The following is a 115,343-nucleotide window of genomic DNA, read 5'->3' on the forward strand; positions in this document are numbered from 1 at the left end:
GGATGGAAGTGGAAGTACGGTGACGTATGGAGCGGACCATTACTAATCGGTCGAGGACTTAACCAAGTCAAGAACGTAGCGTTTTCGGAAATAAAGATATTGTCTAGTTTTGAGAGAACAAGGTTCTCACAAAAAAGTGTGGTGGCGATAGCACAAAGGCTACACCTGTTCCCATTCCGAACACAGAAGTTAAGCTTTGTAACGCCGATAGTAGTTAGGGGATCGCCCCTTGCGAGGGTAGGAAGTTGCCACGCGTTATTCCGGCATAGCTCAGTTGGTAGAGCACCTGACTGTTAATCAGGCTGTCGACGGTTCGAGTCCGCCTGCCGGAGTTGATTTTATATCATGGCCCGTTGGTCAAGTGGTTAAGACACCGCCCTTTCACGGCGGTAACATGGGTTCAAATCCCGTACGGGTCATCATTATTTCGCCGGTTTAGCTCAGTTGGTAGAGCATCGGTATCGTAAACCGAGGGTCACAGGTTCGAATCCTGCAACCGGCAGTAGGTTTTACACGGTAAGAGATCTAGGAAAATTCCTAGGTCTTTTTTTGTATTAAACGCACTTAAGTATCTGAATAACATGAGTTTTCTGAGAAAAATTCTTAAATATTTTAACTTGCTCAGACGAATTATTGGGAAGTAAGACATTTGAGAAAAAATGTTTGAAATTAAGTCAAATAGCGACTTTTATCCATTATTTTAACTATTTATGCAAAAAAACATGATATGATAATGTAATTATTCTCAGTTAGGGGGGATATTCAGTAAATTTATTCTAATATTGATTTGACGTATCATTTTTTGAAACTTATAATAGTACTGTTATACATTGCATTTTTCTTATTATTTGTTCAATGTATTGTAATTGTGTAACGAACAATTGATGTCTTTTGGCACTGTTTGGAGGAATTTAAATGACAGATAAAACACAGGAGCCCACGTTTCTAGGGCATCCACGCGGTTTATCAACGCTCTTTTTCACAGAAATGTGGGAAAGATTTAGTTACTATGGTATGCGTGCCATCTTACTTTACTATATGTATTATTCCGTCTCACAAGGCGGTCTTGGTTTTGATAAGACGACAGCAGCTTCAATTATGTCGATCTATGGTTCGCTTGTTTACTTATCCAGTGTGATCGGTGGCTTTGTCAGTGACCGTATCTGGGGCAGTCGGAAAACAGTCTTTGTCGGTGGGGTCTTGATCATGTTAGGGCATATCGTCTTAGCGACCCCATTTGGCAGAATGGCTCTCTTCTTATCGATTGCTTTGATCGTGATCGGGACGGGGCTACTTAAACCAAATGTTTCCGAAATGGTCGGTGGCTTATATGCTCCCGAAGATACAAGACGAGATTCAGGTTTTAGTATCTTTGTCTTTGGGATCAACATGGGGGCGTTCATCGCACCACTAACAGTTGGTTGGTTGGGACAACAAGTCAACTTCCACCTTGGTTTTTCATTGGCAGCGATCGGGATGTTCTTTGGTTTGATCCAATACTCGATCGATGGCCGGAAGTATCTTTCTAAAGAAAGCTTATATCCAACTGATCCACTTGAACCGGATGAATTGAAGAGTTTGGGTAAAAAGACGGCTGTTTGGACTGTCTTAGTTGCCTTGATCATTGCTTTGATGTTGCTCTTCAATATGTTTACGATCATGAACATCATCAACTTATTGACGATCTTTGCGGTATGTATTCCGGTTTACTACTTCGTTAAGATCTTGGCAAGTAACAAGATCGATAAAGTTGAACGTTCACGTGTGTTAGCCTATATTCCATTGTTCATCGCCTCTGTGCTTTTCTGGTCGATCGAAGAACAAGGCTCAGTTGTGTTAGCATTATTTGCCAATGAACAAACACGTCTATCATTATTTGGCTTTAACTTCCCATCAAGTTGGTTCCAAAGTATGAACCCACTTTTCATCATGTTATATGTTCCATTCTTTGCTAAATTATGGACTAAGTTAGGGAAAAAACAACCATCATCACCAATGAAGTTCTCCTTTGGTCTGTTCTTTGCTGGGGCTTCCTTTATCTGGATGATGTTACCAGGTCTTTTATTTGGAACTGATGCTAAGGTCAGTCCATTATGGTTGATCATGAGTTGGGCGTTAGTTATCATCGGGGAAATGTTGATCTCACCGATCGGCCTTTCCGTAACGACTAAATTAGCTCCGAAAGCTTTCCAAGCTCAAATGATGAGTATTTGGTTCTTAGGTGATGCGGTGGCCCAAGCCTTCAACGCACAGATCGTACGTCTCTACAATGAAGGAACTGAAGTAGTTTACTTTGGAACGATCGGGATCGTTACCGTAGTCTTTGGTGGATTACTTTTAGTTTTAACACCACGTATCAAAAAACTAATGGAAAACGTTAATTAACATTTGACTGTATCGCAGATCACTTCAGATCAGCGGTACAGTTTTTTTATTGGGGAATTAGTTTAAAGCTTTAAAAAGGGTCAGAAAAAAATTATTTAAAAAAGTTTTCAAAAAGTGTTGCATTTTGATCCTAAACAGGGTATTATAATTAAGTCGGATGCGTTAAGTCATCTGATATGAGATATGGAATACGGAAGGGTAGCGAAGTCTGGCTAAACGCGGCGGACTGTAAATCCGCTCCTTCGGGTTCGGTGGTTCGAATCCACTCCCTTCCACCATATTGGGCTATAGCCAAGCGGTAAGGCAACGGTTTTTGGTACCGTCATGCGCTGGTTCGAATCCAGCTAGCCCAATGACTGATAGGTCACGACTTACTTAGGTCGTGACCTTTTTTTTAATTTAAAAAAGCAGGTGAGCAAATGAAATTAGGATTTATCGGTGCCGGAAATATGGCACGGGCAATTATCAATGGTTGGTTAAGTCAAGGGCAAAAAGCAGAGATCTACTTGCACAGTGCTCGCAAAGCAAGTTATGAACCATATGCTAAAGAACATGGACTACACGCTTGTGCTAGCAATACCGAAGTCGTTTCAACGGCAGATATTATCTTCTTAGCGGTCAAGCCAATCGTGTTAGCTGAGGTCTTACATGAGATCAAAGCAACGGTACAAGAAAAAAAGCCGGTCATCGTTTCGATGGTGACGGGAGTGTCTATCGCAGAGATCGCTGACTTGCTAGGGCTGACACCTGAAGACTTAGAGATCATCCGTATCATGCCAAATGTCAATGCAGAGATCGCGGCTGGGATGACGGCTTTGAATGCAAGTCCTGCTGTGACGGAGACCAATTTTGCACGGATCAAGGGACTCTTTGAAATGATCGGTCAAACTGAGATCTTGCCCGAAAAAGATTTCAGTACCTTTGTTGCTTTAGCGGGTAGTTCGCCAGCTTATGTTTATTTCTTCATCGACGCAATGTCGCGCGCTGGGGTCAAATATGGCTTGAAAAAAGATCAAGCAACTAAGATCGCAGCCCAAGCAGTTTTGGGGAGTGCGCAAAAAGTTTTAGCCGATCAAAAGACACCAATGCAACTAGTCGATGACGTTTGTTCTCCTGGTGGAACGACGATCGCAGGCTTGCTTGCCATGGAAGAAGCTGGCTTTATGACGGCTGTGATCAAGGGCATGGATGCGACGATCAATAAAGATCAAGGAAAATAAGCGTTTAGGCTTGTAATTTTGGTCTATACCTATTACTATTAAGGTGTAATTAAAATAAGAAAGCGGGTTCAATTATGAGCAAAGTTATCAAGCATGCTGTTGTTTACACAGGAGAAAACAAGATAGATGACGCCTATATTCGATTTGATAAGCAGATCGAAGCGATCGGTCCGATGAGTGAATATCAAGTTTCACCAGCTGATCAAGAGGTGATCGATGTTGAAGGTAAGATCATCGTGCCAGGTTTTATCGATGTGCATAGTCACGGTGGCTATAATTTTGATGCCATGGATGGTAATGCCCAAGAATTGAGTGAAATGGTCGATGATATGGTCTATGAAGGTGTTACGACTTATTTTCCAACGACGATGACGCAATCACCGGAAAATATTGCGCATGCGATGACAGCGATCAAAGAAGCTGCAGCTAAGAATCCAGTTATCCAAGGTATCCATCTGGAAGGGCCTTTTGTCTCACCAGTTTTTAAGGGAGCACAACCAGAAGAATACATTCAAGCGCCAGATACAAAATTATTCGATCATTGGAACGAATTATCCGGTAATATGATCAAATTGGTGACTTATGCACCTGAGCATGAAACTTCGCCTGAATTTGAGCAATACTGTCTTGAACATGGAATCGTTCCTTCTGTCGGACATAGTAATGCGACGCGCGAACAGATGAAGCATTCCCGTGCCAGCCACGTGACGCATTTGTATAATGCCCAACGCGAATTCAAACATCGTGAACCAGGTGTGACGGGCCATGCTTTGTTAGAAGATAACATCTATTGTGAATTGATCGCTGACGGTTTCCATGTGTGCCCTGATATGATCAAGTTAGCCTATGAATTGAAGGGACCAGATAAGATAGAATTAGTCACTGATTCGATGCGTGCTAAGGGCATGCCTGAAGGAGTCTCTGAATTAGGTGGCCAAAAAGTTATCGTCAAAGACAAACAAGCTCGCCTTGAGAGTGGTAATTTGGCCGGAAGTGTTTTACAATATAAAGACGCTTTTGTAAATATTATGAAGTTTACCGGTTGTTCACTAGAAGACGCGATCAAGATGACTTCCTTAAATCAAGCTAAAGAATTTGGCTTGACGCAAAAAGGTGTGTTAGCAGTGGGTAAAGACGCTGATTTTAACGTCTTTGATCATGACCTTGATCTCGTTGAGACCTATAGTTTTGGATGCCGATTCAAAAAATAACCCTAAATATGGAAGGTGGTAGTCATGGGTTCACCAATTTACATTCAGATCCACAATAAAATCAAACAAGAGATCGAAGCCAATCGTTGGGCGGTCGGTGATCGGATCCCATCAGAGCGTGATCTGGCGGTGCAGTTTGGTGTCAGTCGCATGACCTTGCGCCAAGCGATCCAGACTTTAGTCGAAGAAGGGATCTTAGAGCGCCAGATCGGGTCGGGTACTTATGTAGCGCGCAAAAAAGTCCAAGAAAAGATGTCTGGGGTCACGAGTTTTACGGCGTTGACGGAAGCGCAAGGAAAAACTCCTTCCAGTAAGACGGTCTCTTATTTGGTGACTGCCCCTTCGCTCAGTGAAAGTGAGCATTTAAAATTAGGGCCTGACCAAAAAGTATTGCGGATGGAGCGGATCAGATATGCCGATGAAGTTCCGATCTGTTTTGAAGTGGCGACTTTACCGTATGATCTGATCAAAAATTATCAACGCAAGCAGATCACCAATTCACTTTATGGTACGTTGCAAGAAAATGGCTTGACGATCGGCCATGCGCAACAAACGGTCAGCTCGATGTTGGCTTCTGAAAAGATCGCTGAGTATCTCGAGTTAAAACGTGGTTCAGCGATCTTACGCCTACGTCAGATCACTAAATTAGGTGATGGTCGGCCTTTTGAATACGTTCGCACGCAGTATGCTGGTGAACGGTTTGAATTTTATCTAGAAAAATAAAAATAAGCGCCTCAAGCTCATTTGAACTTGGGGCGCTATTTATTAGGCTTTAAAAGAAAAACGCGGTTGTAATTTGCGATAAAGCAACCAGATGAGATAAAGGGTCAACAAGCGGTCGCAGTAGTCAGTACTGATCTGGACCAAAAAGATCGCCAGTGCTTGATGGACGCCTGCTCCACTTAGGATCTGAACGAACATGCTTGAACCAGAGCTAGTGATCCCATTAAATAAAAAATAGGTGATCGCAGTACTAGCTAAAGTTCCTGGTAAGGAGATCAAGAGAGCGGCCAAAAAAAGTTGCCAAATTTTAGTGGGAGTACGATATTTGAAGATAAACCCAACTATCAGACCGATCAGCAATTGGATCGGTGAATAATATATAGAAAAAACATCAGTCGTCATTCCAACTAATAATGCCGTACTGCCCCCAACTAGTAGACCCGCAGTTGGGCCGAGCAAGGCGGCACATAACATAGTCCCTAACGTGTCGAGATAAAGTGGTAGGTGTAAAAACAGCGCTAAGTTACTCCCAATGATATTCAAAGTGATCCCTAAGGCACATAGGGTGAGGTACCGTGGAGTTGATCTTTTAGGCATGTGGCACCTCCAAATCAGCGATCTGAGGTAGTGTTTGTTCCAGCATATCAGGATCTAAGCCACAGGCACGGCTTAAAAATAATTTCATAGCTGCTAAAGCATTTACTTGAGTCAATACGAAACTGTTAGCTGGAGCTTGCCAAAAGTTTTTTTCATCAACGATACTTTGTCCCAGTGCAAGCCCAGTTGTTGCGATCTTAGTGTGAGCCGCAAAGCCTTGGCAAAGTTCGGGACAAAGTGTATAGGCGACAGCCAACGGATCATTGATGACGCAACCGATAACTTTTTCGTATTGCCAATGAAAATCAAAATAAAAGCGGGTTATTTTTTGAATGAAGTCAGCTTCTTTAGGCCGTGTTTGGCGGATCAATTCCAAAATATTAGGGGTAAATAACATTTTACGAGTCACATCGAGTCCGACCATCTCGATCTTTAAAGGTAAGTTATCAAAACAGTAGGCTGCTGCATCAGGATCGCACCAGTAGTTATATTCAGCAACTGGTGAGCAATTGCCAAAACTTTTGAAATTTCCACCCATAGAAACCAAGCGACCACAATTTTTCCAGGCTGCGGGCGCTTTTTGATGAGCTTGTGCGATGTTGGTTAGTGGACCTAAAGCGATGATCGTTAAATCAGGTTCATTGTAGAGCGTTTGATTGATAAAATCACTGGCCCCTAAATGATATGAATGAGAGACTTCAGGGAGCTTACTCTCACCTAAACCATCAGCCCCATGGGTATCTTGGGCACTGACATAGGTACGTTTAAGTGGCTTAGAAGCTCCACAATAGACGGGAATGTCTAAACGATGACAATGATTTAAAATTTTGAGTGCATTTTTAGCACCTAGATCTGAAGGGACATTGCCTGCGACCGTAGTGATCCCGAGAATTTCGAGCTCAGGTGAAGCCAAAGCTAACATTAAAGCTAGGCTATCATCAATACCAGGGTCACAGTCAATGATAACTTTTTGAGTTGTTGTTGCATCCATAATTTCCAACCTCCTTAATGAGATCCTTGGTTTTTTATCCTGGGAAGTTTGCGAACCAGTCCAAGTTATCCTTGATTTTTATAAATGCAGTTTCCATTATAGAAAAAAATAAGCCGTTAAACAACGGCTTGTTGATCAACGACCAAAAATTTTTTTGCGATAGACTAATAAAAGATATTTAGGCAAAGCGAGCATCCGGATGAAACGGCTTGGTTCTTTTAATAAGCGATAAGCCCATTCGAGATGATGATCGATCCACCATTTAGGGGCACGCTTTGTTTGACCCGACAAAACATCAAAGCTTCCACCGACCCCCATCCAAATAGCAGGTGCTAGCTTGCGGTATTTAGCGATAAAGAATTCTTGCTTGGGAAAGCCGAGGGCTACAAAGACAAAATCAGGGCGGGCTTGTTCGATCTGGCGGGCTACTTTAGCTTCATCTTTGAAATAACCATCACAACTCCCTGCGATCTTTAGGTCAGGATAGGAAGTTTTTACTTTAGCTAAAACTTTTTCTAGGACAGCTGGTTTAGCACCGAGGAAAAAGACTCTTTTTTGATGTTTATTGGCAAAGGCTAACAAAGCCACTAATGTATCATAGCCTGTTACACGCTCGGGCAACGGATCACCTAAGATCTTAGCTCCTTTGATGATCCCGATCCCGTCAGCCGTGATGTAGTCAGCACTGCGGATCGTTTTAGCGTAGGTCGGGTCATCTTTGGCCGCTAAGACGATCTCAGGGTTAGCGGTCACGATAAAACGATCAGCTTTAGTTTGGCTATCGCGTTTTAGTTGTTCCAAAAATTCAGTTTGGGTGGCTTTGATAAAATCAAGCCCCAAAACATTTACAGTTTCAAAATTATTTTGCATGATATACCTCATCTAAATCTAAGGATTTGTTATTATTATAGCAGTTAGATTGGTGTTTTGGCTCAAAAGTGATAAAATTAAACTCATGTAGTCAAATCCGCTAAAAATTTTTCGGAAAAACAATTGATTAATGAAGAGGAAAGAAATGGTTAAATTATATCCAGACGACAGTTATACATTGCATACTGATGCTTATCAGATCAATATGATGCAGACATATTGGCGTCAGGGTCTGGCAGAGCGGAAGGCAATTTTTGAAGTTTATTTTCGTAAGCTGCCGTTTCAAAATGGGTATGCAATATTTGCAGGGTTAGAGCGTATCGTTGATTATATTCAAAACTTGCGCTTTACTGAACATGATCTCGCCTACTTAAAAGAGATCGGTGACTATCCGGATGATTTTATCGAATATCTCCGCAATTTTAAATTTAAAGCGACGATCCGTTCAGTCGTTGAAGGTGAAGTCGTCTTCAACAACGAACCTTTGATCCAAGTAGAAGGCCCATTGGTAGATTGCCAATTAGTTGAAACAGCGATCTTGAATATCGTTAATTATCAAACTTTGATCGCCACTAAAGCAGCTCGTGTCCGTTCGGCTTGTGGGGATGATGCCTTGCTTGAATTCGGTACACGGCGCGCACAAGAATTTGACGCTGCTTTGTGGGGAACACGGGCAGCCTATATCGGGGGCTTTGACGCGACCAGCAATGTGCGGGCAGCTAAGATCTTTGGGATCCCAGCTAGTGGGACACATGCTCATGCTTTAGTTCAAGCTTACCGCAATGATTATGATGCTTTTATGGCATATGCTAAAACGCATAAAGATTGTGTCTTTTTAGTTGATACTTACGACACCTTGCGCTCAGGGGTGCCTAATGCGATCAAAGTGGCTAAAGAACTAGGCGATCAGATCAATTTCTTAGGGGTCCGGATCGATTCTGGCGATATGGCCTATATTTCAAAACGTGTCCGTGAACAACTTGATGAAGCCGGTTTTCCGAATGCTAAGATCTATGCTTCAAACGACCTAGATGAAAAGACGATCACCAACTTGAAGATGCAAGGAGCCAAGATCGATGTTTGGGGCGTGGGAACTAAGCTTATCACGGCCTATGATCAACCAGCTCTAGGTGCGGTCTACAAGATGGTAGCGATCGAGGACGAAAATGGTGTACTTGAAGATACGATCAAGATCTCAAGCAATGCCGAAAAAGTATCGACTCCAGGACGCAAGCAAGTCTGGCGGATCACTAAAAAGACCGATGGTAAATCCGAAGGGGATTATATTACGATCGGGGATGAAGATCCACGCAAGGAAAAATCACTTTATATGTTCCATCCACAATATACGTATATCAATAAAGATGTGACTGACTTTAACGCGCGTCCTTTGTTGCGTGATATTTTCAAAGAAGGTGAGTTGGTCTATGAGCTACCAACTTTAGAGGAGATCAAAGAATATTCCAAATTGCATTTAGATAGCTTGTGGGAAGAATACAAGCGTGATCTAAACCCGCAAGACTATCCGGTCGATCTTTCACAAAAATGTTACGACAACAAGATGAAGATCATCAAAGAGGTTCGCGAAAGTATCAATCAAAAACTTGAAAAGTAAGAAGGTCAAAGTTAATGAGAACATTACAACAAGAGATCATTGCTGAATTAAAAGTCCAACCAACGATCGATCCTGAAGCTGAGATCAGACGCTCGATCGATTTCATGAAAGCTTATTTACGCAAGCATTCATTTTTAAAGACACTTGTGTTAGGTATCTCTGGGGGCCAAGACTCAACGCTATGTGGCAAGTTATGTCAAATGGCGATCACTGAATTGCGCGCCGAGACAGGTGATGCTAGTTATAAATTCATCGCTGTGCGCTTACCTTATGGCACTCAAGCCGATGAAAGTGATGCTTTGGATGCGATCGAATTTATGCAAGCTGATGAAATGATGCGGGTCAACATCAAAGAAGCAGCCGATGCGATGGTCGTAGCCGTTCAAGCTAATGATGTGACTGTAAGTGACTTTAACAAGGGCAATATCAAGGCGCGCCAACGCATGATCGCTCAATATGCGATCGCCGGTGCTAATAGTGGGGCTGTTGTAGGTACTGATCACGCTGCTGAAGCGATCACTGGTTTTTACACCAAATTTGGGGATGGCGGTGCTGATATCATGCCGTTATGGCGGCTAAACAAGCGCCAAGGTCGAGCAATGCTAGAAGTCCTAGGTGCGCCTGAACATCTCTACCAAAAGACACCGACAGCTGATCTAGAAGAAGATCGCCCAGCTTTACCAGATGAAGTCGCTTTAGGTGTGACATATGATGATATTGATGACTATTTAGAAGGTAAAGAAGTGCGCCCCGATGCAGCTGAAAAGATCGAAAATTGGTTTACTAAGACAAGACACAAACGTCATTTGCCGATCACGGTCTACGATACATTTTGGAAATAGGCTTAGTAAGTCCACTCAGATAAAAAAGCTGTGACATATATTTGAATGAAGATCACTCGAATTTTGGGATAAATTTGGGTGGTCTTTTTGCATACTGTTAAACGCATCTGAGTTATATAGTGGAAACGTGCTCGCCAGCCTAACTCCTAGCAGATAACAAGAAATCCACTAAGATGCGTTTTTTGCATCTTAGTGGATTTCTTGTTATCTGTACGGAGCTACCCGGGCTGGCTCACACTCTGATATTCTTTAATAGCATCTAAAAAGATCGTTCCGTATTTTTCAAGTTTGCTATGACCGACACCTTTGACTTCTAAGAATTCCATCTCGTTTGTCGGTAAGAGCACACACATGTCTTGTAAAGCTTGATCGGAAAAGATGACAAATGGTGGGACGTGTTGCGCTTCAGCCAGCTGCCGGCGCAATTTGCGGAGATGTTCAAATAAGCCACTTTCCACCGGTTGTTCACTGTTGCGCTCGGCTTTTTCGATGCGGGCATAAACTTTTGCTTGGCCCCGTAAGACTTCCAGCCCCGTTTGCGTCACATGGAGCGTGGGAAATTGGCCACTGCTCGTTTTGAGATAACCACTGGCAGTCAAAAAGTCGATCAAAGTTTCGATCTCTTTGGTTTTTTGGTGCATGATCCCATAAGTTGAAAGCTGATCGAAATTCAATTCAAGGATCCGTTTCGCCTTAGAGCCCGCTAAAACTTGAGCGACGATCTTTTTACCAAAACGCGATTGCATCCGCACGATACACGACATGATCATCTGAGCTTCTTTTGTGATGTCTTGTTTTTCACGGGTATCAGTACAGTTTGTACATTTTTGACAATCAGGACAATCTTGGCCGAAATATTGGACTAAAAAGCGTTGCAAACATTCTTCGGTATTAGCATAGCGGGTCAAAGCCTGGAGTTTTTGGTAGTCAAATTCACGGTGTTGTTCATCGGCTTGGGAATTATCGATAAAGAAACGTTGGACTTGCAGGTCCGCATCTTTGTAAAATAAGATCGCTTCGCTTGGTAGTCCGTCACGCCCAGCGCGGCCTGCTTCTTGATAATAGGCCTCCAGACTACCGGGAACTTGAGCATGGATCACGAAGCGGACGTTGCTTTTGTCGATCCCCATCCCAAAGGCATTGGTAGCGACCATGACGGGGGTACGATCGTAGAGAAAATCTTCTTGGCTTTCACGCCGCTGTAATTCACTTAAGCCCGCATGGTAGATCCCCGCTTTGATCCCCATTTTATTTAACATGATGCCTAGTTGTTCGACTCTTTTGCGGGTCGAAGCGTAGATGATACCAGAATCATTGGGATTTTGCTTGAGGTAGCTGAGAAGATAATGTTCAAAATCAGTACCTTTGATGAGCTTAAAGGTCAAATTATCGCGGGCAAAACTCGTTTTGACTTCATTTTCAGCGGGGATCAAAAGTAATTCTTTGATATCTTTTGCAACTTGTGGAGTAGCTGTAGCGGTCAAGGCGACTAGCGTAGGACGGACGGGCAGTTGAGCCAATAAAGCGGGTAATTTTAAATAACTAGGGCGAAAATCATGGCCCCATTGAGAGATACAGTGGGCTTCATCGACTGCGACTAAAGAAACAGGTAAAGTCTGTAGTAACTCTAAGAAAAATTGATTTTCAAGGCGTTCAGGTGCGATATAGAGCAATTTTAATTCGTGCCGGCGCGCTTTGGCTAAGACCGCTTTAGCCGTTTCGAACTCCTGGGAACTGTTGATAAAGGCAGCAGGGATCCCATTTTGCTGTAAACTATCGACTTGGTCTTTCATCAAGGAGATCAAAGGTGAGATGACCAAGGTCAAACCATCTTCTAAAAGTGCCGGGATCTGATAGCACAGGGATTTCCCGCCTCCAGTTGGTAAGAGTGCGAGAGTATTTTTATGTTCTAAGAGCAAGTCGATCACCTTTTTTTGGCCGGCTTTAAATTCGGTATAACCAAAGTAATGTTTAAGTGCTTCTGTTGGTGTCAAAAAATGCTGCCCCCTTTAAAATAGTGTCACGTATGATTTTAGCTTTTTATCAGCCAAAGCGCAAACTTGTTCATTTACCAAAAAATCACTATAATCTAGTTAAATCATAGAATGTGAGGGAAAAATGTGGAAGCAGATTACTTACAATTAGTTGAGCAACAGTTAGCCTATCGTCCTGATCAGATCAAGCAAGTCCTAAAATTAGTCGAAGAAGGCAATACGATCCCTTTTATCGCACGCTATCGTAAAGAAGCGACAGGGAGCTTAGATGAAGTTCAATTGCGTGAGATCACCGCGACTTATCAGCAAGTTGAAAAACTTGAAAAAAGACGAGCTGATATTAAAGCTAAAATAGCCGAGCAAAAGAAATTAACGCCTAAACTAGAGCAGATGTTAGCCCAAGCCAAAACCTTACAACAGCTCGAAGACATTTATCTACCGTTCAAGCAAAAACGGCAGACAAAAGCTCAGATCGCACGCCAACGTGGCTTAGAAGGCTTAGCTAAATTTTTGCTGACAGATAGCCCAGCCGATGTTATCAGCGAAGCGCAAAGATATGTCGATCCCAAAAAAGAGATCAATACGCCACAAGAAGCTTTGGCGGGCGCCCATGAGATCTTAGCTGAGGCCTTTGGTGAGGATGCGAGTCTACGGGCGTGGGTCAGAAAGCATGCCCAAACTAAGGGAAAATTAGTCGCAAAAGTCAAAGATGAAAGTCTAGATGAAAAAGGCATCTATCAAGACTACTATACGTTTGAAGAAGCGATCAAAACTATCTTAGACCACCGGATCTTAGCCCTTGATCGGGGAGAAAAGGAAAAGATCTTACAAGTCAAAGTAAAACTCGACGATGAGTATGTACTTCGTTATTTTCATGCACGGATCATCGGGCAAAAGTCAGGACCAAGTATGCAATATGTGGAACAGGCATATACCGACGCCTATAAACGCTTTATCCGGCCGGCGATCGAACGCGAATTACGCAAAGAGTTGACTGCACGGGCAGCTGCTAGTGCGATCGCAGTCTTTGGTGATAATCTCTACCATCTATTGATGCAAGCGCCTTTAAAAGGCAAGACAGTCTTAGGCCTTGATCCGGCGTTTAGAACTGGTTGTAAATTAGCTATCGTTGATCCAACTGGAAAATTTTTAGCTAAAGCAGTGATCTATCCCCATGAAAAAGCTAAGGGCAAGCGCCCAGATCCTAAAAAACGAGCTCAAGCAAAGCAAATTTTGCTAGAATTACTTGAAAAATATCAAGTTGAAATGATCGCGATCGGCAATGGGACTGCGAGTCGGGAGTCGGAGAGTTTCGTGGCAGAAGTTTTAAGCGAGTTAAAGCATAAGGTCTATTATGTGATCGTCAACGAAGCTGGAGCCTCAGTTTATTCTGCCAGTGCCCAAGCACGCGAAGAATTCCCGGACTTTAATGTGGAAGAGCGCTCAGCGGTAAGTATTGCGCGACGTTTACAAGATCCACTAGCGGAATTGATCAAGATCGACCCGAAAGCGATCGGGGTCGGTCAGTATCAACACGATCTGCCAGAAAAGCAATTAGATGATGAACTCCAAACGGTGATCGAGACTGGGGTCAATCAAGCAGGGGTCAATTTGAACACAGCTAGTGCCACTTTATTGCAACATATTTCAGGGCTAAATAAAACGACGGCCAAAAATATCGTCGCTTATCGGGATGAAAATGGGCGCTTTACCACGCGGACCCAGCTCAAAAAAGTTGCCCGTTTAGGCCAAAAAGCGTACGAGCAAGCAGCTGGTTTCTTGCGGATCATTGGGGGCAAAAATGTTTTTGATAACACTGATATTCACCCTGAAAGTTATCCTTTAGCGAAGGCGATCTTGGCCCAAGCACAGATCGAGCAAGCCGAGATCGGGACTGCTCTAGCAGAAGAAAAGTTAGCTCGTTTTGATGCGAAAGCTTTTGCTAAAGCTAATCAAGCGGGACTAGCTACGGTCAAAGATATCGTAGCGAGCTTAAAGAAACCGGGCCGCACATTACGCGATTCTATGCCGGCACCATTGCTAAAAGCCGATGTCTTACATTTAGAAGATCTCAAAGTAGGAATGAAATTACAGGGGACCGTGCGTAACGTTGTCGACTTTGGTGCCTTTGTGGATATTGGGGTCAAGCAAGATGGACTAGTTCACGTCTCTAAGATGAGTCAAAAATTTATCAAACATCCAAGTCAAGTCGTCGCAGTCGGTGATATCGTTGATGTTTATGTGACGGATGTCGATCTTAAGCGTGGGCGCATCCAGTTGAGCATGTTAGCGCCAGCCGATGACTGATCAACAGCTTCAGGCACTAGTCGAAGAGCTCTCCTTGAGGTATTTCAAACGTGCTTTTATCCACCGCGCTTACTTCAATCGGCGTTTGAAAACCACTGGAGGGCGTTATTTATTGACGAGCCATGATATTGAGATCAATGAAAAGATGTTGACAGAACACGGCCAAGCGACCCTTATCGGAACGATCAAACATGAACTTTGCCACTACCATCTGCATTTGACTGGACAAGGATATCGGCACCGTGATCAAGCTTTCAAGCAATTATTGCGTCAGGTCGGTGGCTTACGGTATGCTCCAGCCAGTAGTAAGAATTACCGTTATACATACGGCTGTCAAAATTGCGGGCAAAAATATCAGCGCCAACGTCGGATCGATGTCAAACGCTTTGTTTGCAGTCGCTGTCACGGGAAGTTGCGCCTTTTGAAAAAAATCTAAAAAAATAGTTGCAGGGGTCTAGTTTGTCTGCTATAATTAATTCTGTTGTCGCGGGTATGGCGGAATTGGCAGACGCGTCAGACTAAGGATCTGGTGAGCAATTGAGCTCGTGATGGTTCGAATCCATTTACCCGCATCACTAACAGGGCTGTGAATATTCACGGCCCTGTTTTTTCATTTGTGGATAAAAGCAAAGAGGTAGTTTGTCCACAAAACGATATGCTATGATAAAGCTAATGATAAATATTTTGGAAAGAGGGCCTACTATGACAGCCGTAAAAATTACCGCAAGTGCGGGGTATCTTCCTGAAAAGGTAGTGACTAATGATGAATTGAGTCAGTTGATGGATACATCCGATGAATGGATCGTGTCTCACACTGGGATCAAGCAACGGCACTATGCGATCGCTGAAAATACGTCAGATCTAGCTACAAAGGTCGCTCAAAAGTTATTGAAGCAGGCTAAGTTAGATGCGACTGCGATCGATCTGATCATCGTCTCGACGATCACACCGGATGCTTTGACCCCAGCAACAGCAGCGATCGTCCAAAAAAATATTCAAGCTAGCAATGCCTTCGCGTATGACTTGTCCGCCGCGTGTGCGGGCTTTATCTTTGCGCTGGCAACGGCTGAAAAATTTATCCACAGTGGGATGTATCAGCGGGCAATGGTCATCAGTGCGGAAACTAATTCTAAGATGATGGACTTTACCGATCGGACCTCAGCCGTCTTTTTTGGGGATGGCGCAGCGGGTGTGATCTTAGAAAAGAGTACCGGTAATACTGCATATTTAGCCGAAAAGATCGCTACCCGAGGTAACACTGAAGTTATCCACAGTGGCCGCGTTGCCCCGCTCCAAAAAGTTGCTGCCGACAATTATCCACAGCTGGATGCATTTTACCAAGATGGACGAGCAGTTTACAATTTTGTAACAAATGACGTTACTGCTCATATCGATGAATTTTTGGCAGATAATGGTGTTAAACCAGCTGACCTTGATCTAGTGGTCACGCACCAGGCTAATCTACGGTTGATCGAAAATATTGCGCAACATTTAGCTTTGGATCTAGACAAGTTTGCGATCAATGTCACTGAAGCGGGAAATACCTCATCTGTAGGGATCCCGTTAGCCTTGGCGCAAGCTTTAGCACAGGGGAAACGCCCTAAAAAAGTCTTGTTAACTGGTTTTGGGGCTGGGTTAGCCTATGGCAGTATTTTGTTAGATCTAAGTGAATTTGGAAATTAAAGTGTATTTGACCCGTGTTTGTAATGTTACAAACACGGGTTTTTTCGTGTTTCTAAGTAACATAAGCTAGATAAATAAGTACAAATATGTAATTTAAGAGTAACATTTCTGTAATCTTACTAGTGTATACTATGAAAAGTAAATAAATCGACGAGGTATCCAAAATTATGTTTTTAAAGAAAGTAATCACAAGTACAGTCGCACTTAGTATGTTGGCTGTGTCTGTTTTAAACACAACAACAGCAGTGAGTGCAGATACTGTATCTGATACTCAAAATGCGATCAATACTAACAAGAGTGAAACAGATAAATTATTAAAAGATATTGCATCAGCAAACGCTGACAACATTAAGTTACAAGAACAAATTTCAGATAACACTGAAAAGATCGAAAAATTAAAGACTGATATCGACCAATCAAACGAAAAGATCAACAAGTTGAACGGTCAGATCGAAGGTGCTAAGGTCGAAGTTGAAAAACGTACAGAAGCACTTAAAGGTCAATTAGTTGCTTTACAAAAGAAATCTGGCGATACAGTTAGTGGTAACATCTACCTTGATTTCGTGATCAACTCAGAAGACTTCTCTGACTTAGTTTCACGTACTTTTGCAGTTAACAAATTGAACCAAGCTAACAAAGAAGCTTTGAACGACGTTAAGGAAGCAAAAGATCAATACACAGCATTATTGAATGAACAAGAAAAGACAAAAGCTAACTTGCAATCAGATAAATCTGAACTTGAAACAAAGCAAAACGATTTGAAATCAATGAAAGAAAAATCTGATCAACAACAAGCTGACTTGAACAAGAAGATCGAAGATAACAAAGCTACTTTAGTTGCTTTACAATCTCAATATGAAGAAGCTGCAAATGCGGTTAAACTTGCTCAAGATAAAGCAAACGCAACTGCCCAAGTTGCTGACGCTAAGAAAGATGACAACAAGTCAAACAACAACAATAACGATAACAAAGCTACTGAAAACAAAGCAACACCAGAAGCTACAAGTTCTAACGCTGGTAGCATCAGCCAAGGTGATGGTAGCGCACATGGTATCGTAGCCGGTAACACATATCCATGGGGTCAATGTACATGGTATGTAAAACAAGTTGCTCCTTGGGCTGGCAATAACTGGGGCAATGGTGGCCAATGGGGTTCATCTGCAGCAGCTGCTGGCTTTAGAGTAGACCATTCACCAGCTGCTGGTTCGATCATCGTCTTTTTACCAGGCCAATCTGTTGGTGGTCAATGGACAGCTGATGGTGCTTACGGACACGTTGCTTACGTTGAATCTGTTAACGGTAACTCTGTAACGATCAGCCAAGGCGGTATGGGCTTCAGCAATCCAGCTGGTCCTAACACACAAACTATCTCTGGTGCAGGTAGCTACATCTACATCCACCGTTAAGATAAGTTTTCAAAAGCTCATTGAAAATGACAAGTGCATTTTCAATGAGCTTTTTTGTGTGCTGAAAATATAGCGGTGATAAGTAAAGTTGCTCAAATACGTCTCACAGCTATAATAAACGAAAGGCTAAATAACTCCCTAGGAGAGCCATAAACGCTTGTAAGTGCAGCTATCTAGCGTTTAAGAGCATACAAAAGACACGCCCCAAATTATTGGAGCGTGTCTTTGAAATATTAATTAATAAGCATAATTTCCAGTATAATCGGAAGTGCTGCTATAGTCATTGGTGTAAGTCGTTGGATCATCAGTTGTCTGATAGGTAGAACCACCAGTCGAATTAGTGAGCGATGAATCATCGTCAAAACTCTTAGTCGAAGCGTCTAAGCCGAGTTGCTTACGGATCGCATCCGAGACTTTTTTCTTTTCAGAAGCAGATGCGACTTGGTATGAAAGCCCATCTAGCATAGTATCTTGTCCTTGTAGCACGTTAGATTCGATCGTTTGGCCAGCGTCTTTGTAGCTAGTTGCGATCGTGATCATATCGCCATAAGTTAGATCGGTCTGCATATTGCTGCCGATCGATTTGAGTAATTTTTGATAATTAGAAACTGCAGAAACAGAAAGTGATTTATTAACGATGGCTTCGATAACTTGCTTTTGCCGTTTTTGCCGACCGTAATCGCCTTCCGGATCATCGTAACGCATTCGTGAATAGGCCAAAGCTTGTTTGCCATTCATCGTTACCGTTTTGCCCTTAGTTACATCAGCATCTTCGTACTTGAAAGTAAGTAGTGGTTTGATCGTGATCCCACCTACAGCATCAACGATCTGGGTCAACCCACGCATATTGACTAACACGTAGTAATCGATCGGAATATCAAGTGTATCTTGGATCGTTTCGATCGCAGTTGAGACCCCGCCGATCGTGTAGGCTGAGTTGACTTTATCATATGAATTGATCGAGTCTGGAACTTTGACTTTAGTATCGCGTGGGATACTTGTTAAAGTAGTCGTCTTAGTTTCGGGATTTAAAGTGGCGACAATGATCGTATCGGTTCGCCCAGTGTCATCGCGCCCGAGATCACCTGTATCGGTCCCAAGCAGTAAGATCGAGATCGGACGCTTGTCTTTTAGGACAGAGGAAACGTCGCGACTCTTAGTTATATTTGAACCGTTGTAGGTCTTGTCTAACGTATCTTTAGCTGAATTTAGAATGTGATATATGTAAGTTCCAGCTCCCAAAAAAACGATCAAGGTCAGTGCCAGCAAAGTCCAACAGATCCGTTTGCGTAATTTGGGATCACGCTTCTTGACATGCGAGGACGAACTCTTTCTCGATCGCGGTTCAATTTCATTATTCATATATGGTGCTCCTTATTTTTTATGCTCTCTCATTGAATTATACACGTTTGGACATAAAATATAAGGTTTAGGAAGGAATTTTAATTTAAATTAAGATTTAAGTCAAACATTTCTTTTCGTAAAAAGCCCGAAAATAAAGGGATTTTGTGCTATAATCGGTAATGTTACATATTGTTTACAAAACCGTGAAAATAAAACGGTAATTTACATTGATAGTTTGGAGGATAAAATGGAACAGCAGAAAAATTTTAGTAAGAAGGCTACTAAAAGAAAACGTGCGCCATTATCCAAGCATCACCATATGACTATCCGATGGGACGAATTCATCGGAGATGCCGGCGATGAATTGGCAATTGATGCAAGTTTAAAGGAGAGAGCAGCGATCGTTGGACGGATCGGGATCTTGATGCTTGCCTGTGGAACTGGGGCCTGGCGCGTTAGAAATTCAATGAATAGTATTGCCCGCGTTTTAGGATTGACCTGTACAGCTGATGTGGGGTTAGTCTCGATCGAATACACCTGTGTCGAACTCGATGAAAGTTACACTCAAACTTTGGCACTAGCGACTTCAGGGGTCAATACAAGTAAGTTGACTGATCTTGAGTGGTTCGTGCGAGAATTCGAACGCCACGGTCGGCAGATGACGATCTCAGATATCCATTATTTGATCGATCAGATCCGGGCTAAATCAGGCTTATATAAGCCACCTGTTTTAGGGTTGGCGGCTGCTCTTGCCTGCAGTGCCTTTGTCTTTTTACTCGGTGGTGGTCTGATCGAAATGATCTGTGCCTTTATCGGGGCGGGCTTTGGTAATTATGTGCGTGCTAAGATGAATCAGCACAAGATCACTTTATTTGCGGGGATATTTGTCAGTGTGGCAGTGGCCTGTTTGATGTACATGGTCTCTTTTCGGGGGATCGAGGCACTATTTTCGGTTTCTAGCCGCCACGAAGCGGGTTATATCGGGGCGATGTTATTTGTGATCCCAGGATTTCCGTTTATCACGAGTGGGCTAGATATCGCTAAACTTGATATGCGTTCAGGTTTGGAACGCATGGCACATGCTTTGACGATCATCATCGTTGCCACGATGGTCGGCTGGCTGACCGCGATGAGCATCAACTTTAAGCCTGAAGATTTTATACCTTTACAGCTCACTTCTTGGCAGTTGCTAGCTTTAAGGCTTCCGGCTAGTTTTTGTGGTGTCTTTGGCTTTTCCTTGATGTTCAATAGTTCACCTAAACTAGCTTCGACTGCGGGGATCATCGGGGCCTTGGCGAATACGTTACGTTTGGAATTGGTCGATTTTACCAATGTTCCTCCTGCAGCTGCTGCCTTTGCTGGAGCATTGTTGGCGGGCTTGTTGGCTTCGGTCTTAGGCAAAAAAGCGGGTTACCCCCGTATTTCTTTGACGGTACCGGCGATCGTGATCATGGTCCCTGGGCTCTATATGTATCGGGCGGTGTACAACATCGGTTTAAATTCGATCAGTGTGGGGGCATATTGGTTGACCCAAGCAACCTTGATCGTTTTGGCTTTACCTTTGGGCTTGATCGCAGCTCGGATCTTGACGGATCCAAAATGGCGGTACAGTGATTGATATTTTAATAAAAAAGAAGCGACAGACCTTTTTTGACGCTTCTTTTTTCGTTATAGTAGTAGAAGTAAGATCAATTGGAAAGGAAACGACGGATGACAAAGTTAGTATTGATCCGGCATGGTCAAAGTTTAGCTAATCAAGAAAACGAATATACGGGCTGGTCGGATTCACCTTTAACAGCTCAAGGTATCAGAGAAGCTAAAATAGCTGGTGAAAAATTACGCCAAACAGGGATCGTGTTTGAACACGTACATACATCAGTTTTGCAACGTGCGATCAAAACAGCCGATATCGTGTTAGCTGAGTTAGGGCAAAGTTATTTACCGCTCACCAAAACTTGGCGCTTAAATGAACGACATTATGGCGCATTGCGGGGCCTGAATAAAGACTATACCCGTAAACTTTATGGTAAAAAGCAAGTTGCTTTGTGGCGCCGATCATTTGATGCTGTCCCGCCTTTGTTGGAAAAACCACAAAGCGATCGCCGTTATCAAAGGTATCCCAAAACGATCGTCCCCCGAGCCGAGAGCTTAAAACAAGCTTCAGCCCGGATCATCCCTTACTGGGTCGACCATATTGCTCCGCGAGTACTGCAAGGAAAAGATCAATTGATCGTGGCCCATGGTAGTACTTTACGGGCGTTGATCAAATACCTAGAAGCGATCTCTGATACAGGGATCGATGGGGTCGAAGTTGCTAATGCAGCGCCGATCATCTATGAATTAGACGAGAAATTACAGATCATCTCTAAAACGACATTATAAAAAAAGATCTCACTGAAGTTATACTCAAAACTTCAGTGAGATCTTTTTTATCATTAAGCTAATGAACCCATAGGATCCCAAGGTGCTAAGACTTTAGGTTCTTCTTTTAGAACTTCTTTTAATTCATCAGGCAAGAAGTTCTTGTTGATAACGATCTGGTAGCAATATTCATCCATCCAGTCATCCGTCATTACAAAGAAGCCGTTTGTCCCGACTTTATCGCCCCAAGAGTTTTCAACTTTCCATTTCTTAGGCTGACCATCGACCAGATCGACCCCGGTCAAGACCATGGCATGTGTCATCAAGCTTTCGCCGTAATCTAAGCGTTCTGCTTTTGACATTGCAAGATCCACATCAAAGAGTTGATCGCGGTGGTAGAGTTCAGTATCCATGATCCCTTGTTTGCGGTCAGAAGATTTGCCGACATCACAACCGAACCAAACACTTTCGCCTGATTCTAATTGCTTGATAGCTAATTTTTTGAAGGTATCCATGTCAACGTTTAAGTGTCGTACTTCACGCCCACCAACGACATTGCCTAACATATCAACGGTGTACATGTGGTTGAATGGCTTATCATCTGTTGGTCCGTTGATCACTGAGATGTAATCTTTGGTTTCCCAACCGAGATATTTATCGAAGAATTCTTTTGGCGTTAAGTTGCGGTCGAGGTGATAGTTGTTATCTTTATCACGATATTCAAAATCAAATGTTGCCGGTGGTTCACCAAAGCTGTAAGCTGCCATACGGTAAACTTCAGCTAACATTTTTTCTTTTTCTGTTTCGATCTGAGCTTCAGTTGCTTTGTTTTGAACCAATTTACGCAATAAGACGGCATCTTTACGCAATTTAAGGTTCAAAAGTGAGTTGAATTCACGTGAAGCTGAGGAGTTGTGGGTCTCTGGCATCGCAGACTTTGGCACAACGCCGTATTTTTCGATCAAGCCCATGATCATGTCCCATTGACCACCGTCTTGTTGTGGCATTGATAACAACCACGCAACTTTGCGGTCAGAGGTTGGGAAACCGGCTGTTTTTAAGATGTTTTCATAGAAATAATTCGCTTTTTCAAGTTTATCCCAGAAGAATGTAAAGTTTTGCGATAATTCAAAATCATCTGGTAGATTCAAGCGATTGCGTAGGTCATGACGCAAAGTATTCAAGGCAGCAAACATCCAGCAACGACCGGATTGTTTCTGATTAGCGACCTTACCTGTATCAAGATCGATCGAGAAAACAGGTGTGGTGTTCACTTCTGCCCGGTAGTCACGGCTGGAAGCTAAGATCCCGTTTTGTGTTACAGTCCGTTCAAGAACACGGTGATCATTACGTTTTTCAAGTAAATTCTTAAAATTTTTAAGTTGCGCAGTGCTGATTGATTTAGTCACTGGAAATCATCCCCCTTTAATGAACTACTAATAGTGTAGTCCTCTTTTAGCTATAAGTAAACAAGTAATTAGTTTTAAATTATTAAATCTAAAGTTTTTAATATTAGTCTATGGTGATAAAAGTTACAAGTTTTAACTGAATCACAAAAAGAAGCACCAAAAATGTGCTTCTTTTTGTAAAATGTACTAGTCACGAGCATGTAAGACCACAGGACCAACTTGTTTGCCGACGATCACGTCATTTACCATGTCTAAGAAAAGACCGTGTTCAACGACCCCGACTTGGTGGATGAGATATTCGGCTAAAGCGTGTGGATCATCGATCTGTTCGAGATGTAAGTCGATGATGTAATTATCGGAGTCGGTCAATAAGAGGCTGCCGTTTTCTTGTTTGCGGAAAGTCGGGTTCAAGCCTTTAGCCGCAAAACGGTCGAATAATTTTTGGCTGCCATATGGGATGACCTCAACTGGTAATGGGAAAGCCCCTAATTTATCGACCATCTTGCTTTCATCCACGATCCAAAGGACTTTAGTGGAGTTGACCGCCACGATCTTTTCAAACAAAAGGGCAGCGCCACCGCCTTTGATACCTTGGAAATCGCTTGAGATCTCATCGGCACCATCGATCACGATATCGATATGGTCAGCTTCATCGACTGAGATCAAAGGGATGCCTAAGGATTCTGCTTGCTTAGCCGTAACACTTGAGGTCGTCACGCCAGTTATTTGAAGATCTTCTTCTGCGATCCGGCGTCCCAAAGCATCGACCATGTAGCGGACGGTCGAGCCGGTACCTAAGCCGACGATCATGCCATTTTTGACCCATTCAACTGATTTTTCGCCTACCAGACGTTTTAGTTCATTTTGATTCATGTAAAAGACCCTTTCAGATTTAACTTATTTATTTTGCTTGAATAATAAGTGTTCAAGTTCAGGATTAGCTGCAAAATATTTTTGCGTGTAAGAGCATAAAGGTAGGATCGTCTTGTTTTGCACCTTTGCGTGCTCTAAAAAGAAGACGGTCATCTTTTCTGCAAGTCCTTGGCCGCGTGCTTGTTCAGCGACAAAAGTACGTTCGATAACATAAGTTTGGTCATTGTTGATCATTTTAAAGCCAATGTTACCGAGCATTTCTTGCTGCTCGTTTTGACAAATTAGTTGGTCGTCTTGCCAGATGAAATCCATATCTATCACCCCAAATTAAATAATTATCAGCGGTAAAAAACATAACATTAAATAATGTGAAATGCTGTTTGCCTTCAAAATTAATGGTATCATAAATATAGTGCTGACAACTACTAAAATGAATGGGGTTTGAGAAATGAAAAGAGGATTTGAAATCGTTTCAAAATATGAAGGTGAAGATCTGACGTTGCCAGTTAGAGCAACTCAAAATGCAGCGGGCTATGATTTTTGTGCAGCTAAAGATTTTGTCTTACCAAGTATTTGGAAACGCAACTTTTTGAAGGTCTTACATGCGTTACGCAAACAAAAAGAGTACACAAAAAAAGATCTAGTAGCCGCTAATAAGGTCTTAAAGCCATACCTTGTGCCGACTGGGATCAAGGCTTATATGCAACCAGATGAGTTCTTGATGTTGGCCAACCGCTCCAGCAATCCATTAAAACACGGTTTGATCTTGCCAAATGGAGTCGGGATCGTTGATGCTGATTATTATGGAAATGATAACAATGAAGGCGAGATCTTTTTCCAATTGGTCAATTTTGGGCTGACGGACAAAGTGATCAAAAAGGGCGAAAGATTAGGCCAAGGCATCTTTTTACCGTATCTTTTGGCTGATGATGAAGCAGCGCCTTTAGCTAAGAGAACTGGCGGTTTTGGTTCATCAGGACGTTAGGAATTTAAAGATATCTTATAATTTTTTTAATGATTTTCGGGTATACTAATATTTTATAAGTAGAGGGGGGGCAATTATGGCAAAAGTCAAAACTAGATATGTATGTCAAAACTGTGGCTATGTATCACCACGCTATTTGGGGCGGTGTCCTAACTGTAGCGAATGGAACACTTTAGTTGAAGAAGTCGAACAAAAAAGTGCGACCGTTAAAGCAGCACCACGCGTTACTTTGACAGGAACAACGAATACCCCACAAAAGATCGACACGATCGAGATCTCACAGACACCTAGAGTTGATACGAAAAACGGTGAATTGAATCGTGTTTTAGGTGGCGGTGTCGTTCCTGGTTCAATGGTCTTGATCGGGGGCGACCCTGGGATCGGTAAATCAACGTTACTTTTACAAGTTTCGGGAAGTTTAGCCGATCAAGGGGGGAAATTGCTCTACGTTTCGGGTGAAGAAAGTGCCAACCAGATCAAGATGCGTGCCCAACGCTTGGGAGTCTCAGGTAGTGAATTTTACCTTTACCCCGAGACCGATATGGGAAGTATCTTACAAAATATCGAAGACTTAAAACCAGACTATGTCATCATCGACTCGGTGCAAACGATGCAGATGCCAGAAGTTACTTCAGCAGTCGGAAGTGTGGCGCAGATCCGCGAGGTGACCGCTGCTTTGATGCAAATTGCTAAGACAAATGGGATCACGATCTTTATCGTTGGTCACGTGACTAAGGGTGGCGCGATCGCCGGACCGAAGATCTTAGAGCATATGGTCGATACGGTGTTGTACTTTGAAGGCGATATGCATCGCACTTACCGGATCTTACGGGCAGTCAAAAATCGTTTCGGTTCGACTAATGAGATCGGCGTGTTTGAGATGCGCGATGGTGGTCTAGTTGAAGTACCTAATCCATCCGAGATCTTTTTAGAAGAGCGCTTGAGTGGCGCAACTGGTTCGGCGGTCGTGGTCTCAATGGAAGGAACACGGCCGATCTTAGCGGAGATCCAAGCGTTAGTCACCCCAACTGCATTTGGCAATGCTAAGCGAACAACGACGGGCTTAGATCATAATCGGGTCTCGTTGATCATGGCAGTGCTCGAAAAGCGGGCGGGGCTACTTTTACAAAATCAAGATGCTTATTTGAAAGCAGCTGGGGGCGTTAAATTAGACGAACCAGCGATCGATCTAGCTATCGCGATGAGTTTGGTGTCGAGTTATCGTGACCAACAAACTGCACCAGATGATTGTTTTATCGGTGAATTAGGTTTGACCGGTGAGATCAGACGGGTGACCCGGATCGACCAAAGAATATCTGAAGCAGCTAAATTAGGCTTTAAACGGGTCTTTATTCCCCAAAATAATTTAAATGGTCTGGAATTGCCAACTAATATCGATGTGGTTGGCGTTAAGACGATCAGTGAAGCTTTACGGCATGTTTTTTAAGAAAGGGGTAATTAATACATGCGCAAACGAATAATCCAATTGATCTTTGCGTTCCTCGGTATCGGGGCAGGGTATTCCTTTTTGCCCGGTCTGTGGAACCTATTAAACATTCAAATACAAGTTTTATATAATCCGATCGTAAATATGTTTATCGGGTTGGTTTTAATGATGCTATGCTCATTTATCTTAGCTGAACCACTTGAAGGGGCGCTAAAAAAAGTCGAAGAGACACTGGCTAAACAAAAGACCGAAGCGATCATTTCTGAGAGTATTGCAATTATTGTGTCACTTGTGATCGCGGTCCTGATCTCAACGCTTTTCTGGCAATCACCACTGTTCTTCATCAATACGATCTTGCCAGTGATCGTGATGATCTTGTTTGCCTATCTCGGCTGGTTCGTAGGGCGCACACGACTAGGCGATTTGCCGAAGTTGTTCTCGGCACGATCTAAGAAAAAAGAAGCCGAAGAAAATAACGTTTTAGAACGTAAAGTAGGCGACAATTTCTATAAATACAAATTGTTAGACACTAACATTTTGATCGATGGTCGGATCTATGATCTCGCCAAGACTGGCTTTTTAGAAGGGACTTTAGTCGTACCTAACTTTGTCTTGTATGAATTGCAATATATCGCTGATTCAGGTGATAGCATCAAACGTGTTCGCGGGCGCCGTGGGCTAGACATTTTGAACAAGTTACAAAATGAAAAGATCGTGCCAGTTGAGATGTATGAAGGCGATTTTGATGATATTCAAGAAGTCGATTCAAAACTGATCAAGCTCGCTAAGATGTTAGATGCGGTGATCGTAACTAATGACTATAATTTGAATAAAGTCAGTGAATTTCAAAATGTGAAGGTCTTAAACGTCAATGCTTTGGCTAAGTCACTCAAACCGCGAGTGATCCCAGGTGAACGGTTGAACGTCATGGTGATCAAAAATGGGACTGAGCGTCAACAAGGGGTCGCTTATCTCGATGATGGTACGATGATCGTGGTCGAAGATGGGCGTTATTACATGAACAAGACGATCGAAGTTGAAGTTACTTCGGCGATCCAGACCGATGCTGGGCGGATGATCTTTGCGAAACCTTACCATTCTAAGAAGAAGTTACGTGAAAAAAACTAAGGAATTAGCCTAGAGTAGTTTATTTTTTACCTTATTCATTGTAAAATTGTAGGGTATGTAAAGTAATAACAAGAAAGAGGCGCTTAAATTGGCAAAAAATAAGATTCGCGTTCGTTATGCACCAAGTCCAACGGGGCATTTGCATATCGGTAATGCACGAACCGCGTTATTTAACTACTTATTTGCACGTCACAATAAAGGGACATTCGTTTTACGAATTGAAGATACGGATACTAAACGTAATATTGCAGACGGCGAAAAAAGCCAGCTCGATAACCTTAAATGGTTAGGGATCGACTGGGATGAAGGCCCAGATAAACCAGGTAAATATGGTCCTTACCGTCAATCCGAACGTAAAGATATCTACCAACCATTGATCCAAGAATTATTGGACAAGGGTCTAGCGTATGAATCTTACATGACAGAAGAAGAATTACAAGCGCAACGTGAAGAACAAAAGGCTAACGGTGAAGCCCCACGTTATATCTACGAATACGAAGGTATGACGGATGATCAGATCAAGGCTTCACAAGAAGAAGCTAAGGCAAAGGGCTTAAAACCAGTTATCCGGATCCGTTTACCACATGATAAGGTCTACGAATGGGATGATATCGTTAAGGGTAAAGTTAGCTTCAACTCCGATACTATTGGGGGCGACTTTGTGATCCAAAAACGCGACGGAATGCCAACTTACAACTTTGCGGTAGTTGTTGACGATCATTTGATGAATATCACACACGTTTTACGTGGGGATGATCACGTGGCTAACACACCAAAACAATTGGCTGTTTACGATGCTTTTGGCTGGGAAGCTCCAGTCTTTGGGCATATGTCACTTATCATCAACTCCGAAACAGGTAAGAAGCTTTCCAAGCGCGATGAATCTGTCTTGCAATTTATCGAACAATACCGTTCATTAGGTTACTTGCCAGAAGCAATGTTTAACTTCATCACCTTGCTTGGCTGGTCGCCAGTGGGTGAATCTGAGATCTTCTCACAAAAAGATTTTGTCAAGATGTTTGATCCAAAACGTTTGAGTAAATCACCAGCAGCCTTTGATGGTAAGAAACTTGAATGGATCAACAACCAATATGTCAAATCAGCTGATAGTGATGAGATCACAGATTCATCCTTGAAGCAATTGATCAAGGCGGGCAAGATCGAAGCAGATCCAGATACGATGAAGATCCAATGGGTCCGTCAATTAGTTAACTTGTATAAGCGTCAAATGTCTTATACGGGTCAATTAGCTGAAATGGCTGAGATCTTCTTCACTGAACCACCAATGTTAGATGAAGAAGCTAAGGCTGAATTAGCAGATGAGTCAGCAACGATCGTGTTGGAAGAATTTGCTAAGCAAGCAAAAGAATTACCGATCTTTGATGCTGTATCTATCCAAAACATGATCCGTCAGATCCAAAAAGATACTGGTGTACGTGGGCGCAAGCTTTACATGCCTATCCGGATCGCAACGACGCGTGAAATGCACGGGCCAGAATTAGCTCCTTCGATCGAGCTTTTAGGTCGCCAAAAAGTTTTGGAACATTTGGATAAGACTTTAGCTGAAATGAAAGCTTAGAATATAATAACAAGCTGCGATAAAAAAGACATTAGTCTGCGCAAAGGCAGCTTAATCAGGGCTGTGACAAAAGTTGCAGCCCTTTTATTTTACATCCGTACGGAGCAATACGCCTTGCTCCACACTCAAAATAACGTGCTGCGCAAGTTTAAGGCTAGTGAATAACAATGCTCTAAGCCAGATGCGAAAAGCGCATCAGTCTCAGAGCACAGTTATTCATACGCCTTAGCCCAACTTGCTCCACACTCAATAACGTGCTACGCAAAGCTGCTCCTAGCGTATAGCTACACAGATCAAATGCTGCCAAAAGCGCACCATCTGATCTGCTAGGCTATCCGCACGGAGCACCCCGCTTTGCTCCACACTCAAAAAATAAAAGGGGGTTTACAATATGATCCAGATCTATAATACTTTGACTAAAGAAAAAGAAGACTTTAAACCGCTTGTCGATGGTAAGGTCAGCATGTATGTCTGCGGGCCAACTGTCTACAATTATATTCATATCGGTAATGCCCGCTCAGCGATCGCTTTTGATACTGTTCGACGCTATCTTGAATATCGTGGCTATGAAGTAAATTATGTTTCTAACTTTACCGACGTTGATGATAAGATCATCAAAGCTAGTCAAGAAACGGGGCTGTCGGTTCAAGAAGTGACAACTAAATTCATTGCAGCCTTTTATGAAGATATCGCTGCTTTGAACATCAAAAAGGCAAGCAAAAATCCGCGGGTCATGGAAAATATGCCCGAGATAATTGATTTTATCGCTGCTTTAGTAGATAAGGGCTATGCCTATGAGGCGCAAGGAGACGTGTATTATCGTGCACGTAAATTTAAAGATTACGGGAAACTTTCGGGGCAATCGATCGATGCCTTAGAACAAGGGGCGAGTGAACGTGTCCAAGCAAGTGACCAAGGCAAAAAAGAAGATCCGTTAGATTTTGCACTTTGGAAGAGTGCTAAACCGGAAGAGATCGCGTGGGATTCTCCTTGGGGTAAAGGTCGTCCCGGGTGGCATATCGAATGTTCGGTGATGGCTGGTAAATATCTTGGAAAAACGATCGATATTCATGCTGGCGGTCAAGACTTGGAATTCCCACACCATGAAAATGAGATCGCTCAAAGTGAAGCTAAAAATGGACAAAAATTTGCCAACTACTGGATGCACAATGGTTTTGTGACGATCGGTCAAGACGATGAAAAGATGAGTAAGTCACTGGGCAACTTCGTGACAGTTCATGAATTAGTTAAAGAGATCGATCCGCAGATTGTTCGCTTCTTGATGGCAACGACACAATATCGCCATCCGATCCGCTATAGTCAAGCTAACTTAGATGATGCTAAGGCTAACTTGAACAAATTAAAGACAGCTGTTCAAAATGTGCGTTACCGTTTAGAAGATGCCGGTGATGGTGCGCTCGAAGCTGAGGTCCAAGAAAAAGTTGAAGAATTAGTGGTGAGATTCAAAGTAGCGATGGATGATGACTTTAATACGCAAAATGGGATCACAGTGGTCTACGAATTAGCGCGTGAATTAAACATTTATGCAGCTAGAGAAGCAGTCAACCGTGCAACTTTAGAATATCTGTTACAAAATTTTGCAACTTTAGCGGAAATTTTTGGGATCGAGTTTGAAAATGAAGAGCTCGGTGATGAAAAGATCGAAGCATTGATCAAAAAACGGGATGAAGCGCGTGCAAACCGTGATTTTGCTACAAGTGATGAGATCAGAGATACTTTGAAGGCTCAAGGTATCATTTTAGAAGATACCCCACAAGGGACACGCTGGAAGAGAGGGTAAAATGGCAGATTACAAACAAGTAAATGGGATCGCGCTTGCTTATATGGGGGATGCGATCTATGAAGTTTATATCAGAAAGCATTTATTAGATGAAGGGATGACTAAACCAACACGTTTGCATCATCGCGCGACGCACTATGTGTCGGCTAAAGCCCAAGCAATGCTGATCAAGAAAATGGAAGAACAAGAACTGTTGACACCGGAAGAACAAGAGTATTTCCGCCGCGGTAGAAATGCGAAGAGTTATACTTCGGCGAAGAACACATCAGTTGTGACTTATCGGATCTCGACTGGTTTTGAAGCTTTGTTCGGTTATCTTTACCTAAGTGGACAGACTGAGCGCCTAGATGAATTGGCAGCTTGGTGCATCAAAACGGTTGAAGCGGAGGGAAAATAATGGCAACAAATGAAGATTTTGTGATCGGACGTCACCCAGCTGTGGCTGCTTTGAAGAGCAAGCAAGCGGTCAATAAAGTGTTTTTACAATCGGGTCTAAAAGCTGATGCCTTAAAAGAAGTGGCTAGTTTGGCCAAGAAAAAAGGTGTGATCGTCAACCAAGTTCCAAAAGCTAAGTTAGATCTATTAGCTGATGGTCAAAACCATCAAGGGGTCGTCTTGGCTGTAGCGGCTTATGAATATGCGAGTTTAGATGATCTATTTGCTAAAGCTCAGGCTAAAGATGAAGATCCATTCTTTATCATCTTAGATGGTATCGAAGACCCGCACAATTTAGGCTCGATCATGCGAACGGCTGATGCTGCGGGAGTCCATGGAATCATTATTCCTAAGCGCCGCGCCGTACAATTGACGTCAACAGTAGCGAAGACTTCAACTGGGGCGATCGAATATGTGCCGGTATGTCGGGTAACGAATCTCGTTCAAACAGTTGAGGAGCTTAAAAAACGTGGCGTTTGGGTCTTTGGAACTGATATGCATGGGACTGATTTTAGAAAATGGAGTGCCAAGGGACCGACTGCTTTGGTGATCGGTAATGAAGGCAAAGGGATCGCCCCATTACTTAAGAAAAATTGTGATGAGATGTTGACGATCCCGATGGTTGGCCATGTTCAAAGTTTAAATGCTAGTGTTGCTGCTAGTCTTTTGATCTATCAAGGCTTTACTTCACGGGGCAATTAACGATGAAGAAGCGAATTTTGATCGTTGATGCCTACAATATGATCGGGCATTGGCCAGAATTAGAGAAGTTGAAAAAGGCTGATCGCCTAGAAGAAGCTCGCGATAAACTATTATATATTCTCTCAGATTACTATAAGCAAAGTAACGCGGAGATCATCGTTGTCTTTGATGCCATGTATGTGCCAGGTTTGTCAAAGAGCTATGAGCAATATGGGATCCAAGTCGTCTGGACCGATGAAGGCCAAACTGCAGATAGCTATATCGAAGCCTTGGCTAAAAAATTGCAGACACGTTTGACCCAAGTTGAAGTGGCGACAAGTGATGGGGCAGAACAATGGACTGTTTTTTCTAAAGGTGCCCTGCGTAAACCAGCTTGGGAATTGTACCAAGATATAAAACGGGCAAAACGCGAAGTCCATGCAGCAGCTAGACAATATCAAGACCAAGCCTTGGTCAGACGCTCACCGTTTAGCGATAAACAATTAAATGCATTAGCTAAATTACGGGATGAGCTCTCTAAATAAATATATGTATTAGAAAAAATCGTATGAAACCAAAAGAATGATGATGTGGTTTTATACGATTTTTATTTTATGGGTGTCCGTCAACCGATATGGATAGACCCGTACGGCACTTCCTACAGAAATGTGGGAAGTGTTTTTTTACGCAAAAAACTGGTATGGAATTTTTATCCATACCAGAAAGTGTACACCCGACAACGGTACAAGAAAATCTGGTTGAAAAGATCACCTATACTCCATTAGGTAAGATCACACCACAAGATCCAAATGGTAACCCAATTCCAGGTGCACCAACACCAGGTTACAACAATGATCCAAAAGACCCAACTAAGGGTGGTATCACACCAGTTCCTGAAATTCCGGGTTACACTCCACGCGTACCAAGCGTTAAGCCAGAAGATCCAGGCAAGGATACACCAGTCGTTTACGAAAAGAATGAAGATCCTAAGAAACCAGATATTTCAAATGAACGTGATCAAAATGCTAAGATCATCTTCCGTGATGTGACAACAGATACGGACTTATCAACAGAGAAATTCACTGGTAAGTCAGGTTCTAAGATCACATACAGCACAGCTGATAAGATCAAGGAATTGCTTGCTAAAGGTTATGTTCTAGTGAATGACGGTTTCCCAAGTGACGCAGCCTTTAATAGTGACAATGATGTGGATCAAACTTACTATGTAACATTCAAACACGGTGAAGCACCAGTTGGACCAAATGATCCACACGAACCAGGTACACCGATCAACCCTAACGATCCAAATGGACCAAAATGGCCAGCTAAAGACGAATACACCAAGGAATTTACTTCTACAGTGCACTTCGTTGATAAAGACGGCAACAAGTTACGTGATGATGACGTTCAAACATCAACATGGACACGGACATTGATCGTTGACACAGTTACAGGTAAGGTCAAGAACCCAGATGCTGTATGGACAAGTGATAAGGGCAACTACAACGATGTTAAAGTTCCTGTGATCGAAGGTTACTATGCTGATAAAGCAAATGTACCAGGTCCTAAGGCTACTCAAGAAAACATCGAAACAAATGTGGTTTACAACGAAATCGGTAAGATCGTTCCAGTTGATCCAGAAGGTAACCCAATTCCGGGTGTACCAACACTTCAATACAAGAACGATCCTAACGATCCAACGAAGGTCGTCGTAACTGATACCCCAGATGTTCCAGGTTACACAACTGATACTGTAAGTGTGACACCAAACATACCAGGTGAAGACACACCAGTTGTCTACAACAAGGTAGAAACACCAAAAGATCCTGAAAAGACACCAGGTCGACCAAGCACACCAGCTCCAGCCCCAACGACCCCAGAGGCTAAACCACAACCAGCTGCTAAGGAACAACCTAAGGCAGACAAGCCTGCTGCTGAACTTCCTCAAATGGGTGACGCAGACAACAATTCTATCGCAGCGCTTGGTGCGGTAATGATCACAAGCTTACGTAGCTTGTTCGGATTTGCCAGCAAAAAGAAAAAAGATGAAGAAAACATCTAATTTCTAGAGCCTGAAAAAGAGGAGAATTTTCTTCTCTTTTTCAGTACATAGAGTGTGGGGACTGACGGAGGATCCACTTTTAAAGTTGTATAAATAACGAGGTCCCCCTTGCGATGTAAATATATCGCAAGGGGGACCTCGTTTTGATATTGATTTTGATCAGTCGACTAAAGTAGCTGATTGCTGATAATGCTTAGGCGTTTTACCGACGATCTTTTTAAAGACCCTAGAGAAGTGAGATGCATCTGCAAAACCAAGGGTATAAGCTGCTTCATTGGTTGTAACATTTGACTTGAGCATGAGTTTTGCTTCTTCGATTTTACGATCGATGATGTAATCTTGGGCCGTTGAACCTAATTCAGTCTTAAAGAGTGTTCGCAGTTTAGATTCACTGATGTTAAAATAACTCGCTAACTCTTTGACTTTCAAAGGTCGATACATATTAGTGTTGATATATTGAATGATCGAAGTTGTAAGTGGCGATAGGTGTAAGGTGATGACCTTATTTACTTCGCTGGTGTAATACACGATCGCCGAATCACGGACTTGCAAGATCTCATCTAAAGTATTGCTTAGTTCAGTCTTTTTGATGAAAAGATCACGACTACCATAAGCAGTGATGATATCCATCCCTAATTCGATCCCAGCCTGAGAGAGTTTTTCAAAGACCACGATCGAATAATTTTTTTCTGAACGTAAGGTATCGCCTGTAACTGCAGGGATGACCCCATTGCTTAGCTTGAAGACCATATCGCGTAATTTGTTGACATCACCACTGCGCACATAGTCTAAGATCTTATGTTCATAGAGATAGAGATACATATTTGAATCGAAGTTTTGAGAAACTAAATATTCGATCCGTTCATCGGTGATCTCAGCTGAATATTTCTTTGTTTCAAGGTGGATCTTATCAGACATTAGATCTTTTATCTCACCGGAAAAGAAGTAGTGGACCATGATCAAAATATCACGCAGCTCACTAGTTGAAAATAACGGTAGGTCATTTAAATAACTATAGAGGATCTCTTGATCTTTAGCGCTGATCTTTAAATCTTTCATTCCCTTATAGAAGAAGGTTTTATCAACGATATTGCATTTGAAGGGACCAAATAGGATATGAAAATTCTCAAAATTATAGAGTAAAAACATGTCGTTTAGTTTCCCACTGATGAAGCTGAACAACTCGTGTGAGTTCAAAGCTTCTTTTAGAATATTTTCATAGTCGTTAAAGAGCACCGTTGTCTGATTGGAACGATACTCTTCGATGATCTCTAAATTTTCGTCAAAGACAATAATTGGAAGTCTGAGACAAATATGCAGAGATTTGATCATTTTTAGCCTTTTCATATAAATCGTGACCTCTTTACATATATAAATTAAAATTGATATATAGAGCTTTTAATAATTGACTAATCCAATTAACATTATAACTTTTTTTCGTTTAATCTAGTTAACAAATTCAACGATTTTGCAATTTTTATTGAAAAATACAATTATTTAGATAAAAAATATGACGTTTTTTACAATTCTTGTTGAATTATTCATTCTCGAAAAATTCAACAAAGACTATACATCATTAATGTTCAAAAATTTAATGTTTATTTAAAGGAGAGAAATAAGGACAAATGGTCTCAAAAAATAATCGAGATCTGTATTTGAGAAGATCCGCCAACAAGGTCTCCAAATATACGATCAAAAAGCTTAGTGTAGGTGTAACTTCTGTTTTAGTAGGTACGACTTTTTTCATCGGTTCTACTAGTCAAGCAAATGATTCAGAATAAGAAACAACGCAACAGTCTGACACAGCAGTTAAAGCTTCCGATACAAGTAGTACTAATGATTCTTCCCGACTCAAAGTTCAAGAAGCTAGCCAAGATCAAGCATCAACTTCCACCACAGATGCCGATCAAGCGCAAGCAGCTGGAAATGCTACAAGTACTCAAGCATCGACTTCCACAACTTCCACCAACGATGCCCAAGATTCCTCCGCAGATGAAATCAACCAGACAAATACGCAGGTAGAAAACAATAAACAAGAAGCGACAACCGCTGATCAAGCTGAATCAAATAATGATTCGGTATTATCCAATAATAATGTAGCAAATTCGGCTGAAAGTCAAGCAAAAGCCAATGAAGAAACCGCTGCAACACCTCAAGATACAGCAGGTTTCCGACGTGCTAATGTCGATACTTCAGCCTGTGCTTTAGCTGCTAATATAGACAATACGATCGCTGATGTTTCTAGTTGGCAAGAATTGATCAGCGCTATGGTATTCTAATTACCAAACGATCAATGTTAATGGCGCGATCACGGCTTCCAGCAATGGAAATATCGGAAGCAATGGTCATAACGTTACGGTACAGGTCAATCACGTAATGCTGGCCCAAGTAAAGTTGAATTGGGTGAAAACTCGACCTTTAACTTTACTGGTCGTGACGGGATCATCTTAGGCAATAACTCAAGCTTTGTCTCAGGTGAATATTCTAAGGTCCACTTCCAAAACAAAGGTCGTGGGGGCGCTTTAGACTTGGCAAACGATTCTAACATTACGATCTCTAAACATTCAGATACTTTATTTGAATCAAACGGTAAAACTGGTACATCTGGTTCTTACGATGGTTACAATTACATCGGGGTCAATGAAGGCGGGAATATCTTAATTGATGAATTTGCCACTTCCCGTGTTATCTTGACTAACCGTGGCGATAACCCTTGGGATGACGTGATCTCACTTGATTCACGTGGTAGCAATACTTCAGCTAGCTTTGTTTCTAAAAAAGGTGCGATCATCGATATTCGCGATGATAACACAAACTTCTATGCTGAATTGATCTCTTTCCCATTGGGGCTGCTGACTCTAAGATCGATATTCAAGATCCATTGTATATCAACTTACAATGTTATTCAGCTGGTGGTGCGATCACTGGTCGGCAGATCGCTGAGGGTGTCAATACTAAGACAGCTTACGATGCGGTAAATACACCAAAGATCGATGGTTATGAAGCACAGATCAAATCAACAAATGCCAATGGTGTAACAGTTGGTAGTGCGGCTGATACAGTCAAGGCTAACTTAGACATTCCTGATGAGATCGTTAAAGATGTCAAAGTTCCTGTGACCACAGGTTACTATGCTGATAAGGCAAATGTTCCAGGTTACACAACAAGTATCGTGAGTGTGACCCCAGGTGTTCCAGGTGAAGATACACCAGTTGAAGTTCCAACAACGCCAGCACTAGCTAAAGAAGCCCCACAAGCTGCTGCTGAATTACCACAAATGGGTGATGCAAATGAAACAACGATGGCTGCGGTCGGTGCCGCAATTGTTGCAGCTACTTTAGGCTTAGTTGGCTTTGGTGTTAAAAAGAAGGATGAAAAAAACTTCTAAATTTTTAAGTGAATAGAATACAAGAAAGAAGGAATTATTCTCCTTCTTTTTTGTTTTGAACAAGATATTTCTGGGCTGATGTAGTAGTCAGCGTATGCTGATTTTAGTATAATTAAGTATATGAGAATAGAATAAAAATTTTGTTATTAAACTGGGGGCAAAATAAATGAAGCTAGTACCATTATGGCTCGAACGATAAAAAAGAAAGGATAAGAAAAATGTCGGCAGAAAAAATCGTTATTGTGGGAGCTAACCATGCTGGGTTGGCGGTTGCTCGGAATTTAATGGATAGTGGAAAAGAATTTGAGATCACTATGATCGATAAGAGTGATAATTTAGGCTATCTTAGTTGTGGTACACCATTACTTTTATCAAACGAGATCAATTCTTATCGAAATTTCTTCTATTTCGATAATGAAACTTTACGCAAGCAGCTTGCAGCCCTTTACACAGAAGCACTTGTCGAATCGATCGATTTTAGGAACAAAAAAGTGATCTTTAGGGATAAACAAGGATTACAAGGAGTCAAGTATGATAAGCTAGTTTTAGCAACGGGGGCGTCACAAGTTAGTCTAGGGATCAATGGTAATGATCTACGTGGGATCTATCGTATCAAGAATTTAAATGAGGGACTCGAAGTAAATCAGCGTTTGGGTCTGAATAATGTCAAAAATGTTGCGATCATCGGTGGTGGCTATATCGGGATCGAAGTGGCTGAAGCGATCCAAAAACGTGGAAAGCATGTAACGATCTATGATGCCAACCCGCATTTAATGATGTCGCACTATGATGAACCATTTGGCCGCCTAGTCGAAGAACGCTTGCGTGAAAAAGGGATCGATCTATGTTTAGAAGAAGAGGTCCAAAGCTATGTCGGTAAATCTGGTCGGATCGATCAGATCATTACTGACCGTGGGAAATACTCGACTGATATGGCCATTTTGACGATGGGATTCTTACCAAATACTTCCCTAGGACGTTTCCATTTATAGCTATACACTAATGGTGCCTATATTGTAAATGAGTATCAACAGACTTCTGATCCAGATATCTACGCGGTAGGCGATTGTTCGACCTCGTATTCAAATATCCTAAAAGAATTAGTCGTTAACTTTTCAGTCTCGGATGCCTTGCGGGGGGCCTATGTTGCAGCCAAAAATATTGCGGGGGAAAATATTTCCTCAAGTGGGACCCAAGCTTCAAATGCGGTGCGGGTCTACGGGTTGAATCTATTTTCAACGGGTGTGACAGTCAATGAAGCCATCCGTTATAGTATCCCCCATGAATACGTTGACTATGAGACTTGGCAAAGACCAAAATTCATGCTTGAAAATAGCAAGATCAAATTGCGTTTGGTCTACCATAAAGAAGATCATCGCCTTTTAGGAGCCCAGATCGCAAGCCGGTCAGATCAAGCGGGTACACTGCATATGCTTTCACTTGCGATCCAAAAAGAGGTCACAGTAGATGAATTAAAGGTCTCTGACTTCTTCTTTTATCCATACTTTAACCAACCTGAGAATTTTGTGACAGAAGCAACACGACATGTAAGTAAGAAACGAGGCAAAGCAGATGACAAATGAGATGAATGAACAAAAAGTAGCCGAATTTCTAGATGCATTAGATGAGTTTGTGGCAGATGTTACTGATCAAGCTAAAGCGTTGCGCTTTTATACTTGTTTGGGCAATGTGAAGCTCTATGTTATCTTGGAATACGGCTATCCTAAGACAAAAGAAAATGATGGTAAAAAAGAGCTTTTAGTCTATACGACAGAACCGACTAAGCTCCTTGAAAACTCAGGGTTAAGCACGGTCGCTTTAGGACTCGAACGGCTAGCTCAAGAATTAAAAACGCTTGGAGCAGCGGGAATGTTAGTTGATGAAGGTGAACGTGATGTCATCATTCCAGCTGAGAATGTTTTTCAGGTCCAAGCTTTAAAGAAGAAGACAGCTGACTTTAAATTAAAGACAATGCCCGGACAGCTTTCTTTGACGTTGGAAAATGAGATCAGACGGGTAGTCAAGACAAAACCTGATGTTCTCAGTGCTTGGCTATTGGGGATCTTATTACCAGGAAAGAGTGACTATGAATATATGGTGACCCTAGAATATGCTTCTACTGTAGCTAGTGCTGAAAAAGAGCGTTTAGCGCAACAGATCGCAGCTCAAGTGACTCCATTACTACCAGATGGGACCGAGCTTTTGATCGGAACGACCGCTGAATTGGCGGGTGAGCGAGCTAAGCGTGACTTTGCACCGTTTTATATCAAGTTGAATTTTTAGTGAGGTGGCTAAATACTAATGAAAAAATTTTTAAAGTATTGTTTGATCGTAGTCTTGCTTGTTGTAGGATTGGCGCTTATCTTTAACCAACAGATCAAAAATGCCTTAGTCAACCATATGACTAATTCAGCTGTCAGCACGACAGTTGTTAAAGCTGATCAAAACTCCAAAAAGGCAAATTTTAACTTTAAAAAGATCAAAGCTGTCGATAATCAAATGGTCGTTAGTGCGGCCACGAGTGCTAAAAATGATGCCATCGGGAAGATCGCTATGCCAAGTGTAGGGTTAAAATTACCGATCTTTGAAGGCTTGAACAATGAAGATCTGGTACGTGGTGCGGGAACGATGAAGCAAGGCGAACAAATGGGGGCAGAAGGCAACTATGCCTTAGCTGGGCACCATATGAAAGATGCCAAATTACTTTTTGGTCCGCTAGCTGATGCCAAGCTGGGAGACAAGATCTATGTGACCGATGAAAAGAAAGTATATGTTTACACGACTACTGTTAAAACAGTTGTTAACAAGAGTGAAGTTCAATATATTTATGATGAACCGGGCAAAAAGATGATAACTTTGGTGACCTGTGCTTCGGGTGATGATGGCGAAGTCGATCGTACGATCATTCAAGGTGAATTAGCTGAAGTTTTGGATGCAACAAAGGAAAATCTTAAGTATTTCAACTAATTGACAGCAACTTACTTTACTGATAGAGTTATACTGATAAAGATCTAAGGAGTAAAAGAATGTCGAAGAAAAAAGTGGCACTTGCTTGCTCAGAATGTGGTTCACGAAACTATTCGATCACCGAAAATGTTAACCGCGCAGAACGCTTAGAAGTTAAAAAGTTTTGCAAGTACTGTGGCAAACATACGATCCATCGTGAAACCAAGTAGTTCATGGAGGCGTAATATAGATGAAATTCATTAAAAGTGTTATCAAAACAATGAAGGATACGACTTGGTTAACAGCTAAGGAGACCAGACGTGATACGACCACAGTAGTAGTCATGTCATTAGCATTTGCAGTCTTCTTTGGTTTAGTTGATTATGCGGCTCAAGCTGTGATCAATTTGTTAGTCTAGTTTTTAAAGGGCTGGTATTACCGGCCTTTTTTTGTTACAATTAAGTAAGGACAGGGCCTTCGAACGCATTCGGGGGTTTTTATTTTGCAGTTAAATGATAAGCATAATTAAGGAGAAAAACATGGCAGAATCATTTGAAAAGAAATGGTATGTATTACATACATACGCAGGTTATGAAAATAAAGTCAAAACTAACTTGGAATCACGGGCACAATCAATGGGGATGGAAGACTATATTTTCCGCGTAGTCGTTCCAGAAGAAGAAAAAGTTGAAACAACTAAGACCGGTAAGGAAAAAGTTGAAACTTTGAAAACTTTCCCAGGTTATGTGCTAGTTGAAATGGTGATGACTGACCAATCATGGTACGTTGTACGTAACACACCAGGCGTAACAGGCTTTGTTGGGTCACACGGTGCTGGTAGTAAGCCAGCTCCATTGCTTGATGAAGAGATCGATCACATCTTGAACCAACTTCAAGGTAGTGAACATCAAGCTGATTTTGATGCTGAAGTAGGTGATGCAGTGACGATCATCGAAGGTGCGTTTGCAAGCATGGTCGGTAAGATCACTGAGATCGATGCTGAAAAGTCAAAAGTCAAAGTTATGATCGATATGTTTGGCCGTGAAACAATGGCCGAATTGGACTTTGACCAAGTTGAGCGTTTAGTTTAGGATCTAGGACTACAGTTATAATTACTGTAGTCTTTTTTCAAAATGGGGTGAATGCGAGATGCTTAAAGATGCTAATAAATTGGTCCAGACAACAGTTATAGCGGCGGGCGGTCTAGCTTTGGGAGCGGCGCTTGAGTGGTATAAATTAGCTGAACCGAGTAAAAATCGAGAAGTGACGCTTCAAAATCAGATCCCGACATTATTTATTCACGGCTATGCTGGGACCCGCTTGTCCTCAGGCTTGATGATCAAACGGTTCGAACACTATGGGTGGGGGCAAAAAAGTACAGTGATCGTGGTAAAAGCCGATGGCCGTTTAAAGATCGAGGGCGACCCTAGTATCCCTGGTGGTTTTATCCAAGTATTATTTGATAAAAATCGGATGTCGATCATTCATCAGACTGACTGGTTATGGCGTTTGATGAGTTATTTGAAAAATAACTATGGCATCGAAAAGATAAATATCATTGCTCATTCGATGGGAGGCGTGACCGTTTTGAACTTTTTGAGCAAGTTTGGGATCTCGGATCGTGTTCCACATGTGGAAAAAGTCGTGACTTTAGGTGTGCCTTTCAACGATACTGAAGTCGGCAAGGATGGTAAGGAGATCGAATATCGCCCGTTGACTCAGTACGGGCCGCTTACGATGGCACCGCTATTTAGTAAGATCAAAAAGCATCGTTATATCATTTCACCCGATACGAAATTTTTGAATATCGCGGGTGATCTGGAAAATGGGACGGCTTCAGATGGTTCGGTCTCTTTAGATTCAGTCTTGAGTTTGCGCTATTTGTTACCACGCCAAGTCTACCATGAAGTGATCGTGAAGGATAAAAAGGCATCGCATTCACGTCTCCATGAAAATCGTCAAGTCGATAAGATGATCGGCCAATTTTTATTTGGTAAGCAAGCTTTACAGGCATTTGCGGATAAGTAGATCTCAGTTCAGAAAAAATTTCGGGCAAAATATTGTTTTTTGAAAAAAAGCGTGTTATATTTTATAGGTATGCTTTTAGCATATTGAAGTGGGAGGTCAAATATGCTGACCATCCGTACCACACACGGAATAAGGAGGAATGACCCGTGGCAAAAAACGTAATCAACGTTGTTAAATTACAAATTCCTGCTGGTAAAGCAACTCCAGCTCCACCAGTAGGTCCTGCTTTAGGTCAAGCAGGTATCAACATCATGGGATTCACAAAAGAATTTAACGCTCGTACAGCTGACCAAGCTGGTATGATCATCCCAGTTGTTATCAGTGTTTATGAAGATCGTTCATTTGACTTCATTACAAAGACACCGCCTGCTGCAGTTTTACTTAAGAAAGCTGCTGGTGTAGAAAAAGGCTCCGGCGAACCTAACACAAACAAAGTTGCTACAGTTACAAAAGCACAAGTTAAGGAAATCGCTGAATCAAAAATGCAAGATCTAAACGCTGCAGACGTAGAAGCTGCTATGCGCATGATTGAAGGTACTGCACGAAGCATGGGCTTTGTTGTAGAAGACTAATTTTCTACGGCCATGCTTCTCAGACGGACACTTCTGTGAAAGCAGATCTGTCAAGTGGGAGGTATATCCGATAGACCACATTTTGCAAGGAGGAACTCACTAATGGCTAAAAAGAAAAGCAAGAAATATTTAGAAGCTGCTAAAAAAGTCGAAGCAGACAAAGCTTACACAGCTAACGAAGCAGTTGCTTTGGTTAAAGAAATCGACTTTGCAAACTTCGACGCAACAGTTGAAGTTGCATTTAACTTAAACTTAGATACAAAACAAGCAGACCAACAATTACGTGGTGCTTTAGTTTTACCAAACGGTACAGGTAAAGAACAAACAGTTGTTGTCTTTGCTAAAGGTCCTAAAGCTCAAGAAGCTAAGGATGCAGGTGCAGACGTTGTCGGTGACGATGACTTAGTTGCACGTATCCAAGATGGCTGGTTGGACTTTGACGTTGCGATTGCAACACCAGACATGATGGCACAAGTTGGTCGTTTAGGTCGTGTACTTGGACCTAAAGGCTTAATGCCAAACCCTAAGACTGGTACAGTTACAATGGACGTTGCTAAAGCTGTTTCTGACGCTAAGAGCGGTCAAGTAACATACCGTACAGACCGTGACGGTAACGTACACGTGCCAGTTGGTAAAGTATCATTTGACGAAGCTGCTTTAGTTGGCAACTTCCAAGCAATCTACGATACAATTGCTAAATTACGTCCAGCTGCTGTTAAAGGAACATACATCAAGCATGTTTCCTTGGCATCAACATTTGGACCAAGTGTTACACTTGACACAAACTCATTATAAGAATAAGTTTGTCGCTTAAAAGCCGTGGTCGATTGACTGTGGCTTTTTTTGTTGCAAGCTAGGTGTCAAAAGGTATATAGTTTAGCATAAGATGAGCTTGATATGTGATCAAGGTCAATGAGGAGTGGTTAACTGTTACCAAAAACATAGAATAGTGTAGAAAAATTTGTTATAACAAACCATGGAAAGAAGTAAAAATGTGGGTGGTTATTATGACAATGTTAAAACCGAAAGAAATGGCTGAACGTTTAGGTGTTACAGTCAGAACTTTGCAAATTTAGGATAGTAAAGGTGTGTTAAAAGCATATCGGACTCCCACCAATCGAAGATATTATACTGAAGAACAATATTTAAACTATATTGGTAAATCAGAGTCCAACAAGCGCAAAGTAGTTGCCTATGCTAGAGTATCAACAAATAGTCAAAGAGATGATTTAAAAAATCAAATTGACTTTATTAGGCAATACGTTAACGCTAGAGGCGTTGTTTTAGATGAAACAATTACTGATGTTGGCAGTGGGCTTAACTACAATCGAAAAGAGTGGAATAAATTGCTAGAAGAAGTAATGAATAATCAGATTGATACGATTTACATTACTTATAAAGATAGATTTATTCGTTTTGGTTATGAGTGGTTTGAACGATTATGTAAAATACATAATACTAAGATTGTGGTATTGAATAATGTTGAAACTAGTCCAACGCAAGAAATGATTGATGATATGGTGAGTATTGTACACGTATTTTCCTGTCGTTTATATGGTTTACGTAAATATAAGCATAAACTAGAAAACGACAGATCTTTGAAGGGTGGTGAAAATAATGGTGTTAAGAACCCAAAAAGTTAGACTTTATCCAAATAAAACCATGCAGAAAGGCTTAGATGACTTGTGTGATTATCGCAGATATTGCTGGAATGCTGGTTTGGCTTTATGGAATGATATGTATGAAGAAGCACTGATCTTAGATGATAAGCGCCTCAGACCAAATGAATACAAGGTTCGCAACGAGTTAGTGTCTAATAAAGCTGATTGGCAATATCGTTTTTCAGCCCGTTGCTTACAACTAGCAATTAGCGACTTAAATAAAGCGTGGAAGAACTTTTTTGATAAGGCACAAGTTGATTGGGGTAAACCACGTTTTAAATCAAAGAAAGCCACTAGACAGGGTTTTAAAACTGACCGTGCCAAGATTATTAAGGGTAAGTTGCGCTTGGATAAACCACATAGAATTAAGAATTGGTATGACATTCGCATGAGTGGCGCTAAGTTGTTAACTGGTGAATTAAAAGTTGTTTCAATTTACCGTGAAAATGGTAAATATTGGGCAAGTTTACCTTTTGAAGTCAATATTGAAACAAAGCCTAAAACTGACCATGTAACAGCTATTGATGTCAATGTCGGGCATATCAACTATACGGAAGGCAAAATTAATACATTGCCAGATAATCCAAAACGATTGTATAAGCGTATCAAACATTATCAACGTATGTTGGCTAGAAAGAGTGTTGTGAATGGGAAACGAGCTACTAAAAGTAATAATTATGTTAAGACGAGAGCCAAGTTGCAACGTGATTATCGCAAAGTAGCTAATATCCAACATGATATTATGCAGAAGTTTACAACTCAATTAGTTGAAGAATACGACAAGATCGTAATTGAAGACTTGGCGGTTAAAGAAATGCAGATGACTCATGTTGCTTCCAAAGGGCTACAACGTTCAATGTTTGGTTATTTCAGACAGATATTGAGCTATAAGTGCGATTGGTATGGTAAAGATTTGCTTATCGCTGATAAATACTATCCAAGCACACAACGCTGTTCTAACTGCGGTTATGTTAAAACTGGTGAAGAAAAAGTTGGGCTTAATGGCAACTTAAAATATGGAACTAAGCACAACGAATATATCTGTTATGAATGCGGAAATATTATGGATAGAGATGAAAACGCAGTGTTGAATTTATTAGCACTGATATAAAAAATACAGGGGTGGGCTACACCCTTAAACTGTAAGAGTTAGTCACTGTCATTACCCTCTCGTTAGGATATGGGAATACTAATGTTGACGGCAGTAAATAAAATTAGGAAAGGAAAAACTATATAATTCTTTCTAACAATGTAGAAGAATGTACTTAAACTTCTATATTGTTCTACATTTTATATAGCAGATGAATATTGCGCATCCTTTTCGTGAAGGAAATGGGCGGAGTATGCGTTTGTGGCTCGATAATCTGCTAAGAGCTAAATTAGGTAAGATCGTAGCCTGGAATAATATCGATAAAAACGAATACCTGAATGCAATGAAGCGCAGTCCTGTTTCGACCGGTGAACTCAAATATCTTTTGCAAAATAATTTGACGGATGATCTGAGTAAGGAAAGTTTTTTCAAGGGGATCGATGTTTCATATTACTATGAAGGTTTTAATACCTATAAAACTGAAGATTTGAAGTAAAACTCATGCTGTAGGATATTTGTACTCAGATTTTAAAATTTATTTTGCAAATATACTTGACGCACGATCTATTGCATGGTAATATACTAAAGGTCAATATATGATTCTACCTAAGACTCAGGTGGCGCAAGCCTTAATATCCTGCCGAGGAGTAATGTTACGGTTATTCTCTCTGTGTCTTGGTGGACATGGAGCTTTTTTATTTTAAAAGAGTTTCGACACAATGACTAGGAGGTGAATCAATTGAGTAAAGAAATTATCGCTAAAAAAGCTGCGATCGTTGAAGAAGTTGTTGAAAAATTTGAAAAGGCAAGTTCTGTTGTCGTAGTTGACTACCGTGGTTTAACGGTTGAAGAAGTTACTAACTTGCGTAAAGAATTACGTGAAGCAGGCGTTGAAATGCGTGTTATCAAGAACACATACTTGAAGCGTGCTGCTGATAAGGCAGGTTACGAAGGTCTTGATGATACATTCTCAGGCCCTACTGCCGTTGCTTTTGCTGATGAAGATGTTACAGCTCCTGCTCGTATCTTATCTAAATTCGCAGAAGATCATGAAGCTTTGGAAATCAAGGGTGGTATGATCGAAGGCAAGGTCGTTTCCTTGGAAGAGATCCACGCTCTTGCAAAATTACCAAACCGCGAAGGTATGCTTTCTATGTTGCTTTCTGTATTGCAAGCACCAGTTCGCAACTTCGCATACGCTGTCAAGGCAGTTGCCGACAGCAAAGAAGAAGATGCAGCTTAATGCGCGCATCCTGATCGCTTAATTAAAATATATAATTATTATCTACAAAATGGAGGATTTTAAAATGGCCTTAGATACAGAAAAGATCATTGCTGACTTAAAAGAAGCTAGCATTCTTGAATTAAACGACTTAGTAAAAGCTATCGAAGAAGAATTCGGTGTTTCCGCTGCTGCTCCAGTTGCAGCTGCAGGTGCTGCTGCAGGCGCTGCAGAAGAAAAGAGCGAATTTGATGTTGAATTAACAGATCCAGGTGCTGGTAAAGTTAAAGTTATCAAAGCAGTTAAGGATATCACAGGTCTTGGCTTGAAAGATGCTAAGGGCTTAGTTGATGGCGCTCCTTCCGTTATCAAAGAAGGCGTTGCTAAAGAAGAAGCTGAAGAAATCCAAGCTAAACTTGAAGAAGTTGGCGCTAAAGTTACTCTTAAATAAGAGTTTCTCAACTGATTTACTTTCAGTTTGCTAAAAGACGTATCTCTCATTTGGGGGATGCGTCTTTTTTAGATTTAAATATCTGTTGTGCGCGATTTTGATTGACAGTTCTTGATGTGTGGTCTAAAATATACAAAAAATATTTTAGGATATGCAAAGTACAGATTTTAGAGACTAGGCAAATAAGTTAAGTATTTGCTAGGAAAAAGCTACAATAAAATTATAAGTGAAGAAAAGAGGTCAAAATATGGGTACTTTAGTTAACGGTAAATGGACGCAAAAAAGTTTAGCTCAACTGCGAGCTGAGGGCAAAGATATCCAAGTCGATCCCGGTTTTCGTAATTGGATCACCCCAGATGGTGCAGCGGGGCCAACAGGTAAAGGTGGTTTTAAGGCTGAGAAAGGTCGGTACCATCTGTACGTTTCTTACGGTTGTCCGTGGGCAAGTCGTGCTTTATTGATGCGTGATCTCAAGGGCTTACAGGACTATATCGGCCTCTCAGTCGTTGATCCGGTATTGGGAGCTGATGGGTGGCAATTTAGCGATTTTCCAGGCACGATCGCTGATCCGATCTTTGGGGCCAAATCATTGCCAGAAGTTTACACCAAAGCAAAAGCTGATTACACTGGGATCGCTAGCGTACCGGTCTTGTTTGATAAACAGACGGGACAGATCGTTAATAATGAATCAGCGGACATCATGCGCATGTTAGAGTCGGCATTTGATGAATTGACGGGAGATTACACCGATTACTACCCTGAGGCTTTACGCACCCAGATCGATGAACTAAATGTTTATTGCGATTCGTTTTATGCTAAAGTCAATGCGACGAAAGATGCTAAAACACAGTCTGAATATGAGCAAGCAGTCGCGCAAGTGTTTACGATGTTAGATGATTTAGAACAGCGTTTAGAAGGTCAAGCATATTTGCTTGGCGATGCTCCAGTTGAGAGCGACTGGAAGATATTTGTTTTCTTAGTGCGCTTTGATGTCGTCTTTTATGGCTTATACAAATGTAACCTCAAACTTTTGAGCGACTATCCTAATCTTTGGCGTTATGTTCGTCAATTGTACAATACGCTAGGAGTAGCAGATGCAGTCAACTTTGAGCATATCAAAGTCCATCATTATCGCGGACAATTAGACTTAAATCCATCGGGGATCGTGCCGGTAGGACCAAAAGAAGATTGGAGTTTATAACTTCCCTAGGTCACCTGTTGTGGGTGGCCTTTTTTTAGTGGGGCATATGGTATAATTAAGAAAGTATAAATTACGAGGGGGTTTTACAAAAATGAAGCAAGCGTTTCAGCAGATGAAAAGCTTCGTTGAAAAAAGAGCAACTATTCTGAAATTAATTTTTGTCCTTTCAGTATTGATTTTTGTAACTTTTGAAATCGGAAAGATCTTTCGCGAGGTCGATTGGTATCAAGTTGAACAGGGACTCGCTGATCAATCATTATTTAGTATTATTTTAATGATTGGTGTCGGTGTTATTGCGGTCAGTCCCATGCTATTGTATGATTTTTCGATCGTTAAATTTTTACCAGATAAATACAGCCTGTGGTACATCTTACGCAGTGGGTGGATCACTAATACGGCGACTAATATTGCCGGTTTTGGTGGCTTTTTAGGAGCAGCTTTGCGGGCTGATTTTTATCATAAAAATGCTAGTAAAAAGCAGGTCGTCTATGCGTTATCTAAGATCGCACTGTTTTTATTAGCAGGTCTATCGCTCTATTGTTGGGTCTCACTAGGATTGATCTTTGGCTTTGATCTTGGTCCACATTTAAAGGGCTATTGGCCGTGGCTGATCGGTGGCGGACTGTATTTTCCGATCCTGTTTCTAACGACTAAATTCAAGCAGGGAGATTTTTTTAAGGATCTGACTTTAAAGCGAGAACTGGTCTTGATCTTAGCTTCATTGTTAGAATGGGGTTTTGCAGCGTTATTTTTCATCTTCATCGGTGAACAACTCGGGATACATACGAATTACGCTGCCGTTTTAGCGTTGTATTTTACAGGTTCGGTATTAGGGATCGTCTCCATGGTGCCAGGGGGCTTGGGCTCATTTGATGTCTTCATGATGTTTGGGTTATTGCCGTTTGGTGTCACCACAGAGCAAGCCGTGATCTGGTTATTGTTTTTCCGTTTGTTCTATTACATCATTCCTTTTGGGATCGGGTTGAGCTTTTTTATCCACTATGCGGGCAGTCAAGTCAATCAGAAGTTAAACGGGATCCCAAAGTTGATCTTGCAAAAGACGGCCCATATATTATTGACCGCTTTTCTATATGTCTCCGGGATCTTATTGTTATTAGAAGCAGCTATTCCTAATTGGGCGTATTCAAACTCATTTTTAGCAAAACTATATCCGTACACCTTTTTATTTATCAACCAGTTGACCGATATTGTCTTTGCATTTGCCTTGATCGGGATGGCACGTGGAATCGAAGCTAAGGTCAAAAAAGCCTATTGGCCGACATTGATCGTTTTAGGGATCGGGATCGTCAATACTTTATGGCGCGTCTACACGCCAACTTTAGCGATCTTTTTAGGTGTGATCTTAGTGATGGTCGTCTTGTCACGTAAAGAGCTCTATCGCAAGCAACTACGCTATTCGATCATTAAAAAGATCGTAGATGGCTCGATTTTTGCGGGGATCTTCTTCTTGTATGCGATCGTTGGGTTTATCAACTCACCAAGCTATGTGCATCATCATCGCGTGCCAACGATCTTTTTATTCCCGGCACAAAGTATCTGGCTTTCCGGGTTTATCGGCTTATTGATCGCGGCTTGTGTCTTATTATTGATCAGTAACTATTTGTGCAGTGGTAAAGACATTTTTGCAAATACTGGTTTTGATAAAGAACGTGTGCGGGCGGTGATCGAAAAATTTGGTGGTAATGAAGTGAGCCATCTAGCCTTTTTACAGGATAAAGAGTTGTATTTTTACACCGAAGATGGCGAAGATAAACTCTTTTTCATGTACCGGATCAAGACTGATAAATTGATCATCATGGGTGAACCGGTGGGCGATCATGCTTATCTCCAAGAAGCTGTCCAAGCGTTCATGCAAGAAGCGGATAATTATGACTATCAATTGGTCTTTTATGAGATCAACGAGAGCTTCACGATGTTACTGCATGAGTATGGGTTTGATTTTATCAAGACAGGTGAAGAAGGCTTGGTCAAGCTAAGTGAGTTTACGCTTCAAGGTAAAAAGCGGCGGGCGCAACGTGCTTTGATGAATAAATTTGAACGTGAAGGCTATGAATTTACTTTTGCCAAACCACCATTTGATGATAACTTGATGGCTGAACTTCAAGCGGTCTCGGATAGCTGGTTAGGTAAACAAGTTGAAAAGGGCTTTTCACTAGGTTTCTTTGATGAAGCCTACTTAAATGAAGCACCGGTCTGTTTGATCCGTGATGCTTCGGGCAAACTAGTCGCATTTGCTTCGATGATGCCGATGGACGAAAAGACATTATCGATCGATCTGATGCGTCACAGTCAAGATGCACCATCCGGGATCATGGACAAGATCTTTATCAGTTTATTCGAGTATGGTAAAGAGCAGGGCTATGAGTACTTTGATATGGGGATGGCGCCGTTATCAAATGTCGGTGAATCACGCTTTAGCTTTATCGGTGAACGAGTTGCGCGCTTTATCTTTGAATATGGTGATCGCTTCTATGCTTTCCAAGGGTTACGTTCCTATAAGAACAAATATGTCACCAAGTGGAGCGCTAAATATACGGCTTATCGAAAGCGGACTTCATTAGTCGATGCGATGATCTTAGTGACATTGACTGTCAACCAAAAGCATATCAAAAAGGGCACCAGACGCAATTTGCTCTTACCAAGATTTTTACAATAAACATTAAGCATCCAGGCATGTGTCTGGGTGTTTTCTGCTTTCTTTGGCAGTAGTTGTTCAGATATACTTAAAGTGGGAATAAACATAGAAGGGATCGGGGAAAATGAAGGATCTACTGTATTTTATTTGGGTAAATGCAATATTTTTTTGGTTACCGCTAATTATCTTAGGTGCAAGTGTAGTTGGCATAATTGCTTTGATCAGCCGCCAATTGCCAAGATCGTACTCGTAATACTTGCGCTCCTTATTCTATGGTACGTGGAATTTTACTTGTAGAATAGAAAGGGTTGAGAAAGATGGACGGTTTTTTACAGCTTATGTTGCTCAAAGTGATATTTTTCTTACCACTCTTAACTATTTTAGTAGCAAGTTTAGTGATTATGCTCATTGTGATCAAAACTAAAAAAATGTCGTCCTTGGCTAAGGTCGGGCTTGTTGTGATCTTTGGCCTTATCAGTTTGCTTATGGTGTATGGAATGATATTTGTGGTTATATTTGGATATAATTCTTAAAATTTGGCTCCAGTTGTTAGCTGGAGTCTATTTTTATTGAATGGATTTGGGGAATTTAAGTTCTGTGCTATAATCTGTAACAAATCAAAGGGGAGGAGTGCTTTGTTACAACTACATAAAAATATCAAAATATTTTATTTAGCAACTATTCTGACCACATTAGCGGCATCTTTACCACATGCAGTTTTGACCGTGCTCTTGTTTGCTAAAGGCTTATCATTGACGCAGATCATGCTGGTCCAAGCGACTTATAGTCTGGTCATTTTAGTCAGTGAATATCCCAGTGGCTTATTAGCTGATCTGTATTCTAAAAAAATTCTCTTTTTATGGGCAAAAGTCTTTTTGATCGGGATGTTTTTGCTAGTTTGGTTAGGTGAAAGCTTTCAGACGATGCTACTTGCTTGGGCGTGCTATGGCTTGGCAATGGCACTTGAAAGTGGGACGCTGGATGCACAACTGATAAATGAACTCAAGCACCAAGATCAAAGCCACCTAGTCGCTAAATTTATCAGTAATACTAATCGTTTGGATCTTATCGGGTTACTGCTGGGCGGGACAATTGGTTCATGGTTGTATTACTCGTTGGGGATAAAGTTTTATTTGGTGAGTGTGAGCTTGACGTTAGTAGCGTTTTTGGCGGTCAGGTATGGTTATCTTGAGGCAAATACTGATATTTCACAGCAAAATTTGAAACAGAGCTTGGTCGCACAAATGGTAACGGGATTTAGCGAACTCAAGCATTCACGGCAGTTACGGCTGATGATCGCCTTGACGATTGCAGGACAATTTTTCTTTCAGGCTCACCACCAACTCTGGCAAGCGTTATTTTTGAAGCAGGGATTTGATAAGGAGCAATTTTATATTTACTATGTTATCTTCCAACTGATAAGTCTTGGTGCCTATAGCTTGCCGGTAAAACTGGACACATCTACGATCAAACGTTGGTATTTGGCATCCATGTTAGGATTAGTGGGTGCGAGTGTGTTTTTAGCATTTACAGTCAAAATGAGTTTTTTACTCAGTTATTTAGTTTTAGTCTTTATCTTCACCCTTTTTGAATATTTCAGCAACGTGCTATTTTCCAAAACAGTTTCACCGACGCATATTTCATCTTTGACTTCATTGCGTTCGAGCTGTGGGCGTCTGGCTTCATTAGCCTCATTGTTGCTGTCGAGTTTACTTTTGACATATCTTTCAGTCAAAAGTGTAGTTTTATTGAATTTTGGTTTGGCGATAATTGCCAGTTTAGGCGTGATCTTTTTAGCGCTCAAGAACAATACAGTTCACAGTAAATAACAAGGGTCCCATTATGATGCGTATCTTTACATCATAATGGGACCCTTGTTATTATATGTTTTTAAAATTCATAATCACTGTCTTGCATAGCTTCCACGTTACCAAGTAAGTAACCATTACCAACTTGGGAGAAGAAGTCATGATTGGAAGTCGAAGTGGAGATCCCGTTCATAACGACAGGGTTAACATCTTCGGCTGTATCTGGGAAGAGCGGATCCATCCCTAGATTCATCAAAGCTTTGTTGGCATTATAGCGCAAGAAAGTCAAAACATCATCGACCCAGCCAACTTGATCATAGAGGAGATGGGTGTATTTTTCTTCATTTTCGTAGAGATCATACAAAAGTTCATACATCCAACCTTTGAATTCTTCTTGTTCAGTTTCACTCAACTCGTTAAAGCCCAATTGGAACTTGTAACCAATATAAGTTCCGTGAACAGATTCGTCACGTAAGATCAACTTGATGATCTCCGCCACGTTAGCGAGTTTATTATGCCCCAACCAATAGAGTGGCGTGTAAAAACCAGAGTAAAAGAGGAATGTTTCCAAGAATACGGAAGCGACTTTCTTTTGCAAAGGTGTTCCATTTTGGTAGATATCATTGATCTTTTGCGCCTTGTATTGCAAGATCTCATTTGAATCGGTCCAAGCAAAGATCTCTTCGATCTCTTTAGGTGTATTCAAAGTTGAAAAGATCGAGGAGTAACTCTTAGCGTGTACTGATTCCATAAACTCGATATTGTTGAAGACGGCTTCTTCTTGTTGTGTCCGGATATCTTTTTTAAGCACTGCGACCCCATCTTGAGATTGCAAAGTATCCAATAATGTTAAGCCCCCAAAGACTTTAGCAACGACATCTTTATCAGCCTCGGAAAATTCCCGCCAGTCCGCTAAGTCGTTTGAAAGGGGGATCCGAGTATCCAACCAAAATTGTTCGGTCAATTTTTCCCAAGTTGCTTTATCGATCTGGTCTTCTAAATTGTTCCAGTTGATTGCTTTATAGTTTTCCATTTTCCAAATACCTCGCTAAATTACACAGCTTTCGCATTCGTTGACCCCGACTTCATCTTGTGTATCGGTAAACGTGCGGACATAGTAGATCGATTTGATCTGTTTATGATGAGCATAGTTACGTAGGATCGAGAGGTCACGGGTCGTCATCTTATCAGTCCGACCATTCTTCCATTCATAAAGCCCGGCTGGGATCGAGGAACGCATAAAGAGCGTCAAACTCATCCCTTGATCAACATGTTGTTGTGCGGCTGCATAAGTATCGATCACTTTACGCATGTCTAGATCGTAAGCCGAAGTGTAGTATGGTAAAGTTTCGTTTGAAAGATATGGTGCGGGATAATAAATTTTACCGATCTTTCTTTCTTGGCGTTCTTCGATCTTGTTGATGATCGGTTGCAGTGAGGCAGTCGTATCATTGATATATGAGATCGAGCCATTTGGTGCGACGGCTAAGCGATTTTGATGGTAAAGGCCATCTTGTTTGACTGCTTGACTCAATTTTTCCCAATCGGCTTTAGTTGGAATGAAGATATCTTTGAATAGCGCTTTGACTTTTTCAGAATGTGGTGTAAAGTCTTCAGTCAAATACTTGGTGAAGTATTTACCATTGGCATAATCACTCTCTTCAAAACCAACAAAGCTAGTTTGGCGTTCTTTAGCGATCTTGTTGGAAGCAACTAAGGTCCAGTAGTTGAGCAACATGAAGTATAAGCTGGTAAATTCCAAAGCTTCTGGTGAACCATAGTGCATTTGGTTTTTAGCTAAAAAGGCATGTAAGCCCATAGCACCAAGTCCGATCGTGTGCGCTTGGCGGTTGCCGTGTTGCACGGATGGCACGACATCGATATCTGAATGATCGGTCACAAAGGTCAAGGCCCGTGTCATGGCTTCGACAGACCGACCAAAATCAGGGGAGTCCATCAAGTTAGCAATATTGGTCGAGCCTAAGTTACAGCTGATATCAGTTCCTAAAACATCATAGCCTTGTTGATTGTTGACTAAAGATGGTGTTTGAACTTGCAAGATCTCCGAGCAGAGGTTGCTGGTGATGATCTTACCTTTGATCGGGTTGGCCTTATTAGCTGTATCGACATTGACAACATAAGGATAGCCAGATTCTTGTTGTAATTTTGAGATCTCTTCTTCGAGCAAGCGAGCAGAGATCTTCTTTTTAGCGATATCAGGATCGTTGACCAGATTATCGTATTCGGCTGTAATATCGACGTAAGAGAACGGTGTACCGTATTTTCTTTCGACATCATATGGGTCAAAGAGATACATATCGGCGTTTTGCTTGGCTAATTCGTAGAACTTATCCGGCACGAGCACACCTAAAGAGAGTGTCTTGACCCGGATCTTTTCATCGGCATTTTCTTTTTTGGAAGCTAAAAAGTCGATGATGTCGGGATGGAAAACATTCAGATAAACGACCCCAGCCCCTTGACGTTGGCCTAACTGATTGGAGTAAGAAAAACTATCTTCGAGTAATTTCATGACAGGTACGACCCCAGAAGCTGCACCCTTGATCCCTTTGATCGGTGCGCCGGCTGAACGCAGGTTACTCAAGGTGATCCCAACGCCACCACCGATCCGTGAGAGTTGAAGGGCGGAGTTGATCACGCGGCCGATCGAATTCATATCATCAGTAACTTGTAAAACAAAACAAGAAACTAATTCACCGCGGCGAGCCCGCCCAGCATTCAAAAAGCTTGGTGTTGCTGGTTGATAGCGTTGGTGAACGATCTCATCAGCTAGTTGCAGCGCTAATTGTTCATCGCCATCAGCAAAGTACAAAGCATTGATCGCTGCACGATCGATGAAACTTTCCAAGTAATAACTACCATCATCGGTTTTTAGCGCATATTGGGTATAAAACTTGTAAGCTGCCATAAAGGTCTTGAAACGAAAATCAGCTGCTTCTAATTGCGCATAGAGCTTTTCGATGAAGGCAAAATCGTATTTTTGGATAAATTGTGTTTCAAGATAATTATTGTCTAGTAAATAGTCAAAGCGTTCTTTAAGTGAAGCAAAGGTCATCGTATTAGGAATGACGTTTTCCTTGAAAAAGGCGCTCAAAGCTGCTTTGTCTTGGTCGAGTTGGATCTGACCGTTTAAAGGAATATTGACTCGGTTGTTTAGGTCGTAGTACGTAACATTGTTGATATCGATATCTTTAAGACTCAAGTTCATTCACCGCTTCCTTGAAATTTTGGACGTCTGTGGGTGTTCCATTGAATTCAAACGAATAGATCACTGGAACATTAAACTTTTTAGACAAGTTTTTAGCTGTAAAAATAAATAACTCTGCAAAATTACGGTTGCCGGTCCCGACGATCCCTTTTAATGATGCAGCGTTATTTGCGTATTCTAAAAATTCAGTCACAGGGTAAGTGATCTCGTCTTCATAGGTCGGTACGATCAAGACGAAAGGTTCATTTACCATAAAAAGTGGGTCCACTGGATCGATCTCAGTGGCATCGACGGTAGGCCCAAGTTTTTTGATGAAGCGTCGGGTCTGCCCGGTGACGCTAAAATAGATTATTTTCATTGAGCTGCCAGCTTCTTTAAGAGATCAGGCCGAAAACCATTGATGATCGGTGCGTGATCTTGTTCTAAAACTGGAACTGTGCGTAAACCTTTTTCTTTTAGGTAGTTGATATATTCTGGATGATCGGAGATATTATGTTCTCCAAATTCAATATTATTCTCCATTAAAAACTTCTTGGTCATCTTGCATTGGATGCAATTATCTTTGGTATATAGATCTAAAGCCATCAGAATAAAACCCCTTCTAATTTGATTGTGATATCAGTATACCACAATTTACACAACATGTAGTATAAATTTTGCTCTGCTAATCGCTAGATATTGTGTCATTGGCTCAACCACGCAAAAAACGGACTCAAAATTTTTTTGAGTCCGTAAAGTTATATTTAACTGATATTAGTACCAGCCGTTAGCAAGCCAAAATGACTTAGCTGCTTGCCAAGAACCGTAACGATTTGCAACATAGTTATCAGCTACACGTTCTTGGTTTTCTGGGGAGTAATCTCCACCAAGGTAAGAGTTAGTCAATTGATATTTACCATAGTAACGGCCGTTTTGAGCGGTATAAGAACCACCTGATTCAACATTAGCGATCCAAGCTTTAGCACTTGCTTCAGCATCGTTTGATGGAGTTTGTGGAGCAGTTGTTTGCACTTGTTGTGTTTGCTGTTGTGCAGGTTGTGCTTCTTGGACTTGAGTTTGAGCTTGTGGAGCTGCTTGTGCTGGTTGAGCTTGTTGTTGAGCAGCTTGTGAAGCAGCTAAAACGTTGCTACCAAATTCTAAGCGTTGACCAACGAAGATCAAGTTTACATCTTGTAATTTGTTAGCTTGTTGGATCGCATCAATCGTTGTGTTGTATTTAAGGGCTAATTCAGATACTGTATCGCCAGCTTTAACGATAATTTCATCGGCATTTGCTGTTTGGCCCAATGCAACTAAACCAGATAACGCGGCAGCTCCCGTAATAACTTTCTTCATTTCCATAAGTAAACTCTCCTTAAAAAAATATTTAATATTTACTTGCTTTTCATTTATCTACACTAGCAGTATACATTTTTTATATAACATACATATTCCGATAAAATTACAATTTGTCACGTTTATGTAACAAACAGATTAATTATTGTCAAATTCCACAAAAATAGAATCTATATGGGAAAATAAAGCATCTTTTTGAATTTTACTTTTTAAGTTATACTTAAAAGTATCGGAGGTGTGCAGAAATGCCTAAAATTTTGTTAATGAATGCCGGAAGTTCATCAGTTAAATGGAAACTATTTGAATTGACCGATGAATCAGTCGTCGCTAAGGGCTTGGTAGAGCGGATGTTAGCTCCAGGTTCAAAGTTTGAGATCAAATATGGAGATCAGACATATCAAGAAATACAAGATAACCTATCTTATGAAAAAGCGGCTGAAATGATCATTGAAAAGATCCAAGAGTTAGAGATCACATCTTTAGCTGACATTAAATGTGTTGGTCACCGTGTCGTAGCTGGAGGAACTAAATTCACGCAAGCTACTAAGATGGATCAAGCAGCGATCAAAGAAGTCTTAGCTTTGAGTGACCATGCTCCATTACATAATCCAATGGAAGCAAAATACATCGAATTGATGCAACAAGTCATGCCCGATACGCCCCAATATGCGGTCTTTGACAGCCAGTTCTTTACACAAATGCCAGAAGAAAATGCGATCTTTAGTTTGCCATATGAATTGACGCAAAAATATGGGATCAGACGTTATGGTGAACACGGGATCAGTCATGAATATTTGGCGCAAAAGACAGCTGATCTTTTAGAAAAACCGTTGGCTGATCTTAAATTGATAACTTTGCACTTGGGGAGTGGCTCATCTGTTTCAGCTGTTAAAGATGGAAAAGCCTTTGCTAGTTCGATGGGATTCACGCCTTTGACCGGACTAACGATGGGGACCCGAGCTGGGGATGTTGATCCTTCAATCGTGCCATTTTTAATGAAGAAACTCGATAAAACAGCCGATGAAGTTCTTGAGCTCTTTAACCAAAAGTCAGGGCTATTAGGATTGTCAGGCTATTCGGATGACATGCGTGATATCAAAGCTAATCAAGTTGATCAACGTTGCAAGTTAGCTTTAGATGTTTACCTAAATAAGATCGTGTCATATGTCGGAAGTTATTTTGCCCAATTAGGTGGGGCCGATGTGTTGGTCTTTGCCGGTGGGATCGGGGAAAACAACCCATGGTTACGCGCTGATGTTTGCCAACGCTTAGCTTGTTTAGGCGTTCAATTAGACCAAGAGCTAAATGAAGCTAACCATGAAGGTGTGATCTCCACGGAAACTTCAAAAGTCAAAGTGATGCTAGTTCCAACTAACGAAGAGCTCGCAATGGTCCAACAGATCAAGGCCCAACTGGACTAATAATATGTTATAATCAACATATACTGTGTCTCTAATAATTAAGCTGAACGGCAATTAGACAAAATCTGGAGGAATTTATGGAAAAAATGCAAGAAAATGCAAATATCAAGTTATTTGCATTGAATTCCAATCAAGCATTAGCACAAAAGATCGCAGATGAACTGGGGATCAAGTTATGTGATGCTTCAGTCAAGCATTTCAGTGATGGTGAGATCCAAATCAACATCAATGAAAGTGTGCGTGGAGACGATGTGTTCATCGTGCAATCAGTCGCTGATCCGGTTAATGAAAACTTTATGGAATTGATGGTCATGATGGATGCGTTACGACGCTCCAGTGCTGGTTCGATCAATGCAGTTATTCCTTATTATGGTTATGCACGTGCTGACCGTAAAGCACGTTCGCGTGAACCGATCACAGCTAAGATGATCGCTAATTTCATCACTTTAGCTGGGGCTGATCGAGTTGTGACCATGGACCTACATGCAGGCCAGTTACAAGGCTTCTTCAACATTCCAGTGGATCATTTGTTAGCGATCTACGAACAAGCCGCTTACTTTAAGCAAAAAGGCATTTGTGAAGACGTCGTTGTCGTAGCGCCTGACCATAATAGTGTTAAGGGTGCAAGAAATCTAGCAGATCTCTTGAAAGCACCGATCGCGATCGTTGATAAACGCGATGATACTCGTTTAGATATCGAGAATTCTTCGATCATTGGTGATGTCAGTGGCCATAACTGCATCGTCTTTGATGATATGATCGATACTGGTGGTAAGATGGCCGATGCAGCGGCAGCTTTGGATAAGGCGGGCGCACGTGAGATCTATGCTTGTGCAACGCATCCGGTCTTTTCAGGAAGTGCCGTCGAAGAGTTAGAAGAATCACCATATAAAGAAGTTGTGGTAACAGATACGATCGCGATCCCAGAAAACAAGCAATTCTCCAAGCTAAAAGTTTTATCGATCGCACCGATCTTTGCGAAAGCAATTTCTTTGATCTATCACAATCGTTCGGTAGATAGTTTGTTCAATAACAACGATAATATTTAATGAAAAGGGGTTCTGTTTTAAACAGAGCCTTTTTTGTTTTGCTTTGATATAATTGGTGTAAATTACATTTAGAAAGGGAAAAAAGTTATGAGTTTGAATTTTGTGCTAGGCACAGCGGCTAAAGACCACCAGACGTTACTGTTAGAGCAGATAAAAAACATCAGTCAAACTGATCCTAAAGCCAAAATATATTACATCGTTCCCAATCATATAAAGTTTGCGGCTGAAGTTTCAATTTTAGATCAGTTACGGCAAAGTAGAGATCAAGATCTATTAGCCGCTACGGATATCCAGATCCTTTCTTTTTCACGGTTGGCTTGGTATTTTATGAAAAACGATCCTAGCTACCAGTTGCCCCGACTATCGGCTGCTGGAGCTAATATGTTGGTCCATAAGATCTTGCGGACTAAAAACGATGAATTGACGATCTTTAAGAGTGAGCAGACCCAGACTGGCTTTGTGTCACAATTAGCTGGTCAATTGATCGAATTGAGTTTAGCTTTGATCACAAGTGAGGATCTGTGGCATAGTTATGAGATGTTAGAACAGAGTAAAGATACCGATCTAGTAGCTAAGTTGCACGATCTAAGTATCGTTTATCGGGAATTTGAGCAACATATCCAGGGAAAATACCTTGGAACAGCTAATATGCTAGAAGCCTTAGCTAAAAAGTTGGCGCAAAGTGAGCTTAGTCACAGTTATTTTATCTTGGATGGCTTTTCCCAGTTCAACGCCGGCGAATATCAGATCATTACTAGTTTATTGCAAAATGCAGAACAAGTGACCGTTTCTTTAGTCTTGGATCGTCCATATGTCCATCATGCTCCAGAAGCAAGTGAGCTTTTTTACCGCTCAGGTCAAGTGTATTATCGCTTGTATCAGTTAGCACGCCAAGAACATGTTAAAGTCATGGTCGATAGTTTTGCTAAACAAGACCGTGTCAGTGCTGATCTAGTTACGCTGGAAGACTATTGGATTGCTTCAAATGATCTAAAACCATTTACCTTGACCGCTAAGTTGCAAGGTGATCTCCAACTCATCGAGGCTGATGATCGTTTAGAAGAAGTTAAATGTTTAGCCACAAAGATCCGCCAGATGGTCTTACTTGAGGGCTATCGTTACCAAGATTTCTTATTATTGACGCGCCATCTAGATCCGTATAAAAATATTTTGCAACCGACATTTGAGCAATTTGAGATCCCATTTTTTACCGATCTGCAAAAAAAGATGTCCGATCATCCCTTGGTCGAATTGATCCAAGCCCTCTTTTTGGTCGAACAGCGCAACTACCGCTATGAAGATATGATGCGCTTGTTGAAGACAGAGTTGTTGTTACCAAAATGTGAAGGTAAATTCATGCCATTAGCCGAGTATCGCCAAGCTCTTGATCTAGCCGAAAATCAAGTCCTTAAATTTGGCTACCGTAAAAAGGGATGGTTAGGTGAAGATTGGGTCTACTATCGGTTTGGAACTAGTGATTTTGGCGCACGAACGAAAAATGAAGATGAGATCACCGCTAAGATCAATCTGATCAAAAATTATGTAAAAGAACTCTTGCCACCGTTTTATGCGAAGTTGGCTAAAGCTAGTACCGGAAAAGCTGCTGCCAGTTTGTTATATGAATTTTTAGTCGATGCCGGCGTAGTTGAACAGTTAGATCTTTGGCGTAAGCAGGCTTTAAAGGCTGGGAAGGTCGATGCTTCAACGCGTGAAGAACAGGTCTGGGGGACTTTTTGTGATCTTTTAGATGAGTATGTGGAGATCTTAGGTGAGCAGCCATTTGAGCCCCAAGATTTCTTAGATCTGCTCCAAGCAGGTTTTGAAGGAGCAACCTATAGTCAAGTCCCAACGACTTTGGATCAAGTTGTCATCTCTGAAAGCGGGATGGTCCAACCAAATGACAAAAAAGTCGTCATGCTTTTAGGGGCGACAGATTTAGTGATGCCCGACGTTGCTGTCAGTGAAGGGTTATTTTCCGATCATGATAAGGAAATGTTACAGCCGACTCTAAGTGAAACGAGTTACCTACCCGATGATACTGAACATGTTTTAGCCAATGAGCCTTTTTTGAATTATCTTGCCTTCTTGACGCCGACCCAAAAACTCTTTTTGAGTTATCCGCGAAGTGATAATGATCAGCTCGATCTCAAATGTTCACCCTATGTCGAGCGGATCAAACAAGCTTTAGAGCTTCCATTGAGCCACGCCCATAAAAATGATGGAACGAGTGATGCTTTAAATTATATCGGTACTAAACGGACCACAATGAGTGAACTCATCAAAGTCGAACGTCAAGCGATCACCGAACAGCGGGAATTACCCGAAGTTTGGGATCATCTATTCCAAAGCTTTCAACAAGATCCTGCGACTAAACCGTTGTTTGAGCAGTTAAATCGGAGTTTGGACTATAAAAATATTCCTGAGCAACTGACCCCTGAAAGTGTCAAAGGCTTGTATGGTAAAGAATTAAAGACCTCGATCTCGCGGCTAGAAGACTTTTATGCTAATCCGTATGAATATTTCCTAAAATACGGTTTGGGCTTAAAAGAACGTGAGATATTTGAGATGAACGCAGCCAATACAGGTGAATACTTCCATACGTTGCTCGATACATTTTTCAAATTGCTCTTAAAAAATGGGCAAGATCTCAAGTTATTAAAGGGTCCCGAATTTGATGCTTACTTTAGAGAAAGTGTCGAATTGACTAAACGTTTACCACAGTTTAAGATCTTGGATAGTTCTAACCGAATGCGTTTTTTGGCGCGACAATTAAATGCAGCGGCTAAACAAGTTGGGGGAGCGATCCACAAACAGCGGCAATTCAGCAAGTTAAAGACGATCCAGACCGAAGCTTTATTTGGACATGTAGGTGAATTATCCGGTCTAGCTGGGCTGCAATTCACCACACCAAATGATCGTTTAGTGACCGTGCGTGGTAAGATCGATCGGATCGACGAATTGGTTTTAGGGGATAAGCATTATCTAAGTTTGGTCGATTACAAGTCGAGCGCAAAGAAATTTGACCATGCGAAAGCTTATTTTGGCTTAGCGCTACAATTATTGACGTATTTGGATGCTTTACTCAAGAATAAGACGACTTTAGTTAAAGATGCTACAAAAGAGCAGATCGCGACAGCTGGTGCGATGTATATGCACCTTTACAATCCGACCTTCAAGCAAAAAGAGATCTATCAAGCTGTTTATGAAGATGAAGTGCTCAAAAAGAACAAATATAATGGGCTATTGCTAGATCAGACCGATGTGTTAGAGGGGCTAGATGAAAGCTTGCTCGAGAGTTCAGGTAATTCATTGATCTATCCTTTTAGACGAAATAAGAATGGGAGTTATAAAGCAACCGGCGCACAATTAGTGACTGCCGATCAGTTGGAGGCGTGGTTGTTACACAATGAAGAATTGATCAAACAAGCAACGGATATGATCTTTAGTGGGCGGCTCGATCTGATGCCCGCCTTGTTCAAAGATGGTTCGGCGTTACAATACACACCATATGAAGCGATCATGCAGTTTGATCCGATGCTACCTGAAAATAATTATTATCGGCTCCCAACGGAAAAGCCCGCCGATATTTTAAAACTTTTACAAGCTGAGGAGGAAAAATAATGGCTGAGATCAAATTTACACCTGGTCAGCTCCAGGCGATCAACGATGAAGGCAAAAATATTTTAGTTGCTGCTTCAGCCGGCTCAGGGAAGACCCGGGTGTTGGTCGAACGTGTTATCAGGAAGATCAAAGAGAAAACCGCGGTGGATGAGATGTTGATCTTGACCTTTACTGAAGCAGCCGCGCGGGAAATGAAAGAACGGATCCAAGGCGCTTTGCGACAAGCGATCAATGCTGAAGCCGACCCTGAGACTAAGCGGTTTTACCTACAACAACTGACAAAACTCAATGTAGCTGATATCAGTACGATCGATGCATTTTGCTTGCGTATGGTCCAAAAATATTACTATTTAGCCCAGGTCGATCCTGATTTTCGCTTGTTGACTGATGAAACAGAGCGGGCTTTACTGCGCGAAAGTGTTTGGGAAGATCTGCGGGAAGAACTTTACGGTAAGTTAGATCCCTTGTTCGAACAGCTGACCTTGAATTTTTCTAATGATCGCAGTGATGATGGCTTGACTGAACTTGTGATGGAGTTATTTGATTTTGCCAATGTCAATCCTGATCCCAAAGCTTGGCTTGAAGATTTGGCTAAAAATTATCATTTGGAAGCGGGTAATTTAGAGCAAAGTGGTTTTTATCGCAATGAATTCATGCCGTACGTCGCTGAGCAACTGCAAAAATTTGCCAACTATATGGGGCAAGCAGCGCAGATCTTAGAGGAGATCGATGATCCAGAAGATAAGTTAGCAAAATTAAAGGCTCTTTATCATACAGAAGAGCAAGCGCTGTGTAAATTAGCTGAGCTTGATCTGTCAACTATCTCGTATAACGAGCTAAAAGTGACTTTAGAGGCGGTCGAATTCAAACGGGCCCCTGCAGCCCGCTTGGATGATGAACAAAAAGTGCTAAAAAATCAAGCTCAAGCGCTGCGTGATGAGACGAAAAAGCAGTTGAGCGAACTTTTGAGTAATTATTTTAATGCCCAAGAAAGTGAGGCCATTGAGCTATTTACACAAGCTGAGATCTTGGCTAAAAAGGCAGCTGAAGTGGTCTTACGCTTCATGCGCCGCTATCAAGCAGAGAAAAAACGGCGCCATGTCTTGGAATTTAGTGATCTAGAACACCTGACGTTAAAGATCTTACGCCAACAAGAAGATACAAGTGTCAAAGAACTCTTGCAAGCACGCTACAAAGAGATCATGGTCGATGAGTATCAAGATACTAATCAACTGCAAGAAGCGATCTTGACGACTTTGGCGCAGGATAACATGTTCATGGTAGGGGATGTCAAGCAGTCGATCTATGCGTTTCGTTTGGCTGATCCAACACTATTTTTAGGTAAATATCAGAGATTTGGTCGCTCAGATGATCCAAACGAGCGGATCATTTTGGCTGAGAATTTCCGCTCAGCTGAAAATATCACGGCAACGACGAACTTTATCTTTTCACAGATCATGGATCAAAAGATCGGGGAAATGGATTATGACAAAAATGCACAGTTAGTTTATGGAGCTAAGGATTACCCGGAAATGTCGCTACCGACTGAGATCTTGTTATATACCTCGGAAGAAGATCCTTTGAATGATCCAGCTAAAAAGCCATTAAAAATGCGCTGGGATCAAGAACCAGAAGCGATGGGGCCTGACTTTGAGATCAATTCCAATCAAGAAGGTCAGATCGCTTTAGTGGCTAAGAAGATCAAAGAATTGCATGATGAAAAGTTTGAGATCTATGACCGAGGATCAGGCCAGATGCGTCCGATCACATACGGCGATATTGCGATCTTATCAGAGACACGGACCAATCATCTATTGTTATCTGAAGAGTTGAAGCGACTAGAGATCCCATTTTATGTGCAGAAGTCCCAAAATTATTTTCAAACGACGGAATTGCGGATCATGTTGGCGCTTTTAGCTTTGATCGATAATCCTTACCAAGATATCGAGCTTGCTGCGGTCTTACGTTCACCGATCGTGGGGCTAAAGGAAAATGAGTTAGCCTATCTGCGGATCAATGATAAGAGCGGGGATTATTTCCACGCCCTAGAAAAATTCTATCAAGATCCAAGCAATCAAGGAAAAGAACCGTTTGTCCAAGCGCTTTATGCTAAGATCACACGTTTTATGGAGCAATTGCAAGGCTTTAGAGATCTGGCGCATCAAAATGAACTGGCTACCTTGATCCTAGCGATCTATGAGCAGACAGGCTTTTTGGATTATGTCGGTGGCATGCCAGGAGGGCCCCAGCGCCAAGCTAATCTGCATGCACTTTATGAAAGAGCCGCGATGTATGAACAGAGCAGTTTTAAGGGACTATTTCAGTTCATTGGTTTTATCAAAAAGATGCAAGAAAAACAAGATGATCTCTCCGAGGCGGTCTTAAAGACAAGCGATGACACGGTCAATATCATGACGATCCACGGCAGTAAGGGGCTGGAATTTCCGATCGTATTTTTGATCGATGCGGCTAAAAAATTCAATATGCGTTCACTGGATAAAAAGTATATTTTAAGTGAAAAAGCTGGTCTAGCGATGAATTACTTAGATCAAGAGCGCCGGATCGAACATGAGACTTTGGTCAAAAATCTTGCTAAACAAACCGCTAGAAATAAGAGTGCCGCTGAAAAGATGCGCTTGTTATATGTTGCCTTGACCCGGGCCAAAGAAAAACTCTTTATCGTGGCAGGCTATGATTCACGAGAACAAGTGGAAAAACTGGTCGAAAAGGCTCAAACTTCTGAATTGTTATTGCCAGATGATGTTCGCGCCAATGCCAAAAATTTCATGGATTGGATCTTGCCCGCAGTTGCACGGCGGGAAAATATTGCTCAAGCATTTGATCTCTTAGTGCGACCACACCCAGCTTTAGATGAGATACCAGCCGAATTTGCATTGGATTTTGCTAATTACAACGATATTGCGGATGAACAACGGCTAGCGCAAGTAGATCTAACTAAGTGGTTTGATGAGCAAACCACAGCCCAAACCAAACTTACCCCTGAGATGATAACTAAGATCGATCAGATCCTAGCAGGTAAGTATCAACATGAAGCGGCAACTAGGACTGCTGCCTATCAAGCTGTTTCGGATATCAAGCGTTTGTTTGATGATCCTGACCTTGAGAAAATGGCAAAGATCACGCCCGAGACAACGGCTAATCGTGAAGTCGGTGATTTTAGAAAACCGCGCTTTATGACAGAAGAAGTTCAAGTGACGCCAGCTGCCATCGGGACGGCTGTTCACTTGCTCTTCCAAGAATCGGATCTGACTCAGATCCCAACGATCACAACGGTCAATGCTTTATTGCAACGTTTGACCGCTGATGGCTTGATCACGCCTGAAGTCGCTAAACGGATCGATGTTGCTAAGCTCGTAGCTTTTTATACGACACCGTTAGGCCAAGAGCTCTTAAAAAATCATACGCGGGCTAAGCGCGAAGTAGCTTTTTCGATGGTCTTGCCAGCGGGTAAAGTTTTTGAGGAGTTAGATGAGACCTTGACCGATCCGATCTTAGTCCACGGGATCATGGATGGTTATTTTATCACTGAAAATGATGAGGTCGTTTTATTTGATTACAAGACCGATCATGTTTATGGTGAAGATGGAGTCGAAAAGATCAAACAACGCTATCAAGGTCAGTTGAATTTATATCAAACGGCTTTGGAGCAGATCTTAAATAAACCTGTGCCCCATAAATATCTTTATTTAGTTGAACTTGATCAAGCTGTTGAATTACCGTGATGTCTAACAAATAAAATAATACGACAAGGGACCTACTATGACGCAAAATATGCATCGTAGTAGGTCCCTTACCGTATTATTTATTCATTTTTCTTCGCACTGATCATTGTCGTGCTCCGAAAAACAGAGCCTAAGTAAATAACAAGACCCCAAGCCAGATGCAAAAAGTGCATCTAACTTGAGGTCCCGTTATTTATTTGGCTCTATTCATTTTTCTTCGCACTGATTAGTCTTTGTAGATGAATTTTCTTTGGAAGAATTTCACAACTTCGACGATGATGATCATTAAAGCACCAGCGCCTAAAACGATGCCCCATTGTTCTAACGCAAGCGTTGTAACGTGGAATGTGCTATTAAAGGCTGGAACGAAGATCGTCATTGCTAATAACACAGCTGAGGCCAAGACAGCAATGTTGAAGTACTTGTTGTTGAATGTTTCCTTAGAAAAGATCGTTCCATGGATCGATTTGGAGTTAAAGGCATGGAACAATTGGATCACACCTAGAGTTGCATAAGACATTGTCAACGCATCAGCATGGATCTGAGCTGATGTCTCATGGAATGGATAGTTGATCGCGATCCAATAGACCCCAAGCGTTAGGACACCTTCCAAGATCCCTTGGTAGATGATACTTGAACCGACACCATTGGATAGGAAGTTCGACTTGCTACCACGTGGTTTCTTTTTCATGATGTCTTTTTCGCCTTTTTCAACACCTAAAGCGATCGCTGGGAACGTATCTGTGACTAAGTTGATCCATAAGATCTGGACTGGAGCAAAGATCGACCAGTTGAGCATGGTCATCATAAAGAGTGTCAATACTTCACCCAAGTTAGCCGACAAGAGGTACTGGATCGCTTTTTGGATATTGGCAAAGACCTTTCTACCTTCGCGAACAGCTAAAATGATCGTGGCAAAGTTATCATCGGCTAGGACGATATCGGAAGCATTCTTAGATACTTCAGTACCGGTGATCCCCATGCCGACCCCGATATCAGCAGTCTTTAGAGCTGGAGCATCGTTGACCCCGTCACCAGTCATCGCTACGATCTTGCCATGTGCTTGCCATGCCTTAACGATCCGTACTTTATGTTCTGGAGCAACGCGAGCATAGACCGAGTATTTAGCCACATTTTGCTTCAATTCTTCATCAGACATTGCATCTAGATCGCGTCCGGTGATCACACCACTTTCATCATCTGGTTGAATGATACCTAAGCGGATCGCGATCGCTCTAGCGGTATCTTTGTGGTCACCTGTGATCATAAGTGGGCGGATACCAGCTGATTTAGCTTCAGCAACGGCATCTTTGACTTCAGGTCTTTGAGGGTCGATCATCCCGATCATTCCGGCAAAGATCAAGTCATTTTCAAAATTATCCGATGTTGCTTCAACGTTGCTTTCTGCTTCAGTCAAAGGCTTATATGCAAAGCCTAAAACACGTAAAGCTTCGAGCGCTAATTCTTGATTGGTGTTCAAGATCTTATCTTTATCGGCTTGCGTGATCGGTCTGACTTCACCATTATCTTCGATCTTAGTTGTTCGTTGTAAGATCTCATCAACGGCACCTTTGGTCATCAAATAACGTTGGCCAGCATGCGAAACGATCGCTGACATCATTTTACGTTCAGAATCAAAGGGGATCGAATTGATCCGTGGAAAATCATTTTGGACTTGTTTAACGTCCATTTGACGATCCAAATAGTATTGGATCAAGGCGGTTTCAGTCGGATCACCGACTAGGCCATCGGGCGTTTCTTGACTATCATTAGCTAAGATCATGATCTGGGCTAAACGTTTTTCAGGTGAGACTTTGAAGCTATCAGCTGCTACTAAGTTATGGTCAGTGTAGAGTTGTTCGACAGTCATCTTATTTTGGGTCAAAGTCCCAGTCTTATCAGAAGCGATGATCTCAGTTGTCCCTAAGGTTTCGACTGCTGGTAATTTGCGGACCAGCGCCTTGCGTTTAGCCATCGTCTGGGTACCTAAGGCGAGGGTGATCGTTACGATCGCAGGTAGACCTTCAGGGATCGCAGCTACAGCCAGTGAGATCGCTGTTAATAACATGTCTAAGACGGATTCACGTCCTGTCATGACCCCAAAGACAAAGATCACAACAGCGATGATCAAGATCAAAACAGTCAAGACCTTACTCAAATGGGTAATGTTTTTTTGTAGAGGAGTTACGGAGTTGTCAACTTCATCTAACATGGTAGCAATATGCCCAACTTGGGTCTGCATTCCCGTTGCAAAGACGACCGCTTCAGCTGTACCATATGTGACGCTGGTGTTCATAAAGCACAAGTTGCTTTGTTCGCCTAAAGGAGGTTCTTTTTCAGTCAAGACACTACTTTCTTTATCGACGGGCACCGATTCGCCCGTTAAAGCAGCTTCTTCGATCTTGAGAGAAGAAGATTCGAGGATCCGCATGTCGGCGGGAACGATATCGCCAGCTTCGAGCAAGACGATATCCCCTGGGACGATCTCATCACTTTTGACTTGCATGACCACACCATTGCGTTTGACACGTGAATAAGGGGTCGTCATTTCCTGTAAAGCATCGATCGCATTTTCAGCCTTGGCTTCTTGAAAGACCCCAAAGACAGCATTTAGGATCACCACTAAAAAGATGATCAAAGCATCGGATACTTCACCTGCAAGCATGGCAACTAGGGCAGCAACCATCAAGATCACGATCATCAAGTCTTTGAATTGAGCGATGAACTTTTGGAGTAAAGTTGTATGCTTCTTGGATTCTAAGACGTTAGGACCGTATTTTTCTTGACGTGCTTTGACCTCAGCTTCAGTCAAACCATTAGCTGAACTCTTTAATTCAGCAAGTGCCTGTTCTCCAGTAAGTTGATAATATTTCGTTTTCAATCACGAAATTCCTCCTTTAATGTGATTTATTAGGTTACAGGGTTATCGTATCACACTTACTTATTAAAAAGAAATTATTCGATGGTAAATTCATTGTAAATTTTATGTAAAATATTGGAAATTAAGGCAAAATAAATCCACATGTGCACACCTGACAGGGGCCCATGTGGAGCTATTTGTATTCAATTAATTGAACTTTTCCCGGGTTATCAGCAAAATCTCGCGAGTGATCCTGCAGTTAAGATATCCCGGTCAGAGCTCCACTAGTATGTCATGTGGTGCTCAATTATTTAGCAGCTTTTTCAGCTTCTTCGCGTTCCTTTAAGAAACTCAATACAGCTTGATGTTCTGCACGACGCTTCTTAACGTTTTTGTTGTTAACTGGGCGGCGGTCGTTACCAACGCCTACGTGTGTATTTTGTGACATGGTAGTCCCTCCCTTCATTACTCATGCAACTTTATATTTTAGCGAAAAACTTCCTAAATATCAAGGGTAAATTATAGTAGTTCTTTAAAAATAGCGGTTCTATGGTATAATTAGCGAAAGATTTGAGTAGAAAGAATGAATTGAAATGAGTATTTTAGAAGTAACAGATCTCTCGATGAGTTATGCGGATAAGCAACTTTATGATCAAACTTCATTTGTCTTGAACAAAGAAGACCATATGGGAGTTATCGGTCAAAATGGTGCGGGAAAATCGACTTTGATCCGCTTGATCACGGGCCAGACTTTACCGGATGAAGGGCAGATCAAGTGGCAACGTGGCAAAAAGATCGGTTATCTCGATCAATATGCAGAATCAGCGCATGATCTGACTATTGGTGACTTTTTGCAGAGTGCGTTTAAGGAATTATACGAGATCGAAGCTAAACAAGCTAAGTGCTATGCTGATTACGCAACAACTTTTGACGATGCTTTATTGGCCAAAGCGGGTAAATACCAAGAACAGTTAGAAGCAGCTGATTTTTATGGTTTGGATGTCAAGATCGATCAAGTCATGACCGGGCTAGGGATCGATGCCCTAGGTAAAGAACGTCAAGTCAGCAGTTGTTCTGGCGGGCAACGTTCTAAAATCATTTTAGCTAAATTATTATTGGAAGAACCCGATGTTTTACTCTTAGATGAACCGACAAACTATTTGGATACTGAACATATCGAGTGGTTGATCGGTTATCTAAATGAATTTTCGGGTTGCTTTATGGTCATCTCACACGATTATGACTTTTTAGAAGCAATCACTAATACGATCATTGATGTGGCATTTGGTAAGATCACGAAATATACCGGTAGTTTCCAAGCTGCGATCAAACAAAAAGAAGTCAAAAAAGAAGTTCAACTCAAGGCTTATGAAAAGCAACGACGCCAGATCGAAAAAGACGAGGCTTATATTCGCAAAAATAAAGCGGGGACACGCGCTGCAATGGCTAAATCACGGCAAAAACGACTGGATAAATTAGAGCGCTTGACGCCACCAAGTGATAATCTCCAAGCTCATTTCAACTTCCCATATCTAGAACTGCTTTCGAGTGCGACTTTGCGGGTCAAAAAGTTATCGGTGGGATATAACAAACCGTTGCTCGAACCAGTGACGTTTTCGATGAGTCACGGGGAAAAAGTCGTACTTAAGGGATTTAACGGAGTCGGAAAATCAACGTTGATCAAATCGATCTTAGGCAAGATCAAAACTTTTGGCGGGACGGCCCAATTTGTTGATGCGGCGGTGATCAATTACTTTACCCAAGAGTTAACGTGGCAAGATCCCGAACAAACGCCGCTCCAAGTCTTACAAGATGCCTATCCTAAACTTGAGCCCAAGACGATCCGGCAACGCTTAGCTCGAGCGGGGATCAATGCGGCTAATACACTCAAACCGATGAAGTTATTGAGTGGGGGCGAACAGACTAAGGTCAAATTGTGTTTGCTGGAATTGAAACCAAGTAATTTCTTGATCTTAGATGAACCGACAAATCATCTTGATGATGAGACTAAGCAGGCCTTAAAACAAGCCTTGATGAATTTCCCAGGAAATGTTTTGCTGGTCACTCACGAAGCTTCATTTTATGCTGGTTGGATCGATAAGATATTTGATGTGGAAAATATCCAGCTAAAACGCTGATAAAGTTGACATTTTCCAGGCTTATCCTTATATTGAATTAAGGTTAATTAGTTAAGAAAGGATCACTTTAATTATGAAAAAAGCAAGTTGGATCCATTGGGCAGTTGCAATTATTTTAGTTGGACTTGCAGGATATAGTGCGGTATATATTCACCGTGCCGAAGAAAAAAATGCGCTAAAAGTTGAGCGTCAAGCAAAACTTGATAAGCAAGAAGAGAAACGAAAAAAAGAGCTTTTGCGGGAACAAAAAAAGCATATGCGAACACCGATCGCTTGGGACCAGCCGTCAGAGACCTTGCCATATCCTGATGTAAGTCAGGCTGTCAAGTCTAAAAAGCTCGAGCAAAAGATCTGGTTATTGGTCTCACCAAATAAACAACGCGTTTACGTGCGCCAAGGACCATATACGTTATACACGATGTATGCTTCGATCGGGAAAAATTTTGAAAATGTCAAGAATTATCAAGAAACACCAACTGGAGATTTTAAGCTTCAGAAGGAACGTGGTGAAGAATTCTACGACGCGACGAAGGGCTATGGAGCTAAATACTGGACATCGTTTAGAGGATATGGTGCATATCGCTTTGAGTCAGTGCCATTTGATCAGGCGGGAAAAGTTATCGAAAGTCAAGCTAAAATGTTAGGGCAAAAGGTGACCAAAAAACACAATGTCAAAGCATATGGTAGCATTCGTTTGAGTGTAGCTGATGCTAAGTGGATCATGGATAACCTTCCAGCTAAAACAAAAGTCGTGGTCGAAGATAATGATCCTAAGCATGATGCATGGGAGTATATGAAAGATTGATAAAAAAGGCTCACATCGAGATTTTTCGATGTGAGCCTTTTTTATTAGCCGTTGATCACGACTTTTGTACCGGTTTTTAAGTTTTCTGACATCCATTTTGAATCAGGAATGCTTAGACGGATGCAACCGTGAGAAGCGGATTTTTTACCTAGCTTTTTAGCTTCTTTGACGTTGTAATTGCCAGAAGCATCCGTTGGGACCGAATGGAAGAGGTAGATCCCATGGTCTTTGAATGAGACCCAATTATTAGCCCCTTCATTTAGGGATGTGTTGTAAAATGAATCACCGCGTTCGGGTTCGATGTAGAAAGTACCAGTTGGGGTGTAACTTTCGTATTTACCAGTTTCTTCATCGTGATGATAACTCCCGCCAGACGAATACATCGTATAGATCACTTTATCGCCTGACATTAGGTAAGTCCGATTCTTTTTAAGATCGACCTTGACCCAAAAATCACTGACTTGGTCTAGATCAGGATAAGGTTTGGTTTCAGAAGACTTTTGCCAATCGATCGGGGTTCGCATGGTCTTACTCTCAGAAGCAGTTGTTTTTTTAGCAACTGTAGCTTTAGTCGCTTGAGTTTTTTCAGTTATCTGTGCTTGAGTCGTTGTTGAAGTTGGTGATTGTTTAGTTACACGGTAGATCAAAAAGGCACCGCAGATGATCACAGCAATCGCGAGACTCAAATAAAAGCGAGAACTTTGTGGTTTCATATTTTAGTCTATCCTATTCTTTAGTAAGTATTGTCACTATCTATTATACAGATTTCTAAAACTAATTGTAGTAGCATTAGGAAAAATTAAGGTGTAAACTTTTAAAGTGTCAGGAAGGATATGATAAATTATGAATGAACAAGCATGTACGACGATCTTAGTAGGAAAGAAAGCCACGATCGATGGATCAACGATGATCGCGCGCAATGACGACACGTTTTTACCACTGACACCACAACGCTTTATCATGCAACCGGCAGTGCATGGTCGCCAAGAGATATGGCGCTCAACACAAAATGGGTTTGAAGCCCCACTGCCAGCTGATGGCTATCGAACGACGATGACACCCAATGTCGATGTTGAAGGGTTAGGCTACTTTGGTGAAAGTTCGATCAATGAGAAAAATGTTGCAATGTCAGCGACCGAATCTGTTTATGGTAATCCGTTAGCTCTAGCCCACGATCCCTTTGTCGAGGATGGTTTAGCTGAGGATTCCTTACAATCAATGGTCGCACCATTTATCGATTCAGCCCGGGAAGGCGTCTTATACTTAGGTAAATTGATCAAAAAATATGGTTCGCCTGAAGGTAATGGTGTTTTGTTCGCGGATAAAGATGAAGTTTGGTATATGGAGATCGTAACGGGACACCATTGGGCTGCAACGAAGATCCCCGATGATGCGTATGCGATCGCTGCCAATCAAGTTGCACAAGATTACATAGATTTTAATGACCCCCAAAACTATTTGTGGTCAGAAGGTTTACAAGAATTTGTAGAAAAATACCACTTGAATCCCGATAAGTCGATGTTTAATTTTAGAAAGATCTTTGGGACTGACAATGAAAAAGATCGGCATTACAATACGCCCCGGGTATGGTATGGTCAACGTTGCTTTAACCCAGAGATCGAACAAGATCCACAATCAAGTGATCTACCATTTATCTGCCGTTCTAAGCGGTTGTTGAAAGTTGAAGATCTGACATATGTTTTAGCTTCTCACTACAACGAAACTAAATACGATCCTTTGGGACATGGTAGTCAAGCTGATAAGCTCAAATTTCGCCCGATCTCATTGAACCGGACCCAAAATTCGCATGTTTTACAGATCAGAAATGATGTCCCAGCTAAAAATGCAGCCTTGATGTGGATCTGCTTTGGGGTCCCAACATTTACCCCATATGTGCCATTCTATACGAATGCGACTGATACTGATCCAAGCTGGAGCCAAACGCCATTGGGTTATGATATCACCAGTGCTTATTGGATGTATCGGACGTTATCGATGCTGACTGAATCGCATTACACGCAATTTGTACAAAAAAATCGCGATTATCTGATCCAAACACGTGAAGTTTTACACCGTTTGCTCAGTGAAGTCGACAATGGAGTAGCTGATTTGAACGGTGAAGAAGCAACGACCTATTTGACGAAGCAAAATTATCAGATCGTGGCTAAAATGCGAGAGTTGACGATGAAAGCGATTGCTGATTGCATCACTGGCGGACTAGAATTATCCAAATTGACCTTCGATATGGATAAGAATCTTTAAAGTTGTGATATAAAATTTTGTAATTTGGAGACTTTTTGTGTAGAATGTTCACTGAGATTTAATTGGGGTGTGAAATAATGGAAATCAAAGTCAGTGATTTTATCACAACAGTCACAGAAGAAAAATTTAATCGAGATACGATCTTAGCTACACTTGCACAAGTTGAAGATCTAGGAATTGCGGATAGCTTAGCTCCGATCATGGAAAAGATGATGGACGCAATCAAGCAAGGTCAACTGGGACAAGCTGAGCTTTCGATCGAAGGTAGTGACGAACCGATCTATATCCGACTTGAGACGGGGATCATTAATTTACCCTTTGAGAATATCAATCGGGTCGCTAATTTCTTTGATGAGCCCGAGGCAGTAGTTCCAGTGAATGTCTATCTGGTAGTTGTTTCACCTGATTTGAATGTATCGGGGCTACATATTATGCAGATCTGTCCGGCAAGTGACTTCGCCAAAGGACAAGGCCAAGATGCTGTAATGGTCGCTGTCGCTGAAAGTCTAAAACAGATCCAAGAAAATAAAGCCCAAAAAGAAAAAGTACCAGCTGAATAAACTAAAGTTCCAAACTTCGAGCGGAGTTTGGAACTTTTTGATATAAAAGCAATTTAATAATAAAGTATCAGTTAGGTTAGTTTTTTATAATTTTATTTTGAGAGTAAAACCCAGTGATATCAAGTGATTTTTGCTGATGACAAATGTTTTTCAAAAAAATATTAAAAAATTTATTGACAAATTAAAGAAATAAAGATAATATCAAAGCAACAAAGATAACTAAATATTTAAAGACGTTGATGAGAAGAGTAGTCTGTTGGAGTAGATAGACAGAGACCCTCGGTTGCTGAAAAGGGGGATCGAAAGAAGAGATGAAGATGAGCTCGGAGTCTGATCGTTGGTGCAAGCTTGCGGTCCGTTTTAATGCGATATAATTTGAGACTACTGATTTAGAGTTAGTAGTTGATGAGTCTACTTTTGTGAAGAAGTAGAAAAATAAGGTGGTACCGCGAGTTTTCGTCCTTTTAGGGATGGAAGCTTTTTTTTTGCCCTAATTTTAAAATTAACGATGAGAAAGTAGTGATCAAATGATTGAATTTAAGCAAGTTTCAAAGACTTTTGCGACTGCCAGTGGTCAAGTTGATGCGGTCAAAAATGTTGACTTGACCATCAACGCGGGCGAAGTTTACGGGATCGTCGGTTTCTCTGGCGCCGGTAAGAGTACATTAGTCCGCATGTTGAATGGCTTGGAAACACCGACCAGTGGTGAAGTGATTATCAATGGTAAGCGGATCGACAATTTAAAAGGCAAAGAGTTACGTGATCAAAGAAAGAAGATCGGTATTATTTTTCAACATTTTAACCTCTTGTGGTCACGAACTGTTTTAGAAAATATTGAATTTCCGCTTGAATTAATAGGTGTCGCTAAAGAAGAACGCCACAAGAAAGCTAAGCATTTAGCAGATCTAGTTGGTTTAGGTGAACGGATCAACGCATATCCTTCCCAACTTTCTGGGGGCCAAAAGCAACGGGTCGGGATCGCACGTGCGTTAGCGACCGATCCAGACATTTTGATCTCGGATGAAGCGACCAGTGCGCTTGATCCTCAAACGACCGATGAAGTTTTAGATCTACTCGATGAGATCAATGAAAAACTTAATTTGACGATCGTGATCATCACCCATGAAATGCATGTTATCCGTCGTTTAGCCGATAAAGTTGCCGTGATGGAAAATGGCCAAGTGATCGAGGAAGGCCCCGTATCAGAAGTCTTCACACATCCAAAAGAAGAGTTGACCAAACGCTTTGTCAGTGCTGAAGTTGATACCAAACAAACAACTGATGTCAAACAAGTTGTCGCTAACTTGCTTGAGAAAAATCCACAAGGTAAGCTAGTTGAGCTCAAGTTCCACGGTCAACAAGTTGAACGCCCTGTGATCAATGAATTGAGTAAGAATTTCCCTGAACTAGAGATCAGTATCTTAGAGGGTTCGATCCATCAGTTAGCGGATAAAGGGACGATCGGTTCATTATTCGTTCAATTAGTGGGACCAGTTGAACAGATCAAAGAAGCGTTGACTTTATTAGAAAAGCTTGAAGTGGAAGCGAAGGTGATCGAACATGGATAGTCAAGGTTTAGCATCATATTTTGAATTTAAAAATGTGAATTGGCCCGATCTTTGGGCCGCCACTTGGGAAACAGTCTGGATGACCGTTGTTTCGGTGGCAATTGTAGCAATTTTAGGATTGTTATTAGGTCTGTTGCTTTATGAAACATCAGATAGTAAGAGTTTTGCAGTTAGAGCTTTAAATTGGATCGTGGCATTGTTCGTCAATGTTTTCCGCTCGATCCCCTTTATCATCTTGATCGTCTTGTTACTCCCAGTTACTCAGGTAATTGTAGGGGCGATCACGGGTGCTAAAGCAGCGATCCCATCGTTAGTCATCTCAGCCGCTCCGTTTTATGCTCGCCTAGTTGAGTTAGCCTTCCATGAAGTTGATGGGGGCGTGATCGAAGCCGCTGATGCGATGGGAGCAACCAAATGGCAGATCGTTTACAAAGTTTTGATCCCTGAAAGTCTACCAGCTTTAGTTTCTGGGATCACAGTCACAGCGATCTCATTGATCGGATACACTGCTATGGCCGGTGCGATCGGAGCTGGTGGTTTAGGACAGTTAGCCTACACTGACGGGTTCCAATCTTACAACAATGCGATCACTTTAGCTGCTACAGCGGTGATCGTGGTCATCGTCTTTGTCTTCCAATATCTAGGCGACTTTTCAGTTCGCAAGATCGACAAGCGTTAGTTAGTAATTATAAAAAATAAACATTTATGGAGGAGATCACTATGAAAAAAGGTATCAAGCATTTATTAGGTATTACAGTTGCAGCCACAGCCCTACTTTTAGGGGCAGCCAACACAGCTAAAGCAGACACAACTTTGACCGTCGGGGCTTCAGCGGAACCACATGCTAAGATCTTAGAACATGTGAAACCTGAATTGAAAAAACAAGGCGTTGATCTAAAAGTTAAAGTTTTTAATGACTATATCTTGCCAAACAAGGCTTTAGCTAATAAAGAATTGGATGCTAACTACTTCCAACACGTACCATTTTTGGATAACTGGAACAAGAAAAATAAAGGGACTTTGATCAATGTTGGTGGTGTTCACCTTGAGCCGATCGGGGTCTACTCCAAGAAATATAAGAGTCTAAAAGACTTACCAAAGAACGCAACAGTTTATGTTTCAAGTAATGTGGCTGACTATGGTCGTGTCTTACAGATCTTTAAAGATGCTGGATTGATCACCTTGAAGAAAGGGACAAACTTGACGAGTGCAACCTTTGAAGATATCAAAACTAACAAGAAAAATATCAAGTTCAAGCACACATTTGAAGCTAAATTGATGCCTAAACTTTATGAATCAAACGAAGCTGATGCAACAGTCATCAATGCTAACTATGCAGTTCAAGCTGGGATCGATCCTACTAAGAAGGCGATCGCATTAGAAAAGAAGAATTCACCTTATGTAAATATCATTGCTGTTCGTAAGAGTGAAAAGAACAACAAAGCGGTCAAGAAATTAGTCAAAGTACTTCAATCCAAATCAACTCAAAAATGGATCGAAAAAGAATTTGACGGCGCTGTGATCCCAGCAACTAAATAATTGCCCTAAAGCACCTAGGTTTATTCGTCTAGGTGCTTTTTGTTTAAAAAAATGATATGATTATCTATAAGTAGAAACGAGACTGGACTTTGACTGTTACTGTGATAGAGCTGTGGGAGCCAGAATCAAACAAGATAACTATTTTTTGAATGGAGATGGAGTTAATATGTCTAGTGGTCAGGCGATAACGAATCTGATCATCATCTTGATTGTTTTTTATTTTGCTGCTTTCTTTGTGGCGGCTGAGTTTGCGATCGTATCAGTACGTAAAAGTGCGATCGAAAGTGCGTTAGAGAATGGAGAAGGAAACCAACGGAAGCTTAAATTAGCCTTAAAGATGGTCACCAACATGAATGAGTATCTTTCAACGACCCAGGTCGGGATCTCGACAACAGGGATCATTTTAGGTTGGATCGGGGCTGATACCTTGACTAAGATCTTGACGGATGTTTTAGGTTTCATGCCGATCAACCATGCGACAACTGTGGCGATCAGTGCGATCTTAGGGGTCGTGATCTTAACGTATCTTGAAGTGGTCGTGACCGAGATCGTGCCTAAAAATATCAGTATCGATATGCCATTAAAAGTGATGATGTTCATTGTAACGCCACTGCATTACTTCCACGTGGCATTTTACCCATTTGTGTGGTTGCTGAACGCCTCAGCTTCCGGGATCGTGCGCTTAGTCGGATTAAAACCAGCTGGTGAAGGTCAGGATGTCTTATCGCAAAGTGAGATCTTGAGTATTTCACGTAATGCGGTGACTGGTGGTGCGATCGATAAAGATGATTTTGTATATATGCAACGTGCTTTTGAATTCAACGATAAGGTCGCTAAAGATATCATGGTCGACCGGACGAGTTTAGAGGTCGTTGATATCACAGATACAGTACATGATGTGATCGAAAAGTATCTGCATAAAAAGTATACGCGTTATCCAGTGGTCGCTAATAACGATAAGGATAAGATCTTGGGGTATGTCTATATCTATGATATGGTCCGTCAAGCTCAAGTCGATGATACAGTTCGGGTAAGTAAATTGATGCGGACGATCATTACCGTCCCAGAGGTCACTCCGATCCAAAAATTACTGCAAAGTATGGTCCAAAAGCAAACACCGATCGTAGTTGTGTTAGACGAATACGGTGGAACTAGTGGGATCGTAACTGACCGTGATATCTATGAAGAACTATTTGGCACGGTGCGTGATGAAGCTGATGATGTGATCCAAGAAGATATCGTGGATAACCATGATGGGACCTATCGTGTTTCAGGGAAGACGACTCTTTATGATTTCCAACGCTTCTTTGATTTCTATACCAATGATTTCCAAGAAGCTGAAAGTGTAACGATCGCAGGTTATCTTTTGGAAAATTATAAAGTTGAATTGGGGACCGTCATTACGTTGGGCGACTTTGACATCAAAGTTACCGATTTTAGCCGAAACTATATCGAATGGATGGAAGTCAGCCCCCACCAAGAAACTGAAGAAAAAACCGAGAGTTAAACAATGAGAAGAGATCAAGGAAAAACTTGATTTCTTCTTTTTTAAAATCTAAAAAGTTGCTCAAAATATAGTTTGATGAGGTGATCTAATGATAAAAGTAGCAGCTGCTGTGATCGTTTCAGAGGGCAAGATCTTAGCTGCCAAGCGGAAAAATGAACGTCTTGGCGGAGGCTTTTGGGAATTCCCTGGTGGTAAACTCGAACCCGGAGAAACACCAAAGCAAGCTTGTCAAAGAGAAGTTGCCGAAGAACTAGGTGATCAGTGTGAAGTGTTGGAGCGGATCGATGTTTCCCGGCATTTTGAGACGCCGTATGGTGAGTTAGAGATCGATTTCTTTTGGACAAAACTAAAGACATATAATTTAAAATTGGTGGCTGCTAGTGAGTACCGGTGGTTGACACCAGAGCAACTGGAAAGTGTTACTTGGCTCAAGCCCTCTGAACCAGTTCTAGAGGTCATCAAACAAACAGATCTGAGGAAATTTGAATGAGTGAAGAATTTAAAAATGCGATCTTAGCTGGTTTATATGACAGCAAATATGCACCTAAGTTAGATGGGCCAGTGCCTAAATTATTGACTAATCAACCGACCGAGACATTGTGGAGTCACTTACAACAAGAATTATTGACGTGTGATCATTTTGTCCTAGCGCCAGCCTTTTTGACCGTTGATATGTTAGTGCCACTAAAAGCTGTTTTGGCCCGTATAGCCAAAAAAGGTGTGACCGGAACGATCTTAACGGCTGATTATTTGGGATTCAATGCGCCCGCTGTGTTTACGGAGCTGTTGAAGTTACCCAATGTTACGACTAAGATCGTGACTAAGGAAGCTTTCCATATGAAAGGTTATTTCTTTTGGCATGGTCCACAGCAAACAGCTTACGTAGGAAGTGCTAATTTTACGCGAAATGCTTTATTGAAAAACTGTGAATTGACTTTACGGGTGACTAGTGCAGAACAAGCTGATTTTACGCAACAATTAGCGCAGATCTTGAAGCGACTAGCTGAAGATGCAATTGATCTGACTACTGACTGGATCGTAGCTTATCAAGCACGCTACCGTCCACCAGTGAGACCAGCTGCTACCAAAAAAGAAAAACTGCTACCTAATCGAATGCAAAAAGAAGCATTACTGCAATTGGCTAATTTACGAGCTCAGGGCAGTACTAAGGGATTAGTCGTTTCAGCTACGGGAACGGGGAAGACTTACTTAGGTGCTTTTGATGTTAAAGCTTATGCCCCTAAGCGCTTTTTGTATGTCGTTCATCGTGAACAGATCTTAGAAAAGACCAAAGCTAGTTTTCAAAAAGTCATCGGCGGTCCAGCCAGTGATTTTGGCACATATTCTGGTAAAAAGCATGAAACTGAGGCTAAATATTTATTTGCTACAGTCCAATCACTGGCTAAAGACGAAGCCTTAGCTCAATTTTTGCCGACTGAGTTTGATTACATCTTGTTTGATGAAGCCCATCATTTAGGGGCACCTATTTTTCAAAAAGTGATGGATCATTTTACGCCGGCCTTTTGCTTAGGGATGACCGCAACGCCAGAACGCATGGATGATTTCAATGTGTATCGTAGCTTTGATTACAATCTAGCCTATGAGATCTCATTGGATGAAGCTTTGACGGCTGAATTATTATGTCCATTTGACTATGTAGGTGTGACTGACTATGAATATGAAGGCGAAATGATCACCGAAAAGACACCGCTCAAGCAGTTAGCTGCACCTGAGCGTGTTGCCCATATTCTAAAGCAATTAGAATATTATGGTAGTACTAAAAGTCGGGGGGGCTTAGTTTTTTGCAGCCGCCAACAAGAAGCAAGAGCGCTGGCCGAAGCCTTTACAGCTGCTGGGTATCCGAGTCAAGCCTTGACCAATGAAGATAGTGTTGCTAAAAGAGAACAAGCCGTTGCCTGCTTAGAAAGGGGTGCCGTAAAATATTTGATCTCAGTTGATATCTTCAATGAAGGGATCGATATTCCCTGTGTCGATCAGATAATTTTGTTACGCGATACGCGTTCAAAGATCGTCTTTACCCAACAATTGGGCCGGGGATTGAGATTATTTCCCGGGAAAACGAGCGCATTGATCTTAGATTTTATCGGTAACTACCAAAACAACTATCTGATCCCCCAAGCTTTGACAAATGATCGTTCTTTGAATAAAGATCGTTTGGTCGCTGACTTAAAAGAGCAGGTCGTCTATGGCCTATCCACGATCAATTTTGATGAGATCGCCTATCAAAAGATCTTAGCTGTGATCGCTAGAACTAAACTTGATTCACTTAAGCACCTAAAAGAAGCTTATTTTGAATTATCCCAAAAATTAGGGCGCATACCGATGCGACGCGATTTTTATCAGAGCAGTCAACTAGATCCGCAGATTTTTACGCAAGGTAACACCTTAGTCAGCTATGCCGATTTTTTGGATAAGCTAGGTGTAAAGCAAGAACTATCGCATTACGCTAAACAAGTTATCGCTTTTCTAGAAAAAGAATTGATGAATGGAATGCGTAAACATGAACTATTGCTGTTACAACAATTATTGATAGCCGAAGTGACGCAAGCTGACTATTGCGAACGCTTGACTAAAGCGGGATGCTATGTGGATGATGCGGTCTTGGACTCGGTAAATGCGATCTTGTCACTGCGCTTTTTTGAAGTCAAAGCAGGCAAGAAATTACGCTCTGAAACCTATGGTGCTAAACCTTTGATCGTACTTGAACAAGGTAAATATCGTCTAAGTAGCGCATTTAGTGAAGCATTGTTGCAGCCAGCATTTAAACAACACGTTGTAGATATTATTGAAACGGGGCTTTTGCTGAGTCAAGCTTATCAGGCGCAAAAGCGTTTTACACTGTATCAAAAATATACGCGTAAAGATGTATGTCGCTTGTTAGATTGGCCTAAGGATATCAGTGCCCCGCTCTATGGTTATCGTGTGGTCGATGATGTGTGCCCGATATTTATCACCTACCAAAAAGAAAAGCAGGGTTATCAAAATGTCTTGACAGATGACCGTGCGATCCGCTGGTATACGCGAAGCCCTAGATCATTAGCGTCAAAAGAGGTAGAAGAACTTTTAGCAGGTGTTAAAACTGGGGACCCATATGTTAAGTTGCCACTCTTTATCAAGCCAAGTGATGCTTTTGGTGCTGAATTTTACTATGTAGGGGAAGCTAAGATCATCGCTAAAAGTGTACGCGAAGTTGAACTAGGTACTAAAAATAAACCTAAAAAAGCAGTGGCGATGGATCTGCTCTTTGAACAGCCACTGCCGCTTGAAATGCTGGAAAAACTCCAGGCGTTTCCAGTAGATCCCGAAGATTAGAAAAAAATTTCGGTAAAATTAAAGATTTTTCCAAAAAATAAGGTGAGAAAAACTTGCAATTGTAAAGATTTTTTTGTAAATTATAATACAATATAATAATTTAAAACAAAGGAGAGTTTACGATGTCCAATTGGGATACTAAGTTTACAAAAAAAGGTTTAACGTTTGATGACGTGTTATTGATACCGGCAGAAAGTAATGTTTTGCCAAATGAGGTCGATTTGAGTGTTCAGCTCGCAAAAAATTTGAAATTAAATATCCCAATCATCAGTGCTGGTATGGATACAGTTACTGAATCTTCAATGGCGATCGCAATGGCTCGCCAAGGTGGTTTAGGTGTTATCCATAAAAATATGACGATCGAACAACAAGCAGATGAAGTCAACAAGGTAAAACGCTCTGAAAGTGGCGTTATCATTGATCCATTCTTCTTGACACCAAAGCACACGGTAGCTGAAGCTGAAGGCTTGATGGCTAAGTATCGTATCAGCGGGGTGCCGATCGTTGAATCCATGGATAGTCGTAAATTCTGTGGGATCATCACAAACCGTGACATTCGTTTTGTGTCTGATCACAATGTTGAGATCGGTGCAGTTATGACCAAGGGCAACTTGATCACTGCACCAGAGGGAACCTCTTTAGAAAAAGCTGAAGCGATCTTACAACAACATAAGATCGAAAAATTACCGATCGTCAATGAAGCTGGCGAATTAACTGGTTTGATCACGATCAAGGATATCGAAAAAGTGGTCGAATTCCCAGATGCCGCTAAAGATGAACATGGGCGTTTGTTAGTTGCTGCCGCTGTGGGGGTAACAAGTGATACATTTGAACGTGCAACTGCATTATTGAATGCTGGGGCTGATGCTTTAGTCATTGATACAGCTCATGGCCATTCAGCTGGTGTTATCCGCAAGATCAAAGAGATCAGAGAACATTTCCCAGATGCAACTTTGATCGCCGGAAACGTAGCTACTGCTGAAGCCACACGTGCATTGTTTGATGTCGGTGTTGATGTCGTTAAAGTTGGTATCGGACCAGGCTCTATCTGTACAACACGTATCGTTGCCGGGGTCGGTGTTCCACAATTAACAGCGATCTATGATGCTGCTAGTGTAGCGCGTGAATATGGTAAAACGATCATTGCTGACGGTGGTATCAAGTATTCAGGTGAGATCGTCAAAGCGATCGCCGCTGGTGGGAATGCTGTTATGTTAGGTTCAATGTTAGCCGGAACTGATGAAGCACCCGGTGAAACGATCATCTACGAAGGTCGTCGTTTCAAGACATATCGTGGTATGGGTAGCTTAGGCGCAATGGATTCAACACACGGTTCATCTGATCGTTACTTCCAAAGTGGGGTCAATGAAGCTAACAAGTTAGTTCCAGAAGGGATCGAAGGCCGTGTTGCTTATAAAGGTAGCGTAGCCGATATTATCTACCAAATGGATGGTGGTCTACGTGCTGGTATGGGTTACGTAGGCGCAGCTGACTTGAAAGATCTAAACGACAATGCTCAATTTGTTCAGATCACAGGTGCTGGATTACGTGAATCACATCCACACGATGTTCAGATCACAAAAGAAGCGCCAAACTATTCAACTCGTTAATTTAAAAGCCTAAAAAAAAACGCCGTTACTGGCGTTTTTTTTAGGCTTATTTTTTTTGAACTAATTGTCCGTCCGTCAGTTCATAGATCTTGTCGGCTTGTTCGATCAAGCGAAGATCATGCGTTACAGTAATGACGGCTTTATTTTGTTGCTTAGCTAAGGCTTGTAAGATCGTACCAACTTTTTTGACGCGCTGACTATCGAGCGCAGCCGTTGGTTCATCGGCTAAAACGATCTCCGGGTCAGTGTAGAGCGCCCGGGCGATCGCAGCGCGTTGACTTTGACCACCGGAAAGTTCATTGGGATATTTATCTTTGAGTTCAGCGATCTCAAGGTGAGCTAACAGCCGTTCAAGTTCGGCTGGACTTAGATTGCCCGTCTTTTTGACGCGATCGACCAGTTCAAACTGTTCTTTGAGCGTTAAATAAGGAACGAGATTATGAGCTTGTAAAACAAAACCGATCTGATTCAAGCGGAGTTGTTCTCTTTCTTTGTTGCTATAGGTAGCGATCTCTTTTCCATTGATCAAAACAGAGCCACTACTAGGACTTAAAATGTTACCGGCAATTGTTAAAAAAGTACTTTTCCCTGAACCAGAAGGCCCTAAGATCAAGACAAATTCACCTTTATCAGCTGAAAAATCGATATCTTTAAGGGCATGAACTTTAGCTGAACCACTGCCAAAATATTTGTTAACATTTTTAAATTCAATTACTGACATAAAATCAACCTCCGATCGCTTGGGCTGGATCGATCCGCAAGATCGCTCTGACTGGGATCAAGGAACCCAAAACTGATGTTAAAACGAGTCCGACAGAAACTAGACTTAAGAATTTTAGATCAAAAGTCATCGGAACATTTGCTGGGATCACCAGGGCGGTAGCTAAGGTCAGCAAAGCTCCAATGATCAAGCCTGTAACGACTAAGATAAAAGATTGCCCGATCGTATTTTGGATTAAGACTTTGTTATCGATCCCTTGGACCCGCAAGACTGCGTAGTTGGGGAGTTTTTGGATCGTGATGATATATAAGAAAACGGCGATCACGATCAAAGAGATGATCATCAAAAAAGCGATCATAAAGGTAAAAGTGCTATTTTGAGCACTGTAGCCAGGTAATTTATCGATCAAAGCTTGTTGTGTGGCCACTTGCAGTTGCGGATCAGTGACTTTAAAATCAGGATCTTTGGATAAGACCCCGCTGGCAGCAAAGTTAGGACCAACGTTTTTTAGTTCAGACCAAGCAGTTAGTGAACCATAGACAACGGGTAAAACATTTAACTTGGCATTTTTTATAAAGCCAGTGATCGTATAGGGTGTTGTTTGGGAGTTGAAATATACTTTATCTCCAAGTTTATAGCCGTCATTTTTGAAACTATCATCGACGACGACTTCTTGCTTAGTTTTGGGAAGATGCCCCGAGCTTGCTTTTAATTGTTGATAGACGAACTGAGATCTCTCTAGCCCAACAAATGTAGCCGAGAGTTTTTGGCGTCCCTTTTCTTTGACAATGATGGGGGCTTGTCCGATCACGGCTTCATTTTTAGTCAATTTAAGTTCGTTTATCTGCTCTTTTGTGAGCAGTGATTGACGCAAATTGACATCGGCATCACGGTTCAAGGCGATCTTTTCAAAATCCCAACTTTTGATCGCATAAGTATTTTCGTGCGCCAATCCGAGCGCAAGACCGGTCAGGATAAAGACGAGATAGCTGATCAAAACGACCATCGCGATGATCAATGAATAACGGATCTTTTCATGTTTGATCTCTTTTAGTGCTAGATACATAGTGAAACTTCCTTTCTTAGTTATCTAGGGGAGAAAGCAAGGCAATGCTTTTCTCCAAGCGCTCAAGATAGAGTTCTTTATTTTGCGGGTCATTTAAGGCTTCTCTTAAGGCTTGATGGCTCAAAGTCGCTAACGCCCAGCGAGTAGCAGAAAGGCTAGGGTCGGCAAAAGCTAAAGGTAATTCATTTACAGTCAAATGTAACTTGAGCAGATCGTAATAGGGGCTTTTTAGTGAAGCCGTGATAAAAGCGCGCGTTGCGTTGAGGAGCGCTTGCGGTGAACTTGACTTAAGATCGGCATGGATATCAACTAGCGCTAAGTGGTAAAGATAGTCATAAGCTTCGTTTAAGTCAGTGAAATATTTGTAAAAAGCCCCGCGCGCGATCTGAGCATCTTTGACGATCCGGGCGACTTGGGCGTCTTTTAGTGGATAAGTGGAAAATTCCGTCAAGAGAGCAGCATTGATGCGCTCTTTTTTTTCAGGGGCAAGATTTTTGAATGTCGGTGAAACCATAGTGTACCTCCTTAAAAGTATAAAAGTAATTTACGCTCTAAGCATAACAATAAAGTGACACGTTGTCAACGTTGGGTAAAATAAAAAAGCTATGTCGCAACATAACTTTTGAAAAACTAGATCCCAAATGTCCCACCGTGAACTTTAACAACGTTTGAAGCGATGATAAAAGCATCGGGATCAATATCATGGATCGCAGCTAGTAATGGACCGTAGCTTTGATTGTCGATGACCGCCATCAATAATTCTTTTTCGTTAGCTGAATAACCACCACGAACATTGAAGATCGTCATGGCATGGTCTTCAGATTCGAGCATTTTTTTGATCTCAGGGAGTTTAGTTTGACTCATCACTTGGATCTGATATTTGTGGTCAAGACCAGCTTCGGTATAACGCATGACGATCGAGGTGATGACCAGTGAAAATGAAGCCATGAAAAAGGCATTCAAACCGGAAACAAAGATATTAAAAAAGGTGACTAGCATATCGATCGCTAAAAGTGAAAACGCAGGATTGATATGGAAATACTTTTTAAAGATCATCGGTGGAACAGTTGTCCCGCCACTGGAAGCGTTGATCCGATAAAGGGCAGCTACCCCGAGCGCAAAGACGGCTCCGCCAACGATCACGGCTAATAGATCATCTTCAATTATCTTTTGACTGGGAGTGATATACATTAACAGTGGTAAAAGGAAACTACCATAGATGATATTTTTAACAGTCTTTTTGTCGAGCAATAACCAAGCAGCTAAGATCATCAGTAAATTGATGAGTAAAACTGTCAACGAGCGATTGATCCCAAAAGTAGCGTCTAACAAGATTGCAAGTCCCGTTGCTCCACCGGCCGCAATATTGATCGGGGCATAGAAGAAGTTGACTGAAATGGCAATCAATTCTAGCGCAATGACTAAAACGAGCCAATAAAACCAAGGTGTTTGGACTAATCTTTTTTTCACGAATATTCCCCCGTATTTATTTGATAATACAAGTTTAACGTATTCAAGAAAAAATAGCTATATTTTTTAAAATATAAATTTTTGTTGCTTTATTTCTAAGCGTAAGTCGCCTGGTGGAAAGGTAAATGTTTCTCCATTAACTTGAATGATCTGGGGGGCAGTAGTGGTCAGTTCAAGCTGTTTAGTTATATAGAAGCTAAGTGAGCGGGCCTGAAGATGATAAGTTCCGGGTAAAAGCATCAATAAAAAGATGCTTAAGAAATTTAATAAATTCTTTTTTTCGATCACGACCAAGGTAAGGTTTCCATCATCTAATCGTGCTTTGGGGAAAAGCTCAACACCACCGCCAAAATACGGTTGATCAGTGATCGTACACAAAAAGGCATGTGAAAAATTTTTAGCTGGAAAATCCGGCGATACCACCGTCACTTCGAATGCTTTTTGGCGTCTGAGCGCTTTGAAAAAACAAGCAGCATAGGCGAATTTACCTAAGTGTAATTTATTTAGCTGCTTTTTTAAACGTGAATTATTCGTCATTTCGACGATCCGGGCATCAAAGCCAAGCCCTAAATTATTTGAGAAAACACCAGTATGATTTGAAGTCTTAAAGTATCCTAGATCAAGCGTATGGGGCGTTTTTTGAGCTAAGAGCTGAGCTAAAGATTTGTTGGGGTCGTTAGAGATCTGAGCGGCTTTGGCAAAATCGTTGCCAGAGCCACAGGGGATGTATCCTAAAGTAACATCTAATTTGGTGGGAAAGGCTACGGCATTTAAGGAGTGATAAAGCGTACCATCACCACCTAAGATCACAAAGATAGTAGTTGGCTTTAGCTGTGCTTGCCGGCGTAGGTGCTGTTTTAGATCTGTACTTGATGTGGTCAAATAGTAGCTATACTTTACATTTAGTTGGTGTAATTGCTTTTGTATTTTAGGCCAACTTTTCCGAGCGCATCCATTGCCAGCACAGGGGTTGATAATAAAATGATGCATAAAAAGCCTCCAAATTAAGGTTCTTGATAAGTATACCTTAATTTGGAGGATCAATGTTTATTTTTTATCTTTCAATAAATCACGAATTTCAGATAAAAGTTCGATCTCTGGTTCTGGACCAGTCTCTTCAACTTCTTCTTCGACTTTCTTAGGCATAACTTTATTGACTGCTTTAACGATCAAGAAGACAACAAAAGCAATGATCAAGAAGTTGATCACGGCGTTCAAGAAGACCCCAAATTTGAAGGTCGTACCGCCGATCGCAAGTTGAAGATCAGAAAGGTCGATTTTACCGAGGAATAACCCGATAAACGGATTGATCAAGTTAGTAACAAGTGAGTTAACGATTGCAGTAAATGCGCTACCGATGATAACCCCGACAGCTAAGTCTAAAACATTACCTCGGCCAATAAATTCTTTAAATTCCTTTAACATTAATTTCACCTCCAGTACAAATTGGTTGCAATCAAGATATTTTTAAGTTTAGCTAATATATCTAAATAAAACAAGCTAAAAGCCTTGAAAAAATTCAACTTTTGTCTGGAGTGAATTATGTATAGATGCAAAAATATAACAAATTAGTTTTTAAACTTTAATATGAGTTTAATTTGGGGAATAGGACTTGAATTTTAAATATACATTAGGGTAGAATTAGAAATAGAATTTGAGCAGCAGAAAGTCAAACGTAGATGCCACCAAATACTACGATCTTCAAGAAAGGAAAAACTATTAAAGTCTTTCAAAATACAGTAATGTATTTTTCTACGTTTATTTAATAGTAGAGATAAGAGATGGGATATGTCGATGAAGTTTTAGCACGTGTAGCAAAGCAAAATCCAGAACAAGCTGAGTTCAAGCAGGCGGTCGAAGAGGTTTTAGAATCGCTTCGACCAGTGATCGAGCGCGACGAGGAAAAGTATCGTAAGCAAGCGATCTTGGAACGTTTGACCACCCCTGATCGGCAATTGCTTTTCCGGGTCGCTTGGGTCGATGATGCAGGTCAAACACAAGTCAATAATGCATATCGAGTTCAATTCAACAATGCGATCGGACCATATAAGGGTGGTTTACGGTTGCACCCTTCAGTTGACCTAAGTATCATCAAGTTTTTGGGCTTTGAACAGATCTTTAAAAATGCTTTGACTGGCTTACCAATTGGTGGCGGTAAAGGTGGGTGTGACTTTGATCCTAAGGGAAAATCAGACCGCGAGATCATGGCATTTTGTCAAAGCTTTATGACTGAACTAGCTAAATATATCGGGGCTGATATGGACGTACCAGCTGGTGATATCGGAACTGGGGCACGTGAGATCGGCTATCTTTTCGGCCAATACAAGCGCTTAAAGGGTGTCTATGAAGGTGTCTTGACGGGCAAAGGACTCGAATACGGTGGTTCTTTAGCCCGAACAGAAGCGACAGGTTACGGTTTATTGTATTTGGTCGATGAATTACTAAAAGATCACGATCAAAGTCTACGTGGTAAAACAGTAACTGTTTCAGGTGCCGGTAATGTGGCGATCTATGCGATCAAGAAAGCGCAAGAACTTGGCGCTAAGGTTGTAACTTGTTCAGATTCGACCGGTTGGGTCCATGATCCAGCGGGGATCGATGTCGCTTTATTACAAGAAGTAAAAGAAGTTAAACGGGCGCGTTTGACAGAATATGTGGCCAAGCGTGCTTCGGCTAAATATCATGAGGGACATGGTGTTTGGAGCGTTAAAGCTGATGTAGCGCTACCGTGTGCGACCCAAAATGAATTACATTTGGCTGACGCAAAACAGTTAGTCGAAAATGGGGTCCTAGCTGTGGCAGAAGGGGCTAACATGCCAACGACCTTAGAAGCAACAAAATACTTACAAGAGCATGGTGTTTTATTTGTTCCTGGTAAAGCGGCTAATGCTGGTGGAGTCGCTGTTTCAGCGCTGGAAATGAGCCAAAACTCAGAACGTTTGAGTTGGACCTTTGAACAGACGGATGAAAAATTAAAAGAGATCATGCAAAAGATCTATCAAAATATCAAACAGGCTGCTAAAGAATACGGCTATGAAGATGATTTTGTTTTGGGAGCTAATATTGCGGGCTTCAAGAAAGTCGCTACAGCAATGGAAGCACAAGGTATCTATTAATGAAACGATAGCTTATAAATACAGCAAACGAGGGGCCCATCACTGTATCGTGGTGGGCCCCTCGTTATTTAGGATTTATTCTTGTGTAGTTGCTTTGGCTGCTTCAATATCAGCTTGGGTGACCGAGATCGTAGCGAGATTGCTGCCATCAGGATTATCGTATTTTACCAAGACCTTAACATCGGGTGCAATGGCCTTAGCCCTATTTAATAAAGGCTCAACTTCTGGGATCAAAACTTGTTTTAAAGCTTCATTATCAAGATTGATATTTTGTGGTTGAGAAAAAGTATAGGTGTAAATGATCGTACTATCTTCACCTTCATCGATCGCGATATCTTTAAAAGTATCATTTTCGCCGTTGAGCTGAGCTTTAAGGGCTGGGATCTGACTTTGGGCAGTTTTGATCATTAAAGCAAAGTCTGCGGAGTTGCCTTTGGTTGATCTAGCACGTGAAAGTGAGTTTTTACTGGTCGAACTGGCTTTACTGCTCAAACTTTTAGCACTACTGGAACTGGTAGAACTGCTAGAAGAACTACTTGCAGTATCCTTTGCTTTATCATTAGAACAGGCTGTTAAACCAAAAAGGAAAAATACACTTAAAAATGCAATAAAAAACTTGTTTTTCATTAAAAAAACCTGCTTTCTTTTAAGATATATTTTCATTATATAAAGGGGGATATCGAGTACAAATCTAAAAAAATTAATATTGTACCTTTGAATGGGGACAGTTACAAATATAACTATATTATTTTAGATGTTATTGAAGCGATAATATCAATGGGATAAGAAAGGTGTTTTTTTCGAGTTTCTACCTATAATATGTAGATTATACTAAGTGGACATTTTGAGTAACTGGAACTTTCTTAAATTAATTGTTAAACTTAAACTAAAGAAAGATAAGGTAGGGGAAGCGAGATGACCGAGTTACACATTAGACATCGCAAATTATTATATTGTTTAAGTGGTTTAGGGATCGTTTTGGCAGCAGTACTGATCTATATTATTTTCAAAAATAACGAAGCGCAGTATTTACAATTTTTAGATCCTAAACATGATAAGAGTGTTTTGATGCATACATTTCGTGATCGTGGTCCTAAAGATGCACTATTGTTGATTTTATTGACGGCGGTCACTTCGGCTGTGCCAGCACTCTCAAGTTCAGTTATCTGTATTTTTAATGGTGTTTGTTTTGGGCCTGTTATCGGATTATTGATGAATATTACAGGCAATTCACTAGGAAATGCACTAGTAGCTGGCTTTTTTACTAAGTTTGATGAAAATCATGATTTTAATAAGGAAACTAAGCACCCTAATCGGATCTTAGAGCGCTTGGCTCATTTTAAGAACAAAATGGTCGCATTGATCCTAGGCTATATGATCCCGATCATCCCATCGTTTTTAGTCAATTATATGGGAGTTCGTTTGAAGATGGATTTTAGAAAGCAATTCTTATGTATCGTGATCGGTGTTTTACCGACATCATTTTTATATGCTTTTGGTGGGGATGCCATTTTTAAGGGAAATGATCTCCGGTTGATCGTCAGTGCATTGTGCATTATCTTACTGGTAGTGGGTGGTGTTACTTTCTATCGTAAAAAGCATGATGCTAAAAAAACTAATTAATGTATAGTAGTAAAGATCAGGTAGTGGGTCAGACCACTGCCTGATTTTTTTATATTTTGCGCTAAATGACGCATTTTTGTCATAAATATTTGGCAACAAGTGGAAGTTAAGATAAAATCTCGACCAAAAATACGAACTTATGTTCGTTATGGGTGTTACACTATTTCATGAATGTAACAAGAATGGCTAAAAAAGCGGAATTTTCGAAAAAATAACCGTTTTTTGGCCGTTGAAAAAATTTTTTTCGAATTTTTTCAAAAAAATTTGGTCAGAATTGGTAAAAAATCGGCTTTTTTTGTCATAAAACTTGTAAAAGGTAAGAACGGCGCTATTACGGGCTTGAGTTTAAACATAGATAATTTTAGTACAAAAGTTTTGTTACTAAATATTACGAAATGTAACAAATATTACATAACCTCCATTTTAGGTAAAGTTTTTGGTACTTTAATGTCACAAACAATCCGTATACTATTCATTGTTAGCTCGCAGGGAGCTAAAAAGCTTTGAGCTTTGGATGTTATTAGAAAAATAAATAATTGAATTTAAAAACATATAAGTAGAAGAATTTTACAGGAGTGAATATATTTTATGAATTTAAATAAGGTTTTATTGTCAGCCGCAACAGTCGTAGGTTTTACCGCTGCTACAGCAGCTGCCGCAAATGCAGATACAGTAACAGTTAATGCAGGTGATACACTTTCACACATCGCATTGCGTAATAACACAACAGTTGAAGCTCTTCAACAATTAAACAACTTAGAAAACATCAACTTGATCTTCCCAGGTCAAAAGATCGAAGTTGGCGGTCAAGCACAAACAGTTGAACAAGCACCAGTTGTAGCTGCTCAACCAACACAAACAACTCAAGCTGACCAAGCTCAACAAGTGGCTCAAGCCCAAGCTCAAGCAGCAGTTGAAGCACAACAAGCAGCGCAAGCACAAGCCCAAGCAGCCGCTCAAGCTCAAGCTGCAGCACAACAAGCAGCCCAAGCAGCAGCAGTTCAACAAGCAGCACAAGGTCAAAGCTACACAGCTACTCAACAACAAACAACAAATACGACCGGTAACGGTGATGAAGCAGCTGCTCGCGAATGGATCGCAGGTAAGGAATCCGGTGGTTCTTACACAGTAACAAACGGTCAATACATCGGTAAATACCAATTATCAGCTTCATACTTGAACGGTGACTACTCAGCTGAAAACCAAGAACGTGTTGCTAACAACTACGTATCTTCACGTTACGGTTCTTGGACAAACGCTAAACAACACTGGTTACAAAACGGCTGGTACTAAGATAAAATAATAATAAGTTTTAAAAGACTAGGCTCGTTCTAGTCTTTTTGTGTTATTTTTAAACTTTCACTAAATGAGCTTAATTTTCATGAAAACTTCCAAGGAAAGTATTATAATTTTAAATGATGAAATATTTAGTAACTTGAGGTGAGGATATGCGACTTTCAACAACGCTAATTATTCTGTTGGTATGTTTGTTTGGGTTGTTGATGATCATTAGTGCGGTCAATATGCACGAAAAAGAGTCGATCATAATGAAAGTTATCTTATTTGTCATCGGTGTGTTGGCACTGATGGTCGGAGGGTATCTTTTGATTCGCGTAGTCTTATTAGGGTAAGATAAAACAAATTATTTGGTCTATAAAGCGCAATGTGGTAATGTTAGAATGAAAGAGCTAATTATTAATTGGAGGGATCTGTATGGAAAAAGAATTTGATTTGACCCAGTTAGCGCAATATGACGGGCAAGATGGACGTCCAGCTTATGTTGCAATCGATGGTGTTGTCTATGATGTTACTGCAGTACCTGCTTGGAAGGGTGGCAAGCACCACGGGAACACAGCTGGTAACGATCTCAGTGCTGCGATCGCCCATGCTCCCCACGAAAAAGCAGTCCTAACTAAATTACCTAAAGTTGGTACACTAAAATAATACAAAAAAAAGGAAGGTTTTTTAGCCTTCCTTTTTTGTGCTCATTTTTAGAGATCAAGGGTGTTTTTTGTGCTGAAATTAAGCCCAGTCACCGTTTCTAAAGATCGGGGCTTTTGTACCATCAGCACGGATGCCGTCAATATTCATGTCAGCTGAACCCATCATGAAATCGACGTGGATCTGGCTGAGATTTAGTCCAGCCGCTGCCAATGCTTCATCATCCATCGTAGTTCCATCCTGGATACTGAAAGGATAGGCACTTCCTAACGCTAAGTGGTTGCTGGCATTTTCATCAAATAAAGTGTTGAAAAAGACGATCCCTGAACGTGAGATCGGTGAAGGGTCGGGAACAAGTGCTACTTCACCAAGGGAGCTAGCCCCAGCATCAGTTTCGACTAAATGTTCTAAGATATCTTGTCCGGAGCTAGCTTCGATCTTAGTTACATGACCAGCTTTGAATGTAAACTTGATATCTTCTAGAATATTGCCTGCATAGCTAAGTGGTTTAGTCGAAGTGACATAGCCGTCGATCCGATCTTTATCAGCCGCAGTGAAGACCTCTTCAGTTGGCATATTAGCCATAAATTCGATCCCCTCGACACTAAAGCTACCAGCACCTTCCCAAATATGGTTTTTAGGTAATCCAATAGTCAAGTCGGTCTTAGGGGAAGTGTAGTGGAGAGCCACGAATTGTTCGTCATTGAGCCATTTAGCTTTATTACTCAAGGTTTGATCGTGTTCTTGCCACGCTTTGATCGGGTCTTTTTGATCGATCCGACAAGTCTTAAAGATCTCCTCCCAAAGACGGTCGACAGATTCAGTATCACTTAGATCAGGGAAAACTTTTTTGGCCCAAGCTACATCTGAAGCAGCAACGACAGTCCAGGTAAGGTCATTGTTTTGGGTCGCTTTACGTACATTTAAAAGAGCTTTTCCCATCGCAGCCTGGTTTTTAGCGATCCGTTTGGGGTCGATCCCACTAAATGCATCGGGGTCTTCAGAGATCACTGATATCCGTGCGGCATGCTTATCCACGATATAATCTGCTTCAGCGCTTACGTAGGCTGGAATGTTTTCTAGGCGTTCTTCTGAAGCATGGGCTAAAAATTGCCGGCTAGTGAAGGTATCATTCCATTTAACGATAACTTCATTTGCTCCAGCAGCATAGGCTTCTTTGACGATCAAATGAGCTAATTGTTGTTGCGTCACTGAGATATATAGGACAACAGTTTGTCCAGGTTGAATGTTGACCCCCGTTTTTATGATCAAGTGAGCATATTGGGCGAGTTTATGTTCGAAATTTGCAATGGCCATAAAAATTCCTCCTTATTTTTTATCTATAATACCATAAGTAGCTTGAATTAAGGTACAATTAAATTTTTGTTTGAGCTTAACTATTGTTATAATAAGATGAAATACAAAACTTTTAGGAAGTGATGTACGTGAAAAAGCTTAAAGTGATGCCAATTTTTGGAACTCGTCCAGAAGCGATCAAGATGGCACCATTGATTTTAGAATTAAAAAAACGTGCGGCTGAATTTGAGACTGTTGTCACTGTGACAGCTCAGCACCGTGAAATGTTAGATCAAGTACTCGAAATTTTTGAGATCACCCCTGACTATGACCTTGATGTGATGCAACCAGATCAGACGATCACAACGATCACGACTAATGTGATGAATCGTTTAGAACAAGTGATCCAAGCCGAAAAACCGGATATCATCTTAGTTCATGGTGATACAACAACGACTTTTGCTGCTAGTTTAGCGGCCTTTTACAATAAAACTGCGATCGGTCACGTTGAAGCAGGGTTACGGACTTGGAATAAGTATTCGCCTTATCCCGAGGAGATGAACCGGCAGTTGACCGATGTTTTGAGCGATCTGTATTTTGCGCCGACTCTGCAAAGTAAAGAAAATTTATTACAAGAAAATCATCCTGTAGAGCAAGTTTATGTGACGGGAAATACGGCGATCGATGCCTTAAAGCAAACGGTTGCTCAAGATTATCAACATGATATCTTGGAAAAAGTTGATTTTTCTAAAAAAGTTATTTTAGTAACGATGCATCGCCGGGAAAATCAAGGTAAACCGATGGAACAAGTCTTTAAGGCGATGAAAGATGTTGTGGCCAAGCATCCTGATACCGAGATCATTTATCCCGTCCATCTCAGTCCCACGGTGCAAAAATTAGCCCATGCTGCCTTTGATGGGGTCGAGCGCGTCCATTTGATCGACCCACTAGATGTTGTTGATTTTCACAATTTGGCAGCCCGAAGCCATTTTATCATGAGTGATTCTGGTGGGGTCCAAGAAGAAGCTCCATCCTTGGGCAAACCTGTATTGGTCTTGCGCGATACGACCGAACGTCCGGAAGGAATCGCAGCTGGAACGCTTAAGTTAGTCGGGACTGAATACGAAAACGTCAAACGTGAAATGACGGCGTTGCTAGAAGATGAGAACCAGTATCAACAAATGGCACAAGCTAAAAATCCATATGGTGATGGGCAAGCTAGTCGGCGGATCTTAGATGCAATCGCCTACCACTTTGGTCAGTTGGCTGACCGACCACAGGATTTTAGTTGATAAAAAGCATTAAATAACTAACTGACAAAGGACCCATCACGATGCAAATGCATCATGATGGGTCCTTTACTATTTATACGGTTTTAGTGGCTTTTTTATTTTTCAGAAATGCGAAAAGGCCTAAGCTAGCATATAATAGCAGCCCTAGTGCTGATAATAAAGCCCCGATCTTTAAGCCAGGTAAGTGGTAAGTAAAAATTACGTGGTGTTTTCCCTTAGTTAAGGTCGTCCCGATAAAAGCATGATTAGTCTTGATGACGGTGCGTTTTTTACCATCGACCGTAACTTCCCAGCCCTTTGAGTACGGGATCGAAGACGTCAAGATCCCTTTTTTGGTGGCGGTAATATTACCGCTAACACCATTTTTGGTCAATTTGACATCTTGTAAAGCCTGTTTTTGGAGTTGTTGGACTTGCTTATCATAGCTAGTGCCCAGCTTTTCAACGTAGATCTTTAATTTAAAACTATATGTTCCAAGTTTAGATGGCGTCAAAGTCAAACTTGCAGGTAATTCTTTGAAATAGCCACTATTTAAAGTACCCTGAGTAACAGTCTTATAAAATGATAAAGCGTTTTGCTTAGGCTGGAAGAGTTTTTCTTGCCCAAGGTCTGAAGTTACACTAAGTGAAAAACTGTTGTCCGGCAATCCTTGTAGGATGTGGTAACGGAAATATTTGTAGGAACTTAGAAGTTCATTTTTCGCTAAGATCCCTTGGGTCAGATCGTTAATTTGCTTGCGTTTTTCCAAAGCTAACTGCTCACTAAATGTGAAAGGCGTGTATTTGATCTGAGAAAAATCAAAATGTAATTCGCCTGCACCGTACTTTTCGGGTTCTTCTAATATGATCTGGTAGGTCTCATCACTATCTTGTTTTACAAGGTCTTGGTGTGAGATCACCGTTCCCCGGCTTGAGATCAAACGATAAGGGACTTCAACGACTTCAGAAGTGATGGTCGTTGTAGGATAATTTTTAGCTAGCTTATCATCGACCACGACCCCTAAAGCTAAAGCCCGTTCACGTTGGGTGGGATTTAATTTATCAGCAGTCGAAGTAGCGATCGCTTTAGACTGGAGATACAACAGTGGAAAAGCATTTTTTGTTTGATAGAGCAAAGTTTGTTGATCTTTTTTACTATTTCCATTTGGATCAGTGAGCTTTTGGGTCGTCTTAGCCAGCTCATAACCATAAGGGATTTTATTAGCGTTAGGCTGGTTGGGCAAGGCAAACAGATAGCGGACGCCTAAGAAATTATTCAATACTGTTCGGTCAGAAACTTGGCCCAAGGGAATATTAGCTTCATACTGTGAGTTTTGCATCACATTTGAAAAATCGCCTAAGGACTTAGTTTGAAGTGAGTAGTATGAATTGATCGAATAGAGTTTAGAACCTAAAACATTGTAGAGATGGTAATCTGAACCCAATTCATAATTCTTGCTCAAAGTCGAGATCCGGTAAAAATCAGTTTGCGGATCGGGCAACGCTTTGTCTAAACCAAAGAAACGCTCATTTTTTAAAGTCTTATAGGCACCAGCGGGTAACATTTCGGTCGCATAGCCACCGTTATAGGGTGCTTCAAAGTAGATAGCATTAAAGCAGACATTAGCGATCAAGGCCCATAATAATAGGTGGGCTGGTAATTTTGAGCGGATCTTGGGCATGTTTGAAGCGATCAAAATACTCCAAAAGATAAATAAAAAGACGACCGGGATGAAGAGTTTTTCATCATTTTGGAATAGATAAGTCACGCCAATATAGGCTACATAGATCAGTAGGCTATACGTAAAGCTTTTTAAGCTCTTTTGTGTGAGCTTGTGGCTATTTTTTATCAAGCAACAAACTGCTAAGGCCATCGGTAAACATGTTAGCAAAGTCCACCGATTTGACGGTGCAAGCATCCCGTTAAAAACTGCGCCGAAAAATGGAAAGAGCAACATGATAAAACTCAGCAAAAAGCTCCCAAATAATAGCGGATATTTTTTGCGTTCACATACGATATAAACGAGCGCAAAAAACGCCAAGCTAGCAAATCCTAGCGCGCTCCAAAAGTAAAAATCACGGTTAGCTCCATTGATCAGCTGACTTGGCAGTGCTAAGTAGTAATAGGGGGGATAAAACGTCAAGCCATTAGCAAATGCGCCCCCTGAACGAGTCGAGTTTTTAACAGCCAAGATCTCAGGGATGAGCATGATACTGGCACACAACAAACTGGTCAGTGTCACCAGGCCTAAATTGAAGATGACCCGGAAAATATCTTTTGGCTGATAGAGCCGACGATAGTGTGTCCAAAAGCGTAATACCAAGTAGAGCATGGCTCCGATCCCTAAGACATAGGCAAAGTAAAAGCTACTGATCAGCATCCAAGTAAAAACGAGGATCAAAGGTAAGTAAGAATGTTTTTGCAAAACTGCTTCTAACGCCACGATTATCAGTGGAAAGAGGATAAACGGGGTCGTAAAGAAGGGTTGCGCGACATTTGAATAGAGCAAAAAGGCATTAAAAAGATAGACCAATGCTCCGGCAACGATCGTCCAACGTCCAAAGTCAAAATGCTTAGCTAGATAACAAAAGGCCAATCCCGCACAGTATAACCGCAAGATGATCGTCAATTGAAAAGCTAAAGCCAGCTGACTTTTAGGAAATAGTAGAGCGATATAGGTGAAAATATCTCCAATATTATAGTAGGAATAGACTTGAAAAGCATCACTTCCCAAGCCAAAGTTCCACGCCCATTGAGTTATCCCCTGACTAGGATCTTTGAAAAAGTTTAAGACCAGCTCGCGGTATTGTTCCAGTAAAGGCAGATGTTGATTAGCACCATCTAAATGCCAGATCAAGGCGTATCCAGTGATCAAATAAGTTCCATAGACAAAAAATGAAACCAGTAAGAAGGCCAAAGTATAGGTCAAATACAGATGTTTTAACTGTTTTTTCTCAAAGGAAAAATTCAAAGCAGTCACCTCAGATCAGTTTTTGTCATGGATCTAACTTTAAGCATTGACAGCTTGAGCTAAAGCTGCGGCAAAATCATCCAAACGTTTGATATCTTCGTCACTATCGGGTGCTAAATTGATCTTGACGTTTTGAGCTCCTTGTTTAGCCCCAGCATTTTCTAAAGCTTGTCCAAATTTATCGACTGCCAAGCCAAAATATTCACCGTAGAAAGTATCGCCAGAGCCAGCCACACCGTAAACTTTGCCAGTTAGATCGACATCGGCTAGTTCTTCGTAAAAATCGATCCCTTCATCAGGAAGTGAACCTTCATCGTAAGTATAGGGGCAGACCACACAGAGATCGACCTCTTCGAAATCAGCTGGATCGGCTTGTGAGATCTCTTCGACTTCGACGTCCATTCCTTTTTCTTCGAGTGCTTGTGCGATAATATCTGCAATATCTTCATTGTTGCCAGTGATCGTGGCAAAGACAACTTTAGCTGTAGCCATAAAATTATCCTTCTTTCATATTTAATGTTTAGTTACAAGGACTATTATACCAAAATTGATAACAAATATTTTCCCAGAAAGGATAAGATATTTAAAAACTCAAATGATAAAGGTATAATGAAAGGGTCAAAGAATTTTATGAAGGGAATTTAGATATATATGATCACATTAAAATCACCACGCGAGATCGAAGCAATGACAAAGTCTGGTGCGATCCTAGCGGGGATGCATGTAGGCTTGCGCGACATCATCAAACCAGGGATCTCGAGTTGGGATATTGAAGAATTTGCTAGAAAGTATTTTAAAGAACACGATGCAGTTGCTGCTCAGATCGGGTTTGAAGGGTATGAATATGCAACTTGTGTCAGTGTCAATGATGAGATCTGTCATGGCTTCCCACGTAAGAACTTGATCTTAAAAGAAGGCGATCTGGTAAAAGTCGATACAGTAGTGGACTATCATGGAGCGTTTAGTGATTCTTGCTGGAGTTATGTAGTGGGCAAAGCAACACCAGAAGTTGAACGCTTGATGGAAGTGACAAAAAAAGCGATGTATCTTGGGATCGACCAAGCAAAAGTCGGTAACCGGATCGGCGATATCGGGGCTGCGATCCAAAAATACGTTGAGGAAGAAAATGGTTATGGCGACGTTCGTGAATTCATCGGTCACGGGATCGGGCCAACAATGCATGAAAGTCCAAATGTACCGCATTATGGTGAAGCAGGTAAGGGCGTTAGATTGCGTGAAGGGATGACGATCACGATCGAACCGATGGTCAATATCGGTGACTGGCGGGCTGATATGAGCGATCCAGATGGTTGGGTCGCTCGGACTGCTGATGGTAGTTTGTCTTGCCAATATGAGCATACGATCGTGATCACTAAGGATGGTCCTAAGATCTTGACCTCACAAGATCCAGATATTGATGCAAAATATCTCTACCGTCCATAGTGGGCTGTTAAAAGAGATAGTAGAGTGAGACGTAATTTTTCGAATTGTGTTATAGCTTGTAAATCTGGGTAACACTGGTATAATTAAATTTGGAATGCTCAAGCGTTACCATTGTGACTATAGTGGGACGTAAAAAATTTTAAAGAGGTATTATTAAATGAAAGTAAGAAAAGCAGTTATTCCTGCCGCTGGTTTAGGGACACGATTTTTGCCTGCAACTAAGGCTTTGGCTAAAGAAATGCTGCCAATCATCGATAAACCAACGATCCAATATATCGTTGAAGAAGCTAAAAAATCTGGGATCGAAGATATCTTGGTCGTGACCGGTAAAGGTAAACGTCCGATCGAAGACCACTTCGATTCAGTTCCTGAATTGGAACAAAACTTAAAGGAAAAGGGTAAGACTGAGTTGTTACGTCTAGTCGAACAAACGACTGATATCAACTTGTACTTTATCCGCCAATCACATCCACGTGGCTTGGGTGATGCAGTTTTAATGGCCAAAGACTTTGTGGGCAATGAGCCATTTGTGGTCATGCTCGGTGATGATATCATGGAAGACAAAGTGCCATTGACAAAACAATTGATGAATCGCTACGATGAAACACATGCTTCAACTTTAGCTGTCATGAAAGTGCCACACGAAGAAGTCAACAAGTATGGTGTCATCGATCCAACTTCGGAAACCAAACCTGGCTTATACGATGTTAAACAATTCGTTGAAAAACCAGATGTTGATAAGGCGCCATCTGATTTGGCGATCATTGGGCGTTACTTATTGACCCCAGAGATCTTTACGATGCTTGAAACTCAAGAACCAGGCGCTGGTAACGAGATCCAATTGACAGATGCGATCGATCGCTTGAACAAGATCCAACGCGTATTTGCACACGAGTTCAAGGGTCAACGTTACGATGTTGGTTACAAGTTTGGCTATCTTAAGACTTCGATCCAATTTGGTTTGCGCCACCCAGAAGTACAAGCTGAATTGAAAGAATATATCAAAGAATTAGGCAAGACACTTAAATAGTCGAAAAAAGCTGGGGCTGATCCCAGCTTTTTTAATTTCAGCTAGGGGGAGGAATTTTAGATGACACGTAAACATCATCACGACAAACGCAGTCGACGTGGTTTAGCGTTAGTATTGAAAATAGGGGCGGCTGTGCTAGTTGTATTATTAGTATGTGTTATTGCATGGAAAAATGAGACGGTCCATAGTAGATTAGTTAGTGCTTTTGGTGATAATGAAAAGTTGCAAAAAGCAGAATATGACAAGCAACGAGCACTGGCGGCTAAAAAATATGGTTCTTCGACAAAAGAAGAAGCAAAAGTAGTGGATAAAGAGTCTGTTAAAGCAGATCCAAGCCAAAGCTCAACTGTGAAAAAAGCTAGTGAAAGTGAGCGTTCAAGTTCTAATTCTAATTATGGTACGTATACTGTCCAGTCAGGGGACTATCTCTCAACGATCGCAGCTAAGTACAATACAACGGTCCAAGAACTAATAGAGTTGAACGATCTTGAAAGTTCACGGGTAGCTGCGGGCGTGACGCTTAAAGTTCCAATGCAAGAACAACAGACGTCAACGCGTAGTGCTGCAACAGAGTAAATGAGGATGTAATGGAATTTAAGACAGTCAAACAAGAGTTGGATGCTTTCTACAAAATTGCGAGTAAAAATTTTAAACGCGCTAATATCAGTAATACTGCGATCGTGATCGCGTATTATACCTTAGTTGCGATCTTTCCGATGGTCATTTTTATCGGAAATATTTTGCCATTATTGCATATCAAAGCAAGTGAGATCTTACCCTATTTAGAAATGGCAGTTCCGAAGGCGGTCTATACTACGCTGGAACCCTTATTAGAAACTTTTTTGAGCAATGGTTCTTCAGGTGGGGTCGCTTCAGTCAGTGGGGTCATCTCCGTTTGGGCGGCTAGTCGAGGGATAAATGCCTTAAAGAAAGCTTTCAATGAAGCATTTGGAGTCGGAAATGATCAGGGGATCTTTACCCAGCGGATCTTATCATTTTTGATCACGATCTTTATCGGAGCGCTGTTGGTGATCGCCTTTATCGTATACAGTTTTGGGCAATTAGTTTTAGAATATCTCATCCCGATCTTTGGGTTGCCCTTGGATTGGTTGACGACTTTTACCCAATTGAAATGGCCAACGACACTTTTAGGGATCTTTTTGATCATGTGTTTATTGTACCTGTTAGTCCCAAATGCGAAAGTCCATTTACGCTATCTTTGGGTCGGAGCTTTATTTTCGACGCTAGGATGGATGCTCTTGACCCAAGGCTTTAGTATCTATGTACGTTATTTTGCGCGGTCGGTCTTGAGTTATGGAACGATCGGGACCTTTATCGTATTGCTGTTTTGGATGAATTACAGTGCTTTAGTGATCATGGTCGGAGCAGTTATCAATGCTACTTTGGAAGAGCGCAAATACGGTACGATCCGGTCTAAACGGACCTTAGATCACTTCAATGATAGTTCAGTCAAGCGTTTCTTTAATTGGAAACGTGGCTCTAAATAAATTAAATGCCAGCCGTTTTAGCAGCTGGCATTTAATTTATTCTGCGGTCAGTTCAGCTAGATAGCCTTCGATCTCACTCAAGGAAAAGCCTTTACGATAAAGGGCTTGTTTTAATTTAAATGAACGTTCTGGTTCGGGATAACGTTGATAACGCCGTAAAAGTTTAGCGCCTTGTTCACGTAGAGCCTCAAGTTGAAGCGTATCATCTTTTTCAAGGGCTAATTCTTCGAGCACCAAACTAATGGTCTCACTGCTAAACCCTTTAGTTGCAAGGTGTTGATAGAGTTTATTTTTTAAAGTTTGAAAGGCCAGTTTTTTATTTTTAGCGACAAATTTTTCAGCTAGCTTAAATGCAGTCTGGACTTGCTGCTCGAGACTAAATTCGGTGAGAGCCTCATTGATAAATTCTTCAGCTACCCCTTTTTGTTTAAGCTTTTGTGCGATCACAAACGGTCCTTTATCCGTTGTCTTAGCCGCTGTGCGGACGTAACTTTTAGCATAGGTCAAGTCATCTAAGAGATTTAGTTCGACTAACTTGGAAATGATCTGATCTTGGTCATTTTCAGGGATCTCAAGTTTAGTTAAATAGGTCTGGATCTCTTTTTTGGTGCGCAATTGATAGCTGAGATGATCTAAAGCTTTATTGTAGGCCTTAGAGAGCAAGTCGGCTTGTTGTAAGCACTCGATCATTTCTTCATCAAGTTCGAGGCCCTTAGCGAGACGATATTTGATCAAAACATCTTCGCTGACGGGAAAAGCGTATTTACCGTCTAAATAGATGTTGAAACGTCCGGCTTTCTTTTGTGTTACAATCGCAGTGATTTTTTTAGCCATCAATTTTCCTCTTTTCTAATGATGTTACTACTATCTTAGCTTAATGTGTTATAATTTCAAAGATAAAAAATGGAAGGAATTTTAGTGTGAAACGAGTAAAGCCCAAAATGGCCTCTGGGGTCAGATTGAAAAAAGACCAAAAAATTGTTGTGACGATCAAGCGTTTAGGCATAAATGGTGAGGGGATCGGATATTATAAGCGAAAGATCGTCTTTATTCCTAAAGCTTTACCAGGAGAAGTCGTCTTAGCGAGTGTGACAGAAGCTAAAGAAAAATATGCCAAGGCGCGCTTGTTAAAGATCAAACAAAAAAGTCCAGATCGCGTCCAACCAGTGGATAAATATGATGTTGGGGGGATCGAACTTGAACATTTAGCTTATCCAGCTCAATTGGAATTTAAACGAGATGTGATCGCTCAGGCTTTAGCTAAGTATCGGCCAGCTGGTTATAAAGAATATGAGCTTCGGCCGACTTTAGGAATGGCTGATCCTTATCACTACCGCAATAAGGCTCAATTTCAGGTGCGTAAAAATAAAGCAAGGCAAGTCATTGCTGGCTTATATAAAGAAAATAGCCATATTTTAGTTGACCTACCGACTTTTGCGACGCAACGTGAATTGACGATGAAAGTGATAAATACTGTTCGAAAGTTACTAGAGAAATGGCAAGTCCCGATCTACGATGAACGCAAGGATCAAGGGACAGTTAAAACTTTAGTCGTCCGGGAATCCTTTGCGACGGGAGAAGCGCAACTGGTTTTCATAACCCGAACAGCGCAATTGCCCCGCAAAAATGAACTGTTGCCTGAGATCAAGCAGTTATTACCAGAAGTAGTATCGGTGATGCAAAATATCAATCCGCAAAATACCTCTTTGATCTGGGGCGAAGAAACACAATTATTGATGGGAAAAGAAAGTATCACTGAAAGATTGGGCGATGTTAGTTTTGAATTGTCAGCGCGTGCCTTTTTCCAAATGAATCCCCTCCAAACTAAGGTCTTATACGATGAAGTCAAAGAAGCTTTAGAATTATCACCAAATGAGACTTTGGTCGATGCTTATTGTGGTGTAGGTACGATCGGATTATATGTGGGTAAGGATGCTAAAGAGATCCGAGGAATGGACATTGTGCCCGAAGCCGTGGCCGATGCGCAACTAAATGCCAAAAAAGCTGGGCGTCAAGCTGTTTATACGACCGGTAAAGCCGAGAACGTCATTCCAAAATGGATCAAAGAAGGATTTAGCTTTGATGCTTTAGTCGTCGATCCCCCACGAACCGGTCTAGATGACGCTTTGATCAAGGCGATCTTAAAATATCGTCCAGCTAAGTTTGTCTATGTTTCATGTAATCCTTCGACTTTAGCGCGTGATCTAGTGGCGTTGACCCAAGCTTATCGTGTTGAATATATTCGCTCGGTCGATATGTTTCCACAAACAGCGCGGGCTGAAGCAGTCGTTAAATTAGTTAAACGCGCCTAGTAAAAAATAGTGCTCGAAGAATTTTGGTCCCAGTTATATTGTCATAGGCATTTTCTGCAATCTTTGGTATAATTGAAATGATATTGGTGTAACTACACCCTTGTTTATAGAAAGCAGGAAGTTATATGCGTCATTCAAATGGGCCAAAGGAAGGCGAGTTTATTACGATCAAGAGTTATAAACACGATGGCAGCCTACATCGGACATGGCGCGATACGATGGTACTCAAGACAAGTGAAAATGCTTTGATCGGATGTAATGATCACACTTTAGTTACAGAAGCTGATGGAAGGCGTTGGGTCACCCGTGAACCAGCTCTGGTTTATTTCCATAAGCACTACTGGTTTAACATTGTGGCGATGATTCGTGATAACGGGGTTTCCTACTACTGCAATCTAGCCTCACCGATGGTTTTAGATAAGGAAGCTCTCAAATATATAGATTACGATCTGGATGTAAAAGTATTTCCTAATGGTGAAAAACGGTTACTCGATGTAGACGAGTATGCTGAACACAGTGCTAGATGGAAATATCCGGCTAAAACAGATCTGATATTAAAGCACAATGTTAAGACTCTAGTCGATTGGATCGAACACGGCAAGGGACCGTTCTCAAAAGAATATGTCGAGATTTGGTATAATCGCTATTTAGAATTGTCGCGCCAGCAGTAATTGCCTGTTTATAACCATTTGGGGCTGTGATAGAAGTCGCAGTCCCTTTTTTTATATCCAAAGGTGGGGAGACCAAAAGAAACAGAAAGGAAAAATTATGTTTAATAAAAAAAGACGTTATCGTTTGATGTATTGGTCACTTGAGTTGTTGTTGGTCGCATTGTTGATCTTTGTTTGTACCCAGATAGGTTTTATCTTTCAACCGATCGGGATCTTCATTTCAACGATCTTTGCGCCGGTATTGATCGCCGGGTTCTTATTTTATGCGCTGAACCCTTTGGTCAATTTACTTACTAAAGTCCAGTATAAAAAGTTTAAGATCGGGCGCACTTGGGCAGTGACGATCGTCTTTCTCTTGTTCTTTGCCTTGATCGGCTTGACAGTTGCGTATTTAGTTCCTAAATTAACGACACAGGTCGAACAATTAGTCGCACGGACACCTAAGTATTTAAGTGAGCTTCAAGCATACTTAACTGAATTAGCGCGTAATTCTAAACGCCCAGATTGGGCCGACAATATCGATCTGACCGAATATATCAATAATATCAAAGATTCACTCAATGGTATCTTGAAGAACTTTATGGGTTCATTGACCTCGAGTTTGGGTTCAATGATCGGCGCGGTGACAAGTATCACAATGACGATCGTAACGGTTCCGTTTGTGCTCTTTTACATGTTGAAAGACGGACCGAAACTTTTGCCAAATATCAAACGCATGTTACCAGCTAAACAAGCTGATGTTATCGGGGATCTCTTGGTAAAAATGAGTGATACGATCGCTAAATATATTTCGGGTCAAGTGATCGAGTGTTTGTTTGTCGGAACATTTTCAGCGATCGGCTATGGCTTGGTCGGGATCCCATATGCACTTTTGATCGGCATGTTTGCGGGGATCACGAATATCATTCCGTATCTTGGACCGTATATCGGACTGGTGCCAGCGATCTTTATCGCACTTTCAATGTCATTTAAAGAAGTTATCTTAGTGATCGTTGTCTGTGTGGTCGTCCAACAGATCGACGGTAATCTCGTTTATCCAAACGTGATCGGTAAGTCGTTAGATATCCATCCGTTGACGATCATCATGATCTTATTAGCAGCTGGAAATATTGCTGGTCTATTAGGTATGATCTTGGCGATCCCACTTTATGCGGTCTCAAAGGTCGTTGTGACGTATGTTTATGACATTATCAAACTCCAAAACAGCGACACAGATGCCTAAGTGTCTAAGTTGCCAGGGACCACGATTTGTGGTATTTTGAAATTGTATTGAAAATATCTTATAAGTAGGGATGTATATTTTATGACAAAAAAAATAGCAGTATTAGGTGCCGGTTCGTGGGGTAGTACTCTTGCGAGCGTTTTAATTGAAAATGGACATGATGTCACACTTTACACAAACGTTGTCGAACAGGCGGCAGAGCTTAATGAAAAGCATACAAATGAACAATATATGCCTGGCTTTAAGTATTCAGAAAAACTACGGGCAACGACAGACTTGGAAGAAGCTTTAACTGATACCGATGCAATTTTATTTGTTGTACCAACTAAAGTAACACGCTTGGTGGCTAAACAAGTCAAAGAAGTTTTAGCTAAGTTAAAACAACGTCCAATGGTGATCCATGCCAGCAAGGGGTTAGAGATCGGTACGCATAAACGGATCTCTGAGATCATCCACGAAGAATTGACGGATTGTTATTGCTCAAGCATCGTTGTCTTGTCTGGTCCAAGTCATGCCGAAGAAGTTGCGCGACATGATATCACCTTGATCACAGCTGCTAGTGAAGAAGAAAAAGCAGCTGAGCAAGTCCAAGACATGTTTACTAATAACTACTTACGGATCTATACCAATAACGATGTAGTCGGTGTTGAAACTGGGGCCGCCTTCAAGAACGTCATCGCGATCGGGGCTGGTATCTTACATGGCCTAGGCTATGGGGATGATGCTAAAGCGGCCTTGATGACACGCGGGTTAGCCGAAGTTGCCCGTTTAGGCATGGCTTATGGAGCAAGTCCATTGACATTTATGGGTCTTTCTGGTGTTGGTGACTTGATCGTGACATGTACCTCAGTGCACTCTAGAAACTGGCGCTGTGGTGATCAACTTGGTCAAGGCAAGCCGCTTGATGAAGTTATTGAAGACATGGGCATGGTCATTGAAGGGGTCAATACTGCGAAGGCAGCCTATGATCTTTCACGTGAAGAGCATATTGAAATGCCGATCACAGAAGCTATCTACAACGTTTTGTATAATAAAGCTGATATCAAAGAAGAGATTGGGAGTTTGATGACTCGCGATAGTAAATCTGAAGTTATCGGAAAACGAAAATAAACAGGAAAAGATCCGCCCCGATGTTTGGGGCGGATCTTTTAGTATAGCTTAGTTATTCTTCATCGACTTCTTTGGGTAAGATCTTGGCGGTCGTTTTGAAGATGAACCATTTACTAAAGAAGTAATTCAAAATACCACAAATGAGTTGATCGAGTATTTTGGCCAGATCTTTATAGAGCGCTAAGAGTTGCACACCGGTAAACATCAGCCCAAGATCCAAGATAAACGAGAAGAGCCGAACATTACAAAATGAAACAAATTCTTGGAGCGTCTGTTTCAAGGTCGTATTTTTAGAAGCAAAGACCCAATGTTTATTAGTTACGAAGGTAAAAATGATCGCAACGATATAAGCAAGACAATTAGCGAGTAAGTAGTTGAAACCAAGATCTTTTTCCAAGATATGGAATAAGATAACATTGATAGCACTAGCTAAAGTCCCAAAGAAGGTATAAGAAAAGAAGTTTTGATATTTACGATAGAGTTTTTTCAAGTTGGTAAAGCTGCTATATAGGATCTGGTCAAATATAGCTTTTCCTTTCCTAATTTTGTTTACTACCGTCTCCATTAGTCTAGGGTCAGAGTTGCGTAAAATAGCAACTAACCTTAATATTATAGTGGAAACACATGTTTTAGTGCAAATTTTGTATTCGCTCAGCTTTCTAGTTGACGCTAGGAAAGCAATTTTGTACTATTGAAACTAGCTTAATTTGATAAGGTAATTGGTGAGAGAGTATGGCAAAAATAGAAATCAAATATATTACTAAGAGCGTGCCGTTGCTCTTAGATAAAAAAGAAAAACACGATGTAAAAAACTTTTGGGAATTACGTGGGATCGACCTAGCTGTAAATGATGGTGAAGCGGTCGGTGTGATCGGTGATAACGGCTCGGGCAAGGTGGCTTTGATGAAGATCTTGGGCCAAAAAGATAAACAAACAACGGGTTTTATCACGACTAAGGCCAAAAGATCCTATGCTTCTTGTACGAGTTTAGACCCCGAAAAGACGGGGCTTGAAAATATTCGTCAAGCGATCGCTCAGGCTGACATTGATGAATTTAAGGGTAACCATTATACTAACGGGATCATCAACTTTTCTGAGATCGGTGAATTATTGTATCGTCCAGTCAAAGAATATTCGACGGGGATGTATGCTCGGTTAGCTTTGAGTATCGTATTATTCATTGATCCAGAATTAGTAATTTTAGATGAAGTTTTATCCCCAGTCGACCGGAACTTCTACTTTAAAGCCGTGCAAAAGATCCAACAATTAAAGGATACCGGTGTTACATTTATCGTTTCTGAAGTGCGTCCAGTTATCATCGAGACGCTTTGTGAACGTGCGGCACTTTTACAATTTGGTGTCTTACAAGATTTTGGGGCAACAACAGAAGTGGTCAGACAGTATGAATATGCTTGTGAATGGATCGCTAATTTGACCTTACCTGAAAAAAATGACTACTTAGCAGAAAAACAGGCAGAACAGGTCAACTTTGACATCAATAAGGTTTATGAAGTGTTCAAGAGTGAACAATTCAAGCATGGTTATACGCGCAAAGATGAGCCTCGGATGCGTAAGGAATTTTTTGTTGAACGCGGTAACGACCCTGTACAACGCGAAAAAGCCACGCAGACAGATAAACCAGCTAAACGTGTCAATTCTAAAGTGATCCTTGCTTTATTAGCGTTAGTAGTGCTCGTCTTTGGTGGCGTTTTTTGGTACCAAAAGACCCAAGCTTCTAATGCAACGAAAGCTAAGGGAAATTCAGCAAGTATCGCTAAAGTAAGTTCACAAAAAAAGGCTGCTTCTTTAAGTGAAAGCAAAACTAAAGCGTTAAGTGCTAAAGAAGCTAGCCAAAAAGCAGCGAGTGAGAGTGCTCAAAAAGCGGCAGAAGAGAGTCAACGTAAACAAGAAGAAGCAAGTAAACAAGCTGCAGCCAGCTCAGAAAGTGCAGCTAAGGCAAGTAGTGAGAGCGCAGCTAAAGCAAGCAGCGAAAGTGCCGCTAGCTTATCTTCAGCCCAAGCCGATGCGCAAACGATCAATGTGGCTGATGGTGATACGCTCGAGTCTTTAGCTGCAAAATATGCAACTACAGTCGAAAAAATTCAAGAATTGAATAATTTAGGTTCAAGTGTTGATCTAACAGCTGGTGAAACACTTTATGTACCGAAATAAAATTAATTAAGAAAAGGTGATTTATGTATGGGATCAGATCCTGGACAGCCCCTGTTATGGGGAATGATCGCATTGATCGCGGTCGTTGTATTTAGCTTAAATGTAATTGGGGAGCAGGCATTGCGTCAGAGCACCGATGCCCAAAAAGATAGCCTAAATTATCGGGCTAACAGCTGGATCGCAGCCTATTTAAGCAAGATCGCATTTGGCTTCTTAGCTATGGCTAGTATAACGCAGATCGTCAGAGGTACTTGGGGGCTCGTAGCCTTGATCGTCTTAGTTTTGGGCTTGATCGGGCTAGAATTTGGCCTGGCTAGCAAAGTGACAGTCGAAAATAGTGGCTTATTGTGCCAAAAGTTAGGGTGGTTACTCAAACTTGAAAATGTGATCTTATGGCCACTTACTAAGATAGTTGCATTAGTTCAGCAAAGAGGTCAGATCAACGAGCCAACAGAGATGTCTTTTGAAACGATCGTAGAAAATATTCAACGGCAGCGTGAAGAAAGTGAATTGGATACGACTGATTTTGAGATGATAAATGGTGTCTTATCTTTACACGACAAAACGGCACGGGAAGTTATGGTACCACGGATCGATGCGTTCATGATCGATATCACAAATGATAATGATCGGAATATCGACAGTATTTTAGAAATGGACTATTCGCGGATCCCAGTCTATCATGAAGATAAAGACAATATCGTTGGGATCGTGCATATCAAAAACGTGTTAAAGCGGGCGCGGCGTTATGGCTTTGAGCGGCTGACGATCCGACAGGTGATGCATCCAGCGTTCTTTGTACCAGAAACAATGCCAGTCGATGAGTTGCTCTTGCGGATGCAAAAAACACAAAACCAAATGGCCATACTATTAGATGAATATGGTGGGGTCGTAGGTTTGACGACTTTAGAAGATATTTTAGAAGAGATCGTCGGTGAGATCGAAGATGAATCCGATGAACCCGATAAATTGATCGAGCAAGTGGCTGAAAATGAATTTATCGTCCAAGGGAAAATGACTTTGACAGAATTCAATGATGAATTTGGGACGAAGCTTGAAATGGATGATATCGATACCGTTGCGGGTTATATTATCGCTAAAACAGGGAAGATCCCGGATGACGATGAAGTCTTGACGGTCACCGAAGATGATGGTTTAGTGTTGAAAACAGTTGAGATCGTTGATGATGCTCGGATCACGCAAGTTTTAGCAGTGATCCCACCTGAGCTTTCAGGTTGGCGTAAGTTTAGAGCGTTGAATCCAAAAGAAGATCAAAAAAATTGATTATATAGTAAAGGTCGGTTTTAACTAAGTGTTGAAACCGACCTTTTTTTAAAGTAAGATAATATGTGACATTTAGAGAAGTTAGCCAAAAGCTGATATAGAATTTAATTGTGAGGTAAATATGAAAACAGATGAACTAAAACAAGCCGTTGAAAAAAGACGGACATTTGCGATCATTTCTCACCCTGACGCGGGTAAGACAACGATCACAGAACAATTACTTTTATTTGGGGGCGTCGTTCGCCAAGCTGGGACAGTTAAAGCTAAAAAGAGTGGTAATTTTGCTAAATCTGACTGGATGGAGATCGAAAAGAAACGTGGGATCTCAGTTACGAGTTCGGTCATGCAATTCGATTATGCAGGCAAACGCGTTAATATCCTTGATACCCCTGGGCACGAGGACTTTTCCGAAGACACGTATCGAACATTGATGGCGGTCGATTCAGCCGTGATGGTGATCGACTCGGCTAAAGGGATCGAGCCCCAAACTAAGAAACTTTTCCAAATTTGTAAAATGCGGGGGATCCCGATCTTTACATTTATCAACAAATTAGACCGTGATGGCCGGGAACCTTTAGAATTGACTGCCGAACTTGAAGAAGTTTTAGGGATCGATGCCTACGCGATGAATTGGCCGATCGGGATGGGTAAAGGTCTTAAGGGGATCTATGATATCTATAACGATCGGATCGAACTTTACCGCTCAGAAACCGATGGACAAAAATTCCTTGAACTCGATGAAAATGGCGAGATCAAAGGTGATGATCCGTTAAAAGAAGATAGTATCTACCAACAAGTTTTAGAAGAAGTTGAATTGGTCAAGGATGCCGGCAATGAATTCGACGAAGAAAAGATCGCAAATGGTCAATTGACACCAGTCTTCTTTGGTTCGGCTTTGACGAATTTTGGGGTCAAAACATTTTTAGATGCATATCTTCAATTCGCGCCTGCACCAGCTGCGCATAAGACCCAAGCTGGCGGTGAGATCGAACCAGCTGATCCGACCTTCTCGGGCTTTATTTTTAAGATCCAAGCTAATATGAACCCTAACCACCGTGACCGGATCGCCTTTGTCCGGATCTGTTCGGGTGAATTTGACCGCGGAATGGATGTTTTCTTGAACCGAACAGGCAAAAAGATCCGTCTCTCTAATTCGACTCAATTCATGGCTGATACACGTGAAACAGTTGAAACTGCTGTAGCCGGAGATATCATTGGGTTGTATGACACGGGGAATTTCCAGATAGGGGATACGATCTATACGGGTAAAAAGGCGATCGAATTTGAAAAATTACCACAATTTACGCCAGAATTATTCGCACGTGTAACAGCCAAGAACGTGATGAAGCAAAAGTCATTCCATAAAGGGATCCAACAATTGGTGCAAGAAGGGGCAGTTCAGCTCTATCAAAGTTATAGCACCGGTGATTATATTTTAGGTGCGGTCGGTCAATTGCAGTTTGAAGTTTTCCAATTTAGAATGGCAAATGAATACAATTCTGAAGTCGTTATGACACCAATGGGTAATAAGATCGCCCGTTGGATCGACCCAGAACAATTAGATGAA

101 protein-coding genes, 6 tRNA genes, 2 rRNA genes, 2 pseudogenes, 1 riboswitch and 1 other annotated feature (2 of these 113 only partly in view) are annotated in these 115,343 nt (G+C 41.4%); of the genes and pseudogenes, 82 read left to right on the plus strand and 29 right to left on the minus strand.

From position 1 onward, the window contains the following. The 11 genes from GSR62_RS01655 to GSR62_RS01705 all read left to right on the plus strand — a co-directional run. A 23S ribosomal RNA gene (locus GSR62_RS01655) occupies nt 1-66 on the plus strand (it extends 2,851 nt beyond the left edge of the window). Nucleotides 67-137: 71 nt separating this feature from the next. Beyond that, nucleotides 138-254 (plus strand): 5S ribosomal RNA (gene rrf / locus GSR62_RS01660). 5 nt (nt 255-259) lie between these two features. Next, a tRNA-Asn gene (locus tag GSR62_RS01665) sits at nt 260-332 on the plus strand. 15 nt (nt 333-347) lie between these two features. Further along, nucleotides 348-419 (plus strand) — tRNA-Glu (locus tag GSR62_RS01670). Nucleotides 420-429: 10 nt separating this feature from the next. Next, nucleotides 430-502: transfer RNA gene (locus GSR62_RS01675), tRNA-Thr, on the plus strand. Between the two features lie 413 nt (nt 503-915). Next, nucleotides 916-2,385 carry a peptide MFS transporter gene (locus GSR62_RS01680; protein WP_066024193.1) on the plus strand — a complete coding sequence of 490 codons (1,470 nt, stop codon included), beginning with the start codon at nt 916-918 and terminating at the stop codon, nt 2,383-2,385. A gap of 192 nt (nt 2,386-2,577) precedes the next feature. Next, nucleotides 2,578-2,663, plus strand: a tRNA-Tyr gene (locus tag GSR62_RS01685). Nucleotides 2,664-2,666: 3 nt separating this feature from the next. After that, nucleotides 2,667-2,738 (plus strand) — tRNA-Gln (locus tag GSR62_RS01690). Between the two features lie 66 nt (nt 2,739-2,804). Further along, nucleotides 2,805-3,605, plus strand: coding sequence for a pyrroline-5-carboxylate reductase (gene proC, locus GSR62_RS01695; RefSeq protein WP_066024194.1), 801 nt, complete (start codon nt 2,805-2,807; stop codon nt 3,603-3,605). A 74-nt stretch (nt 3,606-3,679) separates the two neighbouring features. Further along, nucleotides 3,680-4,816, plus strand: a complete 1,137-nt coding sequence (nagA, locus tag GSR62_RS01700) for an N-acetylglucosamine-6-phosphate deacetylase (protein ID WP_066024195.1) — start codon at nt 3,680-3,682, stop codon at nt 4,814-4,816. Between the two features lie 24 nt (nt 4,817-4,840). Beyond that, a complete protein-coding gene (locus GSR62_RS01705; RefSeq protein ID WP_066024196.1) occupies nt 4,841-5,539 on the plus strand; it encodes a GntR family transcriptional regulator in 699 nt (232 codons plus the stop codon). 42 nt (nt 5,540-5,581) lie between these two features. On the opposite strand, the gene GSR62_RS01710 is transcribed toward GSR62_RS01705, so the two are convergent. From GSR62_RS01710 to GSR62_RS01720, 3 genes are all read right to left on the minus strand, one after another. After that, the gene (locus tag GSR62_RS01710; RefSeq protein ID WP_066024197.1) at nt 5,582-6,136 is read right to left on the minus strand and encodes an ECF transporter S component; all 555 of its coding nucleotides are present in this window, start codon (nt 6,134-6,136) and stop codon (nt 5,582-5,584) included. After that, the gene (locus GSR62_RS01715; RefSeq protein ID WP_066024198.1) at nt 6,129-7,127 is read right to left on the minus strand and encodes a nucleoside hydrolase; all 999 of its coding nucleotides are present in this window, start codon (nt 7,125-7,127) and stop codon (nt 6,129-6,131) included. The genes GSR62_RS01710 and GSR62_RS01715 overlap by 8 nt, the downstream gene beginning before the upstream one ends. A 20-nt stretch (nt 7,128-7,147) precedes the next feature. After that, nucleotides 7,148-7,192, minus strand: a riboswitch (PreQ1 riboswitch). Nucleotides 7,193-7,262: 70 nt separating this feature from the next. Then, complete coding sequence (locus tag GSR62_RS01720) at nt 7,263-7,997, minus strand: WecB/TagA/CpsF family glycosyltransferase (RefSeq protein WP_066024199.1); 735 nt, start codon at nt 7,995-7,997, stop codon at nt 7,263-7,265. Between the two features lie 145 nt (nt 7,998-8,142). Here GSR62_RS01720 and GSR62_RS01725 point away from each other — a divergent pair, with 145 nt between their 5' ends. Together GSR62_RS01725 and nadE are read left to right on the plus strand one after the other, a co-directional pair. Next, nucleotides 8,143-9,612 carry a nicotinate phosphoribosyltransferase gene (locus GSR62_RS01725; RefSeq protein ID WP_066024200.1) on the plus strand — a complete coding sequence of 490 codons (1,470 nt, stop codon included), beginning with the start codon at nt 8,143-8,145 and terminating at the stop codon, nt 9,610-9,612. Between the two features lie 14 nt (nt 9,613-9,626). After that, nucleotides 9,627-10,454 carry an ammonia-dependent NAD(+) synthetase gene (gene nadE / locus GSR62_RS01730; RefSeq protein ID WP_066024201.1) on the plus strand — a complete coding sequence of 276 codons (828 nt, stop codon included), beginning with the start codon at nt 9,627-9,629 and terminating at the stop codon, nt 10,452-10,454. Nucleotides 10,455-10,672: 218 nt separating this feature from the next. Here the strand turns inward: nadE and recQ are convergent, their stop codons facing one another. Continuing rightward, on the minus strand, nt 10,673-12,448 hold the full coding sequence (recQ, locus tag GSR62_RS01735; protein ID WP_066024202.1) for a DNA helicase RecQ: 1,776 nt from the start codon (nt 12,446-12,448) through the stop codon (nt 10,673-10,675). A gap of 126 nt (nt 12,449-12,574) precedes the next feature. Between recQ and GSR62_RS01740 the strand changes: the two genes are divergently transcribed. From GSR62_RS01740 to GSR62_RS01760, 5 genes are all read left to right on the plus strand, one after another. Beyond that, nucleotides 12,575-14,755 carry a Tex family protein gene (locus GSR62_RS01740; protein ID WP_066024203.1) on the plus strand — a complete coding sequence of 727 codons (2,181 nt, stop codon included), beginning with the start codon at nt 12,575-12,577 and terminating at the stop codon, nt 14,753-14,755. After that, a complete protein-coding gene (locus GSR62_RS01745) occupies nt 14,748-15,191 on the plus strand; it encodes a SprT family protein (protein WP_066024204.1) in 444 nt (147 codons plus the stop codon). Before GSR62_RS01740 ends, GSR62_RS01745 begins: the two co-directional genes overlap by 8 nt. Nucleotides 15,192-15,241: 50 nt before the next feature. Next, nucleotides 15,242-15,327 (plus strand) — tRNA-Leu (locus GSR62_RS01750). Between the two features lie 130 nt (nt 15,328-15,457). Further along, nucleotides 15,458-16,438: a beta-ketoacyl-ACP synthase III gene (locus tag GSR62_RS01755; RefSeq protein ID WP_066024205.1), complete on the plus strand. Its 981-nt coding sequence runs from the start codon at nt 15,458-15,460 to the stop codon at nt 16,436-16,438. A gap of 167 nt (nt 16,439-16,605) precedes the next feature. After that, nucleotides 16,606-17,844: a CHAP domain-containing protein gene (locus GSR62_RS01760; RefSeq protein ID WP_066024206.1), complete on the plus strand. Its 1,239-nt coding sequence runs from the start codon at nt 16,606-16,608 to the stop codon at nt 17,842-17,844. Between the two features lie 237 nt (nt 17,845-18,081). Here the strand turns inward: GSR62_RS01760 and GSR62_RS01765 are convergent, their stop codons facing one another. Beyond that, the gene (locus GSR62_RS01765) at nt 18,082-19,206 is read right to left on the minus strand and encodes an LCP family glycopolymer transferase (RefSeq protein WP_066024207.1); all 1,125 of its coding nucleotides are present in this window, start codon (nt 19,204-19,206) and stop codon (nt 18,082-18,084) included. Between the two features lie 229 nt (nt 19,207-19,435). On the opposite strand from GSR62_RS01765, the gene GSR62_RS01770 reads away from it, so the two are divergent. Together GSR62_RS01770 and GSR62_RS01775 are read left to right on the plus strand one after the other, a co-directional pair. After that, nucleotides 19,436-20,806, plus strand: a complete 1,371-nt coding sequence (locus tag GSR62_RS01770) for a threonine/serine exporter family protein (protein ID WP_066024208.1) — start codon at nt 19,436-19,438, stop codon at nt 20,804-20,806. A 92-nt stretch (nt 20,807-20,898) separates the two neighbouring features. After that, nucleotides 20,899-21,570, plus strand: a complete 672-nt coding sequence (locus GSR62_RS01775) for a 2,3-bisphosphoglycerate-dependent phosphoglycerate mutase (RefSeq protein WP_066024209.1) — start codon at nt 20,899-20,901, stop codon at nt 21,568-21,570. A 53-nt stretch (nt 21,571-21,623) separates the two neighbouring features. Here GSR62_RS01775 and GSR62_RS01780 read toward each other — a convergent pair whose 3' ends face one another. The 3 genes from GSR62_RS01780 to GSR62_RS01790 all read right to left on the minus strand — a co-directional run bounded on the left by GSR62_RS01780 (nt 21,624) and on the right by GSR62_RS01790 (nt 24,143). Continuing rightward, nucleotides 21,624-22,958, minus strand: a complete 1,335-nt coding sequence (locus tag GSR62_RS01780) for a C1 family peptidase (RefSeq protein WP_066024210.1) — start codon at nt 22,956-22,958, stop codon at nt 21,624-21,626. A 186-nt stretch (nt 22,959-23,144) separates the two neighbouring features. Next, nucleotides 23,145-23,831, minus strand: a complete 687-nt coding sequence (gene rpiA / locus GSR62_RS01785; RefSeq protein WP_010688533.1) for a ribose-5-phosphate isomerase RpiA — start codon at nt 23,829-23,831, stop codon at nt 23,145-23,147. A 24-nt stretch (nt 23,832-23,855) separates the two neighbouring features. Further along, nucleotides 23,856-24,143, minus strand: coding sequence for a GNAT family N-acetyltransferase (locus GSR62_RS01790; RefSeq protein WP_010688532.1), 288 nt, complete (start codon nt 24,141-24,143; stop codon nt 23,856-23,858). 136 nt (nt 24,144-24,279) lie between these two features. Here GSR62_RS01790 and GSR62_RS01795 point away from each other — a divergent pair, with 136 nt between their 5' ends. The 9 genes from GSR62_RS01795 to GSR62_RS01835 all read left to right on the plus strand — a co-directional run bounded on the left by GSR62_RS01795 (nt 24,280) and on the right by GSR62_RS01835 (nt 33,949). Further along, nucleotides 24,280-24,816, plus strand: coding sequence for a dCTP deaminase/dUTPase family protein (locus GSR62_RS01795; RefSeq protein ID WP_066024211.1), 537 nt, complete (start codon nt 24,280-24,282; stop codon nt 24,814-24,816). A gap of 76 nt (nt 24,817-24,892) precedes the next feature. Next, complete coding sequence (gene radA / locus GSR62_RS01800; protein WP_010688530.1) at nt 24,893-26,263, plus strand: DNA repair protein RadA; 1,371 nt, start codon at nt 24,893-24,895, stop codon at nt 26,261-26,263. Between the two features lie 18 nt (nt 26,264-26,281). Further along, nucleotides 26,282-27,391, plus strand: a complete 1,110-nt coding sequence (locus GSR62_RS01805; RefSeq protein ID WP_010688529.1) for a PIN/TRAM domain-containing protein — start codon at nt 26,282-26,284, stop codon at nt 27,389-27,391. Between the two features lie 88 nt (nt 27,392-27,479). Next, the gene (gene gltX, locus GSR62_RS01810) at nt 27,480-28,970 is read left to right on the plus strand and encodes a glutamate--tRNA ligase (protein ID WP_010688528.1); all 1,491 of its coding nucleotides are present in this window, start codon (nt 27,480-27,482) and stop codon (nt 28,968-28,970) included. Between the two features lie 391 nt (nt 28,971-29,361). Then, complete coding sequence (gene cysS / locus GSR62_RS01815) at nt 29,362-30,771, plus strand: cysteine--tRNA ligase (protein ID WP_066024212.1); 1,410 nt, start codon at nt 29,362-29,364, stop codon at nt 30,769-30,771. 1 nt (nt 30,772) lies between these two features. Then, nucleotides 30,773-31,168: a Mini-ribonuclease 3 gene (locus tag GSR62_RS01820; RefSeq protein WP_010688526.1), complete on the plus strand. Its 396-nt coding sequence runs from the start codon at nt 30,773-30,775 to the stop codon at nt 31,166-31,168. Next, entirely contained in the window at nt 31,168-31,908 is a 741-nt protein-coding gene (gene rlmB, locus GSR62_RS01825) for a 23S rRNA (guanosine(2251)-2'-O)-methyltransferase RlmB (RefSeq protein ID WP_010688525.1), read from the plus strand. Before GSR62_RS01820 ends, rlmB begins: the two co-directional genes overlap by 1 nt. 2 nt (nt 31,909-31,910) lie before the next feature. Beyond that, on the plus strand, nt 31,911-32,432 hold the full coding sequence (locus GSR62_RS01830; protein WP_066024213.1) for an NYN domain-containing protein: 522 nt from the start codon (nt 31,911-31,913) through the stop codon (nt 32,430-32,432). A gap of 155 nt (nt 32,433-32,587) precedes the next feature. Beyond that, nucleotides 32,588-33,949: a mucin-binding protein gene (locus GSR62_RS01835; protein WP_066024214.1), complete on the plus strand. Its 1,362-nt coding sequence runs from the start codon at nt 32,588-32,590 to the stop codon at nt 33,947-33,949. A 159-nt stretch (nt 33,950-34,108) separates the two neighbouring features. Here GSR62_RS01835 and GSR62_RS01840 read toward each other — a convergent pair whose 3' ends face one another. After that, entirely contained in the window at nt 34,109-35,296 is a 1,188-nt protein-coding gene (locus tag GSR62_RS01840) for a YSIRK-targeted surface antigen transcriptional regulator (protein ID WP_066024215.1), read from the minus strand. Between the two features lie 278 nt (nt 35,297-35,574). On the opposite strand from GSR62_RS01840, the gene GSR62_RS01845 reads away from it, so the two are divergent. The 21 genes and pseudogenes from GSR62_RS01845 to GSR62_RS01940 all read left to right on the plus strand — a co-directional run bounded on the left by GSR62_RS01845 (nt 35,575) and on the right by GSR62_RS01940 (nt 52,993). After that, nucleotides 35,575-35,730, plus strand: a complete 156-nt coding sequence (locus GSR62_RS01845) for a YSIRK-type signal peptide-containing protein (RefSeq protein ID WP_083213907.1) — start codon at nt 35,575-35,577, stop codon at nt 35,728-35,730. A gap of 618 nt (nt 35,731-36,348) precedes the next feature. Beyond that, nucleotides 36,349-36,927 carry a hypothetical protein gene (locus GSR62_RS01850; RefSeq protein ID WP_225362243.1) on the plus strand — a complete coding sequence of 193 codons (579 nt, stop codon included), beginning with the start codon at nt 36,349-36,351 and terminating at the stop codon, nt 36,925-36,927. Next, nucleotides 36,831-37,337, plus strand: a complete 507-nt coding sequence (locus tag GSR62_RS09490) for a hypothetical protein (protein WP_066024217.1) — start codon at nt 36,831-36,833, stop codon at nt 37,335-37,337. The genes GSR62_RS01850 and GSR62_RS09490 overlap by 97 nt, the downstream gene beginning before the upstream one ends. 218 nt (nt 37,338-37,555) lie before the next feature. After that, complete coding sequence (locus GSR62_RS09495; RefSeq protein WP_225362244.1) at nt 37,556-38,329, plus strand: NAD(P)/FAD-dependent oxidoreductase; 774 nt, start codon at nt 37,556-37,558, stop codon at nt 38,327-38,329. 138 nt (nt 38,330-38,467) lie between these two features. Further along, nucleotides 38,468-38,920 carry an NAD(P)/FAD-dependent oxidoreductase gene (locus GSR62_RS09500; protein ID WP_225362245.1) on the plus strand — a complete coding sequence of 151 codons (453 nt, stop codon included), beginning with the start codon at nt 38,468-38,470 and terminating at the stop codon, nt 38,918-38,920. Further along, nucleotides 38,910-39,620: an enhanced serine sensitivity protein SseB C-terminal domain-containing protein gene (locus GSR62_RS01865; RefSeq protein WP_066024218.1), complete on the plus strand. Its 711-nt coding sequence runs from the start codon at nt 38,910-38,912 to the stop codon at nt 39,618-39,620. The genes GSR62_RS09500 and GSR62_RS01865 overlap by 11 nt, the downstream gene beginning before the upstream one ends. A gap of 18 nt (nt 39,621-39,638) precedes the next feature. Further along, nucleotides 39,639-40,304: a class A sortase gene (locus GSR62_RS01870; RefSeq protein WP_005918837.1), complete on the plus strand. Its 666-nt coding sequence runs from the start codon at nt 39,639-39,641 to the stop codon at nt 40,302-40,304. Between the two features lie 59 nt (nt 40,305-40,363). Further along, the gene (gene rpmG / locus GSR62_RS01875; protein ID WP_005918839.1) at nt 40,364-40,513 is read left to right on the plus strand and encodes a 50S ribosomal protein L33; all 150 of its coding nucleotides are present in this window, start codon (nt 40,364-40,366) and stop codon (nt 40,511-40,513) included. A 20-nt stretch (nt 40,514-40,533) separates the two neighbouring features. Next, the gene (secE, locus tag GSR62_RS01880) at nt 40,534-40,701 is read left to right on the plus strand and encodes a preprotein translocase subunit SecE (protein WP_004051387.1); all 168 of its coding nucleotides are present in this window, start codon (nt 40,534-40,536) and stop codon (nt 40,699-40,701) included. Nucleotides 40,702-40,822: 121 nt separating this feature from the next. After that, nucleotides 40,823-41,374, plus strand: a complete 552-nt coding sequence (gene nusG, locus GSR62_RS01885; RefSeq protein ID WP_010688516.1) for a transcription termination/antitermination protein NusG — start codon at nt 40,823-40,825, stop codon at nt 41,372-41,374. A 58-nt stretch (nt 41,375-41,432) separates the two neighbouring features. Further along, nucleotides 41,433-42,311 carry an alpha/beta fold hydrolase gene (locus tag GSR62_RS01890; protein ID WP_066024219.1) on the plus strand — a complete coding sequence of 293 codons (879 nt, stop codon included), beginning with the start codon at nt 41,433-41,435 and terminating at the stop codon, nt 42,309-42,311. A 146-nt stretch (nt 42,312-42,457) separates the two neighbouring features. Then, a complete protein-coding gene (gene rplK / locus GSR62_RS01895) occupies nt 42,458-42,883 on the plus strand; it encodes a 50S ribosomal protein L11 (RefSeq protein WP_004051392.1) in 426 nt (141 codons plus the stop codon). Between the two features lie 102 nt (nt 42,884-42,985). After that, nucleotides 42,986-43,678, plus strand: coding sequence for a 50S ribosomal protein L1 (rplA, locus tag GSR62_RS01900; protein WP_004051393.1), 693 nt, complete (start codon nt 42,986-42,988; stop codon nt 43,676-43,678). Between the two features lie 212 nt (nt 43,679-43,890). Continuing rightward, nucleotides 43,891-44,526, plus strand: a pseudogene (locus GSR62_RS01905) (IS607 family transposase). Continuing rightward, entirely contained in the window at nt 44,501-45,655 is a 1,155-nt protein-coding gene (locus GSR62_RS01910; RefSeq protein WP_161517655.1) for an RNA-guided endonuclease InsQ/TnpB family protein, read from the plus strand. The pseudogene GSR62_RS01905 and the gene GSR62_RS01910 overlap by 26 nt, the downstream one beginning before the upstream one ends. A 190-nt stretch (nt 45,656-45,845) precedes the next feature. Next, a pseudogene (locus tag GSR62_RS01915) lies at nt 45,846-46,130 on the plus strand (protein adenylyltransferase Fic); the annotation flags it as partial. A 91-nt stretch (nt 46,131-46,221) separates the two neighbouring features. Further along, nucleotides 46,222-46,340: a sequence feature (ribosomal protein L10 leader region), on the plus strand. A gap of 33 nt (nt 46,341-46,373) precedes the next feature. Further along, nucleotides 46,374-46,877, plus strand: a complete 504-nt coding sequence (gene rplJ / locus GSR62_RS01920) for a 50S ribosomal protein L10 (protein WP_004051400.1) — start codon at nt 46,374-46,376, stop codon at nt 46,875-46,877. A gap of 64 nt (nt 46,878-46,941) precedes the next feature. Next, the gene (rplL, locus tag GSR62_RS01925) at nt 46,942-47,307 is read left to right on the plus strand and encodes a 50S ribosomal protein L7/L12 (protein WP_004051402.1); all 366 of its coding nucleotides are present in this window, start codon (nt 46,942-46,944) and stop codon (nt 47,305-47,307) included. A gap of 247 nt (nt 47,308-47,554) precedes the next feature. Further along, nucleotides 47,555-48,508, plus strand: a complete 954-nt coding sequence (locus GSR62_RS01930; protein ID WP_066023500.1) for a glutathione S-transferase family protein — start codon at nt 47,555-47,557, stop codon at nt 48,506-48,508. Nucleotides 48,509-48,599: 91 nt separating this feature from the next. Next, entirely contained in the window at nt 48,600-51,185 is a 2,586-nt protein-coding gene (gene mprF / locus GSR62_RS01935; protein ID WP_066023499.1) for a bifunctional lysylphosphatidylglycerol flippase/synthetase MprF, read from the plus strand. Between the two features lie 614 nt (nt 51,186-51,799). Further along, a complete protein-coding gene (locus GSR62_RS01940) occupies nt 51,800-52,993 on the plus strand; it encodes an MFS transporter (RefSeq protein ID WP_066023498.1) in 1,194 nt (397 codons plus the stop codon). 61 nt (nt 52,994-53,054) lie between these two features. Here GSR62_RS01940 and nrdF read toward each other — a convergent pair whose 3' ends face one another. The 5 genes from nrdF to apf (GSR62_RS01965) form a co-directional block, all read right to left on the minus strand. Further along, a complete protein-coding gene (nrdF, locus tag GSR62_RS01945; RefSeq protein WP_010688506.1) occupies nt 53,055-54,005 on the minus strand; it encodes a class 1b ribonucleoside-diphosphate reductase subunit beta in 951 nt (316 codons plus the stop codon). Nucleotides 54,006-54,020: 15 nt separating this feature from the next. Next, entirely contained in the window at nt 54,021-56,192 is a 2,172-nt protein-coding gene (nrdE, locus tag GSR62_RS01950) for a class 1b ribonucleoside-diphosphate reductase subunit alpha (protein WP_066023502.1), read from the minus strand. Further along, nucleotides 56,182-56,556 (minus strand): class Ib ribonucleoside-diphosphate reductase assembly flavoprotein NrdI, encoded by a 375-nt coding sequence (gene nrdI / locus GSR62_RS01955; RefSeq protein WP_035448459.1) that lies wholly within the window; start codon nt 56,554-56,556, stop codon nt 56,182-56,184. Before nrdI ends, nrdE begins: the two co-directional genes overlap by 11 nt. Further along, nucleotides 56,553-56,783 (minus strand): glutaredoxin-like protein NrdH, encoded by a 231-nt coding sequence (gene nrdH / locus GSR62_RS01960; protein WP_004051414.1) that lies wholly within the window; start codon nt 56,781-56,783, stop codon nt 56,553-56,555. Before nrdH ends, nrdI begins: the two co-directional genes overlap by 4 nt. A gap of 168 nt (nt 56,784-56,951) precedes the next feature. Beyond that, complete coding sequence (apf, locus tag GSR62_RS01965; protein WP_035448457.1) at nt 56,952-57,539, minus strand: aggregation-promoting factor; 588 nt, start codon at nt 57,537-57,539, stop codon at nt 56,952-56,954. Nucleotides 57,540-57,778: 239 nt separating this feature from the next. On the opposite strand from apf (GSR62_RS01965), the gene GSR62_RS01970 reads away from it, so the two are divergent. The 4 genes from GSR62_RS01970 to addA all read left to right on the plus strand — a co-directional run bounded on the left by GSR62_RS01970 (nt 57,779) and on the right by addA (nt 67,367). Continuing rightward, complete coding sequence (locus tag GSR62_RS01970) at nt 57,779-58,954, plus strand: acetate/propionate family kinase (RefSeq protein WP_066023497.1); 1,176 nt, start codon at nt 57,779-57,781, stop codon at nt 58,952-58,954. A 77-nt stretch (nt 58,955-59,031) separates the two neighbouring features. Then, nucleotides 59,032-60,003: a ribose-phosphate diphosphokinase gene (locus GSR62_RS01975; protein ID WP_035448453.1), complete on the plus strand. Its 972-nt coding sequence runs from the start codon at nt 59,032-59,034 to the stop codon at nt 60,001-60,003. Between the two features lie 87 nt (nt 60,004-60,090). Next, nucleotides 60,091-63,624: a PD-(D/E)XK nuclease family protein gene (locus tag GSR62_RS01980; protein WP_066023496.1), complete on the plus strand. Its 3,534-nt coding sequence runs from the start codon at nt 60,091-60,093 to the stop codon at nt 63,622-63,624. Then, nucleotides 63,624-67,367 carry a helicase-exonuclease AddAB subunit AddA gene (gene addA / locus GSR62_RS01985; protein WP_035448450.1) on the plus strand — a complete coding sequence of 1,248 codons (3,744 nt, stop codon included), beginning with the start codon at nt 63,624-63,626 and terminating at the stop codon, nt 67,365-67,367. Before GSR62_RS01980 ends, addA begins: the two co-directional genes overlap by 1 nt. Before the next feature lie 226 nt (nt 67,368-67,593). Here the strand turns inward: addA and GSR62_RS01990 are convergent, their stop codons facing one another. Both GSR62_RS01990 and GSR62_RS09435 read right to left on the minus strand, forming a co-directional pair. Then, complete coding sequence (locus tag GSR62_RS01990) at nt 67,594-70,248, minus strand: cation-translocating P-type ATPase (protein ID WP_066023495.1); 2,655 nt, start codon at nt 70,246-70,248, stop codon at nt 67,594-67,596. Between the two features lie 286 nt (nt 70,249-70,534). Further along, nucleotides 70,535-70,675, minus strand: coding sequence for a hypothetical protein (locus GSR62_RS09435; protein ID WP_004051430.1), 141 nt, complete (start codon nt 70,673-70,675; stop codon nt 70,535-70,537). Between the two features lie 145 nt (nt 70,676-70,820). Between GSR62_RS09435 and GSR62_RS01995 the strand changes: the two genes are divergently transcribed. Further along, nucleotides 70,821-72,365: an ABC-F family ATP-binding cassette domain-containing protein gene (locus tag GSR62_RS01995; RefSeq protein WP_066023494.1), complete on the plus strand. Its 1,545-nt coding sequence runs from the start codon at nt 70,821-70,823 to the stop codon at nt 72,363-72,365. Nucleotides 72,366-72,438: 73 nt separating this feature from the next. Next, a complete protein-coding gene (locus GSR62_RS02000; RefSeq protein ID WP_010688493.1) occupies nt 72,439-73,170 on the plus strand; it encodes a L,D-transpeptidase in 732 nt (243 codons plus the stop codon). Between the two features lie 44 nt (nt 73,171-73,214). Here the strand turns inward: GSR62_RS02000 and GSR62_RS02005 are convergent, their stop codons facing one another. Then, entirely contained in the window at nt 73,215-73,883 is a 669-nt protein-coding gene (locus GSR62_RS02005) for a L,D-transpeptidase (RefSeq protein ID WP_035448444.1), read from the minus strand. A gap of 130 nt (nt 73,884-74,013) precedes the next feature. Between GSR62_RS02005 and GSR62_RS02010 the strand changes: the two genes are divergently transcribed. From GSR62_RS02010 to guaB, 9 genes are all read left to right on the plus strand, one after another. Further along, nucleotides 74,014-75,432, plus strand: coding sequence for a C69 family dipeptidase (locus GSR62_RS02010; protein ID WP_066023493.1), 1,419 nt, complete (start codon nt 74,014-74,016; stop codon nt 75,430-75,432). Between the two features lie 77 nt (nt 75,433-75,509). After that, a complete protein-coding gene (locus GSR62_RS02015) occupies nt 75,510-75,992 on the plus strand; it encodes a hypothetical protein (protein ID WP_035448440.1) in 483 nt (160 codons plus the stop codon). A 527-nt stretch (nt 75,993-76,519) separates the two neighbouring features. Then, nucleotides 76,520-77,560: a methionine ABC transporter ATP-binding protein gene (locus GSR62_RS02020; protein WP_010688485.1), complete on the plus strand. Its 1,041-nt coding sequence runs from the start codon at nt 76,520-76,522 to the stop codon at nt 77,558-77,560. Then, nucleotides 77,553-78,239: a methionine ABC transporter permease gene (locus GSR62_RS02025; RefSeq protein ID WP_010688483.1), complete on the plus strand. Its 687-nt coding sequence runs from the start codon at nt 77,553-77,555 to the stop codon at nt 78,237-78,239. The genes GSR62_RS02020 and GSR62_RS02025 overlap by 8 nt, the downstream gene beginning before the upstream one ends. Nucleotides 78,240-78,280: 41 nt before the next feature. Next, nucleotides 78,281-79,099, plus strand: coding sequence for a MetQ/NlpA family ABC transporter substrate-binding protein (locus tag GSR62_RS02030; RefSeq protein WP_066023492.1), 819 nt, complete (start codon nt 78,281-78,283; stop codon nt 79,097-79,099). A gap of 166 nt (nt 79,100-79,265) precedes the next feature. Beyond that, nucleotides 79,266-80,606, plus strand: a complete 1,341-nt coding sequence (locus tag GSR62_RS02035) for a hemolysin family protein (protein ID WP_066023491.1) — start codon at nt 79,266-79,268, stop codon at nt 80,604-80,606. An 88-nt stretch (nt 80,607-80,694) separates the two neighbouring features. Further along, entirely contained in the window at nt 80,695-81,096 is a 402-nt protein-coding gene (locus tag GSR62_RS02040; protein WP_005917899.1) for a (deoxy)nucleoside triphosphate pyrophosphohydrolase, read from the plus strand. Next, nucleotides 81,093-83,939 (plus strand): DUF3427 domain-containing protein, encoded by a 2,847-nt coding sequence (locus GSR62_RS02045; RefSeq protein ID WP_066023490.1) that lies wholly within the window; start codon nt 81,093-81,095, stop codon nt 83,937-83,939. The genes GSR62_RS02040 and GSR62_RS02045 overlap by 4 nt, the downstream gene beginning before the upstream one ends. 122 nt (nt 83,940-84,061) lie before the next feature. Then, nucleotides 84,062-85,549 carry an IMP dehydrogenase gene (gene guaB / locus GSR62_RS02050; RefSeq protein WP_010688477.1) on the plus strand — a complete coding sequence of 496 codons (1,488 nt, stop codon included), beginning with the start codon at nt 84,062-84,064 and terminating at the stop codon, nt 85,547-85,549. 46 nt (nt 85,550-85,595) lie between these two features. Here guaB and GSR62_RS02055 read toward each other — a convergent pair whose 3' ends face one another. The 6 genes from GSR62_RS02055 to mscL all read right to left on the minus strand — a co-directional run bounded on the left by GSR62_RS02055 (nt 85,596) and on the right by mscL (nt 90,231). Next, complete coding sequence (locus GSR62_RS02055; RefSeq protein WP_066023489.1) at nt 85,596-86,270, minus strand: ABC transporter ATP-binding protein; 675 nt, start codon at nt 86,268-86,270, stop codon at nt 85,596-85,598. Nucleotides 86,271-86,274: 4 nt separating this feature from the next. After that, a complete protein-coding gene (locus GSR62_RS02060; RefSeq protein ID WP_066023488.1) occupies nt 86,275-87,336 on the minus strand; it encodes an ABC transporter permease in 1,062 nt (353 codons plus the stop codon). Between the two features lie 16 nt (nt 87,337-87,352). Next, a complete protein-coding gene (locus GSR62_RS02065) occupies nt 87,353-87,850 on the minus strand; it encodes a TetR/AcrR family transcriptional regulator (protein WP_010688472.1) in 498 nt (165 codons plus the stop codon). 116 nt (nt 87,851-87,966) lie between these two features. Further along, nucleotides 87,967-88,806, minus strand: a complete 840-nt coding sequence (locus tag GSR62_RS02070; RefSeq protein ID WP_066023487.1) for a YitT family protein — start codon at nt 88,804-88,806, stop codon at nt 87,967-87,969. 66 nt (nt 88,807-88,872) lie between these two features. Then, nucleotides 88,873-89,796, minus strand: coding sequence for a diacylglycerol/lipid kinase family protein (locus GSR62_RS02075; protein ID WP_066023486.1), 924 nt, complete (start codon nt 89,794-89,796; stop codon nt 88,873-88,875). 57 nt (nt 89,797-89,853) lie between these two features. Continuing rightward, nucleotides 89,854-90,231: a large-conductance mechanosensitive channel protein MscL gene (gene mscL / locus GSR62_RS02080; protein ID WP_010688464.1), complete on the minus strand. Its 378-nt coding sequence runs from the start codon at nt 90,229-90,231 to the stop codon at nt 89,854-89,856. 356 nt (nt 90,232-90,587) lie between these two features. Here mscL and gdhA point away from each other — a divergent pair, with 356 nt between their 5' ends. Next, nucleotides 90,588-91,922 carry an NADP-specific glutamate dehydrogenase gene (gene gdhA / locus GSR62_RS02085; protein WP_035448421.1) on the plus strand — a complete coding sequence of 445 codons (1,335 nt, stop codon included), beginning with the start codon at nt 90,588-90,590 and terminating at the stop codon, nt 91,920-91,922. A gap of 75 nt (nt 91,923-91,997) precedes the next feature. Here the strand turns inward: gdhA and GSR62_RS02090 are convergent, their stop codons facing one another. After that, nucleotides 91,998-92,549: a hypothetical protein gene (locus tag GSR62_RS02090; RefSeq protein ID WP_052006364.1), complete on the minus strand. Its 552-nt coding sequence runs from the start codon at nt 92,547-92,549 to the stop codon at nt 91,998-92,000. 288 nt (nt 92,550-92,837) lie between these two features. Between GSR62_RS02090 and GSR62_RS02095 the strand changes: the two genes are divergently transcribed. The 4 genes from GSR62_RS02095 to GSR62_RS02110 all read left to right on the plus strand — a co-directional run bounded on the left by GSR62_RS02095 (nt 92,838) and on the right by GSR62_RS02110 (nt 95,489). Continuing rightward, complete coding sequence (locus GSR62_RS02095; RefSeq protein ID WP_010688461.1) at nt 92,838-93,545, plus strand: TVP38/TMEM64 family protein; 708 nt, start codon at nt 92,838-92,840, stop codon at nt 93,543-93,545. A gap of 588 nt (nt 93,546-94,133) precedes the next feature. Continuing rightward, nucleotides 94,134-94,838 (plus strand): aggregation-promoting factor, encoded by a 705-nt coding sequence (gene apf, locus GSR62_RS02100; protein WP_066023485.1) that lies wholly within the window; start codon nt 94,134-94,136, stop codon nt 94,836-94,838. A 155-nt stretch (nt 94,839-94,993) separates the two neighbouring features. Continuing rightward, nucleotides 94,994-95,176 (plus strand): hypothetical protein, encoded by a 183-nt coding sequence (locus tag GSR62_RS02105; RefSeq protein WP_029507289.1) that lies wholly within the window; start codon nt 94,994-94,996, stop codon nt 95,174-95,176. A gap of 82 nt (nt 95,177-95,258) precedes the next feature. Beyond that, entirely contained in the window at nt 95,259-95,489 is a 231-nt protein-coding gene (locus tag GSR62_RS02110) for a cytochrome b5 domain-containing protein (protein WP_035448413.1), read from the plus strand. A 78-nt stretch (nt 95,490-95,567) separates the two neighbouring features. On the opposite strand, the gene GSR62_RS02115 is transcribed toward GSR62_RS02110, so the two are convergent. Next, the gene (locus tag GSR62_RS02115; RefSeq protein WP_066023484.1) at nt 95,568-96,803 is read right to left on the minus strand and encodes an aminopeptidase; all 1,236 of its coding nucleotides are present in this window, start codon (nt 96,801-96,803) and stop codon (nt 95,568-95,570) included. 128 nt (nt 96,804-96,931) lie between these two features. Between GSR62_RS02115 and wecB the strand changes: the two genes are divergently transcribed. Continuing rightward, nucleotides 96,932-98,074 carry a non-hydrolyzing UDP-N-acetylglucosamine 2-epimerase gene (gene wecB, locus GSR62_RS02120; protein WP_066023483.1) on the plus strand — a complete coding sequence of 381 codons (1,143 nt, stop codon included), beginning with the start codon at nt 96,932-96,934 and terminating at the stop codon, nt 98,072-98,074. A 73-nt stretch (nt 98,075-98,147) separates the two neighbouring features. On the opposite strand, the gene GSR62_RS02125 is transcribed toward wecB, so the two are convergent. Then, nucleotides 98,148-101,024, minus strand: coding sequence for a YfhO family protein (locus tag GSR62_RS02125; protein ID WP_066023482.1), 2,877 nt, complete (start codon nt 101,022-101,024; stop codon nt 98,148-98,150). Between the two features lie 39 nt (nt 101,025-101,063). After that, nucleotides 101,064-101,516, minus strand: a complete 453-nt coding sequence (locus GSR62_RS02130; RefSeq protein WP_010688454.1) for a flavodoxin — start codon at nt 101,514-101,516, stop codon at nt 101,064-101,066. 159 nt (nt 101,517-101,675) lie between these two features. On the opposite strand from GSR62_RS02130, the gene map reads away from it, so the two are divergent. From map to GSR62_RS02150, 4 genes are all read left to right on the plus strand, one after another. Further along, complete coding sequence (gene map / locus GSR62_RS02135) at nt 101,676-102,467, plus strand: type I methionyl aminopeptidase (RefSeq protein ID WP_066023481.1); 792 nt, start codon at nt 101,676-101,678, stop codon at nt 102,465-102,467. A gap of 157 nt (nt 102,468-102,624) precedes the next feature. Beyond that, complete coding sequence (gene galU / locus GSR62_RS02140; protein ID WP_035448404.1) at nt 102,625-103,497, plus strand: UTP--glucose-1-phosphate uridylyltransferase GalU; 873 nt, start codon at nt 102,625-102,627, stop codon at nt 103,495-103,497. 60 nt (nt 103,498-103,557) lie between these two features. Next, a complete protein-coding gene (locus tag GSR62_RS02145) occupies nt 103,558-104,073 on the plus strand; it encodes a LysM peptidoglycan-binding domain-containing protein (protein WP_066023480.1) in 516 nt (171 codons plus the stop codon). A gap of 11 nt (nt 104,074-104,084) precedes the next feature. Beyond that, nucleotides 104,085-105,005 carry a YihY/virulence factor BrkB family protein gene (locus GSR62_RS02150; RefSeq protein WP_010688441.1) on the plus strand — a complete coding sequence of 307 codons (921 nt, stop codon included), beginning with the start codon at nt 104,085-104,087 and terminating at the stop codon, nt 105,003-105,005. A 36-nt stretch (nt 105,006-105,041) separates the two neighbouring features. On the opposite strand, the gene recX is transcribed toward GSR62_RS02150, so the two are convergent. After that, a complete protein-coding gene (gene recX / locus GSR62_RS02155) occupies nt 105,042-105,839 on the minus strand; it encodes a recombination regulator RecX (RefSeq protein ID WP_066023479.1) in 798 nt (265 codons plus the stop codon). A gap of 107 nt (nt 105,840-105,946) precedes the next feature. Here recX and rlmD point away from each other — a divergent pair, with 107 nt between their 5' ends. The 4 genes from rlmD (at nt 105,947) to GSR62_RS02175 (ending at nt 110,320) form a co-directional block, all read left to right on the plus strand. Then, nucleotides 105,947-107,317: a 23S rRNA (uracil(1939)-C(5))-methyltransferase RlmD gene (gene rlmD, locus GSR62_RS02160; RefSeq protein WP_066023478.1), complete on the plus strand. Its 1,371-nt coding sequence runs from the start codon at nt 105,947-105,949 to the stop codon at nt 107,315-107,317. A gap of 125 nt (nt 107,318-107,442) precedes the next feature. After that, nucleotides 107,443-107,988, plus strand: a complete 546-nt coding sequence (ntdP, locus tag GSR62_RS02165; protein WP_066023477.1) for a nucleoside tri-diphosphate phosphatase — start codon at nt 107,443-107,445, stop codon at nt 107,986-107,988. Between the two features lie 97 nt (nt 107,989-108,085). Continuing rightward, nucleotides 108,086-109,210, plus strand: a complete 1,125-nt coding sequence (locus GSR62_RS02170; protein WP_010688437.1) for an AI-2E family transporter — start codon at nt 108,086-108,088, stop codon at nt 109,208-109,210. An 81-nt stretch (nt 109,211-109,291) separates the two neighbouring features. Beyond that, complete coding sequence (locus GSR62_RS02175) at nt 109,292-110,320, plus strand: NAD(P)H-dependent glycerol-3-phosphate dehydrogenase (RefSeq protein WP_066023476.1); 1,029 nt, start codon at nt 109,292-109,294, stop codon at nt 110,318-110,320. Nucleotides 110,321-110,372: 52 nt separating this feature from the next. Here the strand turns inward: GSR62_RS02175 and GSR62_RS02180 are convergent, their stop codons facing one another. Further along, nucleotides 110,373-110,810, minus strand: coding sequence for a GtrA family protein (locus GSR62_RS02180; RefSeq protein ID WP_010688435.1), 438 nt, complete (start codon nt 110,808-110,810; stop codon nt 110,373-110,375). 242 nt (nt 110,811-111,052) lie between these two features. On the opposite strand from GSR62_RS02180, the gene GSR62_RS02185 reads away from it, so the two are divergent. The 3 genes from GSR62_RS02185 to GSR62_RS02195 form a co-directional block, all read left to right on the plus strand. Then, the gene (locus tag GSR62_RS02185; protein WP_035448397.1) at nt 111,053-112,492 is read left to right on the plus strand and encodes an ATP-binding cassette domain-containing protein; all 1,440 of its coding nucleotides are present in this window, start codon (nt 111,053-111,055) and stop codon (nt 112,490-112,492) included. A 27-nt stretch (nt 112,493-112,519) separates the two neighbouring features. After that, on the plus strand, nt 112,520-113,776 hold the full coding sequence (locus tag GSR62_RS02190; RefSeq protein ID WP_066023475.1) for a hemolysin family protein: 1,257 nt from the start codon (nt 112,520-112,522) through the stop codon (nt 113,774-113,776). Nucleotides 113,777-113,897: 121 nt separating this feature from the next. Beyond that, nucleotides 113,898-115,343: the 5' portion of a peptide chain release factor 3 gene (locus GSR62_RS02195; protein ID WP_035448393.1), read on the plus strand. Its footprint extends 132 nt past the window's final position; only the first 1,446 of its 1,578 coding nucleotides appear in the window; it begins with the start codon at nt 113,898-113,900; the stop codon falls past the right edge of the window.

Source organism: Ligilactobacillus animalis (genome assembly GCF_009933595.1).
GTDB lineage: Bacteria > Bacillota > Bacilli > Lactobacillales > Lactobacillaceae > Ligilactobacillus > Ligilactobacillus animalis.

Bases quoted from the DNA above. Each gene is read 5' to 3' on its own strand.
- GSR62_RS01755 (WP_066024205.1), top strand. From the start codon at position 15,458: ATGACAGCCGTAAAAATTACCGCAAGTGCGGGGTATCTTCCTGAAAAG.
- GSR62_RS02110 (WP_035448413.1), top strand. From the start codon at position 95,259: ATGGAAAAAGAATTTGATTTGACCCAGTTAGCGCAATATGACGGGCAA.
- GSR62_RS01840 (WP_066024215.1), bottom strand. From the start codon at position 35,296: ATGAAAAGGCTAAAAATGATCAAATCTCTGCATATTTGTCTCAGACTT.
- rplA (WP_004051393.1), top strand. From the start codon at position 42,986: ATGGCTAAAAAGAAAAGCAAGAAATATTTAGAAGCTGCTAAAAAAGTC.
- rplL (WP_004051402.1), top strand. From the start codon at position 46,942: ATGGCCTTAGATACAGAAAAGATCATTGCTGACTTAAAAGAAGCTAGC.
- rpmG (WP_005918839.1), top strand. From the start codon at position 40,364: ATGTCGAAGAAAAAAGTGGCACTTGCTTGCTCAGAATGTGGTTCACGA.
- GSR62_RS01835 (WP_066024214.1), top strand. From the start codon at position 32,588: ATGGAATTTTTATCCATACCAGAAAGTGTACACCCGACAACGGTACAA.
- GSR62_RS01870 (WP_005918837.1), top strand. From the start codon at position 39,639: ATGAAAAAATTTTTAAAGTATTGTTTGATCGTAGTCTTGCTTGTTGTA.
- GSR62_RS01975 (WP_035448453.1), top strand. From the start codon at position 59,032: ATGGAAAAAATGCAAGAAAATGCAAATATCAAGTTATTTGCATTGAAT.
- GSR62_RS01765 (WP_066024207.1), bottom strand. From the start codon at position 19,206: ATGAATAATGAAATTGAACCGCGATCGAGAAAGAGTTCGTCCTCGCAT.
- GSR62_RS01745 (WP_066024204.1), top strand. From the start codon at position 14,748: ATGACTGATCAACAGCTTCAGGCACTAGTCGAAGAGCTCTCCTTGAGG.
- GSR62_RS02105 (WP_029507289.1), top strand. From the start codon at position 94,994: ATGCGACTTTCAACAACGCTAATTATTCTGTTGGTATGTTTGTTTGGG.
- GSR62_RS02115 (WP_066023484.1), bottom strand. From the start codon at position 96,803: ATGGCCATTGCAAATTTCGAACATAAACTCGCCCAATATGCTCACTTG.
- GSR62_RS02060 (WP_066023488.1), bottom strand. From the start codon at position 87,336: ATGTATCTAGCACTAAAAGAGATCAAACATGAAAAGATCCGTTATTCA.
- rlmB (WP_010688525.1), top strand. From the start codon at position 31,168: ATGGCAACAAATGAAGATTTTGTGATCGGACGTCACCCAGCTGTGGCT.
- GSR62_RS01865 (WP_066024218.1), top strand. From the start codon at position 38,910: ATGACAAATGAGATGAATGAACAAAAAGTAGCCGAATTTCTAGATGCA.
- nusG (WP_010688516.1), top strand. From the start codon at position 40,823: ATGGCAGAATCATTTGAAAAGAAATGGTATGTATTACATACATACGCA.
- GSR62_RS02025 (WP_010688483.1), top strand. From the start codon at position 77,553: ATGGATAGTCAAGGTTTAGCATCATATTTTGAATTTAAAAATGTGAAT.
- GSR62_RS02040 (WP_005917899.1), top strand. From the start codon at position 80,695: ATGATAAAAGTAGCAGCTGCTGTGATCGTTTCAGAGGGCAAGATCTTA.
- GSR62_RS02015 (WP_035448440.1), top strand. From the start codon at position 75,510: ATGGAAATCAAAGTCAGTGATTTTATCACAACAGTCACAGAAGAAAAA.
- GSR62_RS02055 (WP_066023489.1), bottom strand. From the start codon at position 86,270: ATGTCAGTAATTGAATTTAAAAATGTTAACAAATATTTTGGCAGTGGT.
- GSR62_RS01970 (WP_066023497.1), top strand. From the start codon at position 57,779: ATGCCTAAAATTTTGTTAATGAATGCCGGAAGTTCATCAGTTAAATGG.
- nrdI (WP_035448459.1), bottom strand. From the start codon at position 56,556: ATGAAAATAATCTATTTTAGCGTCACCGGGCAGACCCGACGCTTCATC.
- nrdH (WP_004051414.1), bottom strand. From the start codon at position 56,783: ATGGCTTTAGATCTATATACCAAAGATAATTGCATCCAATGCAAGATG.
- GSR62_RS01705 (WP_066024196.1), top strand. From the start codon at position 4,841: ATGGGTTCACCAATTTACATTCAGATCCACAATAAAATCAAACAAGAG.
- GSR62_RS01795 (WP_066024211.1), top strand. From the start codon at position 24,280: ATGAAAAGAGGATTTGAAATCGTTTCAAAATATGAAGGTGAAGATCTG.
- nadE (WP_066024201.1), top strand. From the start codon at position 9,627: ATGAGAACATTACAACAAGAGATCATTGCTGAATTAAAAGTCCAACCA.
- GSR62_RS02130 (WP_010688454.1), bottom strand. From the start codon at position 101,516: ATGGCTACAGCTAAAGTTGTCTTTGCCACGATCACTGGCAACAATGAA.
- GSR62_RS02035 (WP_066023491.1), top strand. From the start codon at position 79,266: ATGTCTAGTGGTCAGGCGATAACGAATCTGATCATCATCTTGATTGTT.
- GSR62_RS01820 (WP_010688526.1), top strand. From the start codon at position 30,773: ATGGCAGATTACAAACAAGTAAATGGGATCGCGCTTGCTTATATGGGG.
- mprF (WP_066023499.1), top strand. From the start codon at position 48,600: ATGAAGCAAGCGTTTCAGCAGATGAAAAGCTTCGTTGAAAAAAGAGCA.
- GSR62_RS01725 (WP_066024200.1), top strand. From the start codon at position 8,143: ATGGTTAAATTATATCCAGACGACAGTTATACATTGCATACTGATGCT.
- GSR62_RS01980 (WP_066023496.1), top strand. From the start codon at position 60,091: ATGAGTTTGAATTTTGTGCTAGGCACAGCGGCTAAAGACCACCAGACG.
- mscL (WP_010688464.1), bottom strand. From the start codon at position 90,231: ATGTTAAAGGAATTTAAAGAATTTATTGGCCGAGGTAATGTTTTAGAC.
- GSR62_RS02095 (WP_010688461.1), top strand. From the start codon at position 92,838: ATGACCGAGTTACACATTAGACATCGCAAATTATTATATTGTTTAAGT.
- GSR62_RS01830 (WP_066024213.1), top strand. From the start codon at position 31,911: ATGAAGAAGCGAATTTTGATCGTTGATGCCTACAATATGATCGGGCAT.
- GSR62_RS02170 (WP_010688437.1), top strand. From the start codon at position 108,086: ATGTTTAATAAAAAAAGACGTTATCGTTTGATGTATTGGTCACTTGAG.
- GSR62_RS01680 (WP_066024193.1), top strand. From the start codon at position 916: ATGACAGATAAAACACAGGAGCCCACGTTTCTAGGGCATCCACGCGGT.
- GSR62_RS01720 (WP_066024199.1), bottom strand. From the start codon at position 7,997: ATGCAAAATAATTTTGAAACTGTAAATGTTTTGGGGCTTGATTTTATC.
- GSR62_RS01790 (WP_010688532.1), bottom strand. From the start codon at position 24,143: ATGGATTTCATCTGGCAAGACGACCAACTAATTTGTCAAAACGAGCAG.
- apf (WP_066023485.1), top strand. From the start codon at position 94,134: ATGAATTTAAATAAGGTTTTATTGTCAGCCGCAACAGTCGTAGGTTTT.
- GSR62_RS02020 (WP_010688485.1), top strand. From the start codon at position 76,520: ATGATTGAATTTAAGCAAGTTTCAAAGACTTTTGCGACTGCCAGTGGT.
- GSR62_RS02005 (WP_035448444.1), bottom strand. From the start codon at position 73,883: ATGAAACCACAAAGTTCTCGCTTTTATTTGAGTCTCGCGATTGCTGTG.
- GSR62_RS02090 (WP_052006364.1), bottom strand. From the start codon at position 92,549: ATGAAAAACAAGTTTTTTATTGCATTTTTAAGTGTATTTTTCCTTTTT.
- galU (WP_035448404.1), top strand. From the start codon at position 102,625: ATGAAAGTAAGAAAAGCAGTTATTCCTGCCGCTGGTTTAGGGACACGA.
- apf (WP_035448457.1), bottom strand. From the start codon at position 57,539: ATGGAAATGAAGAAAGTTATTACGGGAGCTGCCGCGTTATCTGGTTTA.
- gdhA (WP_035448421.1), top strand. From the start codon at position 90,588: ATGGGATATGTCGATGAAGTTTTAGCACGTGTAGCAAAGCAAAATCCA.
- GSR62_RS09495 (WP_225362244.1), top strand. From the start codon at position 37,556: ATGTCGGCAGAAAAAATCGTTATTGTGGGAGCTAACCATGCTGGGTTG.
- GSR62_RS01805 (WP_010688529.1), top strand. From the start codon at position 26,282: ATGCGCAAACGAATAATCCAATTGATCTTTGCGTTCCTCGGTATCGGG.
- GSR62_RS01845 (WP_083213907.1), top strand. From the start codon at position 35,575: ATGGTCTCAAAAAATAATCGAGATCTGTATTTGAGAAGATCCGCCAAC.
- GSR62_RS02190 (WP_066023475.1), top strand. From the start codon at position 112,520: ATGGGATCAGATCCTGGACAGCCCCTGTTATGGGGAATGATCGCATTG.
- GSR62_RS02065 (WP_010688472.1), bottom strand. From the start codon at position 87,850: ATGGTTTCACCGACATTCAAAAATCTTGCCCCTGAAAAAAAAGAGCGC.
- GSR62_RS02185 (WP_035448397.1), top strand. From the start codon at position 111,053: ATGGCAAAAATAGAAATCAAATATATTACTAAGAGCGTGCCGTTGCTC.
- GSR62_RS01890 (WP_066024219.1), top strand. From the start codon at position 41,433: ATGCTTAAAGATGCTAATAAATTGGTCCAGACAACAGTTATAGCGGCG.
- GSR62_RS01995 (WP_066023494.1), top strand. From the start codon at position 70,821: ATGAGTATTTTAGAAGTAACAGATCTCTCGATGAGTTATGCGGATAAG.
- GSR62_RS02000 (WP_010688493.1), top strand. From the start codon at position 72,439: ATGAAAAAAGCAAGTTGGATCCATTGGGCAGTTGCAATTATTTTAGTT.
- GSR62_RS01760 (WP_066024206.1), top strand. From the start codon at position 16,606: ATGTTTTTAAAGAAAGTAATCACAAGTACAGTCGCACTTAGTATGTTG.
- map (WP_066023481.1), top strand. From the start codon at position 101,676: ATGATCACATTAAAATCACCACGCGAGATCGAAGCAATGACAAAGTCT.
- ntdP (WP_066023477.1), top strand. From the start codon at position 107,443: ATGCGTCATTCAAATGGGCCAAAGGAAGGCGAGTTTATTACGATCAAG.
- secE (WP_004051387.1), top strand. From the start codon at position 40,534: ATGAAATTCATTAAAAGTGTTATCAAAACAATGAAGGATACGACTTGG.
- GSR62_RS02030 (WP_066023492.1), top strand. From the start codon at position 78,281: ATGAAAAAAGGTATCAAGCATTTATTAGGTATTACAGTTGCAGCCACA.
- GSR62_RS01715 (WP_066024198.1), bottom strand. From the start codon at position 7,127: ATGGATGCAACAACAACTCAAAAAGTTATCATTGACTGTGACCCTGGT.
- addA (WP_035448450.1), top strand. From the start codon at position 63,624: ATGGCTGAGATCAAATTTACACCTGGTCAGCTCCAGGCGATCAACGAT.
- recX (WP_066023479.1), bottom strand. From the start codon at position 105,839: ATGGCTAAAAAAATCACTGCGATTGTAACACAAAAGAAAGCCGGACGT.
- GSR62_RS02145 (WP_066023480.1), top strand. From the start codon at position 103,558: ATGACACGTAAACATCATCACGACAAACGCAGTCGACGTGGTTTAGCG.
- guaB (WP_010688477.1), top strand. From the start codon at position 84,062: ATGTCCAATTGGGATACTAAGTTTACAAAAAAAGGTTTAACGTTTGAT.
- rpiA (WP_010688533.1), bottom strand. From the start codon at position 23,831: ATGAATCAAAATGAACTAAAACGTCTGGTAGGCGAAAAATCAGTTGAA.
- radA (WP_010688530.1), top strand. From the start codon at position 24,893: ATGGCAAAAGTCAAAACTAGATATGTATGTCAAAACTGTGGCTATGTA.
- GSR62_RS02045 (WP_066023490.1), top strand. From the start codon at position 81,093: ATGAGTGAAGAATTTAAAAATGCGATCTTAGCTGGTTTATATGACAGC.
- GSR62_RS01775 (WP_066024209.1), top strand. From the start codon at position 20,899: ATGACAAAGTTAGTATTGATCCGGCATGGTCAAAGTTTAGCTAATCAA.
- GSR62_RS01910 (WP_161517655.1), top strand. From the start codon at position 44,501: ATGGTGTTAAGAACCCAAAAAGTTAGACTTTATCCAAATAAAACCATG.
- proC (WP_066024194.1), top strand. From the start codon at position 2,805: ATGAAATTAGGATTTATCGGTGCCGGAAATATGGCACGGGCAATTATC.
- GSR62_RS09435 (WP_004051430.1), bottom strand. From the start codon at position 70,675: ATGTCACAAAATACACACGTAGGCGTTGGTAACGACCGCCGCCCAGTT.
- GSR62_RS02075 (WP_066023486.1), bottom strand. From the start codon at position 89,796: ATGCATCATTTTATTATCAACCCCTGTGCTGGCAATGGATGCGCTCGG.
- GSR62_RS01710 (WP_066024197.1), bottom strand. From the start codon at position 6,136: ATGCCTAAAAGATCAACTCCACGGTACCTCACCCTATGTGCCTTAGGG.
- nagA (WP_066024195.1), top strand. From the start codon at position 3,680: ATGAGCAAAGTTATCAAGCATGCTGTTGTTTACACAGGAGAAAACAAG.
- GSR62_RS01930 (WP_066023500.1), top strand. From the start codon at position 47,555: ATGGGTACTTTAGTTAACGGTAAATGGACGCAAAAAAGTTTAGCTCAA.
- GSR62_RS02175 (WP_066023476.1), top strand. From the start codon at position 109,292: ATGACAAAAAAAATAGCAGTATTAGGTGCCGGTTCGTGGGGTAGTACT.
- GSR62_RS02150 (WP_010688441.1), top strand. From the start codon at position 104,085: ATGGAATTTAAGACAGTCAAACAAGAGTTGGATGCTTTCTACAAAATT.
- GSR62_RS01770 (WP_066024208.1), top strand. From the start codon at position 19,436: ATGGAACAGCAGAAAAATTTTAGTAAGAAGGCTACTAAAAGAAAACGT.
- cysS (WP_066024212.1), top strand. From the start codon at position 29,362: ATGATCCAGATCTATAATACTTTGACTAAAGAAAAAGAAGACTTTAAA.
- nrdF (WP_010688506.1), bottom strand. From the start codon at position 54,005: ATGGAAAACTATAAAGCAATCAACTGGAACAATTTAGAAGACCAGATC.
- rlmD (WP_066023478.1), top strand. From the start codon at position 105,947: ATGGCCTCTGGGGTCAGATTGAAAAAAGACCAAAAAATTGTTGTGACG.
- GSR62_RS02010 (WP_066023493.1), top strand. From the start codon at position 74,014: ATGAATGAACAAGCATGTACGACGATCTTAGTAGGAAAGAAAGCCACG.